Annotated in this window: 103 protein-coding genes, 4 tRNA genes and 2 pseudogenes (2 of these 109 only partly in view); 42 read left to right on the top strand and 67 right to left on the bottom strand. The window is 68.5% G+C overall.

All coding sequences use genetic code 11. The features are described 5' to 3' along the window. A protein-coding gene (ygfZ, locus tag ACFQW8_RS10770) for a CAF17-like 4Fe-4S cluster assembly/insertion protein YgfZ (RefSeq protein WP_380087218.1) crosses the window boundary here: on the bottom strand, positions 1-456 show its start. The gene continues 591 nt to the left of window position 1, outside the view; the window shows 456 of its 1,047 coding nt (coding positions 1-456); its start codon is at positions 454-456; the stop codon falls past the left edge of the window. Further along, positions 453-872, bottom strand: a complete 420-nt coding sequence (locus ACFQW8_RS10765) for a Fur family transcriptional regulator (RefSeq protein WP_380087216.1) — start codon at positions 870-872, stop codon at positions 453-455. Before ACFQW8_RS10765 ends, ygfZ begins: the two co-directional genes overlap by 4 nt. 58 nt (positions 873-930) lie before the next feature. Here ACFQW8_RS10765 and ACFQW8_RS10760 point away from each other — a divergent pair, with 58 nt between their 5' ends. Next, positions 931-1,971 carry an LCP family protein gene (locus ACFQW8_RS10760; RefSeq protein ID WP_380087214.1) on the top strand — a complete coding sequence of 347 codons (1,041 nt, stop codon included), beginning with the start codon at positions 931-933 and terminating at the stop codon, positions 1,969-1,971. Positions 1,972-2,005: 34 nt separating this feature from the next. Here the strand turns inward: ACFQW8_RS10760 and ACFQW8_RS10755 are convergent, their stop codons facing one another. Together ACFQW8_RS10755 and ACFQW8_RS10750 are read right to left on the bottom strand one after the other, a co-directional pair. Further along, entirely contained in the window at positions 2,006-2,560 is a 555-nt protein-coding gene (locus tag ACFQW8_RS10755) for an AAA family ATPase (protein WP_380088656.1), read from the bottom strand. A 32-nt stretch (positions 2,561-2,592) separates the two neighbouring features. After that, positions 2,593-3,102, bottom strand: coding sequence for an FABP family protein (locus tag ACFQW8_RS10750; RefSeq protein WP_380087212.1), 510 nt, complete (start codon positions 3,100-3,102; stop codon positions 2,593-2,595). Between the two features lie 35 nt (positions 3,103-3,137). Here ACFQW8_RS10750 and ACFQW8_RS10745 point away from each other — a divergent pair, with 35 nt between their 5' ends. Next, positions 3,138-3,515: a DsrE family protein gene (locus tag ACFQW8_RS10745; RefSeq protein ID WP_380087210.1), complete on the top strand. Its 378-nt coding sequence runs from the start codon at positions 3,138-3,140 to the stop codon at positions 3,513-3,515. 34 nt (positions 3,516-3,549) lie between these two features. On the opposite strand, the gene ACFQW8_RS10740 is transcribed toward ACFQW8_RS10745, so the two are convergent. Continuing rightward, entirely contained in the window at positions 3,550-4,485 is a 936-nt protein-coding gene (locus tag ACFQW8_RS10740) for a hypothetical protein (protein ID WP_380087209.1), read from the bottom strand. A gap of 4 nt (positions 4,486-4,489) precedes the next feature. Then, on the bottom strand, positions 4,490-4,762 hold the full coding sequence (locus ACFQW8_RS10735) for a MoaD/ThiS family protein (RefSeq protein WP_380087208.1): 273 nt from the start codon (positions 4,760-4,762) through the stop codon (positions 4,490-4,492). Positions 4,763-4,782: 20 nt separating this feature from the next. Here ACFQW8_RS10735 and ACFQW8_RS10730 point away from each other — a divergent pair, with 20 nt between their 5' ends. From ACFQW8_RS10730 to murJ, 3 genes are read left to right on the top strand one after another with little or no spacing between them, the layout of a single operon-like run. Further along, entirely contained in the window at positions 4,783-5,493 is a 711-nt protein-coding gene (locus ACFQW8_RS10730; RefSeq protein ID WP_380087206.1) for a response regulator transcription factor, read from the top strand. After that, the gene (gene mshD, locus ACFQW8_RS10725) at positions 5,494-6,414 is read left to right on the top strand and encodes a mycothiol synthase (protein ID WP_380087205.1); all 921 of its coding nucleotides are present in this window, start codon (positions 5,494-5,496) and stop codon (positions 6,412-6,414) included. It abuts the gene before it with no gap. A 39-nt stretch (positions 6,415-6,453) separates the two neighbouring features. Then, positions 6,454-8,133 (top strand): murein biosynthesis integral membrane protein MurJ, encoded by a 1,680-nt coding sequence (gene murJ / locus ACFQW8_RS10720; protein ID WP_380087204.1) that lies wholly within the window; start codon positions 6,454-6,456, stop codon positions 8,131-8,133. A 20-nt stretch (positions 8,134-8,153) separates the two neighbouring features. Here the strand turns inward: murJ and ACFQW8_RS10715 are convergent, their stop codons facing one another. Together ACFQW8_RS10715 and ACFQW8_RS10710 are read right to left on the bottom strand one after the other, a co-directional pair. Then, entirely contained in the window at positions 8,154-9,488 is a 1,335-nt protein-coding gene (locus ACFQW8_RS10715; RefSeq protein WP_380087202.1) for a carboxylate--amine ligase, read from the bottom strand. Positions 9,489-9,501: 13 nt separating this feature from the next. Next, positions 9,502-10,728, bottom strand: a complete 1,227-nt coding sequence (locus tag ACFQW8_RS10710) for a lipid II:glycine glycyltransferase FemX (RefSeq protein ID WP_380087201.1) — start codon at positions 10,726-10,728, stop codon at positions 9,502-9,504. A gap of 150 nt (positions 10,729-10,878) precedes the next feature. Between ACFQW8_RS10710 and ACFQW8_RS10705 the strand changes: the two genes are divergently transcribed. The 7 genes from ACFQW8_RS10705 (at position 10,879) to pstB (ending at position 19,127) form a co-directional block, all read left to right on the top strand. Then, positions 10,879-11,586, top strand: coding sequence for an aspartate/glutamate racemase family protein (locus tag ACFQW8_RS10705; protein ID WP_380087198.1), 708 nt, complete (start codon positions 10,879-10,881; stop codon positions 11,584-11,586). 72 nt (positions 11,587-11,658) lie between these two features. Further along, positions 11,659-13,977, top strand: a complete 2,319-nt coding sequence (locus ACFQW8_RS10700; protein WP_380087196.1) for an RNA degradosome polyphosphate kinase — start codon at positions 11,659-11,661, stop codon at positions 13,975-13,977. 53 nt (positions 13,978-14,030) lie between these two features. Continuing rightward, positions 14,031-14,942, top strand: coding sequence for an NUDIX hydrolase (locus ACFQW8_RS10695; RefSeq protein WP_380087194.1), 912 nt, complete (start codon positions 14,031-14,033; stop codon positions 14,940-14,942). Between the two features lie 177 nt (positions 14,943-15,119). Continuing rightward, positions 15,120-16,253, top strand: a complete 1,134-nt coding sequence (gene pstS / locus ACFQW8_RS10690; RefSeq protein WP_380087192.1) for a phosphate ABC transporter substrate-binding protein PstS — start codon at positions 15,120-15,122, stop codon at positions 16,251-16,253. Between the two features lie 108 nt (positions 16,254-16,361). Continuing rightward, positions 16,362-17,372 carry a phosphate ABC transporter permease subunit PstC gene (gene pstC / locus ACFQW8_RS10685; protein WP_380087190.1) on the top strand — a complete coding sequence of 337 codons (1,011 nt, stop codon included), beginning with the start codon at positions 16,362-16,364 and terminating at the stop codon, positions 17,370-17,372. After that, positions 17,369-18,289: a phosphate ABC transporter permease PstA gene (gene pstA / locus ACFQW8_RS10680; RefSeq protein WP_380087188.1), complete on the top strand. Its 921-nt coding sequence runs from the start codon at positions 17,369-17,371 to the stop codon at positions 18,287-18,289. The genes pstC and pstA overlap by 4 nt, the downstream gene beginning before the upstream one ends. A 61-nt stretch (positions 18,290-18,350) precedes the next feature. Further along, a complete protein-coding gene (gene pstB, locus ACFQW8_RS10675; RefSeq protein ID WP_380087187.1) occupies positions 18,351-19,127 on the top strand; it encodes a phosphate ABC transporter ATP-binding protein PstB in 777 nt (258 codons plus the stop codon). Positions 19,128-19,302: 175 nt separating this feature from the next. On the opposite strand, the gene ACFQW8_RS10670 is transcribed toward pstB, so the two are convergent. The 3 genes from ACFQW8_RS10670 to ACFQW8_RS10660 all read right to left on the bottom strand — a co-directional run bounded on the left by ACFQW8_RS10670 (position 19,303) and on the right by ACFQW8_RS10660 (position 21,852). Beyond that, positions 19,303-20,307: an inorganic phosphate transporter gene (locus ACFQW8_RS10670; RefSeq protein ID WP_380087185.1), complete on the bottom strand. Its 1,005-nt coding sequence runs from the start codon at positions 20,305-20,307 to the stop codon at positions 19,303-19,305. A 5-nt stretch (positions 20,308-20,312) separates the two neighbouring features. Next, positions 20,313-20,939 carry a DUF47 domain-containing protein gene (locus tag ACFQW8_RS10665; RefSeq protein ID WP_380087183.1) on the bottom strand — a complete coding sequence of 209 codons (627 nt, stop codon included), beginning with the start codon at positions 20,937-20,939 and terminating at the stop codon, positions 20,313-20,315. A 271-nt stretch (positions 20,940-21,210) separates the two neighbouring features. Then, complete coding sequence (locus tag ACFQW8_RS10660; protein ID WP_380087182.1) at positions 21,211-21,852, bottom strand: hypothetical protein; 642 nt, start codon at positions 21,850-21,852, stop codon at positions 21,211-21,213. 30 nt (positions 21,853-21,882) lie between these two features. Between ACFQW8_RS10660 and ACFQW8_RS10655 the strand changes: the two genes are divergently transcribed. Further along, positions 21,883-22,779 carry a crotonase/enoyl-CoA hydratase family protein gene (locus ACFQW8_RS10655; RefSeq protein WP_380087181.1) on the top strand — a complete coding sequence of 299 codons (897 nt, stop codon included), beginning with the start codon at positions 21,883-21,885 and terminating at the stop codon, positions 22,777-22,779. Then, entirely contained in the window at positions 22,770-23,195 is a 426-nt protein-coding gene (locus ACFQW8_RS10650) for a DUF1810 domain-containing protein (protein ID WP_380087180.1), read from the top strand. Before ACFQW8_RS10655 ends, ACFQW8_RS10650 begins: the two co-directional genes overlap by 10 nt. 335 nt (positions 23,196-23,530) lie before the next feature. On the opposite strand, the gene ACFQW8_RS10645 is transcribed toward ACFQW8_RS10650, so the two are convergent. Then, complete coding sequence (locus tag ACFQW8_RS10645) at positions 23,531-24,052, bottom strand: hypothetical protein (protein ID WP_380087179.1); 522 nt, start codon at positions 24,050-24,052, stop codon at positions 23,531-23,533. A gap of 164 nt (positions 24,053-24,216) precedes the next feature. Here ACFQW8_RS10645 and ACFQW8_RS10640 point away from each other — a divergent pair, with 164 nt between their 5' ends. Next, the gene (locus ACFQW8_RS10640) at positions 24,217-25,314 is read left to right on the top strand and encodes a hypothetical protein (protein ID WP_380087177.1); all 1,098 of its coding nucleotides are present in this window, start codon (positions 24,217-24,219) and stop codon (positions 25,312-25,314) included. Between the two features lie 119 nt (positions 25,315-25,433). Here ACFQW8_RS10640 and ACFQW8_RS10635 read toward each other — a convergent pair whose 3' ends face one another. From ACFQW8_RS10635 to ACFQW8_RS10600, 8 genes are all read right to left on the bottom strand, one after another. Next, complete coding sequence (locus tag ACFQW8_RS10635) at positions 25,434-25,955, bottom strand: hypothetical protein (RefSeq protein ID WP_380087175.1); 522 nt, start codon at positions 25,953-25,955, stop codon at positions 25,434-25,436. 734 nt (positions 25,956-26,689) lie between these two features. Further along, entirely contained in the window at positions 26,690-27,247 is a 558-nt protein-coding gene (locus tag ACFQW8_RS10630; RefSeq protein WP_380087174.1) for a hypothetical protein, read from the bottom strand. 1,266 nt (positions 27,248-28,513) lie between these two features. Beyond that, entirely contained in the window at positions 28,514-28,882 is a 369-nt protein-coding gene (locus tag ACFQW8_RS10625) for a hypothetical protein (RefSeq protein ID WP_380087172.1), read from the bottom strand. A 254-nt stretch (positions 28,883-29,136) separates the two neighbouring features. Further along, complete coding sequence (locus ACFQW8_RS10620; protein WP_380087170.1) at positions 29,137-30,903, bottom strand: GTPase; 1,767 nt, start codon at positions 30,901-30,903, stop codon at positions 29,137-29,139. After that, positions 30,900-32,996 (bottom strand): GTPase, encoded by a 2,097-nt coding sequence (locus ACFQW8_RS10615; protein ID WP_380087169.1) that lies wholly within the window; start codon positions 32,994-32,996, stop codon positions 30,900-30,902. The genes ACFQW8_RS10620 and ACFQW8_RS10615 overlap by 4 nt, the downstream gene beginning before the upstream one ends. A 119-nt stretch (positions 32,997-33,115) precedes the next feature. Continuing rightward, positions 33,116-35,851 (bottom strand): hypothetical protein, encoded by a 2,736-nt coding sequence (locus ACFQW8_RS10610; RefSeq protein ID WP_380087166.1) that lies wholly within the window; start codon positions 35,849-35,851, stop codon positions 33,116-33,118. Further along, positions 35,844-37,145: a hypothetical protein gene (locus tag ACFQW8_RS10605; RefSeq protein ID WP_380087165.1), complete on the bottom strand. Its 1,302-nt coding sequence runs from the start codon at positions 37,143-37,145 to the stop codon at positions 35,844-35,846. The genes ACFQW8_RS10610 and ACFQW8_RS10605 overlap by 8 nt, the downstream gene beginning before the upstream one ends. A gap of 320 nt (positions 37,146-37,465) precedes the next feature. After that, the gene (locus ACFQW8_RS10600) at positions 37,466-42,919 is read right to left on the bottom strand and encodes a DUF3320 domain-containing protein (protein WP_380087164.1); all 5,454 of its coding nucleotides are present in this window, start codon (positions 42,917-42,919) and stop codon (positions 37,466-37,468) included. Between the two features lie 249 nt (positions 42,920-43,168). Between ACFQW8_RS10600 and ACFQW8_RS10595 the strand changes: the two genes are divergently transcribed. From ACFQW8_RS10595 to ACFQW8_RS10570, 6 genes are all read left to right on the top strand, one after another. Further along, positions 43,169-43,978, top strand: a complete 810-nt coding sequence (locus tag ACFQW8_RS10595; RefSeq protein WP_380087163.1) for a hypothetical protein — start codon at positions 43,169-43,171, stop codon at positions 43,976-43,978. 240 nt (positions 43,979-44,218) lie between these two features. After that, positions 44,219-44,294, top strand: a tRNA-Lys gene (locus ACFQW8_RS10590). A gap of 1,558 nt (positions 44,295-45,852) precedes the next feature. Next, positions 45,853-46,599 (top strand): GAF and ANTAR domain-containing protein, encoded by a 747-nt coding sequence (locus ACFQW8_RS10585; protein WP_380087161.1) that lies wholly within the window; start codon positions 45,853-45,855, stop codon positions 46,597-46,599. Further along, entirely contained in the window at positions 46,599-47,351 is a 753-nt protein-coding gene (locus ACFQW8_RS10580) for a GAF and ANTAR domain-containing protein (protein WP_380087159.1), read from the top strand. The genes ACFQW8_RS10585 and ACFQW8_RS10580 overlap by 1 nt, the downstream gene beginning before the upstream one ends. Before the next feature lie 591 nt (positions 47,352-47,942). Beyond that, positions 47,943-48,770: an MBL fold metallo-hydrolase gene (locus ACFQW8_RS10575; RefSeq protein WP_380087157.1), complete on the top strand. Its 828-nt coding sequence runs from the start codon at positions 47,943-47,945 to the stop codon at positions 48,768-48,770. A 35-nt stretch (positions 48,771-48,805) separates the two neighbouring features. Continuing rightward, the gene (locus ACFQW8_RS10570) at positions 48,806-49,255 is read left to right on the top strand and encodes a hypothetical protein (RefSeq protein ID WP_380087156.1); all 450 of its coding nucleotides are present in this window, start codon (positions 48,806-48,808) and stop codon (positions 49,253-49,255) included. Between the two features lie 11 nt (positions 49,256-49,266). On the opposite strand, the gene ACFQW8_RS10565 is transcribed toward ACFQW8_RS10570, so the two are convergent. The 3 genes from ACFQW8_RS10565 to ACFQW8_RS10555 all read right to left on the bottom strand — a co-directional run bounded on the left by ACFQW8_RS10565 (position 49,267) and on the right by ACFQW8_RS10555 (position 51,314). Beyond that, on the bottom strand, positions 49,267-50,094 hold the full coding sequence (locus tag ACFQW8_RS10565; RefSeq protein WP_380087155.1) for a hypothetical protein: 828 nt from the start codon (positions 50,092-50,094) through the stop codon (positions 49,267-49,269). A 71-nt stretch (positions 50,095-50,165) separates the two neighbouring features. Continuing rightward, positions 50,166-50,513, bottom strand: a complete 348-nt coding sequence (locus ACFQW8_RS10560; protein ID WP_380087154.1) for a TFIIB-type zinc ribbon-containing protein — start codon at positions 50,511-50,513, stop codon at positions 50,166-50,168. 75 nt (positions 50,514-50,588) lie between these two features. Continuing rightward, positions 50,589-51,314, bottom strand: a complete 726-nt coding sequence (locus tag ACFQW8_RS10555; protein ID WP_380087152.1) for a CPBP family intramembrane glutamic endopeptidase — start codon at positions 51,312-51,314, stop codon at positions 50,589-50,591. A 22-nt stretch (positions 51,315-51,336) separates the two neighbouring features. Between ACFQW8_RS10555 and ACFQW8_RS10550 the strand changes: the two genes are divergently transcribed. Beyond that, positions 51,337-52,335, top strand: a complete 999-nt coding sequence (locus ACFQW8_RS10550; protein ID WP_380087150.1) for an NAD(P)H-binding protein — start codon at positions 51,337-51,339, stop codon at positions 52,333-52,335. Positions 52,336-52,364: 29 nt separating this feature from the next. Here ACFQW8_RS10550 and ACFQW8_RS10545 read toward each other — a convergent pair whose 3' ends face one another. From ACFQW8_RS10545 to ACFQW8_RS10535, 3 genes are read right to left on the bottom strand one after another with little or no spacing between them, the layout of a single operon-like run. Continuing rightward, complete coding sequence (locus ACFQW8_RS10545) at positions 52,365-53,612, bottom strand: class I SAM-dependent methyltransferase (RefSeq protein WP_380087149.1); 1,248 nt, start codon at positions 53,610-53,612, stop codon at positions 52,365-52,367. Then, a complete protein-coding gene (locus tag ACFQW8_RS10540) occupies positions 53,609-54,388 on the bottom strand; it encodes a DUF1365 domain-containing protein (protein ID WP_380087147.1) in 780 nt (259 codons plus the stop codon). Before ACFQW8_RS10540 ends, ACFQW8_RS10545 begins: the two co-directional genes overlap by 4 nt. After that, a complete protein-coding gene (locus ACFQW8_RS10535) occupies positions 54,385-55,665 on the bottom strand; it encodes an NAD(P)/FAD-dependent oxidoreductase (RefSeq protein ID WP_380087145.1) in 1,281 nt (426 codons plus the stop codon). Before ACFQW8_RS10535 ends, ACFQW8_RS10540 begins: the two co-directional genes overlap by 4 nt. Positions 55,666-55,748: 83 nt before the next feature. Between ACFQW8_RS10535 and ACFQW8_RS10530 the strand changes: the two genes are divergently transcribed. The 3 genes from ACFQW8_RS10530 (at position 55,749) to ACFQW8_RS10520 (ending at position 58,601) form a co-directional block, all read left to right on the top strand. Beyond that, a complete protein-coding gene (locus tag ACFQW8_RS10530; protein WP_380088655.1) occupies positions 55,749-57,035 on the top strand; it encodes a class I SAM-dependent methyltransferase in 1,287 nt (428 codons plus the stop codon). Next, positions 57,035-57,832, top strand: coding sequence for a DUF1295 domain-containing protein (locus tag ACFQW8_RS10525; RefSeq protein WP_380087143.1), 798 nt, complete (start codon positions 57,035-57,037; stop codon positions 57,830-57,832). The genes ACFQW8_RS10530 and ACFQW8_RS10525 overlap by 1 nt, the downstream gene beginning before the upstream one ends. Positions 57,833-58,064: 232 nt before the next feature. Next, entirely contained in the window at positions 58,065-58,601 is a 537-nt protein-coding gene (locus tag ACFQW8_RS10520; RefSeq protein ID WP_380087141.1) for a hypothetical protein, read from the top strand. 51 nt (positions 58,602-58,652) lie between these two features. Here ACFQW8_RS10520 and ACFQW8_RS10515 read toward each other — a convergent pair whose 3' ends face one another. Further along, positions 58,653-59,906: a DUF445 domain-containing protein gene (locus tag ACFQW8_RS10515; RefSeq protein ID WP_380087139.1), complete on the bottom strand. Its 1,254-nt coding sequence runs from the start codon at positions 59,904-59,906 to the stop codon at positions 58,653-58,655. A 39-nt stretch (positions 59,907-59,945) separates the two neighbouring features. Between ACFQW8_RS10515 and ACFQW8_RS10510 the strand changes: the two genes are divergently transcribed. From ACFQW8_RS10510 to ACFQW8_RS10500, 3 genes are read left to right on the top strand one after another with little or no spacing between them, the layout of a single operon-like run. Continuing rightward, a complete protein-coding gene (locus ACFQW8_RS10510; protein WP_380087138.1) occupies positions 59,946-61,382 on the top strand; it encodes a GuaB1 family IMP dehydrogenase-related protein in 1,437 nt (478 codons plus the stop codon). Positions 61,383-61,395: 13 nt separating this feature from the next. Further along, positions 61,396-62,346 (top strand): hypothetical protein, encoded by a 951-nt coding sequence (locus ACFQW8_RS10505; protein WP_380087135.1) that lies wholly within the window; start codon positions 61,396-61,398, stop codon positions 62,344-62,346. Between the two features lie 53 nt (positions 62,347-62,399). Then, entirely contained in the window at positions 62,400-63,599 is a 1,200-nt protein-coding gene (locus ACFQW8_RS10500; RefSeq protein ID WP_380087134.1) for a cysteine desulfurase-like protein, read from the top strand. Between the two features lie 148 nt (positions 63,600-63,747). On the opposite strand, the gene ACFQW8_RS10495 is transcribed toward ACFQW8_RS10500, so the two are convergent. Both ACFQW8_RS10495 and ACFQW8_RS10490 read right to left on the bottom strand, forming a co-directional pair. Beyond that, a complete protein-coding gene (locus tag ACFQW8_RS10495; protein ID WP_380087132.1) occupies positions 63,748-65,064 on the bottom strand; it encodes an alpha-hydroxy-acid oxidizing protein in 1,317 nt (438 codons plus the stop codon). 40 nt (positions 65,065-65,104) lie between these two features. Continuing rightward, the gene (locus ACFQW8_RS10490; protein WP_380087131.1) at positions 65,105-65,806 is read right to left on the bottom strand and encodes an isocitrate lyase/PEP mutase family protein; all 702 of its coding nucleotides are present in this window, start codon (positions 65,804-65,806) and stop codon (positions 65,105-65,107) included. Positions 65,807-65,866: 60 nt separating this feature from the next. Between ACFQW8_RS10490 and ACFQW8_RS10485 the strand changes: the two genes are divergently transcribed. The 4 genes from ACFQW8_RS10485 to ACFQW8_RS10470 all read left to right on the top strand — a co-directional run bounded on the left by ACFQW8_RS10485 (position 65,867) and on the right by ACFQW8_RS10470 (position 67,632). Next, the gene (locus tag ACFQW8_RS10485; RefSeq protein ID WP_380087129.1) at positions 65,867-66,919 is read left to right on the top strand and encodes a PHP domain-containing protein; all 1,053 of its coding nucleotides are present in this window, start codon (positions 65,867-65,869) and stop codon (positions 66,917-66,919) included. Positions 66,920-66,922: 3 nt separating this feature from the next. Next, on the top strand, positions 66,923-67,297 hold the full coding sequence (locus tag ACFQW8_RS10480; RefSeq protein ID WP_380087127.1) for a GntR family transcriptional regulator: 375 nt from the start codon (positions 66,923-66,925) through the stop codon (positions 67,295-67,297). Between the two features lie 162 nt (positions 67,298-67,459). After that, positions 67,460-67,532: transfer RNA gene (locus ACFQW8_RS10475), tRNA-Glu, on the top strand. Between the two features lie 26 nt (positions 67,533-67,558). After that, positions 67,559-67,632: transfer RNA gene (locus tag ACFQW8_RS10470), tRNA-Asp, on the top strand. A 71-nt stretch (positions 67,633-67,703) separates the two neighbouring features. Here ACFQW8_RS10470 and ACFQW8_RS10465 read toward each other — a convergent pair. The 8 genes and pseudogenes from ACFQW8_RS10465 to ACFQW8_RS10430 form a co-directional block, all read right to left on the bottom strand. Beyond that, positions 67,704-68,627, bottom strand: coding sequence for an NADP-dependent oxidoreductase (locus tag ACFQW8_RS10465; protein WP_380088654.1), 924 nt, complete (start codon positions 68,625-68,627; stop codon positions 67,704-67,706). Between the two features lie 137 nt (positions 68,628-68,764). Next, a complete protein-coding gene (locus tag ACFQW8_RS10460; RefSeq protein WP_380087126.1) occupies positions 68,765-69,823 on the bottom strand; it encodes an aldose epimerase family protein in 1,059 nt (352 codons plus the stop codon). Between the two features lie 19 nt (positions 69,824-69,842). Continuing rightward, positions 69,843-70,031 carry a hypothetical protein gene (locus tag ACFQW8_RS10455; RefSeq protein ID WP_380087125.1) on the bottom strand — a complete coding sequence of 63 codons (189 nt, stop codon included), beginning with the start codon at positions 70,029-70,031 and terminating at the stop codon, positions 69,843-69,845. After that, positions 69,980-70,296: pseudogene (locus tag ACFQW8_RS10450) on the bottom strand (hypothetical protein). Before ACFQW8_RS10450 ends, ACFQW8_RS10455 begins: the two are co-directional and overlap by 52 nt. Positions 70,297-70,492: 196 nt before the next feature. Beyond that, complete coding sequence (locus tag ACFQW8_RS10445) at positions 70,493-75,319, bottom strand: peroxidase family protein (protein WP_380087123.1); 4,827 nt, start codon at positions 75,317-75,319, stop codon at positions 70,493-70,495. Between the two features lie 321 nt (positions 75,320-75,640). After that, positions 75,641-76,090 (bottom strand): signal peptidase I, encoded by a 450-nt coding sequence (gene lepB, locus ACFQW8_RS10440; protein WP_380087122.1) that lies wholly within the window; start codon positions 76,088-76,090, stop codon positions 75,641-75,643. Between the two features lie 56 nt (positions 76,091-76,146). After that, positions 76,147-76,581 carry a hypothetical protein gene (locus ACFQW8_RS10435; RefSeq protein WP_380087121.1) on the bottom strand — a complete coding sequence of 145 codons (435 nt, stop codon included), beginning with the start codon at positions 76,579-76,581 and terminating at the stop codon, positions 76,147-76,149. 123 nt (positions 76,582-76,704) lie between these two features. Beyond that, positions 76,705-78,288 carry a multicopper oxidase family protein gene (locus ACFQW8_RS10430; RefSeq protein ID WP_380087120.1) on the bottom strand — a complete coding sequence of 528 codons (1,584 nt, stop codon included), beginning with the start codon at positions 78,286-78,288 and terminating at the stop codon, positions 76,705-76,707. A 187-nt stretch (positions 78,289-78,475) separates the two neighbouring features. Between ACFQW8_RS10430 and ACFQW8_RS10425 the strand changes: the two genes are divergently transcribed. The 4 genes from ACFQW8_RS10425 to ACFQW8_RS10410 all read left to right on the top strand — a co-directional run bounded on the left by ACFQW8_RS10425 (position 78,476) and on the right by ACFQW8_RS10410 (position 82,161). Beyond that, a complete protein-coding gene (locus ACFQW8_RS10425; protein ID WP_380087118.1) occupies positions 78,476-79,291 on the top strand; it encodes an AfsR/SARP family transcriptional regulator in 816 nt (271 codons plus the stop codon). 91 nt (positions 79,292-79,382) lie between these two features. After that, positions 79,383-80,243, top strand: a complete 861-nt coding sequence (locus ACFQW8_RS10420) for a response regulator (RefSeq protein WP_380087116.1) — start codon at positions 79,383-79,385, stop codon at positions 80,241-80,243. A 137-nt stretch (positions 80,244-80,380) separates the two neighbouring features. After that, positions 80,381-81,607: a sensor histidine kinase gene (locus ACFQW8_RS10415; protein WP_380087114.1), complete on the top strand. Its 1,227-nt coding sequence runs from the start codon at positions 80,381-80,383 to the stop codon at positions 81,605-81,607. A 140-nt stretch (positions 81,608-81,747) separates the two neighbouring features. After that, on the top strand, positions 81,748-82,161 hold the full coding sequence (locus ACFQW8_RS10410) for a response regulator (RefSeq protein ID WP_380087112.1): 414 nt from the start codon (positions 81,748-81,750) through the stop codon (positions 82,159-82,161). Here ACFQW8_RS10410 and ACFQW8_RS10405 read toward each other — a convergent pair. The 9 genes from ACFQW8_RS10405 to ACFQW8_RS10365 all read right to left on the bottom strand — a co-directional run bounded on the left by ACFQW8_RS10405 (position 82,133) and on the right by ACFQW8_RS10365 (position 91,073). Continuing rightward, on the bottom strand, positions 82,133-82,942 hold the full coding sequence (locus ACFQW8_RS10405; RefSeq protein WP_380087111.1) for a class I SAM-dependent methyltransferase: 810 nt from the start codon (positions 82,940-82,942) through the stop codon (positions 82,133-82,135). The two genes, ACFQW8_RS10410 and ACFQW8_RS10405, sit on opposite strands and share 29 nt — an antisense overlap. Beyond that, the gene (locus tag ACFQW8_RS10400; protein ID WP_380087109.1) at positions 82,939-85,284 is read right to left on the bottom strand and encodes a CDP-alcohol phosphatidyltransferase family protein; all 2,346 of its coding nucleotides are present in this window, start codon (positions 85,282-85,284) and stop codon (positions 82,939-82,941) included. The genes ACFQW8_RS10405 and ACFQW8_RS10400 overlap by 4 nt, the downstream gene beginning before the upstream one ends. A 5-nt stretch (positions 85,285-85,289) precedes the next feature. After that, entirely contained in the window at positions 85,290-85,928 is a 639-nt protein-coding gene (locus ACFQW8_RS10395; protein ID WP_380087107.1) for a GTP cyclohydrolase II, read from the bottom strand. Position 85,929: 1 nt separating this feature from the next. Next, positions 85,930-86,664: a RibD family protein gene (locus tag ACFQW8_RS10390; protein ID WP_380087105.1), complete on the bottom strand. Its 735-nt coding sequence runs from the start codon at positions 86,662-86,664 to the stop codon at positions 85,930-85,932. Continuing rightward, entirely contained in the window at positions 86,657-87,556 is a 900-nt protein-coding gene (locus ACFQW8_RS10385) for a lysylphosphatidylglycerol synthase transmembrane domain-containing protein (RefSeq protein WP_380088650.1), read from the bottom strand. The genes ACFQW8_RS10390 and ACFQW8_RS10385 overlap by 8 nt, the downstream gene beginning before the upstream one ends. Positions 87,557-87,655: 99 nt before the next feature. Beyond that, complete coding sequence (locus tag ACFQW8_RS10380) at positions 87,656-88,555, bottom strand: class I SAM-dependent methyltransferase (protein ID WP_380087103.1); 900 nt, start codon at positions 88,553-88,555, stop codon at positions 87,656-87,658. Next, positions 88,552-89,490, bottom strand: a complete 939-nt coding sequence (locus ACFQW8_RS10375; protein ID WP_380087101.1) for a glycosyltransferase family 4 protein — start codon at positions 89,488-89,490, stop codon at positions 88,552-88,554. The genes ACFQW8_RS10380 and ACFQW8_RS10375 overlap by 4 nt, the downstream gene beginning before the upstream one ends. 196 nt (positions 89,491-89,686) lie before the next feature. Then, on the bottom strand, positions 89,687-90,085 hold the full coding sequence (locus ACFQW8_RS10370) for a 6-pyruvoyl trahydropterin synthase family protein (protein ID WP_380087099.1): 399 nt from the start codon (positions 90,083-90,085) through the stop codon (positions 89,687-89,689). A gap of 13 nt (positions 90,086-90,098) precedes the next feature. Beyond that, on the bottom strand, positions 90,099-91,073 hold the full coding sequence (locus ACFQW8_RS10365) for a zinc-dependent alcohol dehydrogenase (protein ID WP_380088648.1): 975 nt from the start codon (positions 91,071-91,073) through the stop codon (positions 90,099-90,101). 157 nt (positions 91,074-91,230) lie between these two features. On the opposite strand from ACFQW8_RS10365, the gene ACFQW8_RS10360 reads away from it, so the two are divergent. Further along, positions 91,231-91,617 (top strand): hypothetical protein, encoded by a 387-nt coding sequence (locus tag ACFQW8_RS10360; protein ID WP_380087098.1) that lies wholly within the window; start codon positions 91,231-91,233, stop codon positions 91,615-91,617. A gap of 23 nt (positions 91,618-91,640) precedes the next feature. On the opposite strand, the gene ACFQW8_RS10355 is transcribed toward ACFQW8_RS10360, so the two are convergent. The 3 genes and pseudogenes from ACFQW8_RS10355 to ACFQW8_RS10345 form a co-directional block, all read right to left on the bottom strand. Then, positions 91,641-92,231, bottom strand: a complete 591-nt coding sequence (locus tag ACFQW8_RS10355) for a hypothetical protein (RefSeq protein WP_380088684.1) — start codon at positions 92,229-92,231, stop codon at positions 91,641-91,643. Positions 92,232-92,252: 21 nt separating this feature from the next. After that, a pseudogene (locus tag ACFQW8_RS10350) lies at positions 92,253-92,345 on the bottom strand (hypothetical protein); the annotation flags it as partial. Next, positions 92,342-92,863 carry a sigma-70 family RNA polymerase sigma factor gene (locus tag ACFQW8_RS10345; RefSeq protein ID WP_380087097.1) on the bottom strand — a complete coding sequence of 174 codons (522 nt, stop codon included), beginning with the start codon at positions 92,861-92,863 and terminating at the stop codon, positions 92,342-92,344. The gene ACFQW8_RS10345 and the pseudogene ACFQW8_RS10350, both read right to left, overlap by 4 nt. Before the next feature lie 987 nt (positions 92,864-93,850). On the opposite strand from ACFQW8_RS10345, the gene ACFQW8_RS10340 reads away from it, so the two are divergent. Further along, positions 93,851-93,924, top strand: a tRNA-Phe gene (locus ACFQW8_RS10340). Positions 93,925-94,162: 238 nt separating this feature from the next. On the opposite strand, the gene ACFQW8_RS10335 is transcribed toward ACFQW8_RS10340, so the two are convergent. The 10 genes from ACFQW8_RS10335 to ACFQW8_RS10290 form a co-directional block, all read right to left on the bottom strand. Then, the gene (locus ACFQW8_RS10335) at positions 94,163-95,527 is read right to left on the bottom strand and encodes a GntP family permease (protein ID WP_380087096.1); all 1,365 of its coding nucleotides are present in this window, start codon (positions 95,525-95,527) and stop codon (positions 94,163-94,165) included. Positions 95,528-95,840: 313 nt separating this feature from the next. Further along, positions 95,841-96,932, bottom strand: a complete 1,092-nt coding sequence (locus tag ACFQW8_RS10330) for a carboxylate-amine ligase (protein ID WP_380087095.1) — start codon at positions 96,930-96,932, stop codon at positions 95,841-95,843. After that, entirely contained in the window at positions 96,902-97,888 is a 987-nt protein-coding gene (locus tag ACFQW8_RS10325) for an iron-containing redox enzyme family protein (protein ID WP_380087094.1), read from the bottom strand. The genes ACFQW8_RS10330 and ACFQW8_RS10325 overlap by 31 nt, the downstream gene beginning before the upstream one ends. Then, complete coding sequence (locus ACFQW8_RS10320) at positions 97,885-98,145, bottom strand: CDGSH iron-sulfur domain-containing protein (protein ID WP_380087092.1); 261 nt, start codon at positions 98,143-98,145, stop codon at positions 97,885-97,887. Before ACFQW8_RS10320 ends, ACFQW8_RS10325 begins: the two co-directional genes overlap by 4 nt. Next, complete coding sequence (locus ACFQW8_RS10315; protein ID WP_380087090.1) at positions 98,142-98,909, bottom strand: HemK2/MTQ2 family protein methyltransferase; 768 nt, start codon at positions 98,907-98,909, stop codon at positions 98,142-98,144. The genes ACFQW8_RS10320 and ACFQW8_RS10315 overlap by 4 nt, the downstream gene beginning before the upstream one ends. Further along, entirely contained in the window at positions 98,899-99,375 is a 477-nt protein-coding gene (locus tag ACFQW8_RS10310) for a DUF4383 domain-containing protein (RefSeq protein ID WP_380087089.1), read from the bottom strand. Before ACFQW8_RS10310 ends, ACFQW8_RS10315 begins: the two co-directional genes overlap by 11 nt. Positions 99,376-99,454: 79 nt before the next feature. Next, positions 99,455-100,894 carry a pyridoxal phosphate-dependent decarboxylase family protein gene (locus tag ACFQW8_RS10305; protein ID WP_380087087.1) on the bottom strand — a complete coding sequence of 480 codons (1,440 nt, stop codon included), beginning with the start codon at positions 100,892-100,894 and terminating at the stop codon, positions 99,455-99,457. After that, complete coding sequence (locus ACFQW8_RS10300; RefSeq protein ID WP_380087084.1) at positions 100,884-102,197, bottom strand: MFS transporter; 1,314 nt, start codon at positions 102,195-102,197, stop codon at positions 100,884-100,886. Before ACFQW8_RS10300 ends, ACFQW8_RS10305 begins: the two co-directional genes overlap by 11 nt. A gap of 45 nt (positions 102,198-102,242) precedes the next feature. Beyond that, the gene (locus ACFQW8_RS10295; protein WP_380087082.1) at positions 102,243-103,007 is read right to left on the bottom strand and encodes a hypothetical protein; all 765 of its coding nucleotides are present in this window, start codon (positions 103,005-103,007) and stop codon (positions 102,243-102,245) included. After that, complete coding sequence (locus ACFQW8_RS10290) at positions 103,004-103,936, bottom strand: ATP-binding cassette domain-containing protein (RefSeq protein ID WP_380087080.1); 933 nt, start codon at positions 103,934-103,936, stop codon at positions 103,004-103,006. The genes ACFQW8_RS10295 and ACFQW8_RS10290 overlap by 4 nt, the downstream gene beginning before the upstream one ends. A 203-nt stretch (positions 103,937-104,139) precedes the next feature. Between ACFQW8_RS10290 and ACFQW8_RS10285 the strand changes: the two genes are divergently transcribed. The 4 genes from ACFQW8_RS10285 to ACFQW8_RS10270 all read left to right on the top strand — a co-directional run bounded on the left by ACFQW8_RS10285 (position 104,140) and on the right by ACFQW8_RS10270 (position 108,924). Beyond that, positions 104,140-105,417 (top strand): esterase-like activity of phytase family protein, encoded by a 1,278-nt coding sequence (locus ACFQW8_RS10285; RefSeq protein WP_380087079.1) that lies wholly within the window; start codon positions 104,140-104,142, stop codon positions 105,415-105,417. 121 nt (positions 105,418-105,538) lie between these two features. Then, positions 105,539-106,270 carry a hypothetical protein gene (locus tag ACFQW8_RS10280; protein ID WP_380087076.1) on the top strand — a complete coding sequence of 244 codons (732 nt, stop codon included), beginning with the start codon at positions 105,539-105,541 and terminating at the stop codon, positions 106,268-106,270. 34 nt (positions 106,271-106,304) lie between these two features. Further along, positions 106,305-108,287, top strand: a complete 1,983-nt coding sequence (locus tag ACFQW8_RS10275; protein ID WP_380087075.1) for an ATP-binding protein — start codon at positions 106,305-106,307, stop codon at positions 108,285-108,287. Next, on the top strand, positions 108,280-108,924 hold the full coding sequence (locus ACFQW8_RS10270; protein WP_380087073.1) for a response regulator: 645 nt from the start codon (positions 108,280-108,282) through the stop codon (positions 108,922-108,924). Before ACFQW8_RS10275 ends, ACFQW8_RS10270 begins: the two co-directional genes overlap by 8 nt. Before the next feature lie 19 nt (positions 108,925-108,943). Here ACFQW8_RS10270 and ACFQW8_RS10265 read toward each other — a convergent pair whose 3' ends face one another. The 8 genes from ACFQW8_RS10265 to fgd form a co-directional block, all read right to left on the bottom strand. Continuing rightward, positions 108,944-109,225, bottom strand: a complete 282-nt coding sequence (locus tag ACFQW8_RS10265; RefSeq protein WP_380087072.1) for a DUF4287 domain-containing protein — start codon at positions 109,223-109,225, stop codon at positions 108,944-108,946. Positions 109,226-109,337: 112 nt separating this feature from the next. Then, positions 109,338-110,363 (bottom strand): FG-GAP repeat domain-containing protein, encoded by a 1,026-nt coding sequence (locus ACFQW8_RS10260; RefSeq protein ID WP_380087070.1) that lies wholly within the window; start codon positions 110,361-110,363, stop codon positions 109,338-109,340. Between the two features lie 120 nt (positions 110,364-110,483). Then, positions 110,484-111,143, bottom strand: coding sequence for a hypothetical protein (locus ACFQW8_RS10255; protein WP_380087069.1), 660 nt, complete (start codon positions 111,141-111,143; stop codon positions 110,484-110,486). Next, entirely contained in the window at positions 111,140-112,012 is an 873-nt protein-coding gene (folP, locus tag ACFQW8_RS10250; RefSeq protein ID WP_380087067.1) for a dihydropteroate synthase, read from the bottom strand. Before folP ends, ACFQW8_RS10255 begins: the two co-directional genes overlap by 4 nt. Continuing rightward, positions 112,009-112,989 (bottom strand): glucosyl-3-phosphoglycerate synthase, encoded by a 981-nt coding sequence (locus ACFQW8_RS10245; protein ID WP_380087066.1) that lies wholly within the window; start codon positions 112,987-112,989, stop codon positions 112,009-112,011. Before ACFQW8_RS10245 ends, folP begins: the two co-directional genes overlap by 4 nt. Continuing rightward, positions 112,986-113,753 carry an enoyl-CoA hydratase-related protein gene (locus ACFQW8_RS10240; protein ID WP_380087064.1) on the bottom strand — a complete coding sequence of 256 codons (768 nt, stop codon included), beginning with the start codon at positions 113,751-113,753 and terminating at the stop codon, positions 112,986-112,988. Before ACFQW8_RS10240 ends, ACFQW8_RS10245 begins: the two co-directional genes overlap by 4 nt. Continuing rightward, the gene (locus ACFQW8_RS10235; RefSeq protein WP_380087062.1) at positions 113,750-114,271 is read right to left on the bottom strand and encodes a DoxX family protein; all 522 of its coding nucleotides are present in this window, start codon (positions 114,269-114,271) and stop codon (positions 113,750-113,752) included. Before ACFQW8_RS10235 ends, ACFQW8_RS10240 begins: the two co-directional genes overlap by 4 nt. Then, a protein-coding gene (gene fgd / locus ACFQW8_RS10230; RefSeq protein WP_380087060.1) for a glucose-6-phosphate dehydrogenase (coenzyme-F420) crosses the window boundary here: on the bottom strand, positions 114,271-114,688 show its 3' end. The gene runs 617 nt beyond the window's last position; only the last 418 of its 1,035 coding nucleotides appear in the window; its start codon lies beyond the right edge, outside the window; its stop codon occupies positions 114,271-114,273. The genes ACFQW8_RS10235 and fgd overlap by 1 nt, the downstream gene beginning before the upstream one ends.

Genomic DNA, 114,688 nt, shown 5'->3' with positions numbered 1-114,688 from the left:
TCCGAGAACGGCATACGAAGAAGTGAGGTCGGCAACCTCGACCCGCAGCATGAAGCGCATCGAGTCGAGCCAGCCCGCGAGCGCCGGCGCCGTCCCGGGCTCCACGGTGATCCAGGTCGACTCCCCGTCGTCGACGACGTGGAGCGCGTGCTCGATGTGGCCCTTGGGTGAGAGGACGAGCGACTCGGTGGAGACGCGCGGGGCCAGGCCGGTGAGCTGTTGGGTGGTGATCGAGTGCAGCCACGACAGCCGGTCCGGCCCGCTGACGCGCACCACTCCTCGGTGGGAGAGGTCGACGACGGCCAACCCCTCCTCGAGGAGGCGTTGCTCACGACCGGGGTCGCCGTAGTGGGCGGCCACGCCGGCGTCGAGGCCCTCACCCGCGACGGCGTCGGGCCGGGTCAGCAAGGGCGAAGCCAGGGCGAGGACGGCGGGCTCTGTTGATGTGTCGGTCATGGCTGCTTCCTGCAGGTGCGGCAGAGGCCGTGGATGGCGGCGTGGGTGACGTCGGCCTCGAATCCAAGAGAACCCTCCAGGCGCGCCACGAATTCCGACGCCACCTCGGCAGGCGCCTCGTCCACGGAACCGCACTCACGGCATACGACATGGATGTGGGTCGCGTGCCCGGCGAGGTGATAGCTCGGCACTCGGTGGTCGACGTGGGTGTGGGTGACGAGACCGAGCTCCTGGAGCGCCTCGAGCGAGCGGTAGACCGTCGACAGCGCCATCGGAGGGCCTGCCTTGACCGAGACGGCCTCGACGATCTCCTCCGGGGTGGCGTGCCCCAACCGCTCCACCGCGTCGAGGACCTGCTGGCGCTGCGGCGTGAGCCGCCGGCCGGCGGCTCGCAGACGCGTGCCGAGATCACTCACACGACCAATGTATGCCGGTCGGCCGGCTCGTCGAGACCGCGCACCTACACTTGGCCGGGTGCTAGACGACTTCGCCTCCGAGGACAGCCGCGTCGCCCGTCCGGAACGCAGGCGTCCGCGCTGGGGTCGGCGGTTCGTCATCGTCGTCGCCTCGTTCCTGGCCCTGACGTTGGTGGCCGCAGGTGGTTTCGTCTTCTTCCTCAACCAGAAGGTCGCCGGCAACATCACCCAGGACGACCTCCTCCCCCAGGCGGCCCCGTCGGCCACGCTCCCCGACGGGTCGACCGTGCCGCTCCCCCAGGGCGGGGTCGGCGAGAACTACCTCATCATCGGCTCCGACGCGCGCCCCGGTGAGACGGCCAGCCGTTCGGACGTGATCGTGCTGGTGCACGTCCCCGAGGACAAGAGCGCCGTGCAGCTCGTCCACTTCCCTCGTGACCTCTATGTCTCCATCCCTGGTCGGGGCAAGAACAAGATCAACGCGGCCTACGCCTTCGGTGGGGCCCCGCTGCTCGTCAGCACGATGCAGAACCTCCTGGGCGTCAGGATCGACCACGTCGCCCAGACCGACTTCGAGGGCTTCCGCACGATGACCGATGCGGTCGGCGGGGTGCGCGTCTTCGCCGAGGAGGCGAGCAGCGGGGGCGGCGGGCCGACGGACATCCCCATCAAGGAGGGCTGGAACGACCTCAACGGTGACCAGGCCCTGGCGTTCGTCCGCGAGCGCTACGAGCTCTCCGAGGGAGACATCTCTCGTGGCCGCCGCCAGCAGGCGTTCATCAAGGCCCTCATGCTCAAGGCACTCAGCCGCGAGGTCATCACCAACCCGATCAAGCTCACCAACTTCATCGACGCGGCGACCGACAACCTCGTCGTCGACCGCGGCCTCGACGTCGGCACGATGCGCAGCGAGGCCATCTCGCTTCGCAACGTGCGCAGTGGCGACGTCGTCTTCGTCACCGCGCCGTTCACCGGCTTCGGCACGGCTCCGGACGGCGGGTCCATCGAGATCCTCGACGAGTCCGGCATCTCCGCGCTGGGCAAGGCGTTGCGCACGGACAAGATGGACGACTACGCCGACGTGTCCGTCACCCCCTGACCGACGCTGCCGTGCCGCCTCGCCCGGCTGCGTGCTACGTCCGGCCGGGCAGGAGTCGGAAGGACCCGTCCCTGACGCCTTGGCTCACCAGCGCCAGCGTCTGGTCCGCGGAGTGCTGTGTGGTGTCCAGGACGTGGCGCTCGAGCTCTCCCAGGTCGGCGAACCGGTCCCACATCGCCAGGATCGGCTCCTCGTCGGTCAGCGCGTCGACGCCCGTGCGCGCCCGGGCTCGGGCCAAGGTCGTGTGCCGAGCAGGGCGCAGCACGACGTAGTGCGTCACCGTCTCGCGGCCGTGCCGCAGCGGCAGCTCGAAGTGGCGGAGCATCCAGGGTCCGACGACTCCGTCCACGACCACGGTGTAGCCGCCCTCGGCATAACCGAACGCGGCCATGGCGACCACACGCAGGACCGTCTCGTTCTGCTCGTGAGCCTCAGCCAGGTATGGCGGGATCGACCCGGCCGTGATGCTGTGCCAGAAGTCGTCGGTGTGCAGGTGGACCGACCTCTCGTAGCCCCGCGCGAGTGCTGCCGCGACGGTCGACTTGCCCGCTCCCGGGGGCCCGCTCAGGACCACGACCTCGCCTTGCATCGTGCCCACGATACGACTCCTGGGCTCGCCGGTCAGTCCGCTCGCTTGAGCTCCGCCGACAGGTGCGAGGTCAACGGCTGTCCCATGGCGGCCATGTCCATGACCCACATCAGGTTCGACTGCACGTAGCCATACATGCGGTGTCCCGCGGTGTACTCCTTGGCGTGCGGGCTGCGCATGACGCCATCGGTGCGGAGCTCGACCTTCGCGGGCTGGGCGTGCCCGGCATACATCTCCACGAAGCCCGTCGGGTGCGACAGGAGGAGCTCCACGTTGGTGCCGTCCTCGGTCTCGGGCACTGGACGCCAGAAGCCGACCTCGGTCGCGAGCGGGCGGACCTTGTCACCCGCGTCGTCGAGGAGCCAGGTCTGGCTGCGCCACTCGAGGAACGGCCGGCCGTCGTGGGCGCAGATGATCTCCTGGCCGAAGTTCCTGGACTCCATCGTGGGGTAGCCGACGACACCGGCTCCGACCCACTTGCCGATGAGCCAGGCGAGCGGAGCGAGCTCGGTCGGCAGGTCTGTGTCGAGATGGAAGGCCACGAGTGGGATCGTAGTCGTACCCCTCAGGAGGACCCATGGCCAATCCCCCGACGATCCGACCCCTCGTCGTCAAGATCACCTGCGGCGCTGAAGCACTCGAACGCCTCAACCAAGGTTTCACCGTTGCCGTCATTGCTGTGACCGCCGGCGCCGAAGTCAGTGTGTGGCTCACCGGGGAGGCCACGTGGATGGCCGTCGCCGGCCGGGCCGAGGAGCTCTCGCTCCCCCACGGTGCCCCTCTCGCCGGCCTTCGGGACGCCTTGCTCGCCGGTGCCACCGTCACCGTCTGCGGCCAGTGCGCGGCGCGCCGAGACCTTTCACCCGACGACCTGCTGGAGGGTGCGGTGATCCGGGGCGCGGCGGCCTACGTCGACGAGATCCTGCGCCCGGACGCGCAGGCGATCGTCTACTGACGACGGCGTATGCCGTGGTGTCCCTTCGCCGGCGTCAACCGACGAGGATGCGCGACAGGAGGTAGACGGGCACGGCGGTCACGAGGACCGACGCCGCCGCCGCCGTGATCTGGCCACGCATCCCGCGAATGGGTGAGAGGGTGCACAGGGTCCGGCGCATGACGTGGGCCAACGTGCCCGCGACCACACCGAGGAGTGCTCCCGAGGGCCAGCCGACGACGTCGACGAACAGGCCCGCGACGCCGCCGACGACGAGAGCGATGGCCCCCGCGACCGGCAGCATCCACGACCGGGCCCGGGCGAAGGGCGCGCCCAGATCGGCGACCGCCGAGAGGGCCAGCGCCGCCATGACGACGGTCACGACCTCGCGACCACCGGAGGTGCGGCCCAGGGGGACGTAGGCGGCACCGATGGCTGCGACGGCGATCCCCGCGCCGCTCACCGCCAGGGACTGGGTCAGGCGCGGCCGACCGTCCCGGCGCAGGAGCTGGTGCATGAACATCGACAGGAGGGCCAGGGCGACCACGACGGGGACATGTCGCAGGTAGGGCTCGTCGGGCGTGAGCGCCACGGCCGTCGGGGCGAGCACTCCGGCGAGACCGATGGCGAGGGACGAGCCGAACCTGCTCGACGAACCCATCAGCTCGGGCCAACCCCAGGCGACGACGAGGCCACCCCAGGCGATGGCGGCCGCTCCGAGGGCGTGGTCCGCGGCCGTTGCCAGTGCCAGGAGCAGGGCGAACACTGCCGTGGCCGGGACGAGGGTGAGTCGTCGCTCGGTCGCGATCGGCGGAAGGATCGGGTTGCGGCGGCGCTCCTCCCGCGCCGCACGGCGGGCAGCGCGCGACTCGCTGATCGGCGCGGCAGTGGGCGCGCTCGGGGACTGGCTCACCGGCCTGCTCCCCGACTCACCCATCGGCTCCGTCACGTCCACGATCGGCATCCTGCCATCAGCCGAGACGTCGGGCATGGCCTCATCCGCCGGCAAAGGGTGGGAGCACCTCGACCACCTTGTCGTCGCCGACCCTGACGTCACGACCGACGGACCGGCCGTCGACGAGGACCGAACACACCGCCACGACGTCACGCAGCCCGGGGTGGGCCGCCACCGCCGCCTCGAGGATGTCACCCACGAGCGGGCCCGCCTCGACCGTCTCCTCGGTGACCCCTGCCGCCGCCCGGGCACCGGCCCAGTAGCGCAGGGTCACCGGTCTCATGCCCCGGTGAGAGCCGTCAGTCGCGGTCATGTCCACCTATTCTGTGCTGGATGGCCCACCTCCTGCTGCTGACGAACGCCTTGGCGCCGAGCGCCGAGGTGCTGCCAGCTCTGGGCCTGCTCAGTCACCATGTTCGCATCCTCCCGGCCGAGCCGACTGCCCTCATCGATGCGCCCAAGGCCGACGCGGTCCTCGTCGACGCCCGTCGGGAGCTCGCCATGGCCCGCTCGTTGTGTCGGGTCATCCGCACGACGGGGTTGTCCGCGCCGCTCTTCGCGGTGCTCACCGAGGGTGGGTTGGCCGGGCTCACCCCCGAGTGGGGCCTCGACGACGTCCTCCTCGACAGTGCCGGTCCGGCCGAGGTCGAGGCACGGCTGCGGCTCGCGATCGCCCGGGCCCTCGAGGGTGACGGCGACGCCGACGACGACGTCCGGATCACTGCCGGCGTGCTCGTCATCGACGAGGCGACCTACTCGGTCAAGCTGCGGGGCAGGGCCCTGGACCTGACCTACAAGGAGTTCGAGCTGCTCAAGTACCTCGCGCAGCACCCGGGCCGAGTCTTCACCCGGGCGCAGCTGCTGCAGGAGGTCTGGGGCTACGACTACTTCGGCGGCACCCGCACCGTCGACGTCCACGTGCGCCGCCTGCGCGCCAAGCTGGGCTCGGACCACGAGACGCTCATCGGGACGGTCCGCAACGTCGGCTACCGCTTCGTGCCCGAAGAGGCCGAGGCCGCTGCCCGGGCGGAGGCTGCGACCTAAGTGAGCTCCGACCTCCACCTCGACACGTCCTCGCACCTCGACGAGGCCACGGCGGCCGCTGTCCTTGCCCTGGCCCGTCGCGCCGCCGACGCCGATGGCGTCGACGCCATCTCGGAGGCCTTCCGTCTCGCCCTCACCTCCGCTCGTGGCGAGGTCACGCACGTCGTCGCGTATGCCGGCGGGTCCCGTCCCGAGGACCTCCTCGGCTACGCGGCCCGGGACGGGGCCGGGTCGGCGGAGCTCGTGGTCGACCCGAGTTCGCGTCGCCAGGGCGTGGGTCGGGCGCTGCTGACGGCGGTCCTCGACGGTGGAGCGACGGGTGTGTGGGCGCACGGCGACCTGCCCGCAGCCCAGGGACTGGCCGCGGTCGAGGGCCTCGTGTCGACCCGCGAGCTGCACGTCATGGAGCGACAGGTGCGCGACGGAGACGACGTCGATCCCGTCCTGCCAGATGGCTTCGCGGCGCGTCCGTTCGAACCCGGACGTGACGAGCAGGCCTGGCTCGAGGTCAACGCCCTCGCCTTTGCCAGCCACCCGGAGCAGGGGTCGATCACGCTCGAGGACCTGCAGGAGCGCATGGCCCAGGACTGGTTCGACCCTGCCGGCCTCCTCCTCGTCGAGGACGTCTCCGTGACGCAGGACGGGGGTGCGCATCCCCTCGCAGCGTCCCACTGGACCAAGCGTGAACCCGGCTCGGACACAGGGGAGGTCTACGTCGTCGGGGTGCACCCGGCATACCAGGGTCGTGGTCTCGCCGGACCGCTCACGGGACTCGGCACGGCATACCTCGCCCGGCAGGGCGTGACGACGGTCGACCTCTATGTCGACGGCGACAACACCCGAGCGCTTGCGACCTATCGGCGCGCGGGCTTCGAGGACGCGGCGATCCACGTCGTCTACGGGCGTCCGACCGCGCCGTAGAGTGGCCCGGTCCACCGAGGAACCCGCGAGGGAGAGCACGTGACCGACACCCGCCCCGAGGGCGCCGAGGCCGACCCGGAGGGCGCCACGCCCATCGCCGCCCGCGTCGACGACGTCGCGCGCAACAGCGCCGTCATGGCGATCGGGACGTTCGGCTCGCGCATCCTCGGCTTCGTCCGCGCGGCCCTGCTCACCGCAGCCATCGGCGCTGCTGTCGCCGCCGACTCCTTCACCATCGCGAACACCCTGCCGACCCAGCTGTTCGTCCTCATCAACGGTGGCCTCATCTCGGCGCTGCTCATCCCGCAGCTGACCAAGGCGATGCTGCGCAGGGACGGCGGGCAGGACTTCAGTGACCGGCTCATCACCCTCTGCCTCCTGGTGCTCGGCGGCACGACCCTGCTCTCCATCGCGGCCACGCCGTGGATCATCGACTGGCTGACCAAGGACGACGCAGGTCAGGCGTTCGTCAACCTCACGACGTTCATGGCCTACATCTGCATGCCGCAGCTGTTCTTCTACGGGCTCTACGCCGTGCTCGGCCAGGTTCTCCAGGCACGGGGGAACTTCCTCGCGTTCGCCTGGGCGCCCGCGTGGGCCAACGTCATCCAGATCGCCGGGCTTGCCTGGTTCATCTGGCAGTGGGGCAAGCAGCCGTCGGTGGAGCCGTGGACCACCGAGATGGTCCTCGTGCTCGGAGTCAGCACCACCCTGGGCATCGCCGTCCAGGGGCTGAGCCTGGCCTGGCCGCTGTGGAGGAGCGGCTTCCGCTACCGACCGCGGTTCGGGTGGCGGGGCGTCGGCTTCCGCGACATGTCGCGCATGACGGGCTGGACCGTGGCCGCGCTGGTCATCTCGCAGTTCTACGGGTTCGTCAGCACCAAGGTGATGTCGCCCGAGGCCGTGGACGGTCCGGCGGTCGCTGGCAACGCGGTGCAGGCCCTGGCCTACAGCCTCTACATCCTTCCCCACTCCATCATCACGACCTCGGTCGTCACGGCGCTCTTCCCCGCGATGTCCCGCGCCCACGAGTCGGGTGACCTCGCCGAGATGCGACGACGCGTCGTCACCGGCCTCAAGAGTCCGGCCGTCCTGCTGCTCCCGGCGGTGGCCGCGTTCATCGCCCTGGGGCGCCCGATGGCCAAGACCCTGTTCTGGGGCACGCGCTACGAGCCTGGCAGTGGCATCGACGAGCCCGGCAGCATCGCCCTCGTCCTGGCCATCATGGCGGTGGGGCTGCTGCCGTTCGGCGTCACCGCCCTCAAGCAGCGCTACTGCTTCGCCCGCGGGGACGGCTGGATGAACTTCTGGCTCGTGGCACTCATGACGGTCATCAACCTCATCGGATGTGGCATCGCCTACTGGTACTCACCGACGGAGTACGTCGTGGCCACTGTCGCCGCGGGAGCGACCATCGCGAACATCGTGTCCGCCGCCGCCTTCCTCGTCGTCGCCCGGGGCCAACTGCGGGGGCTGGGGATGGGCGCCGTGTCCCGCCTGTGGGTCCGCCTCTCGGTCGCGTCCGGAGTCGCGGGCGTGGCCGCTTGGGGCTCCTCCACGCTCGTGTTCGACCCCTCCAGCTCGTGGGCGCGCCACGCGCTCGCACTCGTCGTCGGCGGGGCCGTGCTGTCCGTCGTGTTCCTCGTGCTGGCCAAGATCATGAAGATCCGCGAGGTCGACGAGGTGCTGGCCCCGATCCGGCGCCGCCTTCCCATCTGATCCCGCGGAAACCGCTGGGGTCAGCGTCGGGGGAGGTCGGAGTCCGCGGGTTCGCCGCCGGGGTGGAACGCCGCCTCGGGGTCGTAGTACTGGTGGAACTTGCGGTCGTAGCTCACGCCCGCCGCGAGGATCTTGGCCCAGCGCACCGGGTGCCTCTCGGCCCGGTAGTGCATCGGGTTGCGCAGCCCACCGGCCTTGATGACCCGCTGCACCCGCGCCCACAGGTCGGGATGGCGCGCCAGCGCCCACTTGATCGTCCGCACCGGCACGACCGAGTAGACCGTCTCGGTGTCCGCCTCGACGAGCTCGAACTTCTCGGGGAGGTTGTCGTGGACGTACTCGTCGACGTACCACGTCACCGCGTTGAAGCCGGTCCCCGTGACGTAGTAGTTCGAGCGCCCCAACCGCGGGTTGAGCTCGAAGAACTTCGACGTGCCGTCGCGGGGGTCGTACTTGAGGTCGAAGTTCGCGTAGCCGACCCACTTGAGCTCGGCGAGCAGGCGCACGGCCTCGTCGACGATCTCTCGGTTCTGGCCGGTGAGGATCGCGGCCGGCACACCGATGAGTCCCGGCGAGTGCTCCTCGATGAGGGTGCGTCCGTAGCTGGCGAAGCGCACCTGCGAGTCCCTGTCGCAGTAGCAGGTGAGGATCCGCATGCCCGTGTCGTCGCCGGGGACCATGTCCTGCAGGATCAGCCTGGCGCGGTAGCCGGACCCGTGGATCCGCCTCAGCAGGTCGCGCAGCTCATCGGCGGACGCGACCTCGTGCACCTTGGCCTGGCCCTCGAACGTCACCGTGTTCCAGGCACGAGGAGCGGTCGGCTTGAGGATGAGCGGATAGCCCTCTGCCGGAACCTTCTCCAGGTATGCCGTGCCGTCGCCATCGTCGGCGAGGTCGATGATCGTCGTGGTCGGGATGGAGACGCCGGCCCTCATCGCGACCTCGGCGAAGGTGTGCTTGCGGGTCGCCCGCTCGAGGATCTCGGCGCGGACGTAGGGCACCTTCCACGAGTCGTCGAGCTGGTCGCGCATCGCGTCGATGACGTCGACGAGCGAGTCCGAGGTCGCGAGAAGGATCTTGGGCTGCGTCAGCCCGGCGAACGGGGCGGCCTTGAGGGTCGCCGCGAGCACATCCGGGTCGTGGGCGTCGGAGCAGTGGACGACCTCGAGGATCGCGGAGCCGTCGGTCACCCACGACGTCGCGCCGGTGACGACGAGCGAGGTCACGCCATAGGCCTCGTGGAACGCGCGCACCAGTGAGTAGCCACCGACGTGGGCGCCGACGACCACCGGCACGAACGGCTGGTCCGTGATCGACGCGTACGCCTGCTTGGACACGGAAATGTTCGGGGGCAAGGGAACTGACCTCTCAGCGGCGCTTGTAGACGCGGACGGCGAGGTCGATGAGCCGACCGGACAGGGGACGGAGCTGCTTGGTGAACTCACCGGCATACTCACGTCGTTCCGGGTTCCACTGGCGCTTGAACTCCTCCAGACCCTCGGACGCGTCGATGCCGCCGAAGTCGAAGGTCGTCACGCCCTTGGCCGCCGCGTCCTGCATGATCCGCCAGACCATGAGGTAGTTCGGGCGCAGGTTGCGGTGCTCGTCGGACGACGCGGCATACAGGTAGGAACCGCGGGTGCCGCACGTCGCGAAGACCGACCCGGCGAGGTACTGGCCGTCGGGGTGCTGCTCGTGCGCTGCGGCGAACTCGGCCGCCGACGCCTCGTTCTTGGCGATGCTCTCCTCGAGGCCAGCGACCTGGCGGTCGGCCTTCTCGGAGGGGTACTTCTCGCGCTTGGCCGCGGCCTTCTCGAGCTGACCACGCAGATCCTCGACCTTGGTGCGCGCCGCTTCGGCGGCAGCGCCGTGGTCGAGCTTGACGAGGGAGATGACGATGTCGTCGGTCGGCGAGAGCACGTCGTAGAGCGTGGTGAAGTACTCGAGGCTGCGGATGCCGAAGCCGTCACGCTCACCGGTCACGCGCATGAGCTCGTGGAAGGCGGGGATCTTGTCGCGGCCGACCGACTCGTAGACCAGGCCGGACTTCTCGGCCTTGCGGATCGACTGGCGCGTGCCCTGGGTGAGGTCCTTGTGCAGGGCCTCGAGGTCGCTGATGTCGGTGACCATGCGCAGGGCGGGCTGGGCCAGGGTCTTGGCCGCGTCGTCGCCGGGGTCGGTGCGGGTGAAGCCGCGGGACTCCAGCGCCGGACGGATGTCGGGGTTGTCGATGCGCACGGCGGGGTCGATCCGCAGGAGGACGCCTCGGTTCTCCTTGGCGACCTTGGTGACCTCGGCGAGCAGGGCGTCGACCGACTCGGCGTCCGACCAGTCGACCACGAACCCGCGCGGGCAGTAGGCGAGCGCCATCGGCACGACCGGGGTGCGGCGGAAGAGGATGAGTGCGGCACCGGTGACCTCGTCGGCCCCGTCCGGTCCGGCGCCCTTGCGACCCACGGCGACCGTGCGCCAGGTCCAGCCCGTGTGCTCCTTCTCCTTGCCCCATGGGGTCGTCTGCATGAGGTGCCCGTTGGGGTGGTCACGAACGAAGTCGTCGTGCTCACGCTCGGTGAGGGACAGGGCCGACAGTGCCACGAAGCTCCTTGGTGAGGGTCGTCAGGGATCGCGTCGGAGTCTATCCACCGGGCCGTGACGCAGAAATCTCACGGATTCCCTGTTGCAACCGGGACGATCCACGATTTCCGCGTCATGGGCGGGGCGAGCGCCCGGGGTTAGGCTCGGACGGTGCGCAACGAACCGGTCGGCATCCTCGGCGGGATCGGCCCCATGGCCACCGTCTACTTCATGCAGCGCGTCATCGCGATGACCGACGCCTCCCGCGACCAGGACCACGTGGACATGCTCGTGTGGAACCACGCCAGCATCCCGGACCGGACGGCATACATCGTCGGAGACAGTGACGAGAGTCCCGGGCCGGTGATGGCGCAGGATGCCCGAGAGCTCGAGCGCGCCGGCGCGAAGTTCATCGCCGTCCCGTGCAACACCGCCCAGGCCTTCCAGGACGAGGTCGAGGGGGCCGTCGGCATCCCCGTCATCGACATCGTCGCGGTGACCATCGCCGCGGCCGAGGCCGCCGTGCCCGGCCTGACGACGCTCGGCATCCTGGCCACGGACGGCACCCTGCGCGCCGAGACCTACCACCGAGCTGCGCAGGCCGCCGGCCTCACGCCCGTCACGCCCGACGACGTCGTCCAGAAGGACGTGATGTCGATGATCTATGACGGCGTCAAGGCGGGTATGCCGGTCGAGCGCGACCGCTTCGACGCTGCGGTCGCGCACCTGCGCGCCAAGGGCGCCGGCGCCATCGTGCTCGGCTGCACCGAGCTGTCGATCCTGCAGACCGACCTCAGGGTCGACGAACCCGACGTCGTCGACTCCCTCGACGCCCTGGCCGCTCGCACCGTCGTCCTCGCTGGTGGGCGACTTCGCTGAGAGCTCGCTCGTGGACCGTCTCTGACCCACGCAGGTCTTCTGGCGTTCACCTGAACCTGACACCATGAGCACATGACGACGTCGACGAGCCCCTCCACCGACGCCGAGCGTGCCCTCGAGTCAGTCGCCGACGGCACGACCGCGGCCACGCACACTGCCGCTGCGGCCGCGGCGGACGCGAGCTTCGTCGCCGAGGTGTCGATCGCGAGCGCCTCCGCGACCGAGGCACGTGCGGTCCAGCCGCGCGCCTCCAACGGCCGCTTCGCCAGGACCGACGTCGAGGACGACGGCCTGCCTGCCGACCGGTTCCTCGACCGCGAGATCTCCTGGCTCCAGTTCAACGAGCGGGTCCTCCAGCTCGCGGCCGACGACAACGTGCCGCTGCTCGAGCGGGCCAGGTTCCTCGCGATCTTCACGTCCAACCTCGACGAGTTCTTCATGGTGCGCGTCGCGGGTCTCAAGCGCCGCATCGCCACCGGCCTCGCCGTCCGTTCGGCCTCGGGCCTGGAGCCCCGCGAGGTCCTCGAGCAGATCTCGGCGGTCGCCCACGAGCTCCTCGACCTGCAGGCACGGGTCTATGACGACCTCGTGCAGCCGGCCCTCGAGAACGAGGGCATCCAGGTCGTGCGCTGGGACGAGCTGTCCGAGGACGAGCAGGCCGAGCTCGGCCAGATGTTCACCGATCGCGTCTTCCCTGTGCTCACCCCGCTCGCCGTCGACCCGGCCCACCCGTTCCCCTACATCTCCGGGCTCTCGCTCAACCTCGCGGTCCTGCTCATCAACCCCAAGACCGGCAAGGAGCACTTCGCCAGGGTCAAGGTGCCGCCGCTCCTCCCCCGGCTGCTGCGGGTCGGTGAGACCGGCGCCGCCGGTGACATCTACGACGTCAGGTTCGTGCCGCTCGAGGACGTCATGTCCGCCCACCTCGACCAGCTCTTCCCCGGCATGGAGGTGCACGAGCACTACACCTTCCGGGTCACCCGCAACGAGGACCTCGAGGTCGAGGAGGACGACGCCGAGAACCTCCTCGCCGCGCTCGAGAAGGAGCTGACCCGGCGCCGCTTCGGTCCGCCCGTCCGCCTCGAGGTCGACCGTGACATGGACGACCACGTCATGGACCTGCTCGTGCGCGAGCTCGGGGTCTCGAGCCAGGAGGTCTACCGCCTGCCCGCTCCCCTGGACCTGCGCGGGCTCAACATCATCGCCGACCTCGAGCGCTCCGACCTGCACTACCCGGCGTTCGTGTCGCGCACCAACAGCGACCTCGCACCGACCGAGAGCGCCAAGGCCCGCGACATCTTCGCGAGCATCCGCAAGCAGGACGTCCTGCTGCAGCACCCCTACGACTCGTTCGCGACGTCCGTGCAGGCGTTCATCGAGCAGGCGGCCGCGGACCCCAACGTCCTCGCGATCAAGCAGACGCTCTACCGCACGAGTGGCGACTCCCCGATCATCGACGCCCTCATCGACGCGGCCGACAGCGGCAAGCAGGTGCTGGCCGTCGTCGAGATCAAGGCCCGCTTCGACGAGCAGAACAACATCTCCTGGGCCCGCAAGCTGGAGCGTGCCGGCGTGCACGTCGTCTACGGCATCGTCGGCCTCAAGACCCACTGCAAGCTCAGCCTCGTCGTCCGGCAGGAGGAGGACGGGCTGCGCCGCTACTGCCACGTCGGCACCGGCAACTACAACCCCAAGACGGCCCGCCTCTATGAGGACTTCGGCCTGCTCACCTGCGACCCGCAGGTCGGCGAGGATCTGTCGCGCCTCTTCAACCAGCTCTCGGGCATCGCCCCGCGAAGCAAGTTCAAGCGGCTCATGGTGGCGCCCCGGTCGGTGCGCACCGGGCTGCTCGAGCGCATCGACTCACAGATCGAGAGCGAGCGCGCGAGCTCGGGGTCCGGCTACATCGGGTTCAAGCTCAACTCCATCGTCGACGAGCAGATCATCGACGCGCTCTACCGCGCCTCGCAGGCCGGCGTGAAGATCGACGTCTGGGTGCGGGGCATCTCGTCGCTGCGCCCCGGCGTCAAGGGGCTGTCGGAGACCATCACCGTCCACTCGATCCTCGGCCGCTTCCTCGAGCACTCCCGCGTCTTCCTCTTCGGCACCGGCGACGACGCGGAGGCCTGGATCGGAAGCGCCGACATGATGCACCGCAACCTCGACCGCCGGGTCGAGTGCCTCGTGCGCCTGTCCGACCCGCGCCACCTCCACGACCTCGCCTCGCTCATGAGCAAGGGCATGAGTGGCGACTACTCGCACTGGAGCCTCCAGAGTGACGGCCGGTGGAACCGGCGCCACGTGGGTGCGGACGGCGAGCCTCTCGAGGACGTGCAGGCGGTTCTCATCGAGATGCACGCGAAGCGTCGACGCAAGGCGCGACGGCGCTGACCGCGCAGGCCCGAACCCAGGTCATCCCCGCGGCCGGAACGCTGCCGTGGCGGGTGCGTGACGGCGTGCTCGAGGTCGCCCTCGTCCACCGACCCCGCTATGACGACTGGTCCTGGCCCAAGGGCAAGCTCGACACCGGTGAGGACTGGATCGTCGCAGCGGCCCGCGAGACGCTCGAGGAGACCGGCCTCACGGTCCGCCTCGGCCGACCGCTGCCCGAGGCCCACTACCTCCTGCTGACCAAGGCGGGAGTGCCCGGCGACAAGATCGTCCGCTACTGGGCGTCGACCGTCACGGGGGGTCACGGCCGGCTCGAGAACGAGATCGACGCCGTCGAGTGGCTGGACGTCACCGAGGCCAACGTCCGCCTCGACTACGCCCACGACCGTGAGCAGCTGCGTGCGCTCGTGCGAGCCCACACCGAGGCGGCTCTCGACACCTGGCCCCTCGCCGTCGTCCGCCACGCCAAGGCTCTGGGACGGTCCGACTGGAAGGGCGACGACCGGCAGCGCCCCCTAGAGGCGCGCGGACGCGAACGTGCCGACGCGCTCATCCCGGTGCTCGCGGCATACGGGATCTCCCGCATCCTCACGTCACCGTCCCTGCGTTGTGTCGACACGATCTCCCCGTATGCCGTGTGGGCCGGGATCGCGCCCCGACCCAAGAAAGGGCTGTCCGAGGAGGGACACGAGGCGGATCCGGACAAGGCCGAGCAGCACGTCGAGCGCGCCCTCGAGCGTGGTGAGCCGACCGCGCTGTGCTCGCACGGGCCCGTCATGGGCTCGGTGCTGGATGCCATCAGCCCTCGCCTCGAGCTCGTCGGCGACGGCTCGGTCGAGATGCTCGAGCGCTTCGTCGAGGCTCGCGACCACAACCTCGACAAGGGCGAGGCGCTCGTCTGCCACGTGGCCGGAGCCGGCGCGGACGCCCGGGTCGTCGCCCTGGAGCGCCACCCCACTGCTTGAAGAATCAAGTGACCTGACTCTCACTTGAACAACCCGCAAGACAATGGCCGAGCAGCGTTCACGCCGCGTTCACCGGGCACGGGCCATCGCGTCATGAGCCGTCCCTACCTTCGCAGTGTCGGGCCACAACGTCGCAGCTGCCCGGCTCCCCCAGATTCCTTGTGAGAGGTACACACAGTGAAGATTCAGCGTCTCGGCGCGATGGCGTCTCTCGCCCTCGTCGGTTCGATTGCCCTCGCCGGTTGCGGTTCCGACAACAACGCCAGCGCAGACGCCGGCAGCGGCGACAGCACCGCGTCGTCGTCCGGCTCCGCCAGCACCGAGGACTGCTTCGAAGGCACCCTCAACGCAGAAGGCTCCTCCGCCCAGAAGAACGCCTTCGAGGAGGTCGGCGCCAAGTTCAGCGAGAAGTGCTCCGGCGCCACCGTGAACTACAACCCGTCCGGCTCCGGCGCGGGCATCAAGCAGTTCATCGGCGGCCAGGTCGACTTCGCCGGCTCCGACTCGGCGCTGAAGACCGAGCCGAAGGACGGCAAGATCGAGGCCAAGGAAGCCGAGACCGCGTGCGGCTCGCCGGCCTGGAACATCCCGCTCGTCACCGGCCCCATCGCCGTCGCCTACAACCTCGAGGGCGTCGACAAGCTCACCCTGACGCCAGCCGTCGCCGGTGACATCTTCATGGGCAAGATCACCAAGTGGGACGACCCCAAGATCGCTGCGATCAACTCGGGTGTCGAGCTCCCGGCCACGGCGATCAAGCCGTTCTTCCGCTCGGACGAGTCTGGCACGACCGAGAACTTCACCAAGTACCTCAAGGCCGCCGCTGAGGCGAACTGGCCGGGCGAGCCCGCCAAGACCTGGGACGGCAAGGGCGAGGGCAAGGCCAAGTCGGCTGGTGTCGCCGAGGGCGTCAAGAGCACCGACGGTGGCATCACCTACGTCGAGTGGAGCTACGCCAAGGACAACGACCTCGGTGTCGCCCAGATCGACAACGGCGCAGGCGCCGTCGAGCTCACCTCCGAGACCGTGGGCAAGGCGATCGCCACCGCGAAGCAGACGGGCACGGGCAACGACCTCGCCCTCAAGCTCGACTACGCCACGAAGGAGGCCGGGGCCTACCCGATCAACCTCGTGACCTACGAGATCGTCTGCTCCAAGGGCAAGGACGCCGCGAAGCAGAAGAACATCAAGGCCTTCCTCAAGTACTTCGCCTCCGAGGAAGCACAGAAGGCGATCGAGGAGATCGGCTACGCGCCGCTCCCCGCTGACGTCCAGACCAAGGTCGCCACGTCGATCGACGCGATCTCCTGATCGAGCCCTACCCGGACGAGCTGATCGTCTGGTGAACTGAGGGGGCGGGGCCGGACCGGCCCCGCCCCCTCAGCCCCCTTCCCACAGTTCCTGAGAGGACTCGACCACGTGTCATCGATCACCGGGCACAGCGCGATCGACGAGCTCCCCGGCGAGGACGGCCGGCCGCCACTCGAGGGCGACCGGGCCGGCACCGGTCGGCTCGGGGACCGCATCTTCGGTGGCCTCGCCACCGGTTCCGGCATCTTCATCGTCGTGCTCGTCACCCTCGTCGGGGTCTTCCTCGTCGTCCAGGCCGTGCCGTCGCTGCTCAACAACAACTCGAACTTCCTCACCTCGCGTGAGTGGGTGGCCAGCGGGACCGATCCACGCTTCGGCATCGTCGACCTGCTCTGGGCGACGATCATCACCTCGATCATCGCCATGCTCATCGCGGTGCCTCTGGGTGTCGCCGTGGCCCTCTTCATCACGCAGTACGCACCGGACTGGCTGAGCAAACCGGCTGCGGCGCTCGTGGACCTGCTGGCCGCCGTCCCCTCCATCGTCTACGGGTTCTGGGGGCTCAAGATCGCCGGCGACTACTTCCAGCCCGTCGCCGACTTCCTCACCGGAGCCCTCGGTTGGATCCCGTTCTTCACCGAAGAGGGCATCAGCGCGAAGAGCACCCTCGCCTTCGCCGGCATCATCCTTGCGATCATGATCCTGCCGATCGTCACGGCCATCTCCCGTGAGGTCTTCGCGCAGGTGCCGACCACCCACAAGGAGGGAGCTCTCGCCCTCGGCGCCACGAAGTGGGAGATGATCCGCACCGCGGTGCTCCCCTTCGGCAAGCCGGGCGTCATCTCGGCCGCGATGCTCGGCCTGGGTCGCGCCCTGGGTGAGACCCTGGCCGTGACGCTGCTCCTCTCGGCCCTCAACACCTCGGACTCGTTCTCGTTCTCGATCTTCGGTGGTGGTGAGACTTTTGCCTCCCGCATCGCCAACGACGCCGGGGAGTTCGACTCCGCCCAGAAGACCGGCGCCTACATCGCCGCCGGCCTGGTCCTCTTCATCCTCACCTTCATCGTCAACGCGGCCGCTCGGGTCGTCATCGAACGTCGGAAGGCCTTCAGCGAATGAGCACCCTCACCAACGTCGACGAGTCCTCGCTGCCCGCCACCCGTGTCGACGACAACTTCGGAGGCAAGTCCGGAGCACGCGCCTTCAAGGACCAGCTCGCCCGGGGCCTCATGTGGGCCGCGTTCATCGTCGCCCTCATCCCCCTGATCTGGATTCTCGGCGCCACCCTCGTCAAGGGCGGCCAGACCGTGCTCGACCCCAGCTGGTGGACGAACTCACAGGCGGGCATCACTTCTCGGCGCGAAGGTGGCGGCGCCGTCCACGCCATCCAGGGCACGCTCATCCAGGCAGGCGTCACGGCCCTAATCTCGGTGCCGATCGGCGTCCTGACCGCGATCTACCTGGTCGAGTACGGCCGGGGTCGACTCGCCAGGACCGTGTCGTTCATGGTCGACATCCTCACCGGCATCCCATCGATCGTCGCTGCGCTGTTCATCTACGCCCTCTGGGTGGTGACATTCGGCTTCCAGCGCGTCGGCTTCGCCGTGTGCCTCGCCCTGACGATGCTCATGATCCCGACCGTCGTCCGCTCGACGGAGGAGATGCTCAAGCTCGTCCCCAACGAGCTGCGCGAGGCGTCCTACGCCCTCGGCGTGCCGAAGTGGAAGACGATCATGAAGATCGTCATCCCCACGTCGTTCTCCGGCATCGTCACCGGCGTCCTCCTCGGCCTCGCCCGCGTCATGGGTGAGACGGCGCCGCTCATCATCCTCGGGCCCTACACCGCGGTCATCGCCACGAACCTCTTCGACGGGCTCATGCCGACGCTGCCGTCGATGATCTTCCAGACCTACGGCGAGAGCCTCCCGGCCGCCGTCAACCGCACCTGGGGTGCCGCCCTCACGCTCATCCTGCTCGTCTTCCTGCTGAACATCGCCGGCCGGTTCATCGGCCGGTTCAGCAAGGTGCGGAACTGACCACGCCGCGCACACGGCATACCTTCTGAACTTCTGAACCCAGAGAGAAACGACACCACTCATGGCCAAGCGCATCGACGTCAAGGACCTCGACATCTACTACGGCGACTTCAAGGCCGTCGAGGGGGTCACCCTCACCGTGGAGCCGCGCTCCGTGACGGCCTTCATCGGCCCGTCCGGGTGTGGCAAGTCGACGGTGCTCCGCACGCTCAACCGGATGCACGAGGTGATCCCCGGAGGCCGGGTCGACGGCAAGGTGACGCTCGACGACCAGGACCTGTATGCGTCCTCGATGGACCCGGTGGCAGTTCGACGCACGGTCGGCATGGTCTTCCAGCGCCCCAACCCCTTCCCGACGATGTCGATCCGCGACAACGTCGCCGCCGGGCTCAAGCTCAACGGCGTCAAGAACAAGAAGGAGCTCGGCGAGGTCGTCGAGAGGTCGCTCAAGGCCGCGAACCTCTGGAACGAGGTCAAGGATCGCCTCGACAAGCCGGGCGCCGGTCTCTCCGGTGGTCAGCAGCAGCGACTGTGCATCGCGCGGGCCATCGCGGTGGACCCGCAGGTGCTGCTCATGGACGAGCCGTGCTCGGCCCTCGACCCGATCTCCACGCTCGCCATCGAGGACCTCATCAACGAGCTCAAGTCGCAGTACACCGTCGTCATCGTCACGCACAACATGCAGCAGGCGGCCCGGGTCTCCGACCAGACCGCCTTCTTCAACCTCAAGGCGACCGGTCAGCCGGGCCGGCTGGTCGAGGTCGACGGCACCCAGAAGATCTTCAGCAACCCGACCCAGAAGGCCACCGAGGACTACATCTCGGGGCGCTTCGGCTGAGCCGACTCACACCGGCAGGGCCGGACCAGAGCACGCCGTGCGGCAGGAGGGGCACGGCGTGCTCCGCTGTCTCCGGGCCTGGGGCGGCCTCGTGGCGTCACGAGACGACCAGCTCTGCGCGAGGGACGCAGGTGGAGGTGGACGCCTCACCAGGAGGTGGTCGCCTCGAGCCCGGTCAGAGGCCGATGATGAGCTCGAGCAGCAGGTAGGTCACCGCAGCCACGATGCCGGCGCCGGGGAAGGTGAAGACCCACGCCCCGACGATGTTCTTGGCCACTCCCCAGCGCACCGCCTTGATCGACTTGGTGGATCCGACACCCATGATCGCCGAGGTGATGGCGTGGGTCGTGGAGATCGGGGCGCCCGTCGCGGTGGCCACGTAGAGCACGGCAGCCGCAGTGGTCTCCGCCGCGAAGCCCTGCGGCGGGTCGAGGTGGATGATCCGACGGCCGAGGGTGCGCATGATCCGCCAGCCACCGGCATACGTCCCGGCCGAGATCACCAGAGCGCTGGCGATGAGGACCCACAGCGGGATCGACTGGTCGTCGTTGTTGTGGAAGCCGCCCACCGTGAGCGCGAGCACGACGACGCCCGCGGTCTTGGCGGCGTCCTGCATGCCGTGCCCGAAGGCCATGGCAGCGGCCGACACGGTCTGCGCGTAGCGGAAGCCGCGGTTGACCCTGCCCGGGTGCCCGTGGCGGAAGATCCACAGGAGAGCCGTCATGACGAGGAATCCCACGACCAGACCGACGAGGGGTGAGGCGATCATCGGGAGGATGACCTTCTGGAACACAGCCGTCCAGTAGACGGTCGTCGATGCCGCGATGGCCGCACCACCGAGACCGCCGATGAGGGCGTGGGACGACGACGAGGGCAACCCGAACCACCAGGTCAGCAGGTTCCAGGTGATGGCACCGATGAGCGCGGCGGCGCAGATCGTCAGGCCCACCGTGCCGTCGGGGGCCTCGATGATCCCGCTGCCGATCGTGGCAGCGACCTTGGTGCCGAAGAAGGCGCCGAAGAGGTTGGCGATCGCCGCCATCCCCAGAGCGATGCGAGGGGTGAGGGCGCGGGTCGACACCGACGTCGCGATGGCGTTGGCGGCGTCGTGGAAGCCGTTGGTGTAGTTGAAGCCCATCGCCAGCGCGACGACAAGGGCCACCGGGATCCAGCTGTCCACAGCGGTCAGGACTCCTTGACGGCGATGCTCTCGACCTTGTGGGCCACCGTCTCGAACGCGTCGGCTGCGGCCTCGAGCTCGTCGATGAGCTCCTTGTGCTTCATCACGGTGAGGGCGTCGGCACCCTCGGCGTTGAAGAGCTTGGCCAGCATGCGGCGGTAGGCCTTGTCAGCGGAGTTCTCGAGACGGTTGATCTCGATCCAGTAGGTGCTGAGGTCCTTCATCGAGCGCAGCCGCGGCATCGCGTCGACGGTGAGATCGGCCATGCGCGAGAGGATCTCGACCTGCTTGGTGACGCCCTTCGGGAGGTCGTCGATGCGATAGAGGGCCACGAGGTCGGCAGCGGCCTCCATGTGGTCGACGCAGTCGTCGAGCGCGCTCGCAAGGCCGTGGATGTCCTCACGGTCGAACGGCGTGATGAACGAGCTGTTGACCTTGCGGATGAGCTCGTGGGTGGCCTCGTCGGCAGAGGTCTCCACCTCGCTCATGCGGGCCGCGATGGTCTCGCGCTCTGCCTGCGTCTCCGCACCGAGGATGGCGGTCAGCTCTGCCGCGCCCTCCACGAGGTGCTTGGCGGACTGGGAGAAGAGCTCATAGAAACCGTCGTCCTTGGGAGTGAGGCTGAAGCCCACGAGAGTCGATCCGTTCGGCTCGAGGTGCAGGTGTCGGTGACAAGGCTAAGGCCTCTCAGCCAGCCGGGCGTCATCAGCCGTTCACCCTGCGTTTGACCAGCAGATTGGTGGGAATAGCGTGATGCCGGACCGGGAGCGCCTCACGGCGCGAGGCCGCTCGTAGCGGCTCAAATTGGGACCCGGGGCTGCCGCGGTCCGGCACCACCCGACAAGCCTAACGCCGCTGCGGTCTCGATGTGTTCCCCGGTTCGAAGCAGGTATGCCGCAGGGCTCAGTCGAGCTCCCCGGCTCGCCAGAGCCTGGCGCTGGCGACCAGGTCGTCGCCCGTGCGTTGCATCGCCGCGGCGCTGGTCGTGAGGGCGCCGGCCAGTGCAGGGTTGGTGGCGTCGCGGTCGTGGGCGAGCTCGGCGCGACCTGCGGCGATGACCGACGCGAAGGCAGCGGCCCGTTCCAGGGCGACGGCGAGGTCGCCGGCGAAGACGCCGGTGAGGATCTCGTCGGCCAGGGCCCTGACCTCGTCCGGCCCCGGCGGCTCCGCCATCCCGGCCACCGCGTGGGCGACGTCCGTGAAACGCACTCCCGCGGCATACTCACGGCTCGCCTCGACGGGCTGGCGACGTACCCACTCCCGCAGGGCATAGAGGCGCCAGAGGGTGCCCGGGAGGCTGCGTGCCGGGCGAGCGGCCCACAGGTCGGCGACGGTCGAGAGCCCGAGGTCGTCGACGAGCGCGACGAGGCGAGCCGTGACCTCGGGGTCGTGGACGGCCCGGCCCGTGCCGACGAGCACGGCCGCGGTCTGGTGCGCGGCCTCGGTGATCTCGGCCGGGCCGGGCTGGCTGGCGCCCCTTGCCTCGAGGGCGTCGGGACCGAACTGGATGGGACGCCTGGGGACGTCGCGGCCGCTGTCTGTCACCAGACCATCCTGCACCCGTACGTTGGTCGCATGACTGACGTCGCCGCCGACCGGACCTACGAGACCCTGCTCTGGGAGCTGTCGGACGACGGCATCCTCACCCTGACCCTGAACCGTCCCGAGGCCCTCAACGCCTTCACCGTGACGATGGCCGCTGAGCTCGAGCACGCCTTCCGGCGGGTCAACGGCGACGACTCGGTGGCGGCGGTCGTCGTGACCGGGTCGGGTCGGGCGTTCTGTGCCGGGATGGACCTGTCGCGCGAGGGCAACGTCTTCGGGCTCGACGAGTCGCTCTCGCCGACGTTGGCGGACCTGCGGGAGCGGCTCGACTCGACGGAGATCGCCGACGGCGTGCGGGACACCGGTGGTCGCGTGGCGCTGGCGATCTATGACTGCACCAAGCCGGTCATCGCCGCCATCAACGGACCGGCCGTCGGCATCGGCGCGACGATGACGCTGCCGATGGACGTGCGGCTGGCGTCGACGTCGGCCCGGATCGGCTTCGTCTTCGGTCGTCTCGGCATCGTGCCCGAGGCCTGCTCGTCGTGGTTCCTGCCGCGGTTGGTGGGTGTCTCGCGAGCGCTCGAATGGACCTATGCCGCCGAGATCCTCTCCCCCGCCGAGGCCCTGGACGGTGGCCTGGTCCGCTCGGTGGTGGAGCCGGAAGCGTTGTTGGACACGGCATACGAGCTTGCGCGTCGTTTCGTGGCCGGTCGTTCGCGCGTCGCTACGGCCCTCACCCGGCAGATGATGTGGCGCAACTCTGCCCAGCCCCATCCCCTCGATGCTCACCGCGTCGACTCGTTGGCGATGTGGGTGACGAGCATCGGTGACGGGAAGGAAGGGGTGGCCGCGTTCAAGGAGAAGCGAGCGCCTGAGTTCACCTCTCGCGCCGCGCACCTGCCGGGCTGGGTCCCGTGGGACTGAGCCGGTTCGTCGAGGCGCAGGACGCCAACGGCGGGTATGCCGCGGCGCTCGGTGAGCTCCGTCGTGGGCGCAAGACGAGTCATTGGATGTGGTTCGTCTTCCCGCAGGTCGCCGGTCTCGGTCGGAGCCAGATGGCGCAGCGGTATGCCGTGTCCGACCTCGCGGAGGCGCGTGCGTACCTGGCGGATCCCGTTCTCGGACAACGGTTGCGGGAGTGCTGCGAGGTGCTGCTCGAGCTGCCGATGTCCGATGCGGTGATGGTGTTCGGCAGCATCGACGCGATGAAGCTGCGCTCGTCGATGACCCTGTTCGGGCGGGCGGCCGAGGTGGAGCTCGACCGCGGCCTCTTCGCCGGCGTGCTCGACACGTACTTCGAGGGACGCGAGGATCCCGCCACCCTCGAGCTCCTGGGCTGACCGAGCGGGCACCCTGCTCAGAGCCGCCCGGTATCGTCTGCGGTCGAGCGGGCCACGTGCCCGCGCGGGCCTCTGGGGGTTCCACTTTTAACTCTCACCAGCGTGAACGGTCATCTCTGCAGGTCAGAACCGGTATGCATCAGCATGTCTGCCGGGCGTTGACGGGATGCGCCCTCGCCGATCCAGAACGGCAACGCCACGGTCACGAGTCGTCTTGTTGGTCGAATCCACCAGGACGCAATTGGGGCACGCCTCAACGATCCACCTGAGCCCCTCCAAGGGACGTGGGCTGGCCCCCCGTGCACGCGAGCGTCTTCCCGCTCCCGACACCACTGTCAGGCTGGGCCCGAACGCTCTGAATCACGCTCTGCTCTCAATTTCGCGACACGCTCCGCATGGTCTCGGCCGGGCCTGACCTCGCAAGTGCACACGTCGTCCGCCTGCCCGCCGGGGCAGTCAAACGCATGGATACGGCGCTTGCCCGAGAGCGCACGGTTCTCCATGAACATCACGCCTGCAGCAGTGTGCGAACCACCCAACTCGGCGAACTGAAGATCAGGGAACATCTCCTCAAGGGCATCGAGGATCGCCGTGCCCAAGCCGTGGCCCGTGTTGTCCTCACCAGTCTCGTTTCCCGCTCCCTCCGGCCCGAAGTCCATGTTGGCCAAGGAAAGCCGATTGCCTGAGATCTCGAAGTTCACCTTTCCAGCGACTACACCCTGCGGCGTGTAGCCCACGGCCTGCCCTGCCGTATCAGGGAGGTTGTGTCGGAACCGGCGGGGATTGAACGGCTCAGGCTCGGAGACCGAGACGTGCCAGTCGCCGTACTGCATCGTGCCACTAGGCAGTTTGCTCATACCGGTGAATCCTGCCACCACTGCTGCCAGTGGCTGCTCGTCCCGTGAAAGTTCGCGATCCGGCTGATCGGTACGAACCATCCCACCGGGTCGTGCGCAGAGTAATGAACCCACCAGTGCGCGAACGTCACTCCCGGAGAAACCTTCTGTGCCACGATCCAGCGATGACCAACCTGCTAGCGACCATCGTCGCGACGCGGCACTTGGCTCCCGAGCCAGTGGCGACCGACGCCCTCGTCCACCTGTGCTCAACGTCCACCGGCGCAGCCTCGGCCATGGCAGATCTTCTCGTTGAACTCTGCCCAGGCACCTCAGCGAGCGAACTCATGTTCACCGGTCAGGAAATCACCGCCGAGACGGAGGGCAGGCCCGATCTAGTGGCATCTGACCCCGGTGGAACGCGCATGGTGCTTGAGGCCAAGTTTGATGCGGAACTCACACCGGCACAGATGAGCGGCGCCTACGTCAACAAACTCGCGAAGGAGACGGTCGGTGCGCTCGTATTCCTTGTGCCTCAAGACCGGATGCGTAACGTGTGGACGGTCATCTCGGTCGCTCTCGGAGGCGGCGAAGAACGCGCCATCTGGTCGGATGCCTCACGCGATGCGGGGATAGCGTCCATGCCCCTTGGCGCGACGGCCCACACCCTTGCCGTCATGTCATGGGAGTCGCTACTGACGCGAATTGAGGCAGCCGTCGTGAAGCACGGGGACGCGCCCGGACAGGCCGAACTCGGTCAACTCCGCGGCCTTGTCCAGTGGCGCTCTCGCGCGGGATGGGTGCCGCTTGCACCTGATGACCTGCCCCAGCGTGTGGGTCGCCAACTGGACGCGCTCACGGAGACCGTCCGATCAGCGTCCGCTCGCGCGTCCTCGGCAAAGATCCGTAACGGCACCGCCGACGGCGGTTTTGGTCGCCACATCAGCACACCCTCGGGCAAATCCATTTGGGTGGGCATTTGGATGAAGTGGTGGGACCTCTACGGTCCTGGGCCGGTATGGGCACAGATAGCCCTCAAGACAACACAAGAGTTGGCGCTGACATCCCAGGCACTGGCTGCGGCCGGGATTGCCCATCACACCCGCGCCTCGTCCGTCGACGCCCTCATCCCATTGGCTGTACCCCTGGGCGCCGAACAGGGCACAGCCGAGGAGGACATCTTCACGCAAATCCGCTCGGTGATCGATGCAATCGACATCCTGACGGTCGATGTCATTGAAGATGACGCACAAGACCTCGACAGCGACCTCAATCAGCCCTGACGATGGTCCGTTTCCGCCTTTCTCGGCGTCGACGACATCTACGCACCGAAACGCACAGCCGGGAAGAGCCAAGCCCCAACTGGCTTAGACACGGACGGCCTACGCCTGGAGTGTCCCTGTCACGCCTCGGTGCGAGCGGCAACTGCTCGTAGACGAGGCGTGACGTCGGTGGCCGCTTCGTGACCCATGAGCACCCCGCTCATCGACAGGGTCCACCCGCGCACGTGCTGTCGCCACGTCCCGAGCGGTTCGACCACCTCCCGCGGGAGAAGGACGGCGCGCCGAACAACGTAGTACGGGTCGAACAGGACGAGCCCGGCTTGGTCGAAGGCCCACGACCGAAACGGGGATGTTTGTTGCTGACCTGCCGTCGGCTTGTCGGAAACGACACGAGCCTTCACCTGTATCAGGCCGTGCTCTGGGTGATCGATGTCGAAGGACTTCGCCGAGTTGTCCGCGAGGACCCCACCCAGCGATTTCCACATCAACCACTCGGCATAGTCCCCAGCCGGAGGGTTGTTTGTCCGCAAGACGCCGCGGCCGTAGCGCAACTCAGCGAGGACCCGGCCGTAGGTCTCCAATAATTGCGGTGTCGACAGTTGCGAAAGGTCCATCACGGACGACGCGGGTCGTGCGTTCATTCCCGAACCATAGGACCAACGGCCCCTGGCGACTGACGCCACGACGCATGCATGGCCCTCGCGGGTGACGTCGCGGACGTACCTATCGTTTATGTACTCGCAAGCGTCGCGCCGGTTCGTCGCAGGGCCACGTGGCCGCGCGGATGTGATCTGCCAGTCAGCATTACCTTGGAGACATCGGCATCGGGCCGAGCGCTGCGGTGATGCGCTCGGCCCGACGTCGTCAGGCGATATGCCGCTCGGGAACAGGCGTCTCCGCGGGAGGCGCCGGGAAGGTGCCGTTGCTGCGCTCGTCTGGTCTGTGCTGCGATTCGTTGCCGCGGCTACGGCACAGGCCTAGGATTGCCACGCCTTCTGGGTTTCGGGAGCCCGAGTGGGCCGTGTACAGAATTGTGGACACATGAACACAATTCTGATCGGCTCGGTCTGACGGTGAAGTCTCCTGCGGACAGTTGACGAGTCCTCGTGAAGATCCAATTGCCGGATCCATCTGCGCCGCGCATCCGGCCCTTGGGGCGATCGGCTGGCTCACCACACTTTCGGCACGCCTCCACCGTCATTGAGTAGCCATGTGGGGACCGGCCCCAGGGGCTAATGCTGGCTACGCCACTTTCGCCGCCTGAAAGGCCTCTACGACCGGCCTTGGCTCACCTAGCACCAGCCCACGTCCCAGCACCGAGGCTGCAACCACCCGATGTCAGCCCCAGCAAGTCGATCAGCACTCCGGACAAGATTCATCCCCCCTCCGCGAGGAGCGTCCCACCATCCGCACATGGGATGGGCGGGAGGAAGATCCCTCTCAGAGCAGCCACCACGAAGGCCCTTGGCATATCGATGGAGGTGGTTTCGCTGGGCTCGACCCCGGCGGCAAAGTACGCCCACCCCAATGGAACGTCGCGGTAATGCGACATGACGAAGGCCGTCTCCAGGGCCTGTTCCCGGCTGTCTTTGTCATCTGGGTCGGTTCGGGTGGCGCACAGCCAACCGATTGCGTCGGCAACGCTTACGTTCTGGAAGTACGAAGGGTGCTGAAGGCGGCATCCAAGGGCATGCAGGTCAGTAAGGAGCAGCCTCGTGACTGCGGGCTCCGTCATGTCCGGACGCTCGCGATTGAAGTTCAGCGGTGAGAACTCATCTGCGGCCGAACAGACCGTGGCGGTATACGCCGCGTAGGCGGCCGGGCTGACACCGTACCGTGCGACGTCGAAGCCAACGAAGGTGCGGCGAGGGGCTCCTGCGCCGACAAGGCCGGTCAGGCTAGAAATGATGCCGAACAACTGCAGCGGAACCATGTGCCGAGTGTGCCGCAACCCGACCGCGAACACCTGCGCACAGGAACCGAAACAAGACGAATCGACAACGCGGCACGGGTTTGCGAGTCCCCCGCTCACGATAAGTGGCCAGTGCTCTGGGCTGCTCCGCTCACCCAGATGCGTACGTCAGAAGCGCTATCGGGAGCGGCAAAGCGCCCCCGGCCAGTCGCCGTGGCTTGCGGGATGATCGCCGCCAGCCTCACCCGAGGGGCGGTGACCCTTACCGCCTTGAGCACTCTTCCCGGCTGGGTGTGAAGGATATCGGCGGGTAAGGCTCCGTCGGAAGCGCCCTGCGCCGAGGTGAACCACAGGGCGATGGAGTCGTCGTCCCACTGAGCGGATCGGAACTCGTTCAAGATCGCGGCCATGGCCGGGGACGGCTGCCCCGTCCTGGGATGGAACTGGTATCCGGGATAGACACATCGGTTCGCGCGTTGGACGGTAAGCAGGTTCCCTTCTCGCGCCTCAGCGGCGGTCCACTCATCTGCGTCGATATCGGTGTTGCCGACGACGGCCGCGACCTCGGCGCTCGACCAAGCGCCCAACGTTTCGGTGAGGTGGCGCTATGCTTGCTCATGGGCCACGAGACCTCGCATGGCGGCTTGCGACGTGATCTCGTCCACCGACGCCAACGCTTCCGCGATCCCCCGCTCGCTGCGTCGGGCGACCTGCCATTGGGTGAGCGATCGCTCTAGAAGTGCCCCTATCTGGTTGGCAGCGTCCGACACCGCTGGTCGTTCCCCCGTCCCCACTGATCCGGGTTCGAGACTGACGGTTCGCCCAGGTGAATCGGCGCCTGCACCGCGTACACAGCCGCACCCGACGTATGCCAGCGGGCATGGCTTGAGGGATGCGGTCGGGACTGCTGTCTTCTAGGGACGTTGGAGTCAGCACGAGGTAAGCCCGGACGACGGCCTGAGGCTGTTCTGCTGGGGCGTGACGCCGCCGGGGCGGCGGCGAGGGGTCTCCAGGGGTCATGCGGCTCCGATTCCGCCACCGTCGACGCGCTGGCGCAATGATCCGAGTTCAAGGTTGTGCTTCCAGGCGCCCGACGTCAAGGGCCTCAGTCCGCCTCCGACGATGGGTGGCCGTCACTTGGTGCACCCAGCCGTCCGCTCTCGATGTAGGGGGCGCGGAGGCCGTAGGTCCCGACCTAGACCACCTCCACTGTGCTGTCGCGAACTTATGGGGATTTCTCAGTGACGGACCATAAGTTGCCATTGGACTGCGGCAGCGGTGCCTTATTCAGGCTGGCTCGAACTCGCCGACACTCCGCCTCAGCGCCGCGAGGACGTCGAGGGAGTCGGCACTATAGCCCCCGCTGCGCTCGACCTCCTCCGCCTCCCCAAGGGTCAGCCCCCCAGGTAGGTAGTGCTCCGCACGCTCCACCGGTATCCCGGAATCCAGCCAGCCTCGCGCCTGACGCGCCTCCTCATGATCCACATCGAGAAGGCAGCCAGACACCAGCGCCCAATCCATCCAAGGCGACGTCGCACGTTCTCCGAGGACATCCACCACCGAGGTCAGCACCCACGCGCGTAGCAATCGCACCCAACGGGCGGCCTCATCGTCACCGATGCCGCGCTCGGTCCAGCGCGGATAGACCTCGGTCATCCGGCGCCGCTGCGGCTCACGTTCCACAGGAACAGTGTCGTTCCGGTGACCTGCTCGGCAACCCCTGTCGTGCCGGGCCTCGCCGCCCAGTCGTCGGACCCTCGAAATGGACCTCCATCTGGCCCACTGCGCCATCTGCCTCGGCGACTGCCCGATACAAATGCCGCGACGCTGGTGGCACCAGAGGAACATGGCCACTACGCCGAGCGCGCGGGTCAAGGACGCTGGCCCCTCGACGTCACGGTCGAAGACCGTCAGTTCTCAGGTGAAGTTCCTACGCCGTTCCGTCGGCTGAGTTGACTGGCCATGGCACTCGCTTGGTCTCGAATGTCTTCCAACTCCAGCGTGAGCGATGATCGGTGGGTCTGTGCCGACCTGATGCTGGAGTCGACCGAGTCAATCTCCTCATAGGCGGAGGCGAAGAGCGGATCAAGGTGGGCGTGCACCTCCCCGACGGCCTGACCAACGATCTGAACGGCTTGGGTCTGAACTTCATCCACCAAGGCTCGGCGGCGTTGCGCCTGCAGTCGTTCGGCCTTCACAGCGGCTCGCTCCTGACCAACGACCCTGCCCACCTCCGCGCCGACCGCCAGGGCGGCGCCAGCCACCCGTGTGGCCTGACCAATTCGATGCGCGACCCGGACCGCCTGCCACGGTTTGAACTTGGCTCCGAAGAAGTGGCCGACGTCGATAACGATCTTGTGCCCCGTCGTCCCAGATGAGCCGCTAAGCCCTGTGCCGACGCCTGCCCCCCACCGTGACTGGAACTTCTTGCACATATCGGCCGCTTGCGCTGCCCAGTCCGCCGTGCCCTGCTGTCGGGCCGCAGACGACCCCGACGGTGTTGGGACTCGTACCGCGCTTGTTGGGCCCTGAACCGGGAGTGGCTGCCCGAGTGCGAGAACGACGCGTGCGTGCGGCGACGCTTCGATTTCGCGCACCTCGGATGCGAGGTCGTCGAACTGGATCTGGAGGTGTCGGGTGATTCCTTGGCCCATTTCACCGGCCGCCTGGTCGAGACGCTGGTTGAGGTTATGGGCCAGTGCCTCCACTCGGGCAGTGCGCTCAGGGCCGTCGGGGAGATCCTCGATGGCCTCGATGCCGTCAGCAAAGAACTCGGCAGCCTGAAGCGTGCTCGCGAGGAAGCCGGACCGCAGTATCTGCAGGTCGGCATCGATTCGGCCTCGGCGCGCGGTCAGACTGGCGCGCTGGCGAGCAAGCAGGGCGAGCGCGGCGGATTCATGGGGATCGTCGGTGATCAGGGCCTGCGCTTCAGCAGCGACGGCGCTGAGGTTCTGCAGGGGTTGCTGGTATCTGGCCAGGTCGCCACGGGTGGCGGTGATGTCGTTGATGGCCTCGCGGACGGCGGCCAAGTTCGAGCGAGCCAGATACCCCTGCTGACGCACGGGTTCATCTGTGAGGTCGAGGCTGCGCAGGTAGTCCTTGGCGTCGCACTCCACGAAGGGAATCTCTTCTCCGCATGTGGAGGCTAGGGCCTTTCGTACTGCCGCTTCGCGGACTCCCGGTGCCGCAGTCATCGTGTTGGCCTTGGACAAAATGATGAGAAGTTGGTCCGCCTTGCCCAAGTCATCAACGGTGTGACGCAGGTGCGTCACACCGGCGTCGTCGAAAAGGTCGGGGGTTACGACGAACAGGACAAGGTCGGCTCCGGCGATGGCGGCTTCGGCCAGTGCGTCATGGCGGTCGATGCCGCTTTGGACGCCGGGGGTGTCGATCAGGGTCACCAGTCCGTCCCAGTCGTGGGGCGTGACGGAATCGGTGGCGATGTCGGAGTCGCTCACGACGTCGGCAGAACCGTCCGTTAGTGCTCTGATGAGAGTGGACTTCCCGCTGCTGTACTGACCGGTGAAGACTAGTTGTGGGATGGGGTGCTTAAGCGGGTCGATTCGCGCGAATAGTCTCGCCGCGTCCGGGTGGTTGATCGAGGAGATGGCTGAACGTAGCCGCCGGGCCAGCAGGGACGCTTGTTCTTGGGCGGCATGGATGAGAATGTCACTCACGAGGGGTTCTCCTGCGGACTGGTCGGGCTGGGTGGGGGCGGCGCCGTGATGGTGACTGGACGCCCGGTGAAAGTGGACAGCAGCAGGGCCCAGGAGCCGGTGAGTCCGGCAGGAATGGGCTCGTCGAAGTGCAGGTCGGCGCGCCCTTGTCCGACGTGCCGAAGTTTGGGCAGGGCTGGTGTGAGTGCCAGGGCGAGCGAGAGTGCCTGGGCGGCGGCGGCCTGTGCTTTGGGTGGGCCAGCGGCTAGAAGGGTTTCGCAGGTATCGACCGGTGGGAAGAGTGCTGCTTCGGCGAAGCCACGGGATGAGTACTCAACGGCGACTGCTGTTCCCTGTTGTCGTCGTGCTCGGGTGACGTCGGCGGCGAGGCGCCGTCGGCCGGTGAGAGCCAGCAGGGTTCGGGCGGTGTGCGTGTCAAGGTCAGCGACCTGGGCGTCGAGGTCGTCACCAGCCTCGGTCCACGCCCTGAGCACCTCGTGCTCATGTCTGAGTGCTGACCGAATCGTGGCGAAGTGCTTCGCGAAGCCCTCGTGGATCTGCGCTGTCTGGCCCTGTCGCCATTCGTGGATGTTCTTGGATATCGCATCGAGGTGTGGGTGGATCTGCTTGCGCAGTTCCTCACGGCGGCGGCGGTTGACCTCTGCCTTACCGACGAAGAGGCCCTCCCAGACGCGTTGTACCGCGGTGAGGGCTACACCGATGATGGCACCGATCGCGGCTCCGATGGTTACACCCGCGATGACGCCGATCGGGCCCTCCGCCGTCCCAAGAACGCCCCCCCACTTCGCGCCAAGTGCCGCCCCCATCTTCATACCAAACCCCATGGCCCAGTAGGCCCCGTATCCCTTGCCCAGACCAGCGATGGTGAGTCCCGCACGGTTGGTCCATACCGAACCAAAGTCCGTGAACGACCCAAGGTCTCCCTGAAGGGGGATGGTTTCCCAGTCGGAACGAACGGTGGCGGTCGCCTCTTCCGCCTTTTTGGCCAGGCTGTCCCGGTTCGCGCGGACGGCGGCGTTCATCTCCTCTTGCATGCGCTCCACTTCGGCTGCCCATGCCTTGTTCAGATCTTCATCGATGTCGGCGTGGGTATGCCAAGTGCGTCGCTTCTGCAAGATGGCGTCGAGTTCTGCGGTGAGCAGTTCGTCTTGTCGGTCGGCTTCTCGGGTCAGCCGCTGCGACAGGTCTTTGGCAATCGCCTCGCCTCTCTCGGTGTACACCTTGAGGGACAGAGCGGTCGCGCTGAGCGCGGCCAGATAACGGATCGTGGGTAGGCGCACCTGGTCGACCCTTTTGAGGGCTTTGCGCTGGTCGGCGCGCGAGTCGCGTTCGCGGATCAGCAAGGCGTTCAGCGTCGCCAAACGGGAGGCGTCCTGCAGCGAACGTGAGTTGGCACCATGCATCTGTGTGGCGAGAAAGGCAGCCTGTGCGTGAACCATCACCACACCGACTGGGCGCACCCCAGCCTGAGCCAAGTGACGGGTGACAACGTCAATGTGTCCTTCATGGTCCTCGAAGGCGACCGACGGGTCGGCGAGGAACTCGTGGTAGCGGAAATCGTCGTCGAGGTCCCAGCGGCAGTTGAGCACAACGATCAGTGGTTTCCCATAGGCACCCAGTTCACGCAGCGCGGTCGCAGTCGATGCTTGTGTGGAGTCATTGCTAGCGACCCAGACGATGAGGTCGGCCGAAGGCACTTCGGCGAATGCCAGGTCGCGATCGTGCTGTCCGTCACTGGCACCCACCCCTGGCGGGTCGACGACGACGATCCCCGGCAGTGTCGCTGCGCTGCGGGTCTCGACGTCTCGTGAGAACCGCTGACTTCCGTCCCCGATACGTTCTCCGGTGCCACGGGTGAACGTTTCCAGCAGGGTGCTCTTCCCTGCTTGGGTGCGTCCCATGAACAGGACCCTGAGGTCCGCGGACTCTTCCGCCGCAATGTCGATCGGCGCCGGGTGTGGAAGGTCTGCGACGCATTCGCGGGCGAGCGCACCCAGATCATCCACGTCAGTGGGGGTCAGTCGCGGCGGCGACTGAGTGGCCGCTCTCACGGCGTCATCGGTCTCGGACACCGCTAGGGCGAGGCGGTGCACGTTCTCATTGAGAGTCGCGACCGGGTCCGAGGTCGCGACTGGTTCCGGCCCAAACCAAGCAGCCCGCAACCGCCTTCGGAAGGCGTCCGCGGACTCTTGGGGATCCACGGCCATGGCACTCACGATGTGACCTCGGGTCCGCTGTCTTCGATCCAGACGCGACAGTGCTCCAGGGCCTCGGCAGCAGCGTCCGTCGGGACGGTGATGTTGTTGACTCGGACGCGACGGTCGACCTGCATTTGAGGGTTTACCGCCAGCGAGGAGGGCGTGACCATCTGTCCGAGGGGAAAGTCGCGATATCGGTTGTGGCCGCCGTGCCGATCCACCCACGTCAGGGTGGAACCGTGGCGTATCAGCAGTGCCCACCGTTCGTTGCGGCCGGTGGCCCAAGCGGCCACGACTGGTTCCTCCGGTGCGAGGCCGAGGATGGCGGCTGCGGCCCTGCCGGGGTCGGTGAACTCGCCGACGAGTCTCCACACTCCGGGGCGAAGAAGGGCAATGTCGTCGAGGTCGTCTATGAGGCGGCGAGCGTCGGCGATGAGGTTCTTGACCGGGTTGGGGTCTGTGATGAGGTCGGCGCGGGCGCGCACGACCTGAGCATCGATGGCAAGCCCGCTGGGGTCTGGGATGTTGTCGAGTGTCTGGTCCAGGGCGACGTCATCGATTCCCAACAGAAGGTGCTCGACCGCTTCGACCACGTGGCGGTAGGTGTGCGCGTCGCGCGTGTCTGACCCAGGTGTGACGCACTGATCCAGCAGGTAGGTGCCCGCTGCAGCGGCGGCGCCGATCGGGCCGTACAGGGCGGAGGGGATGTCGTGGCCGTCGAGGTGCACGGTGGCGTCGGCAAGGAGGTCGAACCAGCCGTCGGGTCCTGTGTCGGCCTCCCAGAACCGCCCGCCCGTTCCGAGCAGCATGATGCGGTACATGGCGAGGCGGTCGATGGCTGCGACTTGGGGCATGGCGTCCACCACTGTTCTCAGCCAGTTCCGTACCCGCTTGCGCTCGGCGGTTGTTCGCTGCCGTGTGAGGCGGGCCCAGTCGCGCGGAGGGGTGTCGGTCGTCTCCGTGGGCGCGGTCTCCTCGATTTCCTCGATGGTGGCGCCTTCCTCGGCGCTGGCGTCTTGCTTGTCTGGCCGGTCTACCCAGTCCGGGGCTGCGGTGGGCGTCGCTGCGGTTAGAGCCGCCATCCGAGGGAGACCGCCGAGCGCGAAGACGACCATGGTTTCCCCGAGTCTGGTGGTCGCGTCGTCGAGGTAGCCCTGCCATGTGTCGGGGTCGTCGATGGTGAGCCATCCCTGGGCCGGGGCTAGACCGGCAGCGACTGGGGCGGGTGGCGGGGTCCTCGGGGTGAAGGTCTTCGTGGCCTGTTGTGTGGCCATGGTTTGGACGGCGTTGAGCCAGGCGGCCGAGGTTGCTGGGTCTTCGAAGAACTGGGTGGGTTCGGTGGGTGTGTGCTTGTTGCCCGAGCCGCTGCTGACTCGGCGTCGTACCGTGCCGCGGTCGATCAGGGGGCGTGCGCTGGCTGATGACGTTCGGGTGTCCTCGGATGTTGTCCAGGACAGTCGTACACGCGATCCCCCGGGGTAGTCGGCTTCGAAGGCGTGCGTCACGGCGCCCACTGGGATGCGTCCCAACGTGGTGTGCTCGTCGGGTTGGCTGCGGTAGTGCGAGATCTCCACCGTGACCGCGAAAGGAGCAGGACCGGAGAGGTTCACGACGATCTGGCCGTCGTGGATCTCGGCCGACAGTAGGGTCACCGGCTCGCGCGGGGTGACGTCACCGGTGGAGTCGAGGAGCGTGACTGTTTGCAGGCGTGCTCCGTCGAGAGGTGCTCCGTCGGTAGGCGGGAAGAGGGACGTGGCCACCGGTTGGGTGATGAGCCCCACCTCGCTATTGCCGCCGTTGATGACCGCGTTGAGCAGTGCTGCCTTGGAGAGGTTGGCGCTGCCCGTGAGGGTCCACGTGTGCCCGTTCGCCAGTGTTGCCTCGATGAGTTTGCCGTGCCGATATGGGTGCGGGGCGGTGGCGAGGAAGGAGAGTGAGACACCTGCCTTCTCTGCGACGCGCCGGAGGGCGGGAGGGTCGATGACGGTGCGGTTTCGGATACTCACGGGGTCGCCTAGGTCCTGCGTTTGGACGGCGATGGCGATGGTGGAGGGCTGGAAACGTTCGATGAGCGCTTCGAGGGCGTGGCCGCCTGCGCCGTGAAAGGGGGCGTAGAGACTGAGCGTGTGCGCTCGTTCGGTGGGCAGTTGGTCGATGATCGACGTGCTGTTGTTGTGGACGAGAGTGTGGCCGGTCTCGATCGGTTGGGTGCCCTCGGCGAGCGTTCGCAGCGTGTTGGCGACTCGGCCGAGAGCATCGATTCCGGCGGGGCTGATGGCGGGGGCCGCGCTGGGGAGCGTGTCCAACCAGTCGACGAGGTCGGCCACGACCGCAGGGCACCCCTCGTCAATGTCCGCGGTGAAGACGGTGCAGAGTTCGTCGTTGTTGTGCCAGCCGTCCATGCTGAGGTTGCCGGAGCCGACCGAGATGATGGCGCGTCGTGGTCCGGCGAGGATGTTGACCTTCGGGTGGAAGGCCCCTCCGATTGCCGCGACGGCAGGCACGTAGGAGATCCCGGCGGAGGTCATGGCCCGGGTATCGACGGGGAATGCATGGGCGTCGCTCAGGGTGGTCACGACGGCGCCGGTGGACCTCAGTGGACCAAGGAGGTGGCTCTCGAAGAAGCCCAGGTTGATGCCGTATGTGCAGAGCAGAGCCTCAGTGGCTTGCCGGTCGTCGCGGGCGGCCTCGGCGAGCAGGAGTCGCCGGAACGACGGCTGCTGCACGGAGGTGCCTGCTGCGTCAGACAAGGCTCGCTCCTGCGTCGGTGAGCCGCCACACCGGCCGAGCGTCGGTCGTGGGCTTCGCTGGTGGGTCCGACAGGGGCGAGTCGAACAGACCCACTTGGTGACACATGCTCATCAGTTGGGGCAGTCGCAGGGCGGGCGGTCGAGCCTGTTCTGCGTAGACGCGGTAGACCAGGTCGTCTCGCGTGTGAATCCGTCCGGGGATGACGACCTGCCCGCGTTTGCGGTCGAACCGCGCCTTCTGCAGCGAGAGCCGTTGCGCGCGGTCGATGAGGACGTCGGACAGGGCGGCCATGAAGTCCGCCATGGGCCGGTCGCCCCAGGTCTCAATGCGGCGCAGAACCCAGCGTGGTGACAGTTCCTCTTCCAGGGCCCACGTGGGGGTTCCTGGCCCACCTTCGAACCCGAGTCGTTCCTGAGCATGAAGGGTCGACAACCTGTGCGCGCCGAGGCAGGCGACGGCGATGTGGGGCAGCACACCATTGAGTGCTTGTACGTGCTCATGCCGTTCCGCCAGCGTGGGTGCGCCGGTGTCGCTCACCACTGCGGGCAGGGCGGCCGTGAACGAGCGCACGGTGTCCGCGGTCGCTTGGTCGGCAAACCAGTCCCGCATCTGCTGTCGCGTGGTCACGCCACGGGAGGCGACTTCCTCCGACAGCGCCTGCCACGTCTGGCGCCACGCGTTGACGGATTCGTGCCTGAAGGCGATGCCACGCCACCGCCGAGAGATTGCCTCGCCGTCGCCAGCGTCGATCGCCTCTGGGTGCGCCATCAGGAAGGGGATCACATCCGCGGGGGCGTGGATGCGGCCGTGGGTGATGGCGCGGGCGAGCATCCGGGTCGTGTGGGCTTGTCGGTGGCCACGGGTGTCCGGCTGGGCATCTGGCACGGTGAAGATGCGGCGTAACCACCCGCTGTCCGTGTCAGTCGAGGCACGGCACAGGCAGAGATGCCCGTACTCCAAGGCGGCCCCGTCGCTCACGTGCTCGAGCGCAGCGAGGTCGAAGATGTCCCTCAAGGCGGGTCGTACGGCCGCGTCGTCGTAACCGGGGCCGGGGGTGAGTCCCGAGGGTTCCAAGATCTTCATGGTCATCTCGGCGCCTCGGTAGGTCGATCCGAGGACCCCCCACTTGTTCTTGATGTAGGTGCCTTCACCGTCTTGGGCGATAGCGGGCAGGTTGATCGGGCCTTGCCGCCATAGGGGCCTGAGGCGCTCTGCCGCGTGCGGTGAAACGCCCCGGTCCCAGTCGTGCTCGTCGCTGTCGTGGTGCGCCAACGTGGCCAAGGCGATGGCCACCTCGCACCGTCGGAGCAAGTTCCTCGCCGTCTCCTGCTCTAGGTCCTTCTTGGTGGCTTCATGCGCCACGAGGCCGTGGAGGGCGTAGTAGCGCGCACCCGCGGTGACGGTGGTGACCGCCAACGCGTGTTCGGCGACGACTTGGTTGAAGACCCTCTCCACCGACAGGGGAAACAGTCCGGGCACGTGTTTTGACGAGTGGTCCACCCAAGCGGGGCCCACTGCTGCGGCTCGGACGTCACCGCTCACCGGCGTGGACCCGTTCCATGGCTTTGGGTGGGCGTGGCGCTCAGTTGCGTGAGGCGCTGGGATGCCACGGGTCAGTCCTCCGACAGCAGCCGCACGGTGCCGCCTTCGAGGCTGACGATGCCGCCCTCGCGCATTCGCCGCAGAACCCAGTCCAAGCGGTTGGTGATGTCCTGGCCGCGGCGGTTCCAGCCGAAGATGCGAGCAGTGGCGGTCATTAGGTCTTCGTGGCTGACGGTTCCCGCGTCTTTGAGCAGGTTGGTCAGAGCGTTGCGGATCTCGACGTCCGGAACTTGGCCCGCGCTCCGTAGGCCCACCCCGTCGTCGGTGGGTACACGCACGGGCGCGTCGGCTCGCACTGGGATGTCGAGGAACTCCTCGTCGAAGGTGACGTTGGCCTGACGGATGGCGGCGTGGATGTTCTCTCGGATGCGTTGTCCGACGCGCCCGATGTACCAGGCGTCTCGGAGGCGCTGGTGGACCACGTCGATGTGGACCGGTCCTTCTTCGCGGGCGAGGACTTCGATGCCTTCGACCATGTCGAACCGTGCACCGGGATCGGACGGGTCGGCCCATCGCGGCAAGCGCGGGACGGTGGCCTCGACGTAGGGGGTGACCCAGGCCGGGGGTGCGGTCCGGTCCACTTCGGCGAAGGCGACCTCCGCGCGTTCGAAGTGGTCCACGACCCCGGAGAGGCGCCCGGTGACGGGGGCGTTGATCGCGTCCTCGATGGCAGCCTGAAGGCGAACGGTCTCGGTGGCGCGGTCGCGGTACCAAGCGGTGCCCCAGATGCGGTGCAGTCGCCAACCGAGGCCTTCGAGGACCTGCTGTCGCAGGCGGTCGCGGTCTCGGGCGGCGGGCGAGGAGTGGTACATGTACCCGTCGCATTCGATCCCGATGGCGTACACGCCGGGGTGGGCGGGGTGGCGCACGCCGATGTCAATGCGGTATCCAGCGGCACCGACCTGGGGTTCGACGGTAAAGCCCATGGCGTGTATGGCGTCCAGAACCGAGTCCTCGAACGGGCTGTCCGTGTCCAGCCCGGAAGGGCCCAGGTCGAGGGCGAGGGCGCTCATTCCCCTCTCGGCGAAGTCGAGGTAGCCGGTGAGGTGACGCACGCTCTCGTTGATGCTGTCGGGGATGTCTCCTGCGCGGATGGAGGTGACGATCTCGACGCGTTGGCGGGCGCGGGTGATGGCGACGTTGAGGCGCCTCCACCCCTTGCTCTTGTTCAGGGCGCCGAAGTTGCTGGTGACCTTCCCGTGTTCGTCGGGTCCGTACCCGATGGAGAAGATCATCACGTCACGTTCATCGCCCTGGACCGACTCCAGGCTCTTGATGAAGAAGCCGTGGAGGCGATCACCGTCCAGGTGGTCCGCCAGATCGGGGCGCTGGTCCATGACCCGGTCGAGGGCGGACTGGATTGCGTCGGCCTGAGCGACGGAGAAGGTGACGACGCCCAGAGACGTGTCCGGGCGCGTGTCGAAGTGGTTGAGGACCCGCCTCGCGACGTGGTCGGCCTCGATCGGGTTGTCCCGGCTGGTTCCGCGCCGGTACTCGCCGGGGACGTGGAACAGTTCGACACCGACGTCCGGGCCCTCGCTGTGCGAGCCGGGGAAGGTGACGAGTTTGCCTTCGTAGAACTTCTGGTTGGAGAAGGCGATGAGGGACTCGTGCCGGGAGCGATAGTGCCAACGCAAACCCAGGTTGCGGAAGGCACCCGAGGCCTTGGACAGTTCGAGAATGGACTGGAAGTCCGTGACGTCAGTGTCGATTTCGGCTTCGTCGTCGGCCATCCGGTCGAAGAACGAAGTGGGCGGCAACTGCTTGTCGTCGCCCGCGGTGATCAGAGCCTTTCCCCTATAGACGCAGTTCACGGCGTCGCCCGGTGTGACCTGAGAGGCCTCGTCGAAGATCACCACGTCGAACTTCATGTCCGGCGGTAGGTACTGCGACACCGCGAGCGGGGACATCATGAAGCACGGCTTGATCGCCAACGTGGTGGTGCGGGTCCTGCTGATCAGGTGCCGCACCGGGACGTGGCGGCTCTTCTTGGCACCCTCACGGCGGATCAGCGCAGGTTCGCCGACGTCCGTGGAGGCCGGTCGGCGGGAGTTGACCGCGCGGATGATGTCGCCCGTGGCCGCGGGAATGAGTTGACGGTCGAGGACTCGGAACTGCTCGATGAGGGCGCTCCGGTCTTCGGCGCGCAGCGGCTGCAGGTCGGTGTCGGCGGCGAGGATGGCGTCGGCCCAGGAACGCAGCACCGCACGCTGGATGACCCGACCCACGTCCTCGACCGGGACGTGCTTGTCGACGCAGAAGCGGACGACGTCACTCAGGCCGTGGCTGGCGAGGTCGTCGGTGGCACGGGTGTAGGCGATCCATTCCTCTTGGCCGGTGTTATCCGCACGGAGGTCGGCGAGCAGGCTCGCGGCGGAGTCGCGGTCGTCGAGTTCTCGGGTGAGTTCGGTGTGCCGGTCCGGGTGGAACGCGGCGGTGATCGCTGCGGCGGCCGACTCCCAGTTCTGCAGGGCGGTCGCGAGGTGGTCGGTGAGCCTGGCCAATCCCAGCGCCTTGACCTGTTCCGCACTCAAGGGTCCGTCGACCCCGTAGCGGGCTGTGCGTACGTCTTGGGCCCAGGCGAGGGCGGTCGCCAGGCCTGCGGTGTCGGTGCTGGCGGCGCGGTACTGGTCCTCCCCGAGGACGGCCTCGAACCGTGGTGCGGCTTCGGCCAGCGCCGCGTGCGCGTCGACGACGCCTTGACGGGCGGCCAGCAGGGTGGCGGCCTCGGCGAGGGTAATGGTGCGGCCGCTGGCGTCGCTGACGGCCTGAGCGATCGCGGCGGCCTCCCGCAGCGGCACCAGGTGCGCCCGCAACCAGGTGATCGCGTCGTCGAGCGGCGCCAGCAGCAGGTCCGGTCTGGCGGCTCTCGCGGGTGCGGGCGCGAGCGATGTGCGCCAGGTCAGCAGGTCGGCTCGGGTCTGGTCGATGATCGCCTTGAGCGCTGGCTCCGGCGTGGAGGTGACGTGGTCGGTGACGGCAGGCAGCAGTGTTTCGGGGGTCCGGTGAAGCACGTCTTCGGCCACGGCGAGGGCTTGGTCGACGGCGTCGAAGTCGGTGTCCCGGCCCTTCCAGTACCGGCCGAGGGTGGCCCCCATCGACGTGTCCGCGATGTCGTACGCGCTTCTGGACTGGGACCAGGTGACCGCGAGCCCGAGGTCGTGGATGGCGTCTTCGAGGCTGACCATCTCGGTGGTGAACGCTGCGACGGTCTTCTTGTCGCGCCGGTAGTCGCCGAACAGTTTGCGCAGGCCCTTGTGGACTTTGGTGAACCGCTCGTGCAGGTCGGTGAGGGGCTGGGCGAGAGCGGCGTCGGTGTAGAGGCGGCGGGCGGCGGTTTCGGCGGTGTCGAGGTCGGTGACGCGGGTGCGAAGGATCTGGGCGGCGCCACGGGCCTGGGTGAGCCCGTCGTGGGTCAGCCATGCGCGTTCGGGTCGGTGTGGCACGAACGGGGCGTCGGCCAGATTCAGCAGGGTGTCGATGTCTTGGATACTGCTGACCGAGGGTAGACGCAGGGCGGTGGCCAGGCTGGCAGCGGCGCTCAGGCGCTCCTCCAGCAGCGTCGCGTCCCGCTCGAAGCGGTCGGCGATCGCGCGGGCGTCTGCGGCAGTGAGGTCGTTAAGTCCGACGGGGGCCGGGCTCAGCCCTGTCAGCGTGGGTCGGGCCGGGAGGGTGGCCGGATCCGGTAGTGCGGAAAAGGGCACGCCTGCGACGTGGGAGACATGCTCTTGGGCGGCGTGGATGGTGTCCAGGTGGGCGGTCAGTGTGTGGGCGGTGCGCTGCACGGAGGTGAAGTCGCTGGTGGTGAGCCAGTCGTGGTGAACACCCGTGGGTCGGGTTCCGGCTAGGCCCAGCAGATACACCAGGACGTGCAGGTCGCTCAGGGTCGTCAGGGCGAAGGCGTCCATGACGTCGGCGTTATGAGCGGCGGTGCCTGACAGTTCCGCCAGCCCGTTCTCGGCGGAGTACAGGCGGGCGTCCAGTGGGGAGCGGTCGGTGACCTGCCGCCAGAGGTAACTGGTTCCCTGGGTAGCGGGGCGCCAGGCCCGCTGAAGCCTTGATGCGGCGTCGGCGATATCGGCCAGAGTCTCTTGGCTGAGACCCGCTCCCGGGTTCGTGGGTGTGGGCGCCGCGGGCAGGTGGTCAAGTGCGGAGATCAGGCCGAGCACGTGATGCAGGGACTGCCCCAAGGGGTCGCGCACACGGTTCATCGCGGCCGCGTACGCGTTGAGCGACTCACGCTTTTCGGCCGCTTGGCGACGGTCCATCGCGCCCATCCCGGCCGGGGCGACCGCGATCGAGTCCAGGGCCGTGGCCAACTGGGTGGCGACTTCTTTGCGGCTGGCCTTGTGGCTGTGCAGTTCAAGCAGGTAGTTCTCCAACCCGACGTGCGCCAACCGGTTGCGCACCACCTCCAGCGCGGCAGCCTTCTCCGAGACAAACAGCACCGTCTTCCCGGCGTGTAGCAAGGCGCCAATCATGTTGGCGATCGTCTGGGACTTGCCCGTTCCAGGTGGGCCATCCATCACGAAACTGTGTCCGGCAACCGCCGCAGCCACGCATGCCCGCTGAGAGGAGTCCGCGTCCAGGACCAGCGGGGTGTTCTCCGGTGGAGCATCACGGTCGATGTCGCCGGGATCAATCTCGTCGAACAGCAGCGCCCCGTCCTGGCTGGTCGGGTCTTGGTTCGCCAGCGCCCTCACCAACGGGTGTCCGGTGATGGTGGCCTCGTTGGCGACGAGGTCGCGGTACATCGCCTCCTTCATGAAGGAGAACGCGGACAGCACCGCCTCCTCCGACACGGTCCAGCCGCGTTTGGCGGCCACCGCAGTACGGACCCTGTTCAGGAGAGCCTCGACACTCAGGTCGCTCAGGTCGTCAACCGTCGGCAGGGTCACCCCGAACTCGACGAGCCGCAAAGCCAGGGCAGGGTTGATTGTCGGGTCGTCGTCGGTGTTGACCCTGAGGTGCGGCCAGTTCTTGCGACCCATTGGGATGAACTGCACCGGCACCAACAGTAACGGGCTGGTGTATTGGGTGTCGTCGACGTCCTTCCAGTGCAGCATCCCCAACGCCACGTACATCACCGACAGTCCGCGGTCCATGAACTCTTGGTTGGCGCGGCGTGCCAGGTTCCGTAGCGCTGGGCCCAGGTCTTTGTTGGTCTTGCGGCAACGCAGTCGCGGCTTGCTGCCAGTCACCTGCCGGTTCGACCCGTCGCCACCACCTAGGAGAAGGTCGTCTGGATCTGGTTCACCTTCGAATCGCCACTCCACACCTCGACGTAGCCCATCGAAGATCTCCGCCAGGCTCGGTTCAAGGATGGGGATGGTCCCGGACTTGGAGTGCTTGAAGTTCAACGGTCGGTTGGTGCCGGTGAGGTTGACCAGTCCATCGCGCCAGACCCGCAGCGCCTCGGTTACGTCCGCCCCGGGCCGCATTGCCTGAGCCTGCTCCCCCGCCATGCGCGCACCACTCTCAATCGACCGCCGGACATCTGGTGTTTGCCCAGGCGCACTGTCACGTATCGGTGAGATTACCGACCGCGTCGCGGTTGCGCGGGTCCTTGACGGACTTCATGGCGCCTCCGAAGGGGTGAACTCCCCCGCAATGGGCAGAGCGTCGAACTGCCCATTGCCATGCGCGGGCGCCGTTCACGCGACTCAGGGGCTTGAAGGAGGAAAACAAACAATCACAAGGAATCCAGTTTTCTGATGGTCTTCGAGTTTGATCCGAACCGAGCCCTCGGCCTAGTCGCCGAATACGGACTGAAACTTGGAACTACCGGCGAAACCACGCCGCAGCAGGCGATCGGTGAACTGATCAACTACCTTCCGATCTTCCAGTTCTCTGGAGGGGCCATGTTGCAACTCGACGCGGCGGACGTGCTCAACATCGCTACCACCGGTGTCGGTGCCTCCGCGCTCGCTCGTCGCTGGAACGACCCACTGTTGGTGGAGGTCAACGAGCACACTCTCAGCGCGTTGCTGGATCAACCGGACCTTCTTGAAGCCCTGGAGCAGATTGAAGACTTCCGCAACCTGGCGAACATGGCCCAGCAGGTTGTGACATCGACGAAGAAGTTGAAGAAGGCCGAACGCGAGAAGGGGAAGAAGAGCCTCGACGACGACGAGAAGAGGGAGAAGAAGGAGTCGAACAGTGTCAAGAAGCAGATCCGCGAGAAGTTGCAGAAGTTCCTTGCCAAGATCCCCGTCTTCATGTACGTAACCGACTTCCGAGAGGAGGCCTTGAAGGACATCATCGAGTCGCTGGACTCCGACCTCTTCACCCGAGTAACGGGCCTTACGGTCGAGGATTTCCGACTGCTAAACAAGATCGGTGTGTTCAACGCTAGTCAGATGGACGCAGCAATCTGGCAGTTCCGCTCCTTCGAGAACGCCTCCCTCCACTACGCAGACGTTGATGGGGTGGGTGACATCCACGGCAAGGTCGGACTCTGGGACACCACGGTAGATGCGGACGACATGCTTGTGGCGGAGCCGGAGCCGGGGGCGGTCGGCTGAGGGCGGTCAAGCCGGATCGTGCCGCGTGAGGCTCACAACAGACGCTGTGGCACGTGGCGGGAGGCGACACGTCTACGGCATATCGTCCGTGGACGTGTGGGCGATCCTGTTGCTGACAGCGGAGGTCGCCCTGCCCCCGTCGGGGAGGGCCAGCCCCGCGCCCACCGGACCCATCGGGGTCGGGCATACTTCCGTGGAGGGTTCCGTAGAGGCTTGGGTGGATTAAAGCGTGGAACCCCCGGGCCTCTAGCTCAATGGTTAGAGCTGCGGACTTTTAATCCGTAGGTTGTGGGTTCGAGTCCCACGGGGCCCACCACGCGGCTCCACGGTTACGGCGGCGAGGGCACCGCTGCCGCAGGTCTAGGGATCACTCCGCACGTTCCTCGACAAGTACTGCCGTATGTCCACCACCGACTTCGGTGTGGCCAGCTGGACCAAGGCGTGCGGGACTGTTCGTGAGCCGAGGCGGCCACGGCGGCCGGTACCGGCACGCCACTCCCTGCCCCGCGGTATTCCATCAAGCCTGTCCCGCGCGTCCTCCTCGGCCGGGACCCCGTGTGAAGCACCGACATGGGCGACCCCTCTGCGCGTGACCAGACGTAACTGGACCCGATCGGACTACCGACAAGCCATATGCCAGAAGTGAGCTGCAGCCTAGTCTGGGTCTAGCACGGCTGCCCTGGACCCCGGTGGCTCCAATGTTCAACCACCGCGGGAGTCCATATGACGGCCATCGAGGCGACGCCAGGCCAACCACAGCTTCGTCCGTGGCTGACCCAACCGGTCGTCGTCGAGCCCGCCGGCCGAACAACACTCTCCCCACACGGCCGCACCGCCCTTGGCGCGCTGAGGTGCGCCTGGTTCACCCGGACCGTGACGTGGTGGTCCGGCAGTGCAGCATCGAGCACGCTGACGCCAGTTGTGACGGTCGCACTGGCGCCAGTCGTCGACGAAGAACCGTTGGCTAGTCGCCCCTCCCTTTGCGACAGACCAACGGCCCCAAGGAGCCCGACGAGACCCCAGCGGTAACCGGGCTCCGGGCCGTCGTGCGTGGTGTGCACTCCCTGTCGTATACCGCGCGCGGCGGCCTTCTCTTGCGCTGGTTTCGGCGATCTGGCGTTGGGGGTCCCATGGTCATCTGGCTGGGGTTCGGCTCGACGCTCGCCCACTCCGACTGGCTTCGCCTCGCCGCCCACAGCTCCACGAGCGTCGGCTGCCCCGCTCGGTGCCAGGCGTTCTGGCAGGCTCGACGCCTCTACGGACAAATCGGGCTTCTACGGGGCTCAGCGGTCGGATCGAGCGCTTCGGCTTGCAGACAGCGCTGCGCGGCGACTCGAAAGGCGCGCTGTACCGGCAAGGTAGGGACCGAGATCGCAGATGGCCGCACAGCCTGTGCGGCGCACACCTGGGACAGGCAGCGGCCCCACTTCTTCCCTGCGAGCCGGGGTTTGCTCGTTCCAGGGTCCGCGCGGCGAAATTTCTGCGACATCTCTTCATGGGGAACTCATCGGCCACCAACCGGAGCCTGCGGTTGCTGTCATGCTCGCTTTGTTCAGGGACGCCCCTGACGTTGCTGACGCAGCCGCGGATCAATGCGATCCCGATGGCGGCGCCAATCGTGCGTGCGGTCAACAGCGCGCACTCCTGATTCGCGCGCGATTGCTGCGGATGTGCCCTTCGGGCTTCATCGCGGCGAGCATCTTCTCGTGAACGCCAAGTCGCCCCTCGAGGTTCTGCGATCCAGCAACGGTCATCCTCCGGCGCAGAGTGGCCGACCGCCTCGCAGAGCCGGTGCTGTGATGGCTGTGCAGCGTCTAGACTTGGAGGCCTCGACCGACAACTTCAGCACCGACAGCTGCGACAGTAGGTGACACGTGGCGATCTCACTGGCCGACATGAGGATCGAGCTCGGTGGCGCCATGGCCAGTGCGGGGACCGGGTTCGACGCAGCGAACGCGCTGTGCGATGCGTGTGTCGATTTGCTGGGTATCGACGGTGCTGCGATATCGATGGTCCACGACGGCTTTCCCCACGGCACGTTCGGCGCCAGTAGCGAGGCAAGTCGCCGCCTCGACGAGTACCAGTTCACGTTTGGTGAGGGTCCGTGCTTGGATGCTGCCGCTTCCCACGAGGTGGTTCTGGCGCCTGATCTGGACTCGCCGCACGAGACGCGCTGGCCCGCCTTCGCGGAGGCCGCCCTCGAAGACGGGGTCCGGGCCGTGTTTGCTCTACCCATCCGGATCACCTCAGGCTGCGTCGGGGCGATGGATCTGTTCCGTGAAGGGCCGGGCCCCCTGCGCAATGATCAGCTAGCGGGCGGGGTGCTGGCGGCCGAGCTTGCTTCTCTTCCGCTCCTGGACCTGATCGCCAGCACGCAACATGGCCCCGGTGACGAGGACGACCCATGGGCTCAGCTTGCCGAGCTCGACCGGGTGGAGGTGTACCAAGCGACCGGGATGCTGATCTCGCAGCTCGACGTGGACGCCACGGAGGCACTGATACGCCTCAGGGCGCACGCGATTGCCTCTGGCACCACAGCCAGCCAGGTCGCGTTGGCCATCATTGGACGGCGACTCGTGCTCGAACGCGACTCCCGTGACGACAACGGGAGGAGCGGGTGATGGCGGACACGAGGGAACGCGACATCATTCATGCGTTCGTGGAGCTGTCCAACGAACTAGTCGATGGCTACGACATCGTCGACCTGCTGTCCGGATGGACCACCAACTGCGCCCAGTTGCTCGACGTGGCCGCCGCCGGGCTGCTCCTGGCCGATGGTCGAGACGTCCTGCATGTGGTCGCGGCGTCATCCGAGCGCACGCACGACTTGGAGGTGTTCCAACTACAGCGCCACCAGGGCCCTTGCCTTGACTGCTTCAACACAGGTGTCGCTGTCAACGTGCCGAACCTCGAGGTGGAGGCTCATCGTTGGCCGGACTTCGTGCGTATCGCCAGATCCAAGGGGTTCGCCTCGGTGCACGCCGTGCCGATGCGCCTACAGGGCACCACGCTGGGCGCCTTCGGCCTCTTCGGAGATACCCCTGGCAGTCTCAACGAGGACGACCTGGCGCTCGCCCAGGCGTTGATCCACGTCGCCAGCGTTGCCATCATCAACGAGCGGGCGGCATCTGATCGCGACGTCATCAACGCCCAACTTCAGCACGCGCTTACAGGTCGGATCGTACTAGAACAGGCCAAAGGAGTGCTCGCCAACGAGGGAAATCTCGAGATGCAGGACGCCTTCGCAGTCCTGCGCCGTTACGCCCGCGACCACCAACGCAAACTTACCGTTCTCGCCGATCAGGTCGTCAACAGAGAAGTGAGCGGGCAGGAGATCCTCCGACACGCTCGGTTCACGTCAATCCGGCCCTAATCCTGCTTCGGCATGGGGCAGGACAAGATCCAGCGAACCCGAGGAAACAACACCCGCCTAGCCGCTCAGTCCGACGACCCGGGGCCGTTCCGGTTTCGTCGGCCCGCTCACCTGCGTGGAGCACAACGAGGGTGTCAGGCGCGTCCCGCAGCGGTAGCAATGTCGTGACCCCGGCGGGCTCTCAACACGGAACGCGGCGACGGCGCTGGCACCTTCCGGCACGCTCGCGCACAAAAGCCAAAAGCTTCCCGGGATGGAAATCCCTGAGCAACCGGATAGACGATGATCTGATCGGTCGACGCATTCGCGTAGCACCGTCCGGGGGGCAGTGCGCTGTGGCGGCAACGCAAATGCCTCAAAGGGCCTATTGAGAGCACTCAAACGGCGGCTGGTCTTCAAGTACAGGTTGTCGGCGCCTCAAACAGCGGGGCGGACCTACAGGAGAGCGCCCACGGTCTGGTGAGGAAATAGGGCGTGGTGGCATAGCACATGCACCGCGCTCATGTGGGGTTTCGCCTACAGGGACAACTGTTGACACTGTTGCCGTGCCGGACGGGTTTCGCCGCCCGCGACACGGGTAGGCCTCTCGGCATGGACGCCGAGCTCATCCTGGACGCAGGCCGCACCGTCGAAGCCGACACGGACTCGGTGCTCTTCATCGGCAACGCCACCCTCCTGTTGCGGTACAGCGGCTTCACCATCCTCACCGACCCGACCTTCGTGCACCGCCACGAGAAGGTCGACCTCGGCTACGGGTTGAGCTCCACCCGGCTCACCGACCCGGCGATGGAGATCGAGGACCTGCCGCCGATCGATCTGGTGCTGTTGTCGCACTTCCACGGCGACCACTTCGACCAGGTGGCGCAGGCGAAGCTCGACCGGTCACTGCCCATCGTCACCACCCCACAGGCCCGGGACGCACTGCACGAGCTCGGCTTCCCCGAGGCACGCGGGCTCGACACCTGGGAGCGGATCACCGTCGTCAAGGGAGAGCGACGGCTCACCGTCACGGCATGTCCCGCCCGGCACGGGCCGGGCGTCACCGACCTCGCGCTGCCGGACGTCATGGGCAGCGTCATCGAGGGCGATGCGCAGGCGGCTCTCAAGCAGATCTACGTCAGCGGTGACACCCTCCTCTTCGACGACCTCGAGGAGATTCCCCGCCGCCACCCGGACCTCGACCTCGGCTTCTTCCACCTCGGGGGGACCAAGGTGTTGGGGATCATGGTCACCATGGACGCTGCCCAGGGAGTCGAGGCGGTGAAGCTCATCGACCCCGAGGTGGCGATCCCGATCCACTACGACGACTACGACGTCTTCACCTCCTCGTTGGACGACTTCATCGAAGCGACCCGGGCGGCGGGGATCCATGACCGGATCCACGTCCTTCGCCGCGGCGACAGCCGCCCCCTCGCATGAACGAGGTCGGGCCGCTCCCGCCTAGCATTGAGCGCATGAAGTCCGTCGACGACGCCCACACCAGACCCGAAGGCACGAGTGACGCGACGGTTGAGGCGGTCGGCAAGCTGTCCGAGGCCTTCGAGGTCATCGAGGAGGCACGCGGCTCGCTCTACGCCTTCCACCGCAACCTCGGCCGGGCCGACCTCACGCTCGGCGAGGCCGTCGAGAAGCTGCGCGCGGCCGGCCACACCGAGTTCGCCGACGAGATCGAGACCGACCTCGTGGGTCGCAACGTCCTCGCCGGGCGGTGGACCTTCCAGATCATGGAGGAGTTCGACGACGGCTACTACGCCACGTTCCGTGAGCACGACCGCAGAGTGCGAGACGAGCTCATGGCGGGCAGGCGCCACGTCTACGAGGCAGAGATGAAGCAGGAGCGGCGAACGCACGGCCGCCAGGGCCATGAAGCGACGCCGACGACCCCGACTTCAGCGGACGACTGACCCGTGCGCACTCAGCCTCGCCAGAGCGGGAGGGCAACACCTCGCGAGCGCAGGTAGTCGCCGCCGATCCCGACCGCGAAGCTCAGCACCAACGCACCGAGGAAGCCCATCCAGCCCGACAGTCGCCGGGTGAGCGGTGGGTCGGGACGGCGCCGGAACCCGATGAGCTCCGTCACGGCGTACGCGATCAGGCCCAAGGCCAACGGGGCGTTGACGAAGAGCCAGAACCAGAACCAGCGCGTCCCCACTCGAGGCGCAGCGCCCATGAGGAGCCCAAGGAAGACGAGCGCCGCGCCGAGGACAGCAACCTTCTCCAGCGCGGACATGCCACCGAACGCGAACGGTCGCATCGAGACACCCGCCTCACGCAGGTCCTCGACCAGCGCTTGTGACTCGGGGGTGGCCTCGGACGACATCTCACCCCAGGAGCCCACACCTGCGCCGGCGGCAGCGACGTGCCACCCGGACTCCCAGGTGCGCCAGACAAGGATCCCGCCCGTGGGATCGCCCTCGGGAGCGGTCGTCGTGCCGGTCGAACCCTCGGCGCCGATCGGACCGTCGAGGGGCGCCTGCTCCGCCTGCATGAAGCCGAGATGGCCTTCGTTCAGACGGTCTGCGGCGTACCACTCCTGCACCAACCCATCACGGATGTCGGCACGGAGGTCCTCGAACGTCGACCCTCGCAGCCCTTCACCCCACAGCGAGCCGAGCAGCACGAGCGACACCGCCACCACGGCTCCACCGAAGGCAACGAGGAACCGTGCGTGCCACCCCTGCTCCGGACGTGTCGCATCCGGAGTCGCCTCCTGTGCGACGTCGTCCCCCACCCCCACCGTCATGACTGCAATATGGCACGACAAACCCCCGCTGACCAGACGTCAACGGGGGCCTGTGAGTCGGTCGTGCGGCGTCAGTCGAAGAGCTCGGACATGAACGACTTCTTGCGCCGTGGCTGGCCGTAGCCGTACTGACCCTTGCCGGGGGAGGACGAGTAGCGCGGCGCCTGCCCGTAGGCCTGTGCGGCCGGCTGGCCGTAGGGCTGCTGTCCCTGCCCGTATGCCGGCTGCTGCGGTGCCGCTGCCGGGGGCGCCTGGGGCGGGGCCTGCTGGTGCCAGGCGTTCTCGGCGTTGACGAGGGCCTCGAGCTCACCGCGGTCGAGGAAGAGGCCGCCGCAGCCGGTGCACTGGTCGACGTGGACCTGGTTGCGCTCGTAGCTGCGCATGTCCGACGCGCACTTGGGGCAGGTGAGGGTGCTCATGCCCGACTCAACGACCGAGCCCTGCGGATCGTCCCGACTTCCGTCGACTTCTTCGGCTCAGGGCGGAGGACCCGCTCAGCCAGCGGTGGAGAGCACGACCGGCAGGAGGAAGAGCATGCCGAGCGACCAGGTGAGGTGGGTGATGATCGGCCCGAGGATGCCGCCCGTCACCCGGCGTTGGAGACCGACGACCAACCCGACCAGAGCCGCCGCGAGGATGAGGAGGGGCACACCCGAACCGGCGACGACCGCGGCATACAGGATCGTCGTGACGAGCACGGCGTGCCGGCGCCCGACCGCGGCGAAGAGCGCCCCGCGATAGAACAGCTCCTCGGCGACCCCGTTGATCGCGGTGATGACCGCGACGACGGCCAACGACCCGAAGCGGGCATGGTCGAGCAGACCGTCGACGGGCCCGCGCAGCACGGGAATCCGCGCCACGACCAAGGCCCCGAGCAGGAAGACACCGAGCAGCATCACACCGAGCACGAGGGACTGCACGATCGAGCGACCTGACGCCTCGCCCCCTCGGGTGTGCGCCCGGCCGAGGTGCAACGGGCCGGAGATCAGCGCCCCGACGGCCCACACCGCGGCGAGCAGGAGGGTCGCCGGATAGAACATGGAGTCGCCGGGTGCGATGCGCAGCGCCCAGGAGTTCACGACCAGCCCGAGCACCAGCGTCACCGCGGCCACGACCCGTCGGCGACGGAACGCCCGGTCCGACTCGGTGTGGTCACGTGGCACCGGCTCGACGAGAGCGGCGCGCACGAATCGCTGCAGTTCAGTGACGGGATTGACCATGACAGGTGAGACGATGCCACAGATGACTTCTGACCAGCGCAAACGTGTCCTCGTCACGGGCGCCACCGGCTACATCGGTTCGCGTCTCGTGCCTGCCCTCCTCGACGCCGGCCACGAGGTGCGGGTGCTCACCCGCTCCGCGGACCGGCTGACCAAGCGCGCCTGGCACGACGACGTCGACATCGTCGAGGGAGACGCGACCTCGCGCAGCGACCTCGACACGGCCCTGGCCGGCATCGACGTCGCCTACTACCTCCTGCACTCCATGGATGGGGGCGACAGCTTCGAGGAGCGCGACCGCGAGCTGGCGCGCACCTTCGGGCTGGCCGCCCAGGCCGCCGGAGTCCAGCGCATCGTCTATCTGTCCGGGCTGCACCCGGCCAGCGAGAAGCTCTCGAGCCACCTGGCCTCACGGGTCGAAGTCGGCGACCTCCTCATGGCGTCGGGCGTGCCGACGGTCGTCCTCCAGGCCGCAATCATCGTCGGCTCGGGGTCGGCGTCGTTCGAGATGCTGCGCCACCTCACCCACAACCTGCCGGCGATGATCACGCCCAAGTGGGTCAACAACAGGATCCAGCCGATCGCCATCGCCGACGTGCTGCACTACCTCGTCGGTGCAGCGGCACTCGAGGGCGAGCCCAACCGCACCTTCGACATCGGCGGTCCGGACGTCCTCACCTATCGCGAGATGATCCACCGGTTCGCCAAGGCAGCCGGGCTGCGCGACCGCGCCATCGTCACGGTCCCGGTCCTCACTCCGTGGCTCGCGAGCCACTGGGTCGGGCTCGTCACCCCTGTCCCGTCGGGCATCGCCAAACCGTTGGTGGGCAGCCTCGTGCACGAGGTCGTGTGCCGCGAGAACGATGTCGACGACGCCATCGGCGCGCCCGAGGGCGGGGCCAAGACCTTCGAGCAGGCCGTCACGGCAGCCCTGGCCGGCAAGGACGACGAGAACCGCCCGGAGCCGGGCACCGTCGAGCCCGGCCGGCTCACTGCCGCCGACCCCGACTGGGCCGGCTGACCGAGCCCGCCGCTGGCGGACCCAGATCCTCAGGCCCTGCGCATCGTCACCTGGGCGACGTCGAGGTAGCCAGAGGCGAACCCGGCCTCGCAGTAGGCGAGATAGAACTCCCACATCCGCTTGAACGTCTCGTCGAACGAGCCACCCTCGATGCTCGGCCAGGCCTGCAGGAACTCACCACGCCAGCGCCGCAGCGTCTCCGCATAGTGCTCACCGAAGGCGTGGACGCCGGCAACCTGCAGTCCGGTATGCCGTCCGGTCACCTCCCGGATCGCGTCCAGTGAGGGGATGAGCCCGCCCGGGAAGATGTACTTCTGGATCCAGCCGTAGGAGTGGCGGGTCGCGATGAAGCGGTCGTGGTCCATGAGGATCGCCTGGACGACGGCCGAGCCGTCGGGAGCCAGCAGCTCGTCGATCGCCGAGAAGTAGGTCGGCCAGAACTCCTCCCCCACGGCCTCGATCATCTCGACGGACACCACGGCGTCGAAGGCCCCGTCGACGTCGCGCGAGACCTCGCGGTAGTCCTGCAACCGGACCTCGACCGAGCTGCTGAGCCCAGCGGACGCGATCCGCTCGCGGGCCAGCGCCTGCTGCTCGTGGGAGAGCGTGATGGAGAGGACGTCGGCGCCCCGGGCCGCTGCGCGCAGCGCCAGCTCGCCCCAGCCCGTCCCGATCTCCAGCACGCGCGAGCCGGGGCCCACGCCCGCTGAGTCGAGGATCGTGTCGATCTTGCGGTGCTGGGCCTCGACGAGCGACTGCCCAGCGAACGGGCGGGCGTCGTCGAACAGCGCGGACGAGTAGGACATCGTCGGGTCGAGGAACGCGGCGAAGAGGTCGTTGGAGAGGTCGTAGTGGGCCTCGATGTTGGCCCGGCTCCCCGTGAGGGTGTTGCGGGTGCCGATGGGCATGGCCCGGTCGACGATCCGCCGCATCCGCAGCAGCGGCGTCGGCAGGAGACGACCCATGCGGGCGGCGAACGGCAGCAGTGCCTGCGCGAGATCGGTGCCTTCGGCCACCCGCCAGTCACCGGCCATGTAGGCCTCGCCGAGCCCGATCTTGGGGTGCTCCTCGAGACGCTTCCAGAGCGCAGTCGGGCGAACCAGGTCCAGGGTCGGCGCGTCCTCGCCGCCACCGCCGACGATGAGCCCGTCGGGGTAGCGCATGCGCACGGGCAGACCGGCGACGATCTGGTGCACGAGGGTTCGCGCCACCGCTCCCCGGGTGAACAGGGTTCTGGCAGTGGGGATCTCGAAGGAGCTCAGCACATCGGTTGTCATCGGACACTCTCCTTGGAGGACGCGGGTCGGGGTTGCACGGGAAGTCGACGGGCCCACAGGCGGATGCCGTGCATCCTGATGAGGGTCGTGACCTGCTGAGGCATAAAGGGGTGGCGAGCCACCGTGGCCAGCACCGACCGCGGGGTCGCCGGGACGGGCACGCCCTCGACGACGGCGGTGAGCACCAGGCCACCGTCACGGTGCAGCCGGATGCCCACCGACACGCGGTCGGGTTCGAGGTGGAAGCGCAGTGCGTACTCGCCGCTCGTGTCGTTGAAGGGAGAGACGTAGAAGTCCTTGTCCACGGACGCCGCGCCCGTGGGATCGGGCCGGACGGCATACGCGTGCCGTCCGCCGTAGGTGTTGTGCACCTCGACGACGACCCCGCGCAGCTCACGGGTGTCCGTGAGGCACCAGTACGCCGTCATCGGGTCGAAGACGTGCCCTAGGACGCGCGCGTGAGTGAGGGCGACGACGCGCGTCACCCCATGGGTGGGTATGCCGTCGCGCCCGAGACAGCGCAGCACGTTCGCCTTGAGCTCGGCCAGCGTCGGCGCGCCGGCGAGGTGGTCCTCCGGGCGGAACGACGCGACCGGGCTCAGCCACTGCGGCAGCTCGAGAGGTGCGTCGAGGTCGAGGAGCCACTGGTAGTGCCGGTTGGCGAAGGTGCGGCGCATCGGGGTGTGCCGGGTGTGGTGCACCCGGCCGACGACGAGCGCCGGAAGGGTGGGCAGGTCGACGACCACCACCCCGACGTCCGGGGAGAGGGCGGTCATGTCCACTCCACCCCGAGCGCTCGTGCGGCCTCGACGCCGGAGCGGCAGCCGTCCTCGTGGAAGCCCCAGCCCCAGTGGGCCCCGGCGAAGGCCGTCAGTGAGGTCGTGATGTCGTCGCGCCGACGCTGGGCGTTCACCGCGGCGAGGTCGTGGATCGGGTGGGCGTAGTCCATGACCGCGACGACGGTCTCGGGGTCGATGAGCGCCCTGGCGTTGAGCGTCACATAGATCGGGTCGCTCGGCGGCAGGCCCATGAGCCGGTTCATCTCATAGGTCACGACCGGACCCGTGGCAGCGGAGTCCTGGCCCTGGCGGGCGACCCGGTAGTTCCACGACGCGCGGGCCCAGGGCGCCGACGGCATCAGCGACCCGTCGCGGTGCAGGACGGTCTCGTTGCGGGAGTAGCGGAACGCGCCGAGGACCTCCTTCTCGGTCGGCGTCGCGTCGACGAGGAGCGCGAGCGCGTCATCAGCGTGAGTGGCGACGACGACGTGGTCGAACCGTTCGGGCCCGACGCGGGTCGTGACCGTGACACCGTCGTCGTCGCGCTCGATCGCGAGCACGCCCTGCCCGCGGCGGACGTCGGGGAGCCGCTCGGCCACAGCCTCGACATAGGTGGCCGAACCGCCCACGACGGTGCGCCACTGCGGCGAGCCGGTGACGCTGAGCATCCCGTGGTGGTCGAGGAACGAGAAGAGGTACCTGGCCGGGTAGTCCATGGCATCGCCGCGCCCACTGGACCACACGCACGAGACGAGCGGCACGGCATACAGTTCGATGAAGCTGGCGGGGAAGCTGCGGGCAGCGATGAACTCGCCGTAGGTGGTCTGGTCCTCCCCGTCGGTCGACTCGAGGAAGGCCACGGCCTCGGCGTGGAAGCGCCGCACCGACCTGAGCATCCGCAGGAAGTCGAGCGACAGCAGCTGGCGGGGACGGGCGAGGAAGCCGGTGACCCCGCGGCCCCCGGCGTACTGGAAACCGGTCGTCGGGTCGCTGATCGACATCGACATCTCGGTGTCCCGCACGGCGATCGCCAGCTCGGCGAAGAGCCGCTGCAGGTGGGGGTAGGTCCGGTCGTTGTGCACGATGAAGCCCGAGTCGACACGGATGTGGCCGCCGTTCGAGGCGATCGAGTGGGTGTGGGCGTGCCCGCCGAGGCGGACGTCGGACTCGAAGAGGGTGACGTGGTGCTCACGGGAGAGCACATGGGCGGCGGTGAGCCCGGACACTCCCGAGCCGACGACCGCTGTGCGTGGGGCAACGCCAGTCGGGGTCATGCCGGCCATTCGGTGTGTGAGGTGTGTTCGGATGGGTCGATCCCTGCGCCCCCTCCTCCCATCCGCGACAGGGAGGTCTCCGAATCAGGAGCGTGACATCTTCTCCTGGTATCGCTGCAGCCATCGCCGAAGCACTCGCCCCTGTGCTGCGCGGCCCGCTTCCCGTGGGAGTGCACGCCTGGGACGGGTCCCGTGGAGGACCGGAGGAGGGGCCGGTCCTCGTCCTGCGCTCGCCCCAGGCGTTGCGGCGGCTCCTGTGGAGCCCGGGTGAGCTCGGTGCCGCGCAGGCCTACGTCACCGGTGAGCTCGATGTCGACGGCGACGTCGGCGAGGCCCTCGACATCGCTCGCGCGGCGCTGACGGAGCGTGGCGTGAGCGGCCTCGCGGTCGGCCCGCTGGCTCGCACCGCCCCCCGCCTGCTCGCCCTTGCCCGTGAGCTCGGCGTGCTGGGCGGACCGCTCGACCCTCCTGCGACTCAGGCCCGACTGCGCGGTCGGCTGCACTCACTGGGGCGCGACCGCTCCGCGATCAGCCACCACTACGACCTCTCCAACGCGTTCTACGAGCTCCTCCTCGACCCGCACATGGCCTACTCGTCCGGGTGGTGGAGCGGCGACCCCAGCCAGACCCAGCAGTCCCTCGAGTCGGCGCAGGCCGCCAAGCTCGACCTCGTCTGCCGCAAGATCGGGCTCCACGAGGGTGCGCGCTTCCTTGACGTGGGCTGTGGCTGGGGGTCGTTGTCCCTGTATGCCGCGGAGCACTTCGGTGCGACCGTCACCGGCGTGACCATCGCCAAGGAGCAGAAGGCCTTCATCGACGGCCGCATCCGCGAGCGCGGGCTGCAGGACCGGGTCGAGATCCGGCTGCAGGACTACCGCGAGGTGCGCGACGGCCCCTATGACGCCGTCGCCTCGATCGAGATGGGTGAGCACGTCGGCCAGGGCAACTACCCGGCCTACGTCTCCGTGCTGCACGAGGCGGTCAAACCCGGCGGCTACGTCCTCATCCAGCAGATGTCCCGCCGCGGTCGTCATCCCGGTGGAGGTCCCTTCATCGAGTCGTTCATCGCGCCGGACATGCACATGCGTCCCGTCGGTGAGACCGTCGAGCTCATTGAGTCCGGTGGCCTCGAGGTGCGTGACGTGCACGCCATGCGGGAGCACTACGTGTGGACCGTGGACGCGTGGCTCGAGACGTTCGAGAAGAACTGGTCGGCCGTGGTCGACCTCGTCGGCGAGGAGGTCGCGCGGGTGTGGCGGCTCTACCTCGTCGGTGGCGGACAGGCCTTCCGCGACGGCCGCATGGGCGTGGACCAGATCCTCGCCCGGCGACCCGGTGGCGCTCCGGTCGCCCATGACACGGTTCGGTGATGGGGCGCTTCCTGCTCGTCACCCTCAGCGCTCTCGTCGCCGCGGCCGTCGTCATGGGCATCACCGCCCTCGTCGCCCGACGACTCGGCAGGATCAGCGTCGTCGACATCGCCTGGGGGCTGCTCTTCGTCGTCATCGCGTGGGTCTGCGCCCTTCTCGGTCCCGGGCCACGGTCGCTCCTGCTCGCCGTCCTCGTCACCCTGTGGGGCGGGCGGTTGGCGTGGCACATCCGGCGCCGTGCCCTGGGCGCGGGCGAGGATCCCCGCTACGAGAAGCTGTTGTCGCAGGCCCCGCCCGAGAAACGGTTCGCGTACGCGGCCCGCAAGGTCTTCCTCGTCCAGGGACTCGCGGCATACGTCATCTCCCTGCCACTGCAGGTCTCAGCGGCAACCGGCTCGCAGCCACTGGGCTGGGTGGCAGCCCTCGGGTTCGCCGTCTTCCTCGTCGGGATCGGCTTCGAGACGGTCGGTGACGCGCAGCTGGCCCGGTTCAAGGCCGACCCGGCCAACAAGGGCAGGATCATGGACCGTGGGCTGTGGGGGTGGACGCGCCATCCGAACTACTTCGGCGACGCGGCCGTCTGGTGGGGCCTGTGGCTCATCGCGGCCGAGGTGTGGCCCGCGGTGCTGACCGTCTTCTCGCCGATCGTCATGACGTACTTCCTGGCCTTCGCGACGGGTGCTCGCCTGCTCGAGTCCGAGATGGCCAAGCGCCCCGGCTATCCCGAGTACATGGAGCGCACCTCCATGTTCTTCCCGCTTCCGCCCCGCAGGCCCCGTCCCGAGGCCACCCGATAGCGCAGCTTGGGCATGCCCTGAGGTGAGTGGTCGGGTTTTTTGGGTATGCCGTCCGCCCCTGATGCCTGTGCCGTGGCGGTGTGCACTGCCTCGCTGCGGCGCAGCAGTGCACATCGCCGTAGCGGCTCATCAGGGCAGGTTCTGATGCCTCTCTCCGCCACCATTGCACGCAACCCATCGCTACCTTCGGGGAGTGAGGTCATTCCTCACCACAACGAAGGAGAGTGAACCCATGGATCCCATCTGGTGGGTCGTCATCGCAGTGGTCGTGCTGGCCGTGCTCGCGTTTGTGCTCATGCAGATGCGCAAGCGCAGCGAGGACTCCCGTCGTCAACAGGCTTCGGAGGTGCGCGAGGAGGCCCAAGAGCACTCGCGCGTCCTGCGTGAGCGTGAGGCACATGCCAGCCAGGCGGACGCCGCAGCGCGTCAGGCCCGGGCCGACGCCGAGATGAAGCTGGTCGAGGCGGAGAAGCTCGAGTCCGAGCGGGCCCAACGGGGCACGGCCGCCGCAGAGGCCCGTTCCGAGGTGGAGGAGAAGGTTCGCCGAGCCGACGAGCTCGACCCTGACGTCAACACCGGCGCCGACGACTACCGCGCCGGCGATCGGGTCGACAACCGCTCCGACGACACGAGCCTTCGCGACTCCGACCGCGTCGGCGGCTCCGACCGTGGTGGCGACGACACCCGGCGCTTCACCGACGGCGACGACACCCGGCGCGTCAGCGACGGAGACGACGACCTCAGGGACCGAAACCGCCGCGACATCTGACGCCGACCTGGTCCGCCCGGTCCAGGAGTCACTGGACCGGGCACCCTGCGTTCACTGCGCCACTGAGCTCACGGCGTGGATGATGATGCCGGCGAGGGCGCCGACGATGGTGCCGTTGATCCGGATGAACTGCAGGTCGCGCCCGACGTGCAGCTCGATCCGCTCCGCCGCCTCACGCCCGTCCCACTGCTCGACCGTCACGGAGATGACCTCGGCGATCTCGGACCCGTAGGTGTTGACGAAGAACGACACGGCTTCCCCGAGGTGCCCCTCCAACCGTGAGCGCCAGGGCTCGTCCTCGACGAGGTGGCGTCCGAGGTGCTCGAGGAGCTCGTCGCCGCGGACATGGAAGTACGACGTCGGGTCGTCCATCGCCGTCTCGAGCGCGGCTGCGAACGAGCGCCACAGCCCCACCGCCGTGTCCGGCACCTGCGGGTGGGAGAGCAGCCGCTCCTTGAGCGACTCCGCGCGCGCCATCACCTCGGGGTCGGACTGCAGATCCCTGGCAAGACGGGCGAGGAGGTCATCGAGCGCCACCCGTGCCGGGTGGTCGGGGGCGCCCCGGATGTCGTCCAGCCAGCCGACCACCTGCTGGTAGCTCCAGCCGATGACCTTGTCGTCGACCCACGGCGGTGACCACCACGGGGCGCGCTCCCCGATGACCGAGGCAAACGTCCCGGGGTTGTCGGCGAGCCAGTCGCGCAGCTGCTCCAGCCCGAGGTCGACCATGCCGTGGTGGGTCTTCTCCGAGACGACGCCCTCCAGCAGTGACCCGGCGATGGGGCTGATCGGTTCGGTCGCGAGACGCGGGAGCACGAAGTCCGCGATGACCTCGCGCACGTCGTCGTCGGACAACCGCCCCAGTCCGGCCCGGGTCACGCGCACCACCTCGGTCATGACTCGCTGGCGGTGCGCCGGCGCCCCCAGCCAGACCCCCAGTCGCTCCCCCACCCGGGCCGCCGCCAGTCGCTCACGGGCGATCTCGTCCGTGAGGAAGTTCTCGGCGACGAAGTCCTGCAGGTTGCGACCGATCTCGTTCTTGCGCTTGGGGATGATCGCCGTGTGCGGCACCGGAAGCCCGAGGGGGTGGCGGAAGAGCGCCGTGACCGCGAACCAGTCCGCGAGCGCCCCGATCATGGCGGCCTCGGCCCCGGCGTTGACATAGCCCAGCCAACCGGTGTCGTGACGCAACGTCACGGCATACACGACGGCAGCGAGCACGAGCAGGGCGAGGGCGAGAGCGCGCATGCGGCGCAGGCCGACGCGGCGCTGCGCATCTGCGGGGGAAGGGGCAAGGAGACTCACGTCTCGATCCTGCTACACCCCGCCTCCTAGAGTGGTCGCGTGCGCTTCCTCAACGATCTCCTGCCGCAGTTCGACCTCACCTACGACGACGTCTTCATGGTGCCGAACAGCTCGGAGGTCACGAGCCGCCTCGACGTCGACCTCAGCTCCGACGACGGCACGGGCACGACCATCCCGCTCGTCGTCGCCAATATGACCGCGATCGCCGGACGTCGCATTGCCGAGACGACCGCCCGCCGCGGAGCGTTGACGATCATCCCGCAGGACATCCCGGGAGACGTCGTCAGCGAGGTGATCGGCTGGACCAAGCAGCGCCACCTCGTCTTCGACACCGCCATCACCCTCGACCCCGACACGACCGTCGGCGAGGCGCAGGTCCTCATCGGCAAGCGCGCCCACGGCGCCGCGGTCGTCACGGAGGATGACAGGCCGATCGGCGTCGTCACCGAGAAGGACCTCGGCGGGGTCGACCGCTTCGTCCAGGTCCGCGACGTCATGTCGCGCGAGCTCGTCACCGTGCGGGACGACGTCGACGTCGTGGCGGCGTTCGACACGCTCAACGAGAGCCGCCGCCGTCTCGCGCCCGTCGTCGCGCTGGACGGCACCCTCGTCGGCGTCCTCACCCGCCAGGGGGCGCTGCGTGCCAACCTCTACTCCCCCGCCGTGGACGACAACGGTTCCTTGCGCATCGGCGCTGCGGTGGGCATCAACGGTGACGTCGCCGCCAAGGCCGCCCAGCTGCTCGAGGCCGGTGCGGACGTCCTCGTCATCGACACCGCCCACGGCCACCAGCAGAAGATGATCGAGGCGCTCAAGGCCGTGCGCGACCTGGACCCGCAGGTCCCGATCGTCGCCGGCAACGTCGTCACCGCGGCGGGGACCCGCGACCTCATCGGCGCCGGGGCCGACATCGTCAAGGTCGGGGTCGGGCCGGGCGCGATGTGCACGACCCGAATGATGACCGCCGTGGGGCGCCCCCAGTTCTCGGCAGTGCTCGAATGCGCCTCTGCCGGGAGGGAGCTCGGCAAGCACGTCTGGGCCGACGGGGGCGTTCGCCACCCCCGCGACGTCGCCCTCGCCCTCGCCGCAGGAGCCTCCAACGTCATGATCGGCTCGTGGTTCGCCGGCACGCTCGAGTCCCCCGGCGACCTCTTCAGCGACGAGAAGGGGCGCCAGTTCAAGGAGTCGTTCGGGATGGCGTCCTCGCGTGCGGTCCGCAACCGCACCGCGACCGACTCCGCCTACGAGCGGGCCCGCAAGGCCATGTTCGAGGAGGGCATCAGCTCGGCCCGGATGTTCATCGACCCGGCCCGGCCCTCCGTCGAGGACGTCATCGACGAGATCGTCGCCGGCCTGCGCAGCAGCTGCACCTATGCCGGAGCGCGCACCCTCGGCGAGTTCCACGAGCGTGCGACCGTTGGCATCCAGAGCACTGCCGGCTTCGCCGAGGGCCGCCCGCTGCACCAGTCCTGGTGACCGGAGGGCTGGCGTGAGGTCCCGTCGAACCATCACGTATGCCGTCATCGCAGCCCTCGTCGTCGTCCTCACCCTCGTCCTCGGCTGGTTCACGACACCGCGGACGACCGGGCTCGAGGGCCAGTGGGAGACGGCCGCGGTGCGAGGCGAGGTGCTCGGTGGGCGAGCCCTCGTGAGCTCCGACGCCAACGTCGCCATCGACCTCGTGAGTGGCACCCGCATCACGCTGGGTTCGGTCAGCGGTGGGAGCCGTGCCGTCGGCGCCGGCCGCCTGCTCGTCCTCAACGACTCGGTGCTTGACGGCGCCGGTCTCGACGGCCGGTCTCGGTGGACCTGGCAGGGCCCTCCTGCACACCGGCTCAGGCTCGTCGCTGCCGGTCCGTCGATGACCGTCGTCCATGCCTGCGGTGGGACGCCGGGCGGCTGCCGGCTCATCGGCGTCGACAACAACGGCAGGCAGTCGTGGCAGACGCCCCAACCGACCGCGACCGGGACATCTGCCCCCGTGGTCGGGAAGGACGGCAACCTGCCAACTGTCGGGGTCCTGACCGCGGCGGACGGGACCCTGCTGATCATCGACCCGGGCTCGAGCCGTGTCGTGCTGCGGCCCGCGGCGGACGCATCGGTCGGTCGCGACGGCGCCCTCACCCTGAGCGCTGCCTCAGACGGTCGGTGCGAGCGCACGACCTTCGCGACCCTCGACAAGGTGACCGTTCTCACCGCACCCGGGACCTGCGAGACCACCCCACCGGCCCCGGCACTTCCGACCCGCGCCACCGCGACGCGCTCGGGCGTGTGGTGGTGGCCGTTCGGCGACGGACGGCCGACGCTCGAGGTGGGCGGACGGCATACCGGTCGGGTGGTGAGCCGTGCCCCGCTTCGCAGTCTGCGCGTCGACGACCTCGGTCTCACCGTCCTCGACGGCGAGGTGGTGCGTCGCTACTCGTGGGTCGACCGCGAGTAGCGACGCCGCAGCCTCCGGGGCGCCCGCCTGCTCGTGATCGGTACGGTGACGCCATGACCTATGACGTGGCCGCGGTCCGCTCGCTCTTCCCCGCACTGCTCGAGGGTGCCGCGCATTTCGACGGGCCCGGTGGTTCGCAGACGCCGACTCCGGTGGCCGATGCGGTCCGCGAGACGCTGGTGTCGGCGATCTCCAACCGTGGGGACGCCACGACGAGCGAGCGACGTGCCGAGACGGTCGTCGTCGAGGCTCGCGCGGCGATGGCCGACCTGCTCGGCGCCGACCCGCGCGGAGTCGTCTTCGGACGCAGCGCCACCGCCCTCACCTACGACCTGTCGCGCGCGCTGGCCCGCACCTGGCAGCCCGGCGACGAGGTCGTCGTCACCCGCCTCGACCACGACTCGAACATCCGCCCCTGGGTGCAGGCCGCGGAGTCCGTGGGGGCGGTCGTCAAGTGGGCCGACTTCGAGCCCGGGACCGGCGAGCTGCACTCCGAGGCCGTGACGTCGCTGCTGACCGAACGGACCCGACTCGTCGCCACGAGCGCCGCGTCAAACCTCATCGGCACCAAGCCTCCCGTGTGCAAGATCGCGCGTGCAGTCCACGAGGTGGGTGCCCTGCACTGGGTCGACGGCGTGCACGCGACGGCCCACGCCTCGGTCGACCTCGACGCGCTGGGTGTGGACTTCTGGACCTGCTCGCCCTACAAGTTCCTCGGACCGCACGTGGGAGTCGTCGCGGCCTCGCCCGCGCTGCTCGAGACCCTCACGATGGACAAGCTGCTGCCGTCGAGCGATGCCGTGCCTGAGCGCTTCGAGCTCGGAACGCTGCCCTACGAGCTGCTGGCCGGTGTCACCGCTGCCGTCGACGTGCTCGCCGGGCTCGACCCGTCGGCGACCGGGTCGCGACGGGAGCGGGTTCTGGCCGGCTTCGAGGCGTTGGAGGAGCACGAGCACCGGCTCCTCGACCGCTTGGAGGCCGGACTGCGGGGTATGCCGGGTGTGCGGCTCTTCTCGAATGCTCGCAAGCGCACGCCGACGCTGCTCTTCACCGTGGACGGGAAGTCGCCGCAGGAGGTCCGCCGGGCTCTCGCGGACAGTGGTGTCAACGCCCCTGCCGGGCACTTCTATGCGATCGAGGCCTCACGCCACCTCGGGCTGGGCGGAGACGGTGGTGTCCGTGTGGGGCTTGCGCCCTACACCGACGACAGCGACATCGACCGCCTCCTCACCGCCGTCTCCGATCTCACCTGACCGTCGGGCCCGGCACCCCACCCTCCTCACCAGCCGCTGTGCAATGCTGCGCCCCAGCGCAGCAGTGCGGGCATTGCTGCGCCCGAGCGCAGCAGTGCTGGCATTGCTGCGCCCCAGCGCAGCAGTGCACAGCGCCAATGGGGAACCGTCACGGACCCGCGGCCGGGACAAGGAAGGCGTCATGGGTGATGTCGCGGATCGATGCGGCGCCCACCAGCCCCATGGTCAGGTCGAGCTCGGCGATGACGTTGTCGATGACGTCTCGCACCCCCTCGGCGCCGTCGAGCGCGAGCCCGTAGACGTGCGGTCGCCCGAGGAGCGTGGCGTCAGCGCCGAGGGCCAGGGCAACGAACACGTCGGCCCCCGTGCGGATGCCGCTGTCGAGGAGCACCACGGGCTCGGGTCCCACACGGTCGCGGATCGCGACGAGGGCGTCGAGCGAGGAGATCGACCGGTCGACCTGGCGTCCGCCGTGGTTGGACACGATGATCCCGTCGATGCCCGTATCCACGGCTCGCTTCGCGTCCTGCGGATGCAGGACGCCCTTGAGAAGCACCGGGAGTCGCGTGCGCTCTCTCAGCGTCTCGATGTGGGACCAGGACAGGGCAGGGTTCGAGTAGATGTCGAGAAAGGTCTCGACGGCAGCCCTGGGCTCCGGTGAGCGCAGGTTGTCGCGCGTGCCCCCGGGGTGGCGTCGGGCCTGGCTGAGCAGCGTGCGTGCCCCGCCGGCCGCGGCGACCAGCTTCGCGGCTCCCTTGGTCCCGGCCAGGGGCGAGGGCTCGTCCCCGGCAGCGGCCACCCGCTCCTTGACGATCTCCATGAAGCGCGGGTCAGAGGTGTACTGCGCGATGCCGATCCCCTGCGTGAACGGCAGCGACCCGAGATCGAGGTCCTGGGTTCGCCAGCCGAGCATCGTCGTGTCCAGGGTGACGACGAGCGCACGGGCACCGGCGGCCTCGGCTCGCCCGATGAGCGAGTCCACGAGCTGCTCGTCGACCGACCAGTAGAGCTGGTACCACCACGGCACGTCGCCCATCGCCTTCGCCGTCTCCTCCATCGGCGAGCATCCCTGGGTCGAGACGACATAGGACGTTCCGGCAGCGGCGGCGCCCCGCGCGATGTCGAGGTCGGAGTCAGGGGCGACGAGCTCGGCAGCACCCACCGGCGCGAGCATGACCGGGGCCACGAGGGGCGTGCCCAGGATCTCGGTGCGGAGGTCGCGGGTCGTGGTGCCGTGGAGCATCCGCGGCACGATCCGCCACCGGTCGAACGCTGCCCGGTTTGCGCGCATGGTCCCTCCGGCGCCTGCGCCACCGCTGACGTAGGCCCGCGCCTGCGGGCTCATCACCTCGTTGGCCCGCGCCGCGAGCTCGTCGGGATCGGTGGGCACGCGGGGCGGCTGGCCGAGGGTGCCCCGGCGATAGATGGCGCTCTGGCGCGCTCGTCCTGGTCCGATCTCTGGCATGCGCCAACGCTAGCCGCGGACCCGCGACCCGGCGGGCCCGTCAGGCGAGAGCTTTGGCAGCAGCGACCACTGCGTCGTAGGCAACCCCGGCCAGCGCCCCTCCGGTCGAGACCCGGCGCACGCCGAGCTCGCCCAGCCGCCCGACCGACGGGTGGTCGCCGGCGGCGAGGACGTTGACGGGGCGACCGAGGGCGACGATCGCAGCGATGCTGTCCTCGTCGTTGACCAGCGGCGCATAGAGGACGTCGGCTCCCGCGTCGCGATAGGCCGCGAGCCGCGCCACCGGGTCCTCCCCCAAGCCGTAGAGGGCGCTCTCGCAGCGCGCGGTCACGACGATGCCGCGCCGGTGCGCGGCCTCGACGACCGTCGCCACGCGGTCGACGGCCTCGTCGAACGGGACGATCGCGGAGGTCTGAGGGTCGTAGTCCTCGATCGAGAGCCCGCTCGCACCAGCCTCGGCGAGGAGCTCGACAGTGCGCGCGACGCCGCCCTCCTCCCGGGGGAAGCAGTCGGCGGAGTCGATGTTGAGCGGCACGGTGAGGACGCTGCTGAGGAGAGCGACGTGGTCGACGAGCTCGTCGCGGCTCACCTCGAGGTCCGACTTCCCCAGCGTGGCTGCGTGACCGTGGCTCGTCGTCGCGAGGGCGGGGAAGCCCGCCTCCTCGAGCCGCTTCGCCGAGCCGGCGTCGAAGGCGTTGGGCATGACGAAGATGCCGCTCTCGTGGAGCTCTGCGAAGGTCATGGGGCCATCCTGCCCACGACCTCTGACACCAGCCCGCGGCTAAGAGGCCAAGATGGGGGCATGGTTGCGCTCCTCACCCCGCTCGAGGCCCCGGTCGAACCCAGCGAGGCCCTGCGACGCATCGCCTTCCTCCTCGAACGAACCCGCGCTGGCACCTATCGCGTCGAGGCCTTCCGCAACGCGGTCAAGGCCCTCAAGGAGATCGGCGGCGACGAGCTCAATGGCCACGTCGAGGCCGGCACGCTCCAGCAGATCCACGGCATCGGGAAGTCCACGTCATCGGTCGTCGAGGAGGCAGCGCAGGGTGAGCTGCCGGCATACCTCGCGTCCTTGCAGGACAAGACCGGCGGTCCGCTGGCCACAGGAGGAGCGGACCTGTATGCCGCGTTGCGCGGAGACTGCCACCTCCACTCCGACTGGTCGGACGGCGGTTCGCCCATCGACGAGATGGTGCTCACCGGGATCGAGCTCGGCCACGAGTGGATGGTCCTGACCGACCACTCGCCGCAGCTGCGGGTCGCCAACGGCCTCACCGCCGAGCGGCTCACCAAGCAGATCGCCATCGTCGACGCGATCAACCGCGGTGTGGGACAGGCGTTCCGGCTCTTCAAGGGGATCGAAGTCGACATCCTCGACGACGGTGGCCTCGACCAGACCGACGAGATGCTCGGCAAGCTGGACTTCGTCACGGCATCGGTGCACAGCAAGCTGCGGATGAACTCCGCTCCCATGACCAAGCGCATGGTCAATGCCGTCCTCAACCCGCGGGTCAACGTCCTCGGGCATTGCACGGGGAGGCTCGTCGAGGGGTCGCGGGGCAAGCGGCCACAGTCGGACTTCGACGCCCGCGCGGTCTTCGAGGCCTGCCTCGAGGGCAACACCGCAGTCGAGATCAACAGCCGGCCAGAGCGCAAGGACCCGCCGGACGAGCTCATCGAGCTGGCCCTGGAGATCGGCTGCCTGTTCTCGATCGACTCCGACGCCCACGCGCCGGGGCAGCTGGACATGAAGGCCTACGGCTGCGAGCGCGCCGAGCGGCTTGGCGTGCCGTGGGACCGCATCATCACGACGTGGGACGCCGAGAGGCTGCACGCCTGGGCCAACCCCTCCTGACCCATGAGCGACCTCGTCATCACTGTCGACGTCTCCGCGCCGGAGCCGCCCTACGAGCAGGTCCGGGCACAGCTCGCCGGGCTCATCGCACGCGGCGCCCTGGCCGAGGGCGATCGCCTCCCCACCGTCCGGGCGCTGGCCGCCGACCTCGGCATCGCCGTCAACACCGTCGCCCGGGCCTACAAGGAGCTCGAGGCCGAGGGTCTGGTCACGACCGGACGACGCGCGGGCACGACCGTCGCGCCTGGCGGGCACGCCACGGACACGGCCCTCCACCGCAGCGCGGCCGCCTACGCCCTCAGTGCAGCCCGGGCCGGACTGAGCGAGTCCGCCGCCGTCGACCTGGTGCGCGCAGCACGGCGCGCGACACGCGCGTGAGGTGAGCGGGGTCCCACGCCCTGCGTGGGCGGCATACCGGAGCGTCCCTCAGCAGCGCGGCGGAGCTCGTTTTGGATGCAGCGCGAACGTCCCTTATGCTTTCCGAGTCCACGACGGATCCGAGCGCTGCGCGCTGCGCGACGTGGGGTCCGGTCACGACGGGTCCCCATCGTCTAGCGGCCCAGGACTCCGCCCTTTCACGGCGGCAGCACGGGTTCGAATCCCGTTGGGGATACGCATGAAAAGGTCTTGCACCAGCAAGGCCCCGTAGCGCAGTTGGTTAGCGCGCCGCCCTGTCACGGCGGAGGTCGCGGGTTCGAGTCCCGTCGGGGTCGCACAGATTGAGAGAGGCCCACACCGAGAGGTGTGGGCCTCTCCGCTTGTCACGGGGCCTACGCGTCGAGCCTCAGCGGCTGACCTCGATGGCGATCTTGCCGCGCACGTGCCCGCCTTGGCTCAGCTCGAAGGCCTTGGCCACGTCCTCGAGTGGGAAGACCTCGGCAACAGGGACGGTGAGCCTGCCTGCGTCGGCGAGGTCCGCGAGCGCCTGCAGGTCGGCCGCGTCGGGGCGCGCCCAGGAGGCGATGCCACCGGCCTCGGCCACCGTGCCGTCCGCGATGGAGCCGTGGCGTCCACCGTCCTTGAGCACCGCCCGGGTCGTCTCCAGCACTCCACCCACGAAGTCCACGACGACGTCGACGCCCTCGGGCGCAAGGTCACGGACCTGCTCGGCCAGCCCGTCTCCATAGGCCACCGGTTCGGCCCCCAGCTGGCGCAGGAACTCGTGGTTGCCCTCCGACGCCGTGCCGATGACACGCGCACCGAATGCCTTGGCGATCTGCACGCCGAGAAGGCCGACGCCGCCTGCGGCTGCGTGCACCAGGACCGTGTCACCTTCCTTGGTGCCGAGTCGCGTAAGGAGCTGGTATGCCGTGAGGCCGGCGAGCGGGAGCCCTGCGGCTTGGTTCCAGTCGAGGGCGGCGGGCTTGCGCGCGACCATCCGCACGGACGCGCTGACGAGCTCGGCGAAGGTGCCCTGCTGGACCCAGTCCTTGCGGGCATAGGCGATGACCTCGTCACCCACGGCGAACTCCGGGGTGTCGGGACCGATGGCCTCGACGACACCGGAGACGTCCCAACCGGGGATCGCCGGGAAGTCGACCTGCATGAGGCGGTCGAGGTAGCCCGCGAGGACCTTCCAGTCGACCGGGTTGACCGAGGCACTGCGGACGCGGATCAGGACCTCGCCCGGGCCCACCCTCGGTTCCGGGACGTCGGTCAGGGTGAGGGTGTCGGGGGCGCCGTACTGGCTGTAGGTGATGGCTCGCATGCCCGGGCCAACGTGCGCGGCAGTCCCTCGCATTCCACCTGGACAGCGGTCGATGAGCACGGCCTTGATCCGCGTCGAGTCCAGCTCGATGCCCAGGGTCGTGCGGTCCTCGAGGATCTCGGCGGCGAGGTCCTCGGTTACGGCTGGCCGGGTCGGGTCGAGAGGGTCCACCGCGTGCGCGCCCGGTACGTCTCCCCCGGCCGCAGCACGGTCGACGGGAACTGGGGCTGGTTGGGTGCGTCGGGGAGCTGCTGGGTCTCGAGGCAGATCCCGTCGCCCTGGCGCAGCAGCGTGCCACCGCGACCGAGCAGGGCGCCGTCGAGCCGGTTGCCGGTGTAGACCTGAATCGAGGGCTGGTCGGTCGCGACTTCGAGGGTTCGGCCGCTGGCAGGGTGCTCCAACCGGGCCACCGTCCTGTCGCCGTTGCCCTGCAGGACGAAGGTGTGGTCGATCCCGCTGACGAGCGCCACCTGAGGGTGCCCGGCCCTGACCCGGTCACGCAGCGGCACTGATGTCGTGAGGTCCAGCGGCGTGCCGGTCACGGACTCGACCGCGCCCTCGGGCACGGAGCGCGCGTCCACCGGCAGGTAGGCATCGGACTGGACCGTGAGGTGGTGCGCGTCGACACCCCCGCCGCCGGGCCCACCGAGGTCGAAGTAGGTGTGGTTGGTGAGGCTGACGACGGTCGGGGCGTCGGTCGTGGCCTCGTACGTGAGCACGACCGAGTCACCCTCGATCGCATAGGTCGCCGTCACCGTCAGCTCGCCGGGGAAGCCCTGGTCGCCGTCGGGGCTCACGAGCCGCAGGGTGATGCTGCTCGGCGTCGCGTCGAGGACCGACCAGAGCCGGGCATGGAACCCGTCAACCCCGCCGTGCAGGCAGGTCGGGCCCTCGTTCGCGCTGAGGTCGTGGCGGGTGCCATCGAGGACGAACGAGGCGTCGGCGATCCGGTTCGCGTAGCGACCGACGGTGGCCCCGAGGTAGGGGTTGCCCGCCTGTACGTAGCCCTCCGCGTCGTCGAAGCCGAGGGTGAGCTCGACGAGCTCGCCCGTCGCGTCGGTGACGCAGAGACTCTGCAGGGTGGCTCCGAGGTCGAGCACCACGAGCTGGAGCCCTCGGTCGTTGCTCAGGGTGTGGGCGGTGACGGCGTCGCCCGAGGGCAGGGTGCCGAAGCTCGCAGGCGCGTTCGCAGGCATGGGGAGTTCCTCCGCTGGTCTAGGGACGGGCTGCAAGGCGATGGTATGCCGCGTTCCACCGGAGCTCGCGGCGCACGGAGTCGGAGGTCGCGTCGGCGTCGATGACGACGAGCTCGGTGCCGACGATCTCGGCGAGGTCCCGGAACTCCTCGGTCGTCAGGGCCGCGAGAGCACGGTGTGGTGCGGGCCGCCCGAGAGCAGCCAGCACTCGGCCGACGTCGACAGACTCGGCCGTGGCTCCCAGACCGCGCAGGCGACCGGGAGCTTCGGGAGGTCATGGTCGGGCTCGACGACCTCGACCTCGTTGAAGGTGAGGCGGAAGCGGTCGCCCATGTCGCTGATCCCGACGATGACCGCAGGTCCGGGCGCCCCGGTTAAGCGCAGGCGCTGGGGGTCCTCGCGGTCCCCGATCCCAGGGGGTGGATCTCGAGCAACAGCTGGGCGCTGGCGATGCTCGGGCAGACCTCGAGCATGTGCGCGCCGAGGATCTTCTCCTCGCCATCCGGGCTCGCCCTCGGGCGGGCCGTGGTGGGCGGTCATATGACCGTCGGTCGCCTTCATGGCGTCAAAGACCTCCGGGGGGTGGAACTTTCTCAGTCCACCGAACCCGGAGGCCCTGACCGCCGGCAAACCAAGGTCTGCCCGGCGCCTTGGTGTGGTCCGCCCAGGCTAGCGGGCCGTCACCAAGTTAGAGCGTGCGGATCTCGCGCTGCTGCCCACTCCGTTGATCGCGGCCACCTGGAAGCGGTAGTTACCCGCGACCAAGGTCATGGACAACGTCCGCACCGCCGCCGGTTGCACGGCGGAAGTGGTCGTCGCCAGCACGTTGCCAGCACCATCCATCCGCAGGGCGAACACGCGGTAGCCGGTGATTGCGGAGCCACCGTTTGTGGCAGGGGCTCCCCAGTTGGCCGTGGCTGTGACCGCGCCGCCGACAGCACCCGCGACCGCAGTCCCGATACCCGGGGCACTGGGAACCGTCGCCGGAGTGACGGTGTTGGACGGTGCAGACAACGCCCCGAGACCGACCGCTGTCACGGCGCGAACCCGGAAGTTGTATGCCGTGCCGTTGGTCAGGCCCGCCACAGTTGTGCTGGTCGCAGCGCCGGTCAGGATGTCGGTCCTGACCACTGTGGTGCCGGTACGGACCTGCACGCGGTAGCCCGTGATGGGCGATCCGCCGGTGTTCGCCGGGGCCGTCCACGTCAGGCTTGCTGTCGTGTTGCCGGCCGCGGCGATGGGCGTCCCGGGTGCTGCCGCCACCGTCACCGGGGTGACCGTGTTCGACGGGTCGGACAGGACACCCAGCCCGAACGAGGTGATCGCACGCACACGGAAGTTGTATGCCGTCCCGTTGGTGAGCGCGGTGACCACTGCGGTGGTCGGGGTGGCTGGCACGTCGACCGACCGCACGACCGTCGTCCCGGTACGGACCTGGATCCGGTACTGGGTGATGGGCGCGCCACCGGTGTTCGCCGGAGCTGTCCAGGCCACGGTGGCCTGGGCGTTGCCCGCCGTCGCACTGACCGCTGTCGGAGCGCCGGCCTGGGTGACCACGACCGGAGCGTTCGCGATCTCGCCGTCCGAGAACCGGAGCCGCTCGATGTTGCGCAGCGTGTCGGTTCCGTCGACGGCGGCGCCTCGAGCGTGGTCCACGGTCGTCACGGTCGCGTTGACGAACGTGACGTCGTAGTCGGCGCGGGGCCCGGTGAAGATCGCCGTGTCGACGGCGCTGCCGTTGGACGGGGTCTGGATCTCCCTGACGATGCGCAGCTGGCCGGGGTTGATCGTGCCGGCGATGATACGAGGCGTGACACCGGCCAACGTCTCGACGCTGTCGATCTCGGTCGTCGGCTGCGTGAGGCCCCTGACGCTGATGCGCACGTTGAGCTGTGCATCGCCGTCGATGAGGTCGTCACCGCCACGACCTTCGATGAGGTCGGTGCCGGCTCCACCCATGAGGATGTTGCCGCCGGTGAACGTCGTCGCACCACCGAGAAGGGCGCTGAGACCTGCCACGCGGGCCGTGCCGGCCGCAGTCAGCTCGTGACCGACCATGGCGGCCGCGTCACGGTCGTCGCCTCGCAGGGTGTCGTTGAGGTTCCACCCGGACAGGGCCTCGACCATGTCGAAACGGTCCTTGTTCGTCTCGACGCTCGGCGGGAGCAAGCCCGTGAGTGCCATGTCGGAGTCCGCAGCCACGAGGTCTCCGTCGTGTGTGGCGGTGTCGAACCCGAGCATGCCCTCGTTGCGCTGGATGCCCGGGCCGTTGAGCATGACGTCGTCGCCACCCTCGGCGTCGTTGTCGGTCTCACCGCCGTATCCGATGAGGACGTCGTGTCCAGGCTCGTTGGGGTCGTCCTGGAACGGGGCGCCGTTGTCGCCCTGCAGCAGGTTGAAGGCGCCGCCACCAGTACCGCTGACAGTTGCACCGCTCTCGATCCAGTCGTCGCCGTCGTCGCCGAAGACCGTGTCGTCCCCGGCACCACCGAGCACCCAGTCATCACCCGGCCCGCCGAAGGACTCGGCGAGGTCGTTCCCGTGGATGATGGCGTCGTTGTCGCGACCGCCTTGGAGCAGGTCGCCACCGAAACCCTGACCGGATGACAGAGTGTCGTTGCCGTCGCCACCCTTGAGGGTGTCGTCACCGTTGGTGTCGAGAAGGATGTCGTCGCCCAGTCCACCGATGTGGTTGTCGTTGCCGTCTCCGCCCTGGAACCAGTCGTTCCCGTCGTTTCCGCGCAAGGTGTCGTCACCTTCGCTGGACCACGTCCGGTTGTCACCGCTGGTGCCGTTGAAGACGACGTGCTCCGGGCCGCCGTAGCGGATGGTGCCGTCAGGCATCCGGGACAGCAGGGTCGACTCGTTGTACGGCGTCCCTGGGTCGTCGAGGATGGCGCCGGCCGTGCCCAGGTTGGCCAGGTCGAAGACGAACGCGGGCCGTGAGAACGAGTCGGCAGGCAGGCCGCTGACGTCGGTGTTGCGTTGGATCAGCTCTGCGAAGGAGTTTCCCTCGAGCTGGGTCAGCATGTTGAGACCAGCAGTGCGCGACAGGTAGTAGAACCGGTCACCGAACTGCAGGTCTTCCATCTGCGCCTCGAACACGTAGTTGAAGGTCGGGCCGAGCAGACCGCCGAAGACGTGCTGCTTCTCGGCGAGGCCGCCGGTCCACAGGTCGATACGATCCACGCCGGTGTTGGTCGTGCTGGCCGGGTCGACCCAGGTGGTGTTCACCGTGGTGGTGACCCCGGTGTCGGGGTCGGTGACCCGGTGCGGCGCGCTGTTGAGGAACGCGTAGCGGTCGTCGGGCACCGAGGCGATGTCGTCGGCAGTGCCAACGTCGCCGTCCTCACCGTTGGGGCCGTAGACGAGGGCGTCTGCGGCAGCACGCTTGGCGTCGATGGTCGTCGCCGCGAGGACGGACGGGTGCGTTCCGTAGGCGGCGATGAAGTTGTTGAGCGACTTCGGGTGCTTGATGCTGAAGGAGAAGTCGGCCCAACTCTGATACGGCGCCAGCGACGAGTTGCCGGACGCTGCGTAGAACGAGCGGCGAGCCGCGTTGAGCGTCGGGATGCCGGTGTCACGGGCGCGCGCCATGTTCAGTGACGCGAGGTCGAGGGGGAGGCCCAGGAGCTGGTTGCGCAGTGCCTCGGTCACGAACTCGTCGAGCTCGTTGCCGACCTGACGGGTCATGCCACGAACCACGTCCCCGGCCGCCTGCTCCGGCGTGCGGCCACCCTTCATGAATTCTGGGGGGTTGAGGAAGGCGGTGAGCAGGGCTATGTCGTCAGGTGTGCCGTCGGCGCGGACACGGTCGACCGACTCGGTCAGCATCGAGTGCCCGAAGCGGTACACCGCGTGGGCGAACTCGGCCTTGATGGCCGGGTTGATGGCGGTGTTGTAGCCCGTGCCTCCCTCGCCGAAGGGGTTCACCAGCGGCTGGACCTTCCGGATGAACTCCTCGAAGGCGAGGTGCTGGTACTCCATCTCGGTGACGAAGCGCGCAGCTTGGAAGAGACGCTCTCCGTAGTCCCAGCTGCCATCACGGTCGGTGTAGCGGCTGGCGCGCCAGTCGGCCTGCTCGGCTGCGGTGAGGAGCGTCGAGATCTTCGTGTCGATGTCACCCACCAGCCGGTTGTGCTCGGAGTGGAAGACGTGGTGCACGGCAGTGAGACCGATGTTCTCGTTCACGCGCCCATCGCCGGCGATGAAGTGTGAGTCGAGCATCTCGTCGTCGTACTGGGCGACACACCCCGACGGGAAGCCGGGTGCCTCGCAGACCACGAGGGTGGGGGTCACGACGGTGTCGGTGTCCGGGGTCGAACCGGACTTCGGCACCGCGTTGTGCGCGATGTCGTCGAGGAAGGCATGCCCGGTCTTGGTCATGCCCACGGTCGACACCGGCGTTGCGAGGTTGCCTTCGACCAGTGCGTTGTTGTCCGCGCTTTCGTCGTCCGTCGTGTCCGGGTCGTCGGCAAGGATGCCGTCCGGCCCCGCCGTCTGCACCATCTGCGGCAGGCCGTTGGGCCCTCGCAGGAAGCGGCCGTACGGGTCGGTGGCGATCAACGGGACGTTCAACGCGTCAGCGTCGGCGAGCGCAATGCCGAGCATCTTGCGCGCCTGCGCCTTGACGTCCGCCCATGTGGCCATGCCGTCCCCGGGTCCGGTGATCAGACGGCCGGTCGCGTTGATGGGCGCGGTGACCACGTCGGGGGCGGCGTCCGCGTCGGCGTAGGCCCGCAGGAAGACCTGGTGCGAGGGGTGGGAGGTGTAGGTTTGGCTCTGGTCGACCCAAGGCGAGGTCTGGTTGTTCGCTTCATGGTCTCCGTCATGGGTGGCGCGAGTGAGCACCATGAAGTTCGTGGGCGCGCCGCTCTGGTACAGCGGGTCGTCGGACTGGAGCGGCATGAACACCGTCCCATTGCCACCCTTGTTCACGAGGTCGAGACCATGGTCAAAGAACTGCCCGAATAGTGTGAACCACGAGTTGTAGGGCGCAGACAGACCGACGTCCGGTGCGACGTTCGGGATGAAGAACGCACCGGAGGGCGTCGTCTCGGGGACCTCTCCGGCCGCGTCGACGGCGGCGGGGTTGCCGGCGGTCTGGTCGACGATGAGGTTGCTGATCACGCGAGGTTGGCTGTCGCGGACCTGGACGCCGTTGGAGGCATATGTGGTGCCGTTCTCCGCGGCCTTGAGCGCCTTGGGCACAAGCCTTGGGAAGTCCTGGTCGGCAGCTCCGACGGTCGCCTTGCCAGCCACGAGGTTGTTGCACGTGCCGTCGACAAGTCGCAGGCCCCAGGGGAGAGTGTCTCCCACCTCACCTACCGGGACCTGGTCCGGACCGGTTCCACGCATCGTCCCGCACGGGTTCGCTGCGGTCAGCGTGTCAGCGTGCTGCTCCGCGATCTTGATCTGCTTGAGGATGAAGCGCAGGTCCGAGGCGTTGAGGTTGAACCCCTGCCCGACCGGCGCATCTGCGGCTGACGCTCCCAACCCTGAGGTGAGAGCCAGGGGGGCCGCAGTGCAGAAGGCGACTCCGGCTGCCAGTACTCGCCTCCGCAATTGCCCGCGGCGTCGCGCTTCTGGTCGTGTTCTGCGTGTTGCGTTCACGGCTTTTCTCCTTCGGACTCGAACGGCGAGGCGGTTCGGCTGCGCCGGAGGACGCCCTTGAGACTGCGGCTGATGGATGTCTTTCGCATGATGAGAACCCCTTGTCTGCACGGTGGTCCTCGACACCTTGTCGGGAGACTCTTCGGCATACCTTTTGCTTTTCTGCGGCCCTGAGCCGGAGACGGGGTGTCTGTGGCACGCCGGTCAGAACGCGAGAACGACGCGACCGTGTAGCTCTCCGAGTGGGATGGATCCGTACGTGCGGGAGTCGATCGAGTCGAATCGGTTGTCTCCCAGTACGAACACGGCGTTGGCGGGCACAGTGACTGGGCCGAAGTAGGTCGAGTCGATCTTTTTCGGGTCGATACCCGGCTCTCTCCGTGCAGTCCCGTCAACAACGAGGACGGCGTCCTCCAGGGCCACTGTCTGTCCACCGAGAGCGACGACACGCTTCACCGCGAGCTGCTCGTGTAGAGGGTCGCGGAAGACCACGAGATCTCCCATCTTCGGAGATCGCCATCGCAGGCTGAGCTTCTCCACCACGACGCGGTCACCGGGCCTCAGCGTCGGCGTCATGCTGTCGGAGGTGACCTGCAGCGGTTCCACGCCGGCGACCAGGAGGGCGGCGCCGGCGATGAGGACAAAGGTGGTCACGAGTGCGCGAAGACGGATGCGCTTGATCTGCCGGTCGCGCCCCCCACGACGGACCATCAGCCCAGGGCGCCGACGAGTCGCAGCACCCACATGCTTGCGGCTGTGACGAGCATCAGGTTGACGGCGGTTCGACGAAGGCGTGAGGGAAGCAGTGTCACGAGGAGGCACACGACCGTCAGCTCGGCTGCGGTGGCCGCAAGGTCCGCGGGACCGACAGCCTCGATGCCACTCGCGTCGGCCGCCGCATGAGTGTGGGAGTGGGCGCCGGGCAGAGAGTCGCCGCCGGAGGCGGGCCCGATGGGTAGGCCGGTGGTGCGGCTCGCGACCCAGACGAGAACGACGCTGAGGTTGACGAGCACACCGGCGAGGACCGCGGACCACGTCGGGCGCCGCAGCATCTGAGCGGCAAATCCGAGCTGGAAGCACCCGACGAGGACGAAGAACGCGCCGAAAACCCACCATTCCTCACCGTGCGCTGGGGCGACAGCCACATGGACGGCCCCTGCGACGCCTGAAGCCGCAGCAACGACGCGCTGCGTACTGACGGACGTGGCGTCGGAGTGGGCCGCGAATTCGTGGGAGCTTTGCGTACTCGTCACAGCTGACATCGGAAGTCAGAGCTCCGGCGCCGGGAGGGGGCGTGCTGGAGCCGTCGTGATCGGGTCATAGCCGCCTTCGCCCACCGTGAACTGGCCCATCATGTCGTGATCCTCGTGGACGAGGTTGTGGCAGTGGATCATGTACCTGCCCCGGTGCGGACCGAACTGCGTGATGAGACGTACCCGCTCGTTCTCACCGACGTACACGACGTCCTTGGCGCCTCTTTCGGGCGGGCGAGGCGGGACCCGCACTCCGTTCCTGTCGAACTCGCGGTCAAGTACCTTGAAGTCGACGAGGTGGATGTGCATGGGGTGGTGCCATCCGCCGGAGTCGTTGTGGATCTCCCAGACCTCGACCGCGTTGAGGGCCGGGTTGGCCAAGGCCCTGGTGTAGCCACTGGCCACCACGTCAGCCCACGTCTGACCATTGATGGTCCACTCCCCACTCTGGCGCACCAACGCCATCGTCCGTGTAGGGGTCGTGTCCGTCGGCGTCAACGCCATGATGTGGTTGTACGGGTTGAGGACGCTGGGTATCGAGTTGTGGGAAATGCTGCTCGCCTTGGCTACGACGTCGAAGGCCATGACCTTGTTGGTGTTCGTGTAGTCGACGTTGTTCTTCGGGCTGAGGTTGCGCAACGTCACCCGTCGCCCGATCGCGTACTTGGCAAAGTCGATGATGACCTCGTAGCGCTCAGCGTTGCCATGCAGCAGGCTCTTGACCGACTGCGGCGCCGTCATGAGGCCGGCATCGGTGGCGATGACGACCAGCGGCTCACCACTGTCGAGCTGCCACCGGTAGCTGCGTGCCACGGAGGCGTTGAGTATCCGGAAGCGGTACTTGCGGCGCTCGACCTTCATCACGGGCCAGGGGCGACCGTTGACGAGGATCACGTCGCCGAAGACCCCGGACTGGTCGTTGTCGTCGTAGAGCAGCTGGCCGGTGGCGTCGAACATGGCGTCGGTGACGATGAGCGGCACGTCGTAGTAGCCCTGGGGGATGGGGAGGGACTGTTCCAGTGGGTCGTGCATCCGATACATCCCAGCAAGCCCCATGTAGACGTTCGACGCGGTGTGGTGCACGCCGTGGTCGTGGTACCAGAGGGTCCGCGACCCCTGCGAGTTCGGGTAGCGGTAGTCCTTCCAGCTCCCTGGGTAGGTGACGTCGCTGGCGTAACCGTCGAACTGGGGCAGGGATGCCGACCCGTGCAGGTGCGTCGACGTGGTCGGCGTGTAACCCAGGATCGGGTGGGTCGAGGGCAAACTGTTGATCTGCCGCACCACGACCTCGCGGCCCTGTTGGACGTCGAGCGTCGGCCCCGGGAAGGACCCGTTGTAGCCCCAGATCCTGGTCTGGTACCCGGGAAGGATCTGGGTGGCCTGCTCGCGCATCGTCAGCGAGTAGTAGTCGGTGATGCCTTCGGATCTCACCTTCGATGCGACCGGAGGGGGCGTGAAGGGGACCGTGAAGGGAGCCGGAAGAGCACTCTCGGCCATCCGGTTCTGTCCGGCTGCCAGGACACTCCGCTCGAGGGGGAGGAGCAGGGCACCTCCACCCAGTAGTCCGAACGCAACCATCTCTCGTCGAGTCAGTGACATCGTCTCGCCCCTCGCTCTCACGGCAGGGCGACGGTAGAACGACGACCTTTGGAACTCCTTTGACCCGGCGCTCGATGGTCCCTCACCTGCGCTGATCACCAAATTTTGGGGGTGTCCCCCGCCCCGCAGCGCGTGGTTCGCTAGCGGCAGCGATGAACGGGCCTGGGCAGAGGTGGAGGTGGGCCACGTGGAGATCTCAATGTTTGGAACGCTGCAGGTGCGCGACGGAGACCGTCATCTGGGTCCCCGCGACCTGGGGGGCGTGAAACCGCGCCAGATTCTCGAAGTCCTTCTCCTGGCGCGCGGTCACTTCGTGTGCAGTGACGTCATTTCGGCTGCTCTGTGGCCCGAGGGTGGCGAGCCTCGCAACGTTGTCGCCACGCTCCACACGTATGTGTGCGTCCTCAGGCACCACATGTTCGTCGACCAGGCTCGGGCTCGACAGGTGATCACCACCGGTCCGGCGGCATACAGACTCGTCCTCGACGACATTGAGCTCGACCTTGACCGATTCGACGACCTCCTGCTCCGGGCGGAACGGGCGCCGAGGGTCGAACGGCTGCGGCTGCGAACGGAAGCGAGCCAACTGGCGTGTGGCCCCCTGCTCGAGCACGACCGCTATGACGAGTGGGTCCAGGAGGATCGACTCCTCTACGAGGACAGGACCATCCGCGCTCATCTCGATCTGGCTCTCGACTGGCTTGGAGAAGGCGATTACGCGGCTGGCCTGAGAAGCGCCGAGACCGCTCTGCGAAGTGATCCTTTCGCGGAGGAAGCTTATGTGCTGGTGATGCTCGCCAACTACGCGCTGGGAAGGCACGACACCGTGCGAAGGGTCCTCCAGCGTTGCCGTCTTGTCCTATGGCAGGAGCTCGGTGTCGCCTGCGCTCCTGAGACCGAGCGAATCGTCGCGGCGATGGAGCGGAGGACACCGGCAACGAACATTCTCCAGTCCTTGGTGCCCCCGACCACGGAGAGCTCGCCCGTACGGTCGGTGGCCTGAGCCCGGACGGGACGTAGGGCAGCAGCCTTTGACTAGTTCCTCCGGCAGGCGACGCTCGCGTGTGCGCCATATGCCGCTCAACTATTGAGTCATGGTCTGCCGCAGGACCCACCGCCACAGTGGATTCATTCACGGGTGTGAGAGGTGTGGTCGTGATGTCGGGCAGAGGACCTTCGGCGACGGCGCGAACCCGGCGCCGCAACGGGGGGAATGGACACGGACTCAGAGGGTCGGCGTGATGGGTATTGTGGGCATGGCCGCACTCGCTCCTGTACCGGCTGCGGTCCGGGCGCAGCAGATGCTGCCAAGCGGACCCACAAAGGTTCTCGTGGTCGACGACCACCGGACCTTCGCCGAGCTTCTCTCGGGGGCGCTTGAAGCAGAGCTTGACATCACCTGCGTGGGTCATGCCCAGAACTCGGAGGACGCCTTCGAGCTCGTAGCACGCCTACGGCCGGACGTCGTGCTCATGGATGTTCGACTCCCCGACCGGGACGGCATCCTCACTGCCGGAAGGCTGGTCGCCAAGGACCCGAACCTCAAGATCCTCATCCTCACCGCCCATGCCACCCTTACCGACATCGACCGGGCGGCATCCGCCGGCGCCTGTGGCTTCCTTGCCAAGGACGGCGCCTTGGTCGACGTGCTCAGCGGAATCCGTACCGCCCGGCGGGGGAGCCTGATCCTCTCCGATGGACTCAGGGCGCGGCTGTCGGCGTTCGGCCAGCACGAGCCTGCGCTCTCGCAATGGCGTCTCACCGCCAGGGAGCTGGACGTCCTTCGTCTGCTGGGCATGGGCCGTGACCCGCGAGCCATCTCCAAGGAGCTGGGAGTCAGCCTGCACACGTGCCGGGGCCACGTGAAGTCTGTCCTCGGCAAGATGGGAGTCCACTCTCAGCTGGAGGCCGTGGTTCTGGCGACTCGGAGCGGCGTCATTCGACTGGGCGACTGATGACGTCGGGAGGGCCCACCAACGTCGCCGCTCCCACAAACCGGAGTGGAACGGGACGACACGGCACCACACCGCACCACACGGTTCAACGGGCAGTGCGGTGGTTCGTTCTCTGGAATCTCCTCACCCTCTTGGCGATGGTGATCGGCATCCTCGTCATCAGTCGACAGGTCGCCAGAGCTGAAGCCCTTCGGGACGCCGAGGTCACCGCACGAGCGGTCGCGGAGACAATCGTGGCCCCGCTAGCAGACGAGAAGTTCCATGCCAATGATCCCGAGGCCATGGCCAAGATGGACGACGTGCTCAGCCACCGCGTACAGGATCGCTCGATCAGCCACATCAAGGTTTGGTCCGATGCCGGCAGCGGCCGGGGCAAAGTGCTGTGGTCCGACCAGAAAGCCCTGGTGGGTAAGACCTTCCTGCTCGACGCGGAGGAATACGCCGCCTTTGGAACCCGTGACACGGTGTCCGCGATCTCTGACCTCGACAAGACGGAGAACCAGTACGAGCAGTCGGCAGGAGAGCTCGTCGAGGTGTACACCGGCGTTGAGGACAGCTCCGGCGCGCCGCTCCTGTTCGAGGTCTACATCTCGACGGACAGACTGGGTGAGCAGGTGCAGAGCATCACTCGCAACATCCTGCCACTACCCATCGGTGCCGTCCTGGCCCTCGGGTTCGTCACGATCCCGCTGGCAGCCTCCTTGGCGCGTCGAGTCGACCGGGGTCAGCAGCAGATGCAGCAGCTCATGCTCAAGGCCGTCGAGTCCTCGGACCGGGAGCGACGTCGGATCTCCCAAGACCTCCATGACGGCGTCGTACAGGACCTCGCCGGCCTCGGCTACGCCCTCGACTCGGATGCGCGGGCGCTCTCCGAGGACGACGGACTCCGATCGCATCTCGAGCAGTTGCGAACCATCGTGCGTCGTGACCTGCTGGCTTTGCGCAGCCTCATGATCGACATCTACCCGCCCGACCTGAGGACCCGCAGCCTCGCCGAGAACGTCCGTGAGCTCGCTCGTCAACTGAACGCGGCCCCCGACGTGGTGCACTTCGAGATTGGCAGTGCCCTGACGCCCCACCCACTTGCCGACCGTCTCACCTACCGCGCAGTGCGCGAAGCGCTCGGAAACGCGGTACGCCATGCCCACGCCTCCACCATCAACGTGCGCCTCTGGCAGGACGAGACCTTCATGCACTTCGAGGTGATCGACGACGGTCAAGGGTTCGACCCCGCCGTACGCGGTCCCGCTGGACACTTCGGGATTGCCCTCATGCGCGAGATGGTCGCCGAGGCCGAAGGACGCCTTGTCGTCACGTCGTCGCAAGGGCACGGAACCACGGTGCGGGGGGAAATCCCTCTGTGAGGGAGAAATGGTCAGCCCGCGATCTACCGTCACCGCCGTCGAAGGTCAATGATGAACAGACGGCCCGTCTAGCACCGGCGCAACAACCGGCCGCGCCCGTGATCGTGACGGAGGTTCGTATGACTGCAACAGGTGTCCCCGTGCCGGACTCAGTGGCGCTCGAACCTGACGTGGCCCAGCCAGCCATTCGGGTGGCGGTCGTGGACGACCACGCGTTGGTCCGCGCCACTGTCCGACTTGTTGTGGGCCACGCGAGCGACCTGGAGTGGGTCGGCGAGGCTGTGGACGGTTCCGAGGCCGCTGATCTCGTCGCTCGCTCGAGACCCGACGTCGTGCTCATGGACCTGTCGATGCCCGAGGTCGATGGCTTCAGTGCCACGCGAGACATCATCAGGTCATGGCCGGATACGCGCGTGCTCGTGCTGACCAGTTCTGCGGAACCTGACCACGTGCTGCTCTCGCTGGAGGCAGGAGCCGTAGGCGTCCTGCGGAAAGACGGCGACATCGCCACGATTCTGGACGGTATCAGGGCCGCGGTGAAGCGGACACGCTGACCGCCCCTGAGCTTGACACCTTCTCCGAGACGACCATGAACTTGCGCACGCGCCCGTCACGCAGCCACCGGCGCCACAAGCCGTGCGACGAGACGAGATGGTCGAGTACATCACCGCCCCCGGCCTCCCGGATGTCCGGTGCCGCAGCGAGATAGAAACCTAGGAGCGCGCTCGCCGCGACACGGTGCGCGTCGGTGCACTCGACCAGCCACCGCACTTGCAACCCGGCACCCTCGAGATCGCCCTGAGTTTCGGCGAGCGAGCTGAGCCACACCGAATCGGCTCGCGGCATTGTTGCCCGCTCTGTGGTGGTCAATGGAGCCCCTACCTCCACGGTGAAGGCGAACCGGCCCCCAGGCTGCAGGACCGAGACGACCTCACCGAACAACATGGGCCTGTCCCGGAACGCCAGCAGGGTCTCGAGCAGGAGCACCACGTCGAACGAGCCCGGAGGCAAGGGCGGCACTCTCGCGACATCGAACCTCGCACGGAGGCCCGACTCCGCAGCGCGACGCCGTGCTCGCTCAACGACGTCCAGCTCGGCGTCAATGCCGAGATAATCGCAGCCGAGCTCGCGAACGAGCATCAGGCCAGGGCCGGCCACCCCGCAGCACAGGTCAAGAACGGACACGCCTTCTCCGAGCCCGGCTGCCTGTCCCAGCTCTCGGATCTCGCTCGCGGTGGCAAAACTCTCCTGGCCGACGAAATCGCCGTCCGGGAAGGCGGCTTCGCGCGCCTTCCAAAGAATCCTGTCGAGGAGCGACCGCTCTACGGGAGTCATGACCCCCGCTCCCCCGCAGGCGTCTCGGGTGCGTCGCTGTACGCCACGAGGAATCGATCGCGGAAGACGGACATCGGCCACACTGGCGAACTTTGGGCTGGCCGTAACCCGTCCCGCCAGCCCCAGCTCGCGATGCGATCGATGACCGTCGGGTCACGAGCGATGACAGAGATGGGCACGTCCCGGCTCGCCCCAGGACCACTCACGATCGTGGAGGGCTGGTGGTCGCCCAGAACGACGACCACCAGGTCGTCATCGACCTGCTCCTCGACGAACGCCACCACGCTCGTGAGCGCGTAGTGGATCGACTGCATGTATGCCGAGGGCACGGCCGAACGATCGCTCCACACACGGCCCGCAGTGGTCGCCTTGGCGAGGACCTCGTCGTAGACCGAGCCGTCGCCCAGCTCACTCGGCTCAATCATTCTCGGCAGCGGCGCCCACGGCCCGTGACTCGAGGTCAGCTCGATCATCGCCATCACCGGACGGGCGCCGTCCGCCCGCAGCTCGAGGTCGGAGAAGGCAGTCAGCGCGAATTGATCGGGCACCGCAGAGAAGCCGAACCGCGGTCCGGCATACCCCAGATCCGTTCCGGCATAGATCTCATCGAAGCCGTAGAAGGCCCGGCCCTCGGGCCAGTCGCCGTGCGTTGAGGGCATGACCGCGACGGTCCGCCAGCCGGCACGCGAGAACGCCCACGTCAGCGTCGTCCGGTCGCTTGCAAGGAGCCGGTCGTAGCGTGCCTGGTCGCTCACGGCCAACCCGGACTGCAGGGTTGCGTGTGCGAGCCAGCTACTGCCGCCGAACGCCGTAGACGTCAGCCAGCCGCTCCTCGCGGCGAGGCCGAGGGAGCGAAGCCTGGTCCCCGCCGAGTCCAGCAGGGCCTGAACCGGACGCGATTCGTCTCCGGTGAGGGCCACCTGCCCGTAGCTCTCGACGAAGATGATCACGACTGACTTGTCTCGCAGCCCGAAGAGCTCCCCGTTCGTGGGATGTCGAAAAACGTCAGTGTCCAGCGTGCGGTCGAACCGTTCGCGGTCCGTGTATGCCGTCATCGTTGCCTTCGCCTTGCCGGTCACGTACGGGCCGACGCCACCGAGGGCCACCGGAACACCTGGCGCGACCTGCAGGCCGGTCACAGCTGCCATCACCCACACGCCACCCATCCCGGCGACCAGACTCGCCGATCGCCGGCGGTTCGTGGTGAGGAGTCTGACGAGGCAGGTCACCGCCCACGGCAGGACGATTCCCACCGCCGCGGCGACGACGATGACGACCACCACGAGCACCACGGCCGCCCACGACCCGAACGAGTCCCGGACGAACGCCAGCCCAGAGCCGAGCAGCCCACGGTCCGTGAGGACGTTGAACGGACGGTCCAGGACCGCGAAGGCGCCAACATCGAGGACCTTGAGCGCAGCGACAACACACGTGAGTGCGCACACGAGGATGACGAGCACGCGCCTCACCCGATCCGGGGCGACGAGGAGGAGTGCTCCTGCGGCCACGATCTCGACCGGAAGCCGGACGAACGAGCTGAGACTGATCCGGGCCGGCTCGTTGGGTGCGACGAGCACGAACCACAGCAAGGCAGACCCCAGCACCAGACCCAACGCCGACGTTGCCCTCGAGAGTCCGCGCGAGCGTCGCGAAAACGTTCGCTCACGCCCCTTCCACAGGGAGTGCACGTCCCGCCCGAACGATTCTGCCAGCAGCAGATGAACGCCCACCAGACTCCACACGGTCAACGAGCGCGGGAGCACACCGGAGACAGCGACCACGAGAACGATGCCGGTGACCGCCGTGACGACCTTGCGCCAGTGGCGGAAGGCCAGATCCCCTCGCATCCACGGGAGCACCCACCCTGCGGCCCCGAACGCATAACGAGCCATGCCGCCGGCGAGCACCCACCAGCCCACCGACGGAGCGGTCGCGACGGTGAGCACGAGGATCAGGAAGGCATCGACCTCTCCGTCGAAGCGAGCTCCGAGCGAAGACACCGTGTTCGTCCGCCGCGCCACGAGGCCGTCCACGGCATCGAGGAGGAGCGCCGGGGCGGCGAGCAGGGCGACCTCGAAGGTTGCGTCGTGCCCCATCAGAACCTCGGTTGTCAGTGCCGCCACTGCGCAGGCCGTGAGTCCTCGGGCCAAGGTCACCGCGTCCGCTGGGCCGAGGTCACGGCGACCCACGTCGGCCAGCCTGCGCAGCAGCCAGATCGCGAGAACACCGCCGAACGTCAACCCCACGGTCCACGCCACCCAGCCCAAGTCCGCCGCGATCGTCAGGAGCAACAGCAGCAGGGCAAGCGCCATCAGTCCGACAACCAGCGCGACCAGGGCCACGGGTCTCAGGCCTTGAGTCGCAGGTCGTCGTGCGGGTCGAAGGTGTGCGCACCGCGGGTGGCCTTCGTCGCGAGGTACCTCGCGTTCGCCGGACACCAGTGCACGGCCGTCGGCACCCGCTGACTGACAACGACGTCGAGGCGGGCCAGCTGGTCGGCCTTGTCCGGGTTGTTGCTGAGCAGGGCAACCCGTGACAGGCCCAAGGCATGGATCATCTGGGCAGCCACCGTGTAGTCGCGGGCATCGGCGCGGTACCCCAGCGCCACGTTGGCCTCATAGGTGTCAAGGCCGAGATCCTGGAGGGCGTACGCGTCGAGCTTGGAGTACAACCCGATCCCGCGGCCCTCCTGGCGCAGATACATGACGTATCCCCCGACCGCGGTGATGCGCCTGATGGCCTCCTGCAGCTGCGGTCCGCAGTCGCAGCGCTGGCTGCCGAACACGTCACCGGTCAGGCACTCGCTGTGGAGCCGGACCAGCGGCACGGAGCTGCTCACGTCGCCCAGTCCTATGGCGAGGTGCTCACCGCCGTCGATCAGCCCGTCGAACGTGAGCACCCTTGCAGTTGTGCTGAACCCGTCAGCAAGGACCAAGGGCACAGTGACCTCGGCACGAATCACCGCAGCGTCCGGGCGCTCAGTCACGTCAGCCTCCCTGAGCCATGGTGAGCTCCGCATCCGCGAGGGCATGTGGCGCGAACCGCTCCGACAAGGCGTACCGCATGAGCACGACATCGCCGATCTGCCGTACCTCGGCCAGATGAGCCCGACGGGACGGGTTCCAGGGCAGCGGTCCCTCCGCGACGATCCGATGAGCACGTGAGCTACTGACGAAGAACGGAGCGACGACCACGTGCAGCTCATCAGCCAGGTCCTCGCCGAGGAACTGGGTGTGCACGCTTTGCCCACCCTCGACGAGCAGCTGCCGCACACCTCTTCTCACGAGGTCCTCACTCACCACAGCCATGGAGGGTTGCAGGCCGGCGTCGATGACGACCGCCACGCCATCGAGCCGGTCCCGGGCGTCGGCGACCTTCTCGCTGGCGCAGTAGACGAGCTTGTCGCATTCACCGGTCGTGAAGAACGCACTCGTCGGGTCGAGCCCCATGCCGCCTCGGGTGACCGTGACCTTGCACGGCGACGGTGCGAGTCCCAGCGCTCGTCGTCGTTTCCTGCGCACCTCGGAGCGAACGAGGAGGCGCGGCTTGTCGGCACGCACTGTCCCGGCACCCACGAGGATGGCGTCGCACGCGGCACGCACGGCGTCCACACGGTCGAGGTCGGAGGCGTTCGAGAGGATCAGCCGCTCGCCCGACCCGTCGTCGAGGCAGCCGTCCAACGACATCGCGCAGCTCAACACCGTGTACGGGCGCTCACTCACGAGCCCCACCTCCCCTTCTCACAGTCCCTGTCGGACTGCCGCTCAATCTGAGATTTGGGCGCCGTCCATCACCCAGAAGGACGAGGACGGCGCCGGGGACTGTGCCTGCGGCAACGATCACTCCGAAGGCCACGGCGACAGCCAGACCCTCGTCGCCGGTTGAGCCTGCAGTTCCGAATGCCCACACCGCAGCGCCTTCGCGGGGCCCCCATCCTGCGAAGTTGACCGGCACGGCGGCGACGAGGAGAACGAAGAGCGCGACGGGAACGAAGTCCGTGGGTGGCATACGAACCCCTACGGCGTGAGCGGCGAGGGCCAGCGTGAGGATGTACCCGGTGAGCGCAGCGAGCGATGAGACGACAACGGTGACGAGGACTGCCGGGTGCAACAGGACTCGGGCATCTTCGGCCACGGCTCGCGACCTGCACGCCACCGCAAATAGGCCGGCGGGCAACGCGGTCGTGATCCCGGCCACGACGAGCATCCGCACTGGCTCGAACGGCCTGGCGGCGATGAGTGCGCCTCCGGCAGCCACCACGAGGACGAGCAGGCCCAGGGTTCGCTCCCACACGACGGCTCGCACTCCGCGGGCGAGGTCGTGCACGGCACGTCCGTGACGCAGGCCGCGGTCGATGTCGCCGAGAACGCCACCTGGCAGCGAGACGTTCCAGAACTGGGCCCGGTAGCAGGCAGCCACGGCGAACGACCATGGCACCTCGACCCGGAGTTGGCGCGCAACAGTGCGCCACCTCCACGCACTGCATGCGGTCGTGACCCCGGCAATGATTGTGCCGGTGAGGAGTGTGGTTGCGTCCAGACCGGTGAGAGCCCGCACGAAACCCTCGGTACCCAGCTGCTGCGCAAGGATGCAGAGGATCGCTGCGCCCGTCAGGGGGCGCAGCCAGGGCTTCGGCGACGTTTCTATCCCGGCCTCCGTCCCTGCGGGGGGCGCGGGGCGCCCCCTTCCACTCGTGACACGAGCATCCCGGCCTCAGAGTTCACCTGCGGAGGTGGGTGGAACCACGAGCAGGTCCACGTGTTCAACAGTGACTGAGAGGATGGCGTCGACGTCGGCTGTTCGTCGGGCGAGCCAGTCGTGTGCCCGCGCCGCGAGTTCCGGCCGCTGTTCCACAGCCGCGCCAGCCCAGCCGCAAAGCCACTCACGGGTCAACGCAGGATTCGACGCGTCGAGATGCCACGCGCTGTTCGCGACGTGCACCCCCCAACCGTGTCCGCGGAAGACGCGTGCAACCACGGCCACCGCGCCGGGTCCGAGAAGGGTCCGGCCAGCGACTGTTCTTCGTTGGTGCCCGTTGAACGCGCGCTCGAGACGTGCGTCCAGGCTGTCCGCGGGGGTGAACCTGACGTGGCCAGTGACCGAGAGGGTGAGGAGGGCCGGGCAGCCGGCCCTGACGCAAGACTCGACCACGCGGTCCACGTCCTCCCCGGTGAACATGTCGAGCAGCGCTGACGCGGCCATCAGCGAAGCGCCGGTCAGGCTCCGAGAACTGAGCCGCGTCACGTCACCGCGGCGGGTCTCGACGGTCACCCAGGACCCGTCCGCTGCCACGCGCGGTGGATCCACTTCAGCGACAGCAAGCAACGCCGGGTCCCGGTCATGGAGGATCCAGCGCTGGGGCCCGGGTAGCCGTGGCGCCAGCCACCGGGCCATGGACCCGCTCCCGCAGCCCAGGTCGTGGATCACCAACGCCTGCGGCGACGGAGCCGGGGCGCCGCAGCCATCCGGCCGGGTGTCCTCGACCGACGTCTTCCGTTGGCGGCCCATGAGAGCGACAAGCGAGTCGACCAACGCCTCGGACCGGGCCGCCGCGTCAGCCGACTCGCGCAGGCCAAGCCAGTCCGCGGTCACGCGCACGTCCGTCGTCCTCATGTCGCCACCTGAGAGAGAACGCGCGACACGCGCGCCGTCGTCGCCGACCAGTCGGTGAGCGTGCAGCGTCGCCTCAGAGCCAGCTCGCGAAGCGAGGACCGCAGATCTGCGTTCGTGAGCCAGCCGCGCAGGGCGTCAGCGAGCGCTGCCGCGTCTCCCGCTGGGACAAGGAGCCCCGGCAGCGGACCGATTGCGGGGGCGCCGAGCGCCTCTGGGACCCCGCCGACCGCGCTGCCGACCACCGGCAGTCCTCGTGCCAGCGCTTCCGTGACGACCATCCCATAGGCCTCGGTCGTGGACGGGACGACGACGAGGTCGGCGTCTGCGTAGTCGGCGTCGAGCTCGGTCGCCCCACGAGGTCCGGCCCAGGTGATTCTCCCTGCAAGCTGCGGGCTACCAGCGAGGGCGCGCGCCTGTCCGGCATAGACCTCGTCCACTGCCAGCGAGCCGACGCAGCGACAGCTCCACTCGTACTCCGTCAGCTGTGCCAGCGCCTGGACCATCACGTCCTGGCCCTTCGTCCGCGTGACTGCACCGACACACAGCATCCTGCTGCCTTCCCGGCACCATGACACGACCGGAGCAGGATCGACGCCCGGGTGGACGACGTGAACGAGCTCGGCTTCGAGCGAGGCGTAGGCGTCCAGCAACCACTGACGCGACCACAGGCTTGTGGTGACGATGCGGCGTGAGGCCAGCAGGACGGCATACTCCCTTGCTCTGCAAGCGGCATCACCCGCAACGCCGAGGGGCAGGTGGACGAGGCTGACGAGGCGTAGACGTCGGGCCTCGGGCACCACGATCTCCGGCAGGGCCGAGGCTACGAGGCCGTCGAGGAGGACGACCGCGCCAGCGGGGATGTCGGCAAGCGCGGTTCCGAGCGCCCTCCTGGTCTCGTCATCAGGGCCTGGCCACGCACCCGCGACCTCGCGCACGTGGACGGCCCAACCTTCTGCACGGAGCCCGGCGCAGATCTTCCGGTCATAGGTGTTGCCTCCACTCGGACGGGCTGGGTCGGCAACCCCCTCGGGTACGACGACGTGCACACGGCGCGCTCTCAGGCGGGACATGGGCGAGCGGGCGGCACGGAGCTGGCTGTTGCCGGGCCGAAAGACCTCGACCGAAGACACGTCAGAACTCCAGCTCGCATGATGCCCACGCCACGTGCGACTCGCGCAGGGTCACCACGATCGCCGTCACGTGGTCCGTCCTCGCACCGAGCTCCCCCGCCCGAAGCCGCTGCACGACACGGTCCGCGACGATCCCCGCCAGTCGCTCCGACGTGGTGTTGACGCCTTCGAAGGACACCTCGTCGTCGAGGTTTCGGTATGACAACTCACCGAGGACAGCGCCGAGGGCTGTGGCAACACGCCCAATGTCGACCACGAGTCCGTCCTGGTCGAGGGTCGCGGCCTTCACGGTGAGGTCGACCACGTAGGTGGCACCGTGAAGGCGCTGGGCCGGACCGAACACCTCTCCTGTCAGACTGTGGGCAACCATCATGTGGTCGCGAACAGTCACGCTGAACATTTCCGCCGCCCCTTCAGCTCAGGTCGTACGTGATCGTGTGGCAGAGGGCTTGCAGGGTTCCGTCGGACAGGTCGCGCAGGACGTCCGGAAGGTCGTCGAAGCGTGACCTGCCGCTCAGGAGAACGTCGAAGGACGAGTCCTGAAGCAGGTCGAGCGCCAGGCCCATCCGGTCAGTGGGCGACCGAGTGGCCCGCCGTGCTGGTGAGACCCGGCCAACCTGGCTGGACCGGATGGTCAGCCGTCCGTGGTGAAACCGTTCGCCGAGCCGCAGATGAACCTCGGCGTCCCCGTACCAGCTGAGGTCGAGGACGGTCCCCTCGTCCGCGGCCATGTCGAGCGAATGCTGCAGCCCAGCCGACGTCGCACTCGCGTGGACGACGAGGTCGAGTCCCGTCGGTGCGTCCTCGGGCAGAAAGAAACCTGCGCCGAGTGCTGTCGCCACCTCGGCACGGGACTCGTCGACATCGATGACGGTCACCTCCACCCCTGGCATTCGGGCGAGCAACCGCGCCACGCACAGCCCCACCATGCCTCCGCCGACCACGGCTGCTCGGTCACCGACGAGTGGAGCCGCGTCCCAGAGCGCGTTGACCGCGGTCTCGACCGTTCCGGCCAGCACGGCCCTCTCGGCCGGCACCCCTTCCGGCACGCGAACCACGGCGCCCACGGGTACGACGTAGGCCGTCTGGTGCGGATGCAGGCAGAAGACCGTACTGCCGACAAGGTCAGGAGGGCCGTCCTCAACCACCCCGACGTTGAGGTAGCCGTACTTGACCGGACCCGGAAAGGATCCCTCCTGGAACGGTGCCCGCATCACGGCATACATCGATTTTGGAACGCGCCCCGCGAAGACGAGGGTCTCCGTCCCCCGGCTGACCGCCGAGCGGATCGTGCGCACGAGGACCTCTCCAGGGCCGGGACGGCGGATCTCGAGCCGGCGCACCTCCCCGACGCCGGGCTCCCGCAGCCAGAACGCCTGAGCCGCCATCGTCACGGGCGCACCCCTCGCTGGACTCGCACATGGAAAGCACGGACCCGGAACGCCCTTGGTTCAACGGTCGGTGAACCCCCTGACTGCCAGGACCGTGAATGGGGAACAGGGACGCGGAACGGGTGATGCGTCCCGGAAGCCTGAGGAGGGCACCGTGACGGTGCGGATCGTGACAGCTCTGGGCGCACTCGTGTCGGCAGTGGTCCACCTCGTCCTGTGGTTCGACGGCTACCGGGACATTGACAAGATCGGTCCCGCGTTCTTGCTCAACGCCGTCGCCGGCACGGTGATTGCGGTGCTGCTTATGACGTGGCAGCACTGGATACCGGCCTTCTTGGCCCTGGGATTCGGCGGAAGCACCCTCGGTGCGTTCGTCATCTCGACCACCGTGGGACTGTTCGGGGTCAAGGAGCAGTGGCGCGGCGGGTGGGTGCTCACCGCTGCGGTATCCGAGGTTGTCTGCATCCTCGGTGGGCTCGTGCTGCTGCGTTCCTGGCTCGCCAACCGGGAAAGAGTCGAAGCTGAACGGGTCCGTGTCTGAGTAGACCCCATGGGCGACTGGGCTTAAACGGTAAGTTCGAGCAGGACCATTCCGTTGGCGTTGCGGAGTTCCACACGCTCGATGTCCCGACGTTCCGTCGCCGTCGCGCCGGAGACCCGCATCGTGCGCCCCGGCAAGCCCTTCCACGTGGCCACCTCCTCGGTTCGTCCGTCATAGGTCAGGACGACCAGGGAGTAACTGGGCGCGTCCGAGGTTGGGTAGTCGTCCTCGACCCGCCCATAGGAGCAGGTCATGTCGACCCGTGTGCCCCAGGCGACCTCTGCAAGGACCAGGTCAGCTCGGAGGGAGGTGGCACCCACGGCCTCCATGGGAACCGAGGGCGTCCTGCTCGCGGTGGCGGCCGGAGGGGTCGCTCTGGCCTCGGGCTCCCCACTCCCGGGCAGACCCACTGCGACGACCACCGACCCCGCTACGATGGCGCCGACAGCAGCAGCCAGCGCCCCGATGAGGACCGAGCGACGGCGCTGTCCGCGGCGGACGCCAGCGACCAGTGTCGGCAACAGCGACTGGGGCACTGCAGGTGACGAGACGTCCTCGATGTCCTTCAGGTCGACCTGAGCGAGGAGACCGGGCAGGCCGGCCAGCTGGCGCACGGAGCGGCTACACGATTCGCACCCGGCAAGATGACGCTCGAAGACAACCCGTTCCCCCGAGGTCAGAGAGCCAAGGACGTAGGCACCGTCCAGGTCGGCGAGCTCGCAGCTCATCCACCTACCCCCATCTCCTGAAGCGCCAGCCGAAGAGCCCTGAGCGCGTAGTGCGTTCGCGACTTGACCGTCCCCTCGGCGATCCCGAGCCGATGCGCTGCCTCTGCGATCGATGCTCCTTTGAAGTAGCACTCGACCAGCACGGCCCTGTGATCCGGTGACAAGGCGAGTAGTGCGTCAGCGACGACCCACTTGAGCAAGAGTTGGTCCGTCTGGTCACCCCTGCTTCTCGCCTCGCCGACTTCCGGCACCTCGGCCATGGGCATCTCGCTCTGGGCTCGCTTGGTACGCCATTCGTCGATGGCGATGTTGCGGGCAACGGTGAAGAGCCAAGCGCGGACCGAACCGCGACTCTCCTCCAATCGGTCGTGATGACGCCAAGCCCGCAGCAGAGTCTCTTGGACGATGTCTTCGGCACGGGCATGGTCGCGCCCGGTAAGGCTCAGGCAGTAACCCCAGAGGGCAGCGGCGTGCTCGTCGTGCAGCTGCTTCAATACGACGGCGGCGCTGTCCGGCATACGACCTCCCACGCATTCATACGCACGTCGAGGCTTGAGGGTTCACGATAGTCCTTCGGCCACGGCCCGTTTGGGACAGCGGCAGCAAGGGGCGGGACGATGCCGACCGTGCGGCGACGAGCGCGGGCACCCCAGCTCGATAAAGCCGAGATAGAGGCGTGCAGCGGCTTCGCGCCGGACCTCTCGGCGAGGTTGGAGGCGGGCTACCGCATGCCGCAGGCGTGTCCGCACTGGACACTGGGAGTTCAGTTCACCCCACCCGTCTCCAGCTTGCACTCCGGTGGTTACTGCAAGTATGGAAACGGAGGATCGCCGAGGGTGACTACGGGTGTGACGTGCACTAGTGGATCGCCGACGAGAACTTGCTGACGTACGAGGAATCCCACCTCGTGAAGGTGTGCCGGCGGCGCTCGGCCGTCGCACCTCTGGGTCCGGATGAGCCGTTGGACCGGCCGACCTGACCCAAGCTGACTCCAGTCGCAAGAACAGAGCGCGATTGCCCCTGCCTCCCATGCGGTTTGGCGAGCCACCCGCGCTACTCGCCTCAAAAGGCCCGACTCGCCAACATCGTGCACGGGCATGGCCTGGGCACCACGCGATGCCGCCAGGCGGAGACCCGCTTTAGGGAGAGTCGCCCCCCGCACCTGGCGGTCAGTGAAACCTAGGGCGGGGGTGACCCCTGGCAGCCCCCAGCCCGCAGGCTGAGCGTGTCCCCTGGGATTGGGACCGACGCACCCACCCCAGGGACATCGCTGACACCAAGATCTTGACCTTCCACCGCGGAAGCGACGGGTCAAGTCTTGACGTCACGGGCACCTTCCATACGGTTGATGCTTGCCGACTTCCAAGTCAGAACGTGCACCACCTGACAAGAACTGGCGTCATTGACAGGTCCGCCCATGAGTTATGATGGTCGCGCCGCGACAGGCCTACCTGGGGTAAAACCGCAGGTCAGACCGGTCGCGGTCGCATGTGAAGCCGCACCCAGGCCAGGTAGCTCAGTTGGTACGAGCGTCCGACTGAAAATCGGAAGGTCGACGGTTCGACCCCGTCCCTGGCCACAACCCCCGAAACCGCAGGTGGGCCGTAAGGCGCACCTGCGGTTTCGTCGTCCGTACCCACGACGGTCGCGCGGCGACCCCGGGCCTCTGCTCGCGAAATCTGTGGTGACACCAACGGTGGTTCGCGAACCCGAGGCTTGCTCGCAAACCGGATCGATCCGGCTTACGAGTGGCGTCGTGGTTCGCGAACCAGGTCGAGTCCGCCACGGTGAGGGGTTGCCGCCGTGCCCGACGACGGCTACAGGGCCGCGACGAAGCTGGCGAGGATGACGAGCGGCAGCGAGACGACGGCGCCCAAGGACGTCGCCAGGGTCAGGGTCTTGAGGGTGCCCTTGGTGGAGAGGTCGAGCAGACCCCTGAACATCCAGAAGAAGTTGCTGTTCACGTGCAGGGCGAACATCGCGCCCGACGCGATCGCCAGAGCGATGACGACCGGGTCCACCCCCATCGAGCCGACCACCGGGCCGATGATCCCGGCGGCCGTGATGGCACCGACCGAGACCGATCCGATGGCGAAATGCAGGAGGGCTGCGATGAACCACGCCAGCAGGATGCTCAGGATCACCGGCGCGTTCGCGTCGGCGGAGAAGAGCTCCTTGAGCGTGTCCTGCATACCGCTCTCGGCGATGACGGCGCCGAGTGAGCCGCCGACACCGGTGACGAGCAGGATCTCGCCGGTGGTGTGGAATCCCGAGGTGAGGACCGAGCCGACCCCGTCGGCACCGAGTCCCCTGCGCACCATGACGAAGGCGATCAGCAGCCCGATGAACAGGGCGATGTTGGCGTCGCCGAGGAAGTCGATGACCGGGTTCGAGACGTCCGCGAGGCCGACGATGGCTCCGGTGGCGATGAGCACCAGGGGGACGAGGATCGGCAGCAGCCGCACGAGGAGCGGCAGCCGCGCCACGCTCTCGGCCACCGGGACGTCGTCGGTCTCGTCGTGCACCCGACCGTCCACGATCCTGGCGTCCTCGTCGTAGTCGGTCTCGTCGTTCCAGAAGCCGCGGCTGAGGAGGAGCCTGAAGAGGAGGGTCGTGATGAGCGCTGTTGCCAGCCCGATCGGCAGCCCATAGAGCAGGTAGGTGCCCAGCGGCACCTCCATCAGCCCGGCGACGGCGACGGCTGCCAGCCCGGGCACGACGAACACGTAGCCGGCAAAGATACCGATCCCCAGGGCCCCGGCGAGCCACGGGAGCCCGATCCTGCGGTCGACCGCAGGCGCCGACTCCTTGGCCATCGGCGCGGCGAGGACGACCTGCACGTCGACATAGATCGAGGGGAAGATGACCGCGAGGGTCCCGGCCATGGCGTAGGGCAGCTTGCCGCCCACTCGCCGGGCGATGATCGCCACGAGGTCGCTGAAGGTGCCCATGGAGTGCAGCAGCGCGCCGATGAGGACGCCGAAGCCGATGAGCAGGCCGACCTCGGCCATGATCTCGCCGAAACCACCGGTGATCTGCTTGATGGTGCCCTCGGAACCCTGCCCCGTGGCGAGCCCGAGATAGATGCAGGCCAGCAACAGCGAGATCACCGGGTCGATCTTGAACCTGATGATGAGCAGGATGGCCGCGAGAATGGCGATGGCCGAGTGCAGGATCTCCACGCTGGGTCCTCCTCTGGCGCGGTGGGCGGTCGCGCCGCTGGTTGTCCGACGACGTCGGGGTGATGTGCGGGGGCCCGACCACCCTAGGGGCCGCTCGCGGCCACTGCCCGGTCTGGGGTATGCCGTCCGGCTGGCAAGCTGCGCGAGTCCCGTTCCGGGCGTGGACGGCATACGTCGTATCCGCACTCACGGAACAGGCGCGGACCTGCAGCGGCGGACTCTGGCCCGCACGGGGAGTTTCCTCGACGTCGTCGCGCAGGCGGTCCGTACCACGGCCGGACAGCATGAGGCCGACGAGCGCTGACCCGAAACTTCAGAGGACGCGGAAGGCGCCCATCGCCCGACCCGGCCCCGTGGGGTCGACGAGTCGCCGTTGACGGTCTGCGAAGGTGCCGTCGGTGAGGATCCGGCCAACCACCTCGCGCACCCGGGCGCTGTCGCCGTTGTCCTCGAGGGCACCCTCGGTGTGTGCGAGCAGCGACTCGACGGCCGGGGCTGCCGGGGAGAGGTCGTTTGTCGTCGGGTCGACCAGCATGCCACCCACTCCGTGTCGCGCCGCACGCCACGCAGCGGCCCGCAACGCCAGGGTCGACACCTCCGGGGGTCCCATGCGGGGGTCCGACGTCGCAGCCGTGTCCACCAGGGCCCGGCAGAGTGCCGCCACCGCGACGGCCACCTCGACGTCGGGGCAGACGTCGGTGACGCGGACCTCCACGGTGGGGAATCGAGCCGACAGCCGGGCGTCGTAGTAGAGCATCCCCTCGTCGAACGCCCCGCCCGTGCGGACCACTTCGCGGACCGTCCGGCGATAGGTCTCGAGGTCGCCCCAGACGGGTGCCGGCCCGGCGGTGGGCAGCTGGGACAGGACGACCGACCGCCAGCTCGCGCAGCCGGAGTCCCTGCCCTGCCAGAAGGGGGAGTTCGCGGTGAGGGCGGTGAGGACCGACAACCACGGCCGGATCCGGTCGAGGACGTGCACGCCCTCGCTGGGAGAGTCCACGGAGACGTGGACGTGCGTGCCGCAGGTCAGCTGCTGGCGCGCGAGGTTCCCGAACTCGTCGTTGATGCGGTCGAAGCGAACCGACCTCACGGGTGTCGGGTCGTGGGCGCCCGGCCACGTGCCGGTGGCCACGACGGCCGTGTCGTGGTCCGCGGCAACCTGCACGAGCCGGCGCCGGAGCTGCCCGAGGTCAGCGGCGAGGTCGTCGAGCGAGGCAGCCGGCGACGACGCGACCTCGACCTGCTCCTCCTTGAACTCACCCTTGATGCCCGGCTCGTCGGCCACGTCCACCAGACGCGACCCGATGGCGGACGGCTCATGGCTGCTGGCCCCCACGAGGATGAACTCCTCCTCGACCCCGACGGTCCTCCTGCTCACCGCAGGCTCGACCGGCCCGTCGACCATGCCCCGAGCACCTCGTCAGCGAAGCGACCGCCGAGGTGCTGGCTGGCCTGGATCCCGAACACCAGACCTGCGGCAAGCTCGGGCTCGGTCCCGACGAGCGGGGCGATCACGTCGCGCCGGATGATCTGCTCGTGCACGGCGTCCGCCTCGACGTGCTCGGCGTAGAAGTGCTCCGTGGCCGGTCCACAGCCGAGTCGGCGCGCTGCCTTGACCAACCTCGCCGAACCCGGTGAGGACGTCAGCTCGATCACCGCGAACTGCCCGACCGCTGCGCCTCGCAGCTCCCGTCGGAAGCCGCAGAGGGACATGAGGTTGACCTCGGCGAGCACCGTGCCGCTCACCCGATCGAGGTGGTCGCCGTAGGCCGCGGTGAGCCCGAGCTCCCGCATCATCGCGGCATACAGCTCTGAGTGCATGTCCTCGGCGCGACCCGATCCGTACTCGTCGAACTCGACGGCGGCCAGTCCGGCCTTGGCCGAGCCGTCCAAGCGGGACACCACGAGCAGCTGCGGGTCGGCCTCCTTGAGGTGGTAGGCGGACCGGTGCACGACGTACTCGCGGAACTGCTCGAGGGAACCCTCGGTCGCCAGGTGCTGCGAGACGCTGCGCTCACCCACGGTCTCGGTGAGCAGGCCATCAAGCTCGGCATCGAGGTCGTCGCCGCCGGCGACGTCACGATGCAGCTGCTCGAGGAACAGCGACTCGAGCTCGAGCCGGATGCCGAGGAGGTCGAGATCCCACTCCATCGCCTCGGGCACGTCCGCGAGCCCGCGGTAGTGCAGCTCGTAGCAGAGATAGAGCGCCAGGTGCAGGTCCTCTCCATAGGGATCGACGTCACGCCGGCTGGGGAACGGCGGACCGACACGGCGCGTGCAGTGGTCGATGATCCATTGCGAGATGGGCCCGCGGGCCGTCGGCAGAGGGGGAGCAACCACCCCTGGCCCGGTCACCGTCACGCTTCCTCCCCTGCAGATGTCAATGGTCCCGCCCGGTCGACGCGCTCAGCGCGCACCTTGCAGCGGTGGCTCGTGTCGCAGAACGGCGCGATCCGGCTGCGCCGACAGGTGCACAGGGCGACGAGGCTGCGAGCGGAGCGCACCACGGTGCCATTGTCCATGACGACGTCCACCGGTCCCTCCACGAGGATCGGGCCCTCTCCCGTGACGACGACGCGACTCACCCGCTCCCGCCGCCCGCCCGACCTCGACGTCATGAGTCGGCTCCGGTCACGGGCTGCGTGGAGCCGATGGGCCTGGTCGCCCGCAGGACCACCAGGCCCTCCTCCGACTGGTCGCTCGCGATGAGGCCACGCGAACGCAAGTGCTCGGCCCTCGAGCGCATGACGGGCCCGAAGGGTTCCGTCTGCCGGCTCACGACGTCGACCTCGAGGCCGCTGTCCTGCAGTTTGGCCATGGTGCGGACCTCGTCGGTCACGGTGGAATGCACGAGCAGAAGGCTCCCGCCGGGTGCGAGCCGGTCGTGGGCCTGGGCGCAGATGCGGTCCACCAGCATCCGCCCATCGAACCCGGCGTCCCAGCAACGGCCGAGGGTGTGACGCGGCAGATCGGCGCTGCGTGACGGGACGTAGGGCGGGTTGCTCACGATGAGGTCGAACGTCTCCCCCTCGTCGAGCGGGGCGAAGAGGTCACCTCGGAGCACCCGCACCGACGCACCGTGACGCCGGGCGTTGACCCGGGTCGCAGCCGCCGAGCGGAGGGAGAGGTCGACGGCGGTCACCTCGGCCGCCCCCGCCAGTGCCGCGACAACCGCCAGCGCCCCCGTGCCGGTGCAGACGTCCAGCACTCTGGCCCCTGCCGCGAGGCCGAGCCCACACATCGCGTCCGCGAGCAGCCAGGTGTCGGCCTGGACGGGGTAGCAACCGGGCAGGCGCAGCAGTGACGGGCGAAGGGCACCGACAGTCGGATCGAGGAGCGGTGGCGCGCTGGGCGCCACGACCTCCGCCGGCTCAGCGGTCACGTGCCACAGCCGTGGTGCGGTCCCGACCGAGCGCGAGCCCCAGGGCGAGCATGCCGATACCCAGCCCCAGGTGCAGCCAGTTGTCGGCGTCGTTGAGGGGGACGAAGTTGGCGGCGGAGTCCATGTCGATGACCATGCCGTAGATCCACAGCACGAGGTAGATCACGCCACCACCGATGAGGAAAGTCCGGGCCGCACGAGGTGTTCTGGCCATCACGACACCAGCGACTCCGTAGGCAAAGTGCACGAGGTTGTGCAGCACCGACACCTGGAAGATGCCGAGCAGCGCGGCCTCGGACTCATGACCGGCGAAGGTCAGGGAGTCGAAGTCGGTCGTGATCCCGGGGACGAACCCGAGGACGCCGACAAGCAGGAAGACCGCTCCGACCGCGAGTGCGGCCTTCTGGACCGGGGTGCGATCCGCGTGACGTGCGTCCGTTGACCTGGATGTAGGTCTGGTGCTCATGGCTGTCCTCCAGTCGTGGCTGCAGGTGGTGCTGCCCAGAGGACCTACCCAGCCAGCCTCCCTTCATGCGTGAGCTTGGTCACGGTGCGGTGAACCTTTGGAGGAATGCGGACAGGAGAACGGCCGAGTCGGCGCGGGGCAACGCCTCGATGAGTGACAGGACGGTGGTGAGGTCGAGGTCGCCTCCCGCCCGGGCACCGTCAGCAAGAGCAACAGGATCCGGTATGCCGTTGCCCAACAACGTTTCCGGGCTCGGCAGGGCCTGTCCCCTGACCTCATCTGAAGCCTCGACGAGCGCTGGCAGCAGCTCTGCGAGCAGTCTCTCGGTCACGGGCGTGATCGTCAGGTGAGCCGTGTGCGGGACTCGGCTGCCGTCGGCCTGGCTCATGGCCGGCTGCCCCTGGAGGACGAAGCCGCGCCGGGCCACGGCGGCCGTCCAGAGCAACGGGTCCACCCGCCGCCCGACGTCCACCGCCTCGTCCGTCGCCACCGCGACGAGCGGACCCTGCCGCTCCCCCAGCACGCGCAGCCCTTCGATGGCCTCGACAGCCTCGACCACAGCGGTCGTCGCGGTGACGACGCGACGGGTGAGGGCGGCATACCCCTCTGTCCCGAGGGTCTGGACCACGGCCCAGGCCGCAGCGAGCGACGTCGCGGAGCGGGTGCCGAGCATCGTCGGGTTGACGACCGGGTAGCCGAGCCAGTCGGTGACGGCGAAGTATCGCGCGAGGTCGAGCACCCCGTCGGCGAAGAGGAGCAGCGAGGCGCCCTTGGGGACGTAGCCGTACTTGTGGATGTCGGCGCTGATGCTGCTGACACCTCGGACGCGGAAGTCCCACTGCGGCAACAGCTCCCCGCCGGAGTCCTCCCAGAAGGGCAGCACCCAGCCACCGACACAGGCGTCGACGTGGCACGGTATCCCCCGGTCGGCGGCGGCGCCCGCAACCGCGGCCACCGCGTCGACCACGCCGTGCGGGTAGGACGGCGCGGACACGACGACGAGGGCGACGTCCGCCCCGAGGGCCTCGACCAGCGCCGGAGCCGGAGCCCGGCCGGACCTCACGTCCACCGGCACAACGGTCATGTCCAGACCGAAGTAGAGCGCGGCCTTGTGGAACGCCGCATGGGTCGACGACGACACGACGAGCCGGGGACGCCCGGCGCCTCCTCGAGCCACCCACAGGTCCCGGGCGGCCTTGACGGCGAGCAGGCAGCTCTCCGTGCCACCGGAGGTCACCGAGCCCGTCGCAGCAGGGCCATGGAGCATCGCGCGGCCGAAGGACACGAGATCAGCCTCCATGAGCGCCACCGACGGGAACGTCGTCGGGTCCAGCCCGTTGACCGGTTGCAGGAGCCGCATGGCCTGTGCCGCAACCTCATCGAGCTCCGGGCGACCGTGGTCGTAGACATACGACAGCACGCGCCCGCCGTGTGTCGGGGCGTCGTGCTCGCGGTAGGCGCGCAGCCGGCCCATCACCTCGTCGACGTTGACGGGATCGTGCAGCGACTCACTGCTCATCGGAGTCCACCTTCGGTTCGTCATACCTGCGCAACGCCACGATCGACACAAGGGCCAGCAGCGCGGGGACGAGCGTGAAGGCGAGCCCCATCGCCACCTCGGCGCTCCGGGGCTGGGCGACGGGGTCCCCCGAGCTCGAGACGAAGCCTCCCAGCGACAGCATGAGCAGCACGAGGCCCGGTCCGGCTGCGAGGCCGGCGGTCTCCAGCGCCGTCCACGCACCACTCATCGCACCACCCCGCCCCCGCCCGGCCTCCTCGATCACGTCGGGGAGCATGGCCAGCGGGAAGAGCTGCATCCCGGCATACGCAACCCCACCGACCGCCAGCGCCAGGACCGAGAGCCAGACCCAGCCGAGCGCGAGGGCCGGGACCTGCAGCATGCAGCCGAGGACGAAGAGCCAGGACGACGCGAGGTATGCCGCCCGCTTGCCGTGCCCTGCGGCATACCGCTTCCAGGCCGGCATCACGATGAGAGCGGGCGCGACCACGGCAGCGAAGAGGACGCTCACGAGCGACTGGGAGCCGAGGAGATAGGTCGCGACGTACTGCGCTGCGGCCAGGACGATGCCGGTGGCCAACGCCTGGATGACGAAGACGACGAGCAGGGCGCGGAAGCGCGGGTGGCCGTGGATGGTGGCCAGACCGGCACGAAGGGAGGCCGACTCGGTGGCCGCGCCCGGACGGCTCTCGTGCCCCCGCAGGCTGGCGACTGTGGCGAGCATGCCCAACGAGAGGACCAGGGCCGAGATGGCGGCCATGACGAGGTATCCGGAGCGACCGCCCCCGAGAGCATCGCGGATGCCGGGAGCACCGGCACCGAAGGCGAGGATCGCCAGGGCCAGGACTCCGACGCGCCACGCCATCATGCGGGTGCGCTCGACGTAGTCGCTCGTCAGGTCGGCCGGCGAGGCGATGTAGGGCACCTGGAAGAGACTGAACGACGTTGTCGCGAGGACGAATGCGGCAACGACCCACAGCGCCGCAACCCCGCTCGAGAGACCGGACGGGACGGCGAACATGGCGATGAACCCCACGGGCAGGGTGAGCGCGCCGAGCAGCATCAGCCGGTAGCGCGAACCGTGGGCCGACACCTCGCGATCACTGCGCGCCCCGATCGCCGGGTCGATGAGGACGTCCCACACCTTGGGGACGAGCACCACGCTGGCGGCCACCGCTGCGGCGACCCCGAGGGTGTCGGTGAGGTAGTAGGCGAGGACGAGACCCGGCAGGGTGCCGAAGCCGCCGGTGCCTACGCTCCCGGCGGCATACCCCGCGGTCTGGGCGCGGGAGAGACGGGGCATGCACCGCAGTATGTCGGCCCGGACAGCCGCTCAGGGACGTTTCGGTCAGCCTCCCGCATCGCTCCGCAGCAGCCGCCAGCCCCCGGCAGCAATCGCGCCCACCGCCCACGCGAGGACGGTCAGTCTGGCCGAGGTCGTCGTCATGTCGTCCACCGGCCCCTCACCGAGGAGGAGGAAGAGCGCACCAGAGCCCGGCAGCCGTGACGAGACCGTCGCAGCCCAGTCGAACGGCAGGTTGGCGACGAGCGGGGGCAGGACGAGGAGGAGGGCGATGGCGAGGACGAGTGCCGCGGCCGTGCTCCGGGTCGCGAGGCCGAGACCGATCCCGAGCAGCGCGCCGCACCCGATGGCGACGACGACGTCTCCCAGCCCCCGGAGCCCCTCCCCCAGCGGGAGCCCGAGCTCCGGCACGAACGCCCACACCACGGCGCTGGCCGCGATGACGAGACCTGTGCCGATTGCGGTGACCGTGAGGGCGATGACCGCGCTGCGCGCCGCGAGCAGGATCCCGCGTCGGGGCGTCCACTGCAGGGTGGGCACGATGGCCCCGGTGCCGTGGTCCGCGGCGCTCGAGACGACCGCCCACGCGACCGTCCCGAACAGGGCGAACATCGCGGTGAAGCGAGCGCCGTCCCACGCCGTGGCATCGGCAGGCGCGGACTCGGGGTCGTTGGCGACGTCGATCCCGACGAGCACGCCGAGACCGACGACCGCGAGGGCGATGATGCAGAGGAAGACCCAGCTGGACCGCACACTCCAGATCCGGCTCCATTCGGCGCGGCTCGCACGCCCGAGGACCGTGGCGGTCATCGCCGCGCTCCGTCCGACACGGCGTCGGACACGTGCCCGACGTGTTCGACGCTGCCCTCGGTGAGGGAGAGGTAGGCGTCCTCGAGGGACTGCTCCACCTCCGCGAGGTGATGAAGGGGTATGCCGTGAGCGTGAGCCAGGTCTCCGATCTCGCTGGCGCGCAGCCCGGCCACCTCCAGCTCGTCCGGCCCCGGTCGGGTCATCGTGACCTCCGAACCAAGCGCACCGGCCATGTCCTCCGGTCGTGGCGTGCGCACGCGCACCCGCGGGCCACTCAGCCCACCGAGCATGCCTGCGATGTCGGTGTCGGTGATGAGGCGCCCGCGCCCGATGACGACGACACGGTCGGCGATGAGCTGCATCTCGCTCATGAGGTGGCTCGAGACGAGCACCGTGCGCCCCTCGTCGGCGAAGCCGCGGAAGAGTGTCCGGATCCACCGCACGCCGTCGAGGTCGAGGCCGTTGACGGGCTCGTCGAAGAGCAGCACGGGCGGGTCACCGAGGAGGGCGGCCGCGATCCCGAGGCGTTGCCGCATGCCGAGCGAGTAGCCCTTGACCCGACGCGTGGCCGCCTTCTCCAGCCCCACCTGCGCGATCACCTCGTCGACCCTGGCGAGGGGGATCCCGTTGCTGCGCGCACCGATGCGCAGGTGTCCGCGTCCCGTTCGGCCCGGGTGCATGGCGCCGGCGTCGAGCAGGGCCCCCACCTCGCGCAACGGTGCCGGGAAGTCGGTGTAGCGCCGCCCGCTCACCGACGCCGACCCGGCCGTGGGCCGGTCCAGTCCCAGGACCATCCGCATCGTCGTCGACTTGCCGGCGCCGTTCGGCCCCAGGAACCCGGTCACCTTCCCCGACTCCACGTCGAAGGTGAGGTCGTCCACCGCCCGCACCCCGCCATACACCTTCGTCAGCCCGCTGACCCTGATCATCCCCGCCGCCTCTCCATGCCGAACCCGTCGAACCTCGACCTCACGGACGCTAGGGCCCAGCGCCGGGACGGCGGGGGCGGGACGTGTGAAGGTTCCGTGCAGATCGTCCCGGCTCCCCGCGGCCGCCGACGGGCATGGGGAGTTCGACGGACATTCACCCGCTCGTATGCCGTCCGTTCCACTCGGCTGGGCAGGCTGCGCCCATGACCTCTCGCCGACTTTCCCTGCCCGCCGCCGCGATCGCGCTGGTCGGAGCCACCCTCGTCGCTCCGACCGTCGCCGCCGCCGGGCGTCCGGTTCCTGCTCCCACGGGGGCCGAGGTGCTCGGCTTCTCCGTGCTGCCTGCCGAGACCTACGTCCCCGGCAGCGAGGCATCCGGCCACTGGACGACCGGCAACGCCGCCGTGCCCGCGCCCTACCCGGGTCAGCCGGTGCAGGGCTTCTCCGGCACCCACCGCAACGCCGACGGTTCCTACCTCGTGCTCAGCGACAACGGGTTCGGGTCCAAGGCCAACAGCCAGGACGCGCTCCTCGCGCTGCATCGGATCCGGCCGAACACCACGACTGGTGAGACGGCATACGAGACAACGCTTTTCACCTTCTCGGACCCGCACCGACTCATCCCGTGGCAGACGTGGCGCGACGGAGGCTGCGCAGCAGCGGGCTCGCTGCCCGCGGGCTACTCGTGCCCGACCGCGGACCGCCAGCTCACCGGTTGGGACTTCGACCCCGAGTCCCTGCAGGTCGGGACGGACGGGACGTTCTGGGTGGGTGAGGAGTTCGGGCCCTACCTGCTGCACTTCGACGGTCAGGGCGAGCTGCTCGAGGCGCCGGTCGCGACACCCGGAGTGAAGTCACCGTCGAACCCGACCCTCGGCTCGGCGACCCCCGACATCGCGAACTCCAAGGGTTTCGAGGGGCTGGCGATCTCGCCCGACGGACGCACCCTCTATCCGATGCTCGAGGGCTCGACCGCGGACGACAAGGCCGCGGGACTCGCGGCCGACCTGCGCATCTACGAGGCGCCGATCGGCAAGGACGGCACGGCGAGCTTCACGGGTGACTTCCGGCGCTATCGCATGGAGGACCCGGCGAACGCGCTCGGTGACTTCATCGCGGTCAACAAGCACCAGTTCCTCGTCATCGAGCGCGACAACGGCCAGGGTCCGACGGCGGTCTTCAAGCGGATCTATCTCGTGGACACCCGCGGGGTCGCCGACGGCGGATACGTCACCAAGACCCTGCTCGTCGACCTCATGAACGTCCCGAACCCCAAGGGTGCCGGCGGGTTCGGTGACCCGTTCACCTTCCCGTTCTTCACCATCGAGGACGTGGAGCTGGTCGATGACCGCACGATCGCGGTGATGAACGACAACAACTTCCCGGCCGCCGGCGGTCGGAGCAGCACGGCGCCGGACGAGAACGAGTTCGTCCTCATCCGCCTCGCCTCGGCCCTTCAGGTGGACCACCGGCTGCTCTGAGGGCGCTGGGTGTCCCGTCCGAACGTCCCGGACGGACGGGACACCGGGCCCTGTCGGTGGGGACGTGGGGCGGGCGACTGTGGGTCTCGTTCAGTTCACGACAACCCACTCAGGAGTCTCCATGAGCGCCGCGCTCACCACCCACCCGACCGTCACCAGCACCACCGGCGACCCGACACCCCCGAGCAGCCGCGCCTGGGCCTGGGCCGGGGTCGTCGCCGGCCTCGCCTCGATCGTCGGCATCGCCACCTCGATGCAGGTCGACGCCGTCTACTCCCCGGAGGCCGACGGGGACCCCGACGCCATCGTCGCCCGGCTCGGCGATCTCGTCCCGCAGATCCTCGTCTTCCACACGGCGACGATGATCTCCGTGGTCCTGCTCCTCGTCTTCGCAGCAGGACTGCGGCGGCGGCTGGCCGACCAGTTGCCCACCCGCAGCCTCCTCCCCGACGTCGCCGCCGGCGGGCTGGGCCTCGTCTCGGTCGCCGGCCTGCTCGGCAGCGGGCTCACCACCGAGTTCGTCTTCGCTGTCGCCGACCCGAGCATCGGACTCGTCCCCGAGTCCGCGGTCTTCTTCAACCACTGGATCGGCACCATCCCCTGGCTGTGGGTCGGAGCCGGTGCCACCGGCGTGGCCGTCGCGGTCGCGGCGATCCGTCACGGTGCAGCCGCCCGCTGGGTCGGCTGGGTCGGAGCGGTCCTCGGTGGACTCACCCTGCTCCTCGGTCTCTCCCCGCTGCAGTACATGGCCGGAATGACCGGTCCGCTGTGGCTCGTCGTCACGGCCGCGGGTCTCGCCCTCGGTGACCGGGCCGCTCGCGGCCGCGTCGCCGGCGCCGGCCTTCGCACCTGACGGCACGGGTCCGGAGAAAGCGCAGGAACCGGACGTGGAGCGGCGCTATGGTGCCGACACCATGACGACCCAGGAGGCCCTGCGCAGGGCTGGACTCCCCCGGGCGGCCGCGGCCATCGCCGTGGCCGCCTGGGGTCTCGCCGTGCTCGCGGTCGTCCTCGTGGTCGTCGCCCGACCGGCCCTCGGCGAGGGCCTCTGGTTCTTCGCGGTCGACGTGGCGGTCGCCTGCGTCTACGGGACCGTTGCGGCCCTCATCATCTCGCGCCGGCCCCACCCGGTCGGGTGGCTGCTCGCCCTCGCCGCCGTCGGCGGCGGAGTGGCGGCGCTCGGGTTCGGCTACCCCGTCCTCGCGGCGCAGCGCCCGGGACTGCCCGGCGCGGAGCTCGTGGCCTGGCTACAGAGCACCGCCTGGGTGCCGGGGACGCTTGCCCTCTTCCTCGTCGTCCCGTGGCTCGTGCGAGACCATCCCGTGGGCCGTGCCCGTTGGGGTGTGGCGATCGGGGCACTACTCATCGTCGCGATGCTCGCGGCACAGCTCCTTCAGTGGCAGCGATCCTTCACCGTGGTCCTCGTCGCCGTCATCTCCGCCGGGCTCGTGGCGGCTTTCGCGGTCGAGCACCGCCGGCGACACGGCCCGGTCGCCGAGCGCAACGGGCTCGGCTGGCTCGCCCTCGGTGCGGGCCTGCTCGCAGTGTCCTTCACCCCGCTCGTCCTCCCCTACGACGCGATCCCACTGCCGGTGTGGACCACGCCTGCCCTCCACCTGCTGTCCCAGGTCATCTACCCGGCGGCGATCCTCATCGCGGTCCTGCGCAGCCGCATGTGGGGCTTGCGTCTGGCCGTGAGCCGCACCGTGCTCGCTGGCCTTCTCACGGTCTCGCTCGTCGCGGTCTACCTCGCGGTCACCCTCGTGGCCACCCGCTTCCTCCCGGACGGGGGCACGTCCGGGCTCGTGGGCGCCGCCACCGTCGCGGTGTCCGTGCAACCCGCACGCCTCTGGCTCGAGCGGCGGGTGCACCACCTGGTCTACGGCGCCTCGGCATTCCCCGACCACGTCGTCCGCCGTCTCGGCAACCACCTGCGCCTCACGGAGAGCACGGACGATCTCCTCCACGGGCTCGCCGCGGACATCGGCACCGCGATGCGGCTCGAGTCCGTGTCCGTGTCCCTCCCCGACAGGGAACCCGTGGTGTGGGGCATCCCGCACGGCCACCCCTTCCGCGTTCCCCTCGCCCACCGCGGTGAGCCGGTCGGCGACCTCGCGGTGACCCTCCCCGGAGGTGAGTCCCTGGGCGCCCGTGGCGAGCAGACGCTCACGGACCTGGCGACAGTCGTCGCCACTGCCGCTGCGGTCACCCGCGCGGCAGCGGAGGTCGAGGACGCCCGCGACCGGCTGGCCAGGGCACGACTCGAGGAGCGCCGCGTCATCCGGCGGGAGATCCACGACGGACTCGGACCATCTCTGGCGGGGTTGCGACTCGGCCTGCAGGGGGCGCGCAACCTCATGTCCACCGATCCGCACGCCGCTGCCACCCTCCTCGAGACACTCCAGGCCGAGCTCGAACAGCGGGTCAGCGACGTTCGGACGCTCTCGCACAGCCTGCTTCCCCCCGCACTCGACGAGCTGGGCCTGGCGGCGGCGCTCGCCGAGCTGTCCGCTCGTCACGCCGAGGACGGGGCCGAGGTGACTCTCGCCCTCGCGCACGACGACGTGCTCGCCCCGCAGACCGCCGCCGCGGCATACGCAATCGTGTCCGAGGCAGTGACGAACACGCTGCGCCACAGCGGGGCTCGATCCGTTCTGGTCGAGACGAGATCCACGACTGCGGGGTTGCACGTCACGGTCGTCGATCGCGGCAGAGGTGTCGCTGGAGGCGCTCGTGCAGGAGTGGGGACACGGTCGATGCGTGAGCGCGCAGAAGAGCTGGGCGGGTCCCTCGAGATCACGACCGCGCCGGGCGAGGGCACCCGGGTCGAGGCCGTCCTGCCCCACAGCGCGGTGACGAGCCGTGGCTGACCTGCGCGTTGCGGTCGTCGATGACCATCCGGTGTTCCGACTGGGGATGGCAGGTCTCCTCGACTCGCTCCCCGGCATCACCGTCACTGGACAGGCGGCGGACGCCGCCGAGGCGTTGGCCCTGCCACTCGAGGACCTCGACGTCATCCTCATGGACCTCAACCTCGGCAAGGACTCCGGCATCGAGACGACCCGAGAGATCGTCCGGCGTGATCCCGGCGCCCGGATCCTCGTCGTGACGATGCGGGAGGACGACGACGCCGTCGCCTCCTGCATGCGGGTCGGGGCTCGGGGCTATCTGCTCAAGGGCGCCGGGCCCGACGAGGTCGAGCGCGCCGTGCGTGCGGTCGCCCACGGTGAGGTGATTCTCGGGGCGGCAGTCGCGAACCGTGCCGTGGCCACGCTCACCTCCGGTCGATCGGCAGTCCGCGTGCCCTTCCCGGAGCTGACCGACCGCGAGCGCGAGGTCCTCGATCTCGTGGCGCGCGGACACGACAACCTCACGATCGCGCGCCGCCTGGTGCTCTCGCCCAAGACGGTTCGCAACGTCGTGTCCAACGTGCTCACCAAGCTCGCCGTCCGTGACCGCTCGGCTGCCGTCGTCCGTGCGCGCGAGGAGGGCCTCGGCACCGAGTGAGGTCGGGGTAGGGCGCGGCTCAGCGGTTCGCGATGCCGTCCAACCGCAGCATGTCCGAGTCGTCCCGATGCGTCCCGGTCGTGCCGACGTGCTTGTCGGAGATGCCGGCGCCGTTCTTGATCACGTGCACCAACGCCATGCCGTGCCCGCGGCCGAGCCCATGAGCATCGGCGAGCCAGGCAAGGATCTCGCCGGACTTCGTGTCCGGCCCGAAGCCGCGCGCGTGGGCCTGGTCCACGAGCTCCTGCGGGGTGTGGCCGGTCTTCTTCTCAGCGGCGTCGAGGTAGGCCTGGAAGGACATGGTGACTCCTGGTCGTGCGTGCGGATCATGCCTGACACTCATGGTGCCGAACGAGGCCCAGGGTTTTCGACCTGACGCAACAAGTCTTGCCGAGTCAGCCTCGCCGCGAGCCTCAGAGCGTCTCGCAGCCGATCCCGTCACTGTCGGAGTCGAAGTTGTGCGGGTCCGCAGGCAGCACGACGAACCGCCGATAGGTGATGTCACCACAGTCGAGGTCCGGTGGAGGCGGAGGGATGCACACCCCGGGATAGGCCGAGTCACAGCCGGCCGAGGGTGGGGGAGGCGGCGGGGGCGACGTCGGCGTGGCCGTGTAGTTCTCCACGCCGCGGATGTACCACGTGCCGTTCGAGGGGCGCCACACGACATGGTCAGCCACGGCCGTACCGAGGAAGTTGCCGGTCTGTGGGACGTCGCCGGCCCTGCCCCAGGCGATGGATGAGCCACCCCGCACGAACCACACCCCTGTGCCGGGCCGCCAGACCGCGAGGCTGTTGGCACTGGTGCTCAAGAACGTGGCTGGCACCGGCACGTCACCCGCGGTGCCCCACGCGAACGTGCTCGCCCCCCTGACGAACCACTGTCCCGTAGAGGGACGGAACACAGCCAGGTCGGCACGTCGGTCTCCCACGTACTGAGCCGGCTTCGGGAGGTCGCCCGCACGTCCCCACGCTGTGGTCGACCCTCCGCGAACGAGCCACTGACCGGTCGACGGCCGGAAGACGGCGATGTCGGCCCGCCCGTCACCGGTGTAGTCGGCAGCGACGGGCCTGTCTCCCTTCACGCCCCAGCGGACCATCGCCCTTCCCCGGATGTACCAGCCTCCGTCGGAGGGGCGGAAGACCGCCAGATCGGCTCGGCCGTCCCCCGTGTAGTCGGCAGCGACCGGGATGTCCCCGGCGCGCCCCCAGGCGACCGACCCCATCCCTCGGACGTGCCAGACGCCGGTCGACGGTCTCCACACGGCGAGGTCGCTGCGGGCATCCCCGAAGAAGTTCGCAGCGACGGGGACATCTCCCTGCGTCCCCCACCCGATGGTGGAGGTGATGACCCGGGTGGCTCCGGACGACGGGGCGGCCGCGAGGCCGAGCATGCTCACGAGCAACGACAGAACCGTTGCGACGCGGACGGAACGAACCATGGTGGTCTCCAACGACGGCGTTGACGTGAGTGCTGGCAATCGTTCCCGCCACCCAGATCCTGATGAGCCGAAGTCAAGCACTCCGTCGCCGCCCTCGGAGCCCAATCGCCAATACCCAGGTCAGCCCTCAGATGTGAGATGGGCGACGACGTAGAGCACGCCGAACGGGTCACTCACCTCGCACGACTCCACCCGGTATGCCGTCCGGTCGCCGTGCGAGCCGCCGTTCGCCTGAGCGCCCAAAGCCGCGGCAAGGACCTGCAGAGGCGCCCGGCCGGCCACGAGCAGCTCGGCGCACAGCGCGGCGTCGAGCTCGAGGAGGCGTTCCAGCCCGCCCTCGGCGCTTCCGCGAATGGCATCGACGATCGTGTCGTCGAGCGCAGCCGCCCGAGGATCAAGATGCCCCGGCGCCTTCTCGGTCCGACAGGCTGATCCATCAGCGACGACGAGCAACGTTGTGGCACTGGCGAAGTCGAGAGCTTGGCCGAGCGAGACACATTCCTCACGGGTGGCGTCCCACGACACTCCGACGTGCTCGACGTCGAAGTTCTCATGGGTCGCTGCGAGGAGACGGTCGGCCACTCGAAGGCCGATCGCCGGCTTCGTGCTGCGCGGCTCCCGGTCGGTGGCGTGCACGACGACGACGTGGTGCGCCGACGCGACGGCGCCGCGGACGACATCGACGCAGGACCCGAGCAGGTCCGGCAGGGCCGCCGTCCGCCCCTGGTACTCCGGAAGCAGCAACGGGGCCCCGGGCACGATGACGACGTCGGTGATCATGCGAGCCCCCGGGCCGCCCGCGCGGGCGGCAGGTCACCGGCGATGACCGACACCATGTCGAGCACCTGCCGAGTCTCGACGACCTCGTGAACGCGATAGATGTGGGCGCCGTGCCACGCCGAGATCGCCGTCGCCGCAAGGGTTCCCGTCAGGCGCTCCCCCACGGGCAGGTCGAGCGCCTCACCGACGAAGTCCTTGTTGGAGAGCGAGACGAGCAGCGGCCGGTCCAGGGCCACGAGCTCGTCGAGCCGCCTCGTCACCTCGAGCGAGTGCCACGAGTTCTTGCCGAAGTCGTGGGCGGGGTCGATGACGATCCGGTCGCGGGCCACACCGACGGACACTGCCCGATCAGCCTGTGCCACAAGGGACTGCACGACGGACTCGACGACGTCGTCGTACTCGATCCGGTGCGGCCTCGTCCTCGGCGCCACGCCACCGGTGTGGGTGCACACGACCGCGGCGTCGAACTCGGCCGCCACAGTGACGAGCTCGGGGTCCGCCCCGCCCCAGGCGTCGTTGAGGATGTCCGCCCCGACCTCGAGGACGGCTCGGCCGACCGAGGCCCGCCACGTGTCGACGCTGATGAGCAGGTCGGGATGCTCGGCGCGCACAGCGGCAACGAAGTCGACGACCCGTGCCTTCTCCTCGTCGGCCCCGACCTCCGCCCCGGGAGCCGCCTTGATCCCGCCGATGTCGACGATGTCGGCTCCCTGCGCCACGACCTCGCGCACCCGGTCGAGGGCCGCGTCCTCACCCCAGGTCGACCCCTTGTCATAGAAGGAGTCCGGCGTCCGGTTGACGATGGCCATGACGAGCCGCGACGTCGCGTCGAACGTGCGCGACCCGAGACGGAAGGTGAACGCGCTCATCGGCGCCTCACGGACGGCATACCCACCGTGTCGGCCGGAGGCCGTTCCCCTGTCGCCACGGCGGTGACGTGCGGCTCGAACCCGGCCGGGCCGCGGGCGTACTGCGTGAGGCCCACCGTCGAGGCAGGCGCGGCCTGCTCACCGGCCGGACCGACCCGTCGGCGGTCCGCTGCGACGAGGACCTGGACCGCCATGGGACCGAGCGTGTCATGGCGGTGGTGTCGGTGGGTGCGCAGCCCCAGGTCCACCTGCGCGATCGCCCCGACGCCGAACCGGTCGGCCGTGTCGAGGACGGCGGCGATCTCGACGCCGTAGCCGACGGGCACCGAGAAGGTCGCCAGACTCGCCCGACGGATCGCCCACTCCCCCGAGAGCGGCTGGACGATGCCGGCCAATTCGGGTCGGTGGATCGCGAGCCACGGACGCGCGACGAGCTCGGTCACCCGCCCCCCGCTCTCCTCCTCATGCCCGGACGCGTCGAGCATCGGCCGGTCATAGACCGCCTTCACCAGATGCACGTCATCCCGGGTGAGCAGCGGCCCGAGGAGGCCGGTGACGAAGTGCGTCCCCCAGTCGACGAGGTCGGCGTCGACGAAGACGACGAGGTCGCCGGACGTGACGAACTGCGACTTCCACAGCGCCTCGCCCTTGCCCTCGACGCTGCCGAGCTCCGGCCGAATGCCCCTGGCAGAGAACACCTTCGCGCCTGAGTCGCGGGCGACCGCGGCCGTGGCATCAGTGGAGTCGGAGTCGATGACGACCACCTCGTCGACGAGCCCGCCCCCGTCCGCCGCCACGAAGTCGGCGAGGATCCGCTCGACGACACCACCGACCGTGCCTGCCTCGTTCCTGGCCGGGATGACGACGGAGACCGTCCGGTCCCCCTTGACCTCGACCAGGTCCTCGGGCGTCCAGTCGGATGCCGCGTATGCCGTCCGCTCCCCGCCGCCTGCCCCCTCGCCCATCGCGGTCGTCACGCGCCGAACGTCGGGCGGCGCTTCTCGCGGAAGGCGGTGAGGCCCTCCACGAAGTTGTCGCTGCGCAGCAGGGCGTGCTGGCCGCGCTCCTCGCGGTCGAGCGCGCCAGCAAGGTCGAGCGCCGCATCCGTGATGGCCGCGGTCGTGAGCGCGGTGCCGTCGGGTGCCAGAGCAGCAAACTGCGACGTCAGCTCGTCGGCGCGAGCCGAGAACCCCTCTGCAGCGACGGACTCCGCGACGAGGCCCCAGGCGGCGGCAGTGGCTCCGCTGATCCTCTCGCCGGTCAGGGCAAGGCGCAGGGCGCGAGCGCGGCCGATGGACGCCACCACGAGTGCGGTCGCGCCGCCATCAGGCATGAGACCGAGGGCGCCGAAGGCCAGGAGGAGGGTGGCGTCGTCGCCGACGAGCACATAGTCAGCGGCGAGTGCGATGGACAACCCCGCCCCCGCTGCGACACCGGGGACGAGCGCCAGCACGGGCGTGCGTGCCTCGACCATCGCGCGAACCGCGGAGCCCAGGCCGAACAGCGTGGCATCCAGGTCGCCGATCTCCTCGTAGGGGACGATGTTCGCCCCGGCCGAGAACGCGCGCCCCTCGCCCGACAGGACGATGACCCGCACCGCCGGGTCCGCGTCGATCCGGGCGACCTCGGTGGTCAGGGTGTCGAGCATCGACGGGTCCAGGGAGTTGAGCCGGTCCGGCATGGCGAACGTGATGCGCCCGACCGCTCCCTCCACCGCCACGGTCACTCCGGCGTGGGTCATGCGTCCGTCTTCGTGGCGTCCGGGCGATAGGAGGTGACGAGGAGCCCCGCGGCCGCAGCGAGGCCACCCACCAGGGCGATCACGCCCCAGCCGAGCCCGGCCAGGTCCCACCCGAGGGCGTGGTCGAGCGACCACCGACCCGGACCGAGCACGGCGAGGGCCACGGCGACGATGCCCACGAGCACGACGTACTCGGCGCCGCCCTTGAAGATGAAGTAGCCCTTGCCCCGGTGGTCGGTGAGCGCAGCAACCGTCATGAGACCGACGAAGGCCATGGCGCCGAGTCCGTTGAGCAGGCCGAGCGTCACGATGAGGCCGGCGCCGATCTCGGTCGCGGCAGCGACGCGGGCATGCAGCCAGCCGGGCCTGAGGCCAAGCGACTCGAACCAGCCAGCCGTCCCGGCGAGCCCGCCCTGCACCTTGTTGAGGCCGTGCAGGACGAGCATCGGTCCGAGTGCCAGCCGGATGACCAGCGACGCGACGTCGAGCTCGGTGGAGGAGATCGCGGTGGCGTCCATCAGTGGCGCTCCTCGGTCAGGTCGGCGGGCACGAGCTCGCGCAGCCCCGGCAGGACCTGCTCGGTGAGGGTGCGCAGGAAGCGCTCCTGGTCGTGGCCGGGTCCGTGGAGCACGAGGTGGTCGAAGCCGAGGTCGGTGTACTCCTTGACCGCAGCGACCACGTCATCGGGCTTCGACGCCACGATCCAACGCTGCGCGACCTGCTCGATGGGCAGCTCGTCCGCGGCCTTCTCCATCTCCATGGGGCTGTGGATCGAGTGCTTCTGCTCTGCGGTCAGCGAGAGGGGCGCCCAGAAGCGGGTGTTCTCGAGGGCCTGGTCGGCGTCCGGGTCCCACGACACCTTGATCTCGATCATCCGGTCGATGTCGCCGCCGACCCGGTCGGCCTTGCCGAGACCCTCGGCCACGGCGGGCAGC

It is taken from the genome of Knoellia altitudinis, assembly GCF_042666355.1.
Lineage (GTDB): Bacteria > Actinomycetota > Actinomycetes > Actinomycetales > Dermatophilaceae > Knoellia > Knoellia altitudinis.
This window is presented reverse-complemented; position numbering and strand designations above follow the sequence as displayed.

What these genes read in the sequence shown, in the direction of transcription:
- ACFQW8_RS10755 (WP_380088656.1), bottom strand. Translation starts at nt 2,560, where the DNA reads ATGCAAGGCGAGGTCGTGGTCCTGAGCGGGCCCCCGGGAGCGGGCAAG.
- ACFQW8_RS10745 (WP_380087210.1), top strand. Translation starts at nt 3,138, where the DNA reads ATGGCCAATCCCCCGACGATCCGACCCCTCGTCGTCAAGATCACCTGC.
- ACFQW8_RS10740 (WP_380087209.1), bottom strand. Translation starts at nt 4,485, where the DNA reads ATGCCCGACGTCTCGGCTGATGGCAGGATGCCGATCGTGGACGTGACG.
- ACFQW8_RS10735 (WP_380087208.1), bottom strand. Translation starts at nt 4,762, where the DNA reads ATGACCGCGACTGACGGCTCTCACCGGGGCATGAGACCGGTGACCCTG.
- ACFQW8_RS10730 (WP_380087206.1), top strand. Translation starts at nt 4,783, where the DNA reads ATGGCCCACCTCCTGCTGCTGACGAACGCCTTGGCGCCGAGCGCCGAG.
- ACFQW8_RS10700 (WP_380087196.1), top strand. Translation starts at nt 11,659, where the DNA reads ATGACGACGTCGACGAGCCCCTCCACCGACGCCGAGCGTGCCCTCGAG.
- pstA (WP_380087188.1), top strand. Translation starts at nt 17,369, where the DNA reads ATGAGCACCCTCACCAACGTCGACGAGTCCTCGCTGCCCGCCACCCGT.
- pstB (WP_380087187.1), top strand. Translation starts at nt 18,351, where the DNA reads ATGGCCAAGCGCATCGACGTCAAGGACCTCGACATCTACTACGGCGAC.
- ACFQW8_RS10655 (WP_380087181.1), top strand. Translation starts at nt 21,883, where the DNA reads ATGACTGACGTCGCCGCCGACCGGACCTACGAGACCCTGCTCTGGGAG.
- ACFQW8_RS10645 (WP_380087179.1), bottom strand. Translation starts at nt 24,052, where the DNA reads ATGAGCAAACTGCCTAGTGGCACGATGCAGTACGGCGACTGGCACGTC.
- ACFQW8_RS10640 (WP_380087177.1), top strand. Translation starts at nt 24,217, where the DNA reads ATGACCAACCTGCTAGCGACCATCGTCGCGACGCGGCACTTGGCTCCC.
- ACFQW8_RS10635 (WP_380087175.1), bottom strand. Translation starts at nt 25,955, where the DNA reads ATGAACGCACGACCCGCGTCGTCCGTGATGGACCTTTCGCAACTGTCG.
- ACFQW8_RS10630 (WP_380087174.1), bottom strand. Translation starts at nt 27,247, where the DNA reads ATGGTTCCGCTGCAGTTGTTCGGCATCATTTCTAGCCTGACCGGCCTT.
- ACFQW8_RS10625 (WP_380087172.1), bottom strand. Translation starts at nt 28,882, where the DNA reads ATGACCGAGGTCTATCCGCGCTGGACCGAGCGCGGCATCGGTGACGAT.
- ACFQW8_RS10600 (WP_380087164.1), bottom strand. Translation starts at nt 42,919, where the DNA reads ATGGCGGGGGAGCAGGCTCAGGCAATGCGGCCCGGGGCGGACGTAACC.
- ACFQW8_RS10595 (WP_380087163.1), top strand. Translation starts at nt 43,169, where the DNA reads ATGGTCTTCGAGTTTGATCCGAACCGAGCCCTCGGCCTAGTCGCCGAA.
- ACFQW8_RS10580 (WP_380087159.1), top strand. Translation starts at nt 46,599, where the DNA reads ATGGCGGACACGAGGGAACGCGACATCATTCATGCGTTCGTGGAGCTG.
- ACFQW8_RS10575 (WP_380087157.1), top strand. Translation starts at nt 47,943, where the DNA reads ATGGACGCCGAGCTCATCCTGGACGCAGGCCGCACCGTCGAAGCCGAC.
- ACFQW8_RS10570 (WP_380087156.1), top strand. Translation starts at nt 48,806, where the DNA reads ATGAAGTCCGTCGACGACGCCCACACCAGACCCGAAGGCACGAGTGAC.
- ACFQW8_RS10565 (WP_380087155.1), bottom strand. Translation starts at nt 50,094, where the DNA reads ATGACGGTGGGGGTGGGGGACGACGTCGCACAGGAGGCGACTCCGGAT.
- ACFQW8_RS10560 (WP_380087154.1), bottom strand. Translation starts at nt 50,513, where the DNA reads ATGAGCACCCTCACCTGCCCCAAGTGCGCGTCGGACATGCGCAGCTAC.
- ACFQW8_RS10555 (WP_380087152.1), bottom strand. Translation starts at nt 51,314, where the DNA reads ATGGTCAATCCCGTCACTGAACTGCAGCGATTCGTGCGCGCCGCTCTC.
- ACFQW8_RS10550 (WP_380087150.1), top strand. Translation starts at nt 51,337, where the DNA reads ATGACTTCTGACCAGCGCAAACGTGTCCTCGTCACGGGCGCCACCGGC.
- ACFQW8_RS10545 (WP_380087149.1), bottom strand. Translation starts at nt 53,612, where the DNA reads ATGACAACCGATGTGCTGAGCTCCTTCGAGATCCCCACTGCCAGAACC.
- ACFQW8_RS10540 (WP_380087147.1), bottom strand. Translation starts at nt 54,388, where the DNA reads ATGACCGCCCTCTCCCCGGACGTCGGGGTGGTGGTCGTCGACCTGCCC.
- ACFQW8_RS10535 (WP_380087145.1), bottom strand. Translation starts at nt 55,665, where the DNA reads ATGACCCCGACTGGCGTTGCCCCACGCACAGCGGTCGTCGGCTCGGGA.
- ACFQW8_RS10525 (WP_380087143.1), top strand. Translation starts at nt 57,035, where the DNA reads ATGGGGCGCTTCCTGCTCGTCACCCTCAGCGCTCTCGTCGCCGCGGCC.
- ACFQW8_RS10520 (WP_380087141.1), top strand. Translation starts at nt 58,065, where the DNA reads ATGGATCCCATCTGGTGGGTCGTCATCGCAGTGGTCGTGCTGGCCGTG.
- ACFQW8_RS10500 (WP_380087134.1), top strand. Translation starts at nt 62,400, where the DNA reads ATGACCTATGACGTGGCCGCGGTCCGCTCGCTCTTCCCCGCACTGCTC.
- ACFQW8_RS10495 (WP_380087132.1), bottom strand. Translation starts at nt 65,064, where the DNA reads ATGCCAGAGATCGGACCAGGACGAGCGCGCCAGAGCGCCATCTATCGC.
- ACFQW8_RS10490 (WP_380087131.1), bottom strand. Translation starts at nt 65,806, where the DNA reads ATGACCTTCGCAGAGCTCCACGAGAGCGGCATCTTCGTCATGCCCAAC.
- ACFQW8_RS10485 (WP_380087129.1), top strand. Translation starts at nt 65,867, where the DNA reads ATGGTTGCGCTCCTCACCCCGCTCGAGGCCCCGGTCGAACCCAGCGAG.
- ACFQW8_RS10480 (WP_380087127.1), top strand. Translation starts at nt 66,923, where the DNA reads ATGAGCGACCTCGTCATCACTGTCGACGTCTCCGCGCCGGAGCCGCCC.
- ACFQW8_RS10465 (WP_380088654.1), bottom strand. Translation starts at nt 68,627, where the DNA reads ATGCGAGCCATCACCTACAGCCAGTACGGCGCCCCCGACACCCTCACC.
- ACFQW8_RS10460 (WP_380087126.1), bottom strand. Translation starts at nt 69,823, where the DNA reads ATGCCTGCGAACGCGCCTGCGAGCTTCGGCACCCTGCCCTCGGGCGAC.
- ACFQW8_RS10430 (WP_380087120.1), bottom strand. Translation starts at nt 78,288, where the DNA reads ATGTCACTGACTCGACGAGAGATGGTTGCGTTCGGACTACTGGGTGGA.
- ACFQW8_RS10420 (WP_380087116.1), top strand. Translation starts at nt 79,383, where the DNA reads ATGGTCTGCCGCAGGACCCACCGCCACAGTGGATTCATTCACGGGTGT.
- ACFQW8_RS10415 (WP_380087114.1), top strand. Translation starts at nt 80,381, where the DNA reads ATGGTGATCGGCATCCTCGTCATCAGTCGACAGGTCGCCAGAGCTGAA.
- ACFQW8_RS10405 (WP_380087111.1), bottom strand. Translation starts at nt 82,942, where the DNA reads ATGACTCCCGTAGAGCGGTCGCTCCTCGACAGGATTCTTTGGAAGGCG.
- ACFQW8_RS10380 (WP_380087103.1), bottom strand. Translation starts at nt 88,555, where the DNA reads ATGAGGACGACGGACGTGCGCGTGACCGCGGACTGGCTTGGCCTGCGC.
- ACFQW8_RS10370 (WP_380087099.1), bottom strand. Translation starts at nt 90,085, where the DNA reads ATGTTCAGCGTGACTGTTCGCGACCACATGATGGTTGCCCACAGTCTG.
- ACFQW8_RS10365 (WP_380088648.1), bottom strand. Translation starts at nt 91,073, where the DNA reads ATGGCGGCTCAGGCGTTCTGGCTGCGGGAGCCCGGCGTCGGGGAGGTG.
- ACFQW8_RS10345 (WP_380087097.1), bottom strand. Translation starts at nt 92,863, where the DNA reads ATGCCGGACAGCGCCGCCGTCGTATTGAAGCAGCTGCACGACGAGCAC.
- ACFQW8_RS10330 (WP_380087095.1), bottom strand. Translation starts at nt 96,932, where the DNA reads ATGGTCGACGGGCCGGTCGAGCCTGCGGTGAGCAGGAGGACCGTCGGG.
- ACFQW8_RS10320 (WP_380087092.1), bottom strand. Translation starts at nt 98,145, where the DNA reads ATGACGTCGAGGTCGGGCGGGCGGCGGGAGCGGGTGAGTCGCGTCGTC.
- ACFQW8_RS10310 (WP_380087089.1), bottom strand. Translation starts at nt 99,375, where the DNA reads ATGAGCACCAGACCTACATCCAGGTCAACGGACGCACGTCACGCGGAT.
- ACFQW8_RS10305 (WP_380087087.1), bottom strand. Translation starts at nt 100,894, where the DNA reads ATGAGCAGTGAGTCGCTGCACGATCCCGTCAACGTCGACGAGGTGATG.
- ACFQW8_RS10300 (WP_380087084.1), bottom strand. Translation starts at nt 102,197, where the DNA reads ATGCCCCGTCTCTCCCGCGCCCAGACCGCGGGGTATGCCGCCGGGAGC.
- ACFQW8_RS10295 (WP_380087082.1), bottom strand. Translation starts at nt 103,007, where the DNA reads ATGACCGCCACGGTCCTCGGGCGTGCGAGCCGCGCCGAATGGAGCCGG.
- ACFQW8_RS10290 (WP_380087080.1), bottom strand. Translation starts at nt 103,936, where the DNA reads ATGATCAGGGTCAGCGGGCTGACGAAGGTGTATGGCGGGGTGCGGGCG.
- ACFQW8_RS10285 (WP_380087079.1), top strand. Translation starts at nt 104,140, where the DNA reads ATGACCTCTCGCCGACTTTCCCTGCCCGCCGCCGCGATCGCGCTGGTC.
- ACFQW8_RS10280 (WP_380087076.1), top strand. Translation starts at nt 105,539, where the DNA reads ATGAGCGCCGCGCTCACCACCCACCCGACCGTCACCAGCACCACCGGC.
- ACFQW8_RS10265 (WP_380087072.1), bottom strand. Translation starts at nt 109,225, where the DNA reads ATGTCCTTCCAGGCCTACCTCGACGCCGCTGAGAAGAAGACCGGCCAC.
- ACFQW8_RS10260 (WP_380087070.1), bottom strand. Translation starts at nt 110,363, where the DNA reads ATGGTTCGTTCCGTCCGCGTCGCAACGGTTCTGTCGTTGCTCGTGAGC.
- ACFQW8_RS10255 (WP_380087069.1), bottom strand. Translation starts at nt 111,143, where the DNA reads ATGATCACCGACGTCGTCATCGTGCCCGGGGCCCCGTTGCTGCTTCCG.
- folP (WP_380087067.1), bottom strand. Translation starts at nt 112,012, where the DNA reads ATGAGCGCGTTCACCTTCCGTCTCGGGTCGCGCACGTTCGACGCGACG.
- ACFQW8_RS10240 (WP_380087064.1), bottom strand. Translation starts at nt 113,753, where the DNA reads ATGACCCACGCCGGAGTGACCGTGGCGGTGGAGGGAGCGGTCGGGCGC.
- ACFQW8_RS10235 (WP_380087062.1), bottom strand. Translation starts at nt 114,271, where the DNA reads ATGGACGCCACCGCGATCTCCTCCACCGAGCTCGACGTCGCGTCGCTG.